Consider the following 115,343-nt stretch of genomic DNA (forward strand, 5'->3'; position numbering starts at 1 on the left):
AACGACTCTCGGCCAAATACGCCGACTACCTCATGTGGCGCGACACCGGCTCGAGCCACGACGAAGCCCTCGACCTAGCCAGCATGAGCGAGGAAGAATTCACGGCCGCCGAAGCCGCCGAAGCGGACTCCGACCGCGGCGGTTTCACCTCGCTCGACGACGATGACGATTTCGGCGACGACGATGAGGACGACGATAGCTACGGCGGCAGTTCGCGCGGCGGCGGCCGCCGCAGCAGCTTCGACGATGACGACTATTAAGCTCAATGAACAATTGGCAATGAGCAATTAATTGTTCAGCCATTGCTGCTCACAGAAAAGGCCTTTCTTCCGAAAGGCCTTTTTTAGTGTGCTACTTCATGGCAACAGACAATTGTTAATTGCTCATTGCCAATTGTTCATTGTTTATTGAATTAGCCTTTGAACCCAAATACGCGCTTGAGAATCTCGGAAGTGCGGGCCGCCGGGTTTTTGCGGATTTTAGCTTCCTCATTGGCCAGCAGCACGAACAGGCCGTCAACGGCTTTCTGGGTGGTGTAAGCCGAGAGGTCGGTTTGCACGGGCGTCATCAGCGGGATGCGGTTGTACTGGCTGGTCATCTTCTTGTAGGCACTGCCGGCGCCCACCTGGTCGATGGCGGCGGTGATGTCGGGCTTGAAGGCGGTTACCAGCTGGGCCTCGGTGGCTTTGCGCAGAAACTGGGTGGCCGCATCGGTGCTGCTGCTGGTCACGAGCGAGAGGGCATCGGTGAGGCTGATGTGGGCCAGGGCGTTGAGGAAAATATCCTTGGCCTTGGGAGCGGCGGCTTCGGCGGCGCGGTTGAGCTGGGTTTCGAAGGTTTCGATAAGTGTAGGCATGCCGGGGAATTTGCTCAGGGTGGCTTTCATGAGCATGGCATCCTCGGGCCAGGGAATGTGGATGTCGTCGTTGAGGTTGAAGCCGTCGGGCTCGGAGGCAAATTCGACGGCTTTGGTGATGCCCTTGGTGAGGGCTTCCTTGATGCCGCTGGCGGCTTCGGTTTGGGTGAGGGGCTTGGCGGCGGCGGCCGCTGCGGCAGCCGCAGTGGCTTTATCGGCCGCGGCTTTTTCGGCGGCAGCCTTGGCGGCCGCAGTTTTAGCGGCGGCCGCTTTGGCAGCGGCGGCTTTTTGGGCGGCGGTGGTGGTTTTGGTGGTGGTGGTGGTTTTCTTGGTGGTGGTAGTTTTCTTGGTCTGGGCCTGGGCGGCGGGGGTGCTGGCGGCCAGCAAACCAGTGAACAAAAGCGCCGAAGCGAGGCGGGTAAACATGGAAAAACGACTGCGGCGGGAAAACCGGATGGCCCCTGTGGCTGTCCTATGGGCCGCCGCGTGTGCAATTTGTACACAATTTTGCTGCCATTCCAACTTTTCCCGCCATGCCCTCCCCTCCCGACGTTGAAATCATGACCATTGGCGACGAGCTGCTCTACGGGCAGGTCGTCGATACCAACTCCGCCTTCATGGGCCAGGAGCTGGCCAAAATAGGCCTGCGGGTGCGCCAAATCAGCTCCGTAAGCGACCGGGCCGACGAGATTGTAGCTGCCCTCGACCAGGCCCGGCAGCGGGCGCAGGTGGTGCTCATCACCGGCGGCCTCGGCCCCACCAAAGATGATTTGACCAAGCACGTACTGGCCCGCTATTTCGGCAGCGAGCTGGTGATGCACGAGCCCACCCTGGCGCACGTCACCGAGTTCTTCCGCAAGTTCAACCGGCCCATGCTCGACGTGAACCGCCAGCAGGCGCTGGTGCCGGCCGCCTGCGAGGTGCTCTTCAACGCCGTGGGCACGGCCCCCGGCATGTGGTTCGAAGACCAGGGCACCGTATTCGTGAGCATGCCCGGCGTGCCCTTCGAGATGAAAAAGCTCATGCTCGACCACGTATTGCCGCGCCTGCAAAGCCGCTTCGAGCTGGCCCCCATCGAGCACGTGGTAGTAATGACCGTGGGCCTCGGCGAAAGCTTCCTGGCCGAAAAAATCGCCGACTGGGAAAACGCCCTGCCCGCCAACGTCAAGCTAGCCTACCTGCCCACCCTGGGCAGCGTGCGTCTGCGCCTCACCGGCACCCAGGACGGCCGCCCCGACCTGCGCCCCCGCATGCTGGCCCTGCTGCCCGCTCTTCGCGAGCACATCGGCGACTACATCTTCGCCGAGGAAGAAACGAGCCTCGAAGCGGCCATTGGCCGGCTACTGCTCGACAAAACCCTCACCCTGGGCACCGCCGAAAGCTGCACCGGCGGCCTGGTAGCCCAGCGCATCACTAGCGTGGCGGGTGCCTCGGCCTACTTCCTGGGTGGCGTAGTGGCCTATTCCAATGGGTTGAAAACCCAGCTGCTGGGCGTGCGCGAGGAAACGCTGGCCGCCCACGGCGCCGTGAGCGAAGCAGCCGTGCGCGAGATGGCTGAGGGTACCCGCGCCCGCCTGGGCGTGGCGGTGGCCGTGGCTACCAGCGGCATCGCCGGCCCCGGCGGCGGCACGCCTACCAAGCCAGTGGGCACCATGTGGCTGGCCTGCGCCACGCCCGGCGGTACCGTTACCCGACAAATCAATTTCGACCGGGGCCGCGACCTGAACGTGAGCTACACCGCCCAAAGCACGCTGGCGCTGCTGTGGCAGCAGTTGCGGGCGCTGTAGCGACGCAATAGTTGGAGTCTCGTCGTTTGGACGCTTTGAACCAGACGGCGCGAACGACGAGACTCCAACTATTGCGTCTCTACGTCATTATCCGACGGACGAAGGGCCGGGCGGCGGGATACCAAGCACTGCTTGGCGCCCCGCTGCCCGGCCCTTCGTCCGTTAAGCCAACCCGTTCAACGGGCTTTTCTGGTCGCCTCGCCGCCGTTCATATCCTCTTAATGTTCATGAAGGCAGTTTTGCAGCACCAAAGCATGCAAAAGAAAGGTAGCAGTGTCCGTCGGCCCACTCGGGGCCAGCAGCCCGGAAGCGGGGATGACGCTCGCTTTCCGGTAGCCCAGCGGGGCTTTTGCGGCTTGCGTGGCGGCGGGCGAACGCGCCCGGCCAGCCCTTCCACCACCAGCTCTGTGATTGTTCACGCGCCCGTCGGGGTGCTTAAATCGACTATGAAAAACACGTTCGTGCTCCTGGCGCTGAGCAGCTTGTACTTCGCGACGAGCTGCTCCGGCAAGAAAGAGGCTAAAGAGGAGAAGCAGAAGTTTCTGGTGACCAGCCCGCTCCAGAAAGACACCACCATCACCAAGGAGTACGTGTCGCAGATTCACTCCATCCAGCACATCGAGATGCGGGCGCTGGAAAAGGGCTACCTGCAGCGAATATTCGTGGACGAAGGCCAGGTGGTGAAGCAGGGCCAGCTCATGTTCCAGATTATGCCGCTCATCTACCAGGCCGAGCTGCAAAAGTCGAAGGCCGAGGCTGATTACGTGGACATCGAGTACCAGAACACCAAGAAGCTGGCCGATAAAAACGTGGTATCGGCCAACGAGCTGGCGCTGGCCAATGCCAAGCTGAACAAGGCCAAGGCCGAGGTCAACCTGGCCCAGACGCACCTCGAATTCACCACCATCCGCGCCCCGTTCAGCGGCATCATGGACCACTTTCAGGCCCGGCTGGGGAGCCTGGTGGACGAAGGCGACCTGCTGACCACGCTCTCCGACAACAGCAAAATGTGGGTCTATTTCAACGTGCCCGAGGCCGAGTACCTCACCTATAAGGAGCACCTGAAAGCCACCGACGGCCCGCAGCGGGTGCAGCTGCTGATGGCTAACAACGAGCTATTTCCGCACCCCGGCCTGGTAAAAACCATCGAGGCTGACTTCAACAACGAAACCGGCAACATTGCCTTCCGCGCCACCTTCCCCAACCCCGACGGCCTGCTGCGCAACGGCGAAACCGGCAGCATCCTGATGACGGTGCCGCTGCGCAAGGCCATCCTCATCCCCCAGAAGGCCACCTTCGAGATTCTGGAGAAGAAGTTTGTGTACGTGGTAGATAACAAGAACCGGGTACACCAGCGCGAAATCACCATCGCCTCGGAAATGCCCGACCTCTACGCCGTTCGCACCGGCCTGAAGGCCGACGAGAAAATCCTACTCGAAGGCATCCGCAAGGTGAAGGACGGCGACGACATCGCCTTCAACTACGAGGCGCCGAAGAAGGTGCTGGCCAATCTGAAGGTATACAGCGAATAGGTTTTTAATGGTTAATGATTAATGGTTAGTGGTTAATAAGCCTGTCTCATCAACCACCAACCTGCGCCACCCTGCCGTTCATTAACCATTAATCATTAACCACTAACCATTAATTTCCGTGTTCAGTAAATTCATTCGGCGGCCCGTCTTCGCTATCGTTATTTCGATAGTTATCCTGTTCTTGGGCGGGCTGGCCATCAAGATGCTGCCGACCTCGCAGTTTCCGGAGATTTCGCCGCCCATGGTGATGGTATCGGCCGCTTACCCGGGGGCCAGCGCCAAGGTGCTCACCGAGTCGGTGCTTATCCCGCTGGAGCAGGCCGTGAACGGTGTGCCCGGCATGAAGTACATGACCTCCGACGCCGTGAGTGCCGGCGAGGCCAACATCCAGATTGTCTTCAACCTGGGCACCGACCCCGACCAGGCGGTGGTGAATGTGAACACCCGCATTGCCCAGGTGATAAACCGCCTGCCGGTGCTGGTGCAGCGCGAGGGCGTGATTGTGAACCGCGTGGTACCCAACATGCTCATGTACGTGAACCTGTTCAGCAAGGACAAGAACACCGATATGAAGTACCTCTTCAACTTTGCGGGGGTAAACATGCTGCCCGAGCTGCAGCGCCTGAGCGGCATCGGTCGGGCCAACATCCTGGGTAGCCGGCAGTACGCCATGCGTATCTGGCTGAAACCGGACCGCATGCGGGCCTACAACATCTCGGTGGACGACGTGATGAAGTCGCTCGACGAGCAGAGCGTCATCGGCTCGCCGGGCCGCATCGGGCGCTCCGACGGGCAGCGGGCCGAGGCGCTGGAATACGTGCTGAGCTACCAAGGGCGCTTCAACGACGTGGAGCAGTACAAGAACGTGATTCTGAAAGCTAACCCCGACGGCGAAATCCTGCGCCTCAGGGATGTGGCCAACGTGGAGCTGGGCTCCGAGTTCTACGACATCTACTCGAACCTCAACGAGTATCCGTCGGCGGCCATCGTGCTGAAGCAGACTTACGGCTCGAACGCCAAGGACGTGATTAAGGAGGTGAAGGACAAGCTGGAGGAGCTGAAGAAAACCAGCTTCCCGCCCGGCATGGACTACAAAATCAGCTACGACGTATCGAACTTCCTCGATGCCTCCATCGAGAACGTAATTGACACGCTGCGCGATGCCTTTATTCTGGTGGCGCTGGTGGTGTTTTTGTTCCTCGGCGACTGGCGCTCGACGCTCATTCCCATCATTGCCGTGCCGGTGTCGCTGGTGGGCTCGTTCATTGCCATGCAGGCGTTTGGGCTCACCATCAACATGATTACGCTGTTTGCGCTGGTGCTCTCGATTGGCATCGTGGTGGACGACGCCATCGTGGTGGTGGAGGCCGTGCACGCCAAGATGGAGGAAGAGCACCTCTCGCCCTACAACGCGGTGCGCAAGGTGCTGGGCGAAATCAGCGGGGCCATCATCGCCATTACTATTCTGATGACGGCGGTGTTCGTGCCGGTATCGTTCATGAGCGGGCCGGTGGGCATTTTCTACCGCCAGTTCTCGATTACCATGGCCACGGCCATCGTGATTTCGGGCCTCGTGGCCCTGACTTTGACGCCGGTGCTCTGCGCCATGATTCTGAAAAACCACCACGGCCACGCCAGGAAGAAAACGCCCATCCAGCGCTTCTTCGACGGGTTCAACCGGCTGTTTGAGAAGCTCACGGGGCGCTACACCAACCTGCTGGAGAAGATTGTGGACCGCCGGCTGGTGACCTTCCTGCTGCTGCTGGCCTTCGGGGCGGGCATCTTCGGCATCTCGGCCAAGCTGCCCACGGGCTTCATCCCGAGCGAGGACCAGGGGCTGATTTACGCCATCATCCAGACGCCGCCGGGCTCGACGCTGGAGCGCACCAATGCCATTGCCGGGCAGCTCTCGAAGCTGGCGCGGGAGGTGCCGGGCGTGGAAAACGTGTCGGCCCTGGCCGGCTACGAGGTGCTGACCGAGGGTCGCGGCTCCAACGCCGGCACCTGCCTCATCGACCTCAAGCCCTGGGACGAGCGCAAGAACATGACCGTGACCCAGGTGATTGCCAAGCTGGAGGAAAAGGCCCGGGAGATTCCCGGCGCGACCGTCGAATTCTTTGAGCCGCCGGCGGTGCCGGGCTACGGCGCGGCGGGCGGTTTCCAGCTGCAATTGCTCGACAAAACCAACACCGGTGACTACAAGGCGCTGGAAAAGGTGAACGAGGAGTTCATGAGCAACCTGCGCAAGCGGCCGGAGCTGGCGGGCCTGTTCACCTTCTTCTCGGCCGACTATCCGCAGTACGAGCTGAAAATCGACAACCAGCTGGCCATGCAGAAGGGCATCACCATCGGCAACGCCATGAATACGCTCTCCATCATGGTGGGCTCGACCTACGAGCTGGGCTTCATCAAGTACCAGCGCTTTTTCAAGGTGTACGTGCAGGCCTCGCCCGAATACCGCAAGCTGCCCGAGGACATCCTGAACATGTGGGCCAAGAACGACAAGGGCGAAATGGTGCCGTTCTCGGCCTTTATGAAGATTGAAAAGTCGCAGGGGGCCAACGAAATCAACCGCTACAACATGTACACCACCGCCTCCATCCGGGGTGGGGCGGCCGAGGGCTACAGCTCGGGCGAGGCCATCAAGGCGGTGCAGGAAGTGGCGGCCAAGACGCTGCCGCGCGGCTACGACATCGACTGGGGCGGGCTGTCGAAAGATGAAGTGAGCCGCGGCAACGAGGCCATTGTCATCTTCATGGTGGTGCTGGGCTTCGTGTACCTGGTGCTAGCGGCGCAGTACGAGAGCTTCCTGCTGCCGCTCTCGGTTATCTTCTCGCTGCCGGCGGGCATCTTCGGCTCGTTTTTGCTGATTAAGCTGCTGGGGCTGGCCAACGACATCTACGCCCAGGTGGGGCTGGTGATGCTGGTGGGCCTCTTGGGCAAAAACGCGGTGCTCATTGTGGAGTTTGCGGTGCAGAAGCACGAGGAGGGCATGAGCGTGCGGGCCGCCGCCATCGAGGGCGCGAAAGTCCGCTTCCGGCCCATTCTCATGACCTCGTTTGCCTTCATCGCGGGGCTGATTCCGCTGGTGCTGGCCCACGGGGCGGGGGCCATCGGCAACCGCACCATCGGCACGGCCGCGCTGGGCGGCATGCTGTTCGGCACGGTGTTCGGCGTGATTATCGTGCCGGGGCTGTACTACATCTTCGGCACGCTGGCCGAGGGCCGGAAATTGATTCGGGACGAAAACGAATACCCGGTATCCGAAGGGTTTGAGCCGCGGGTGACCATCGATGAAACCGAACCTTATGCTTAGCAAACGCCTGTATCAATGCCTCGGCGCCGCCACTTTGGCGGTAGCCGCCGCGGCCTGCAAACTCCCGCAGGTGGCCACCCTCACCCAAAACCGCAGCACCCCGGCGGCCTACGCCAACGCCCCGGCCCCGGCCGACAGCGCCAACTCGGCCCGCCAGCCCTGGCGGCAGTTCTTCACCGACCCGCACCTGACGGCCCTCATCGACTCGGCCCTGCTGCACAACCAGGAGCTGAACATCACCCGCCAGGAAATCGACATCGCCCGCAACGAGGCTCAGGTGCGCAAGGGCGAGTACCTGCCCTTCGTGGGCCTCGGGGTGCGCGCCGAGGCCGAGCGGCCCGGCCGCTACACCCTGCGCGGGGCCACCGAGGAGGCCATCGACGTGAAGCCCGGCGTGCGCACCCCCGACCCGCTGGCCAACTACCAGCTCGGCGCGTTTGCCAGCTGGGAGGTCGACATCTGGCACCGGCTGCGCAACGCCCGGCAGGCGGCACTGCGCCGCTACCTGGCCTCGGTGGAGGGCAAGAATTTCACCACCACCAACCTGGTGGCCGAAATTGCCAACTCCTACTACGAGCTGCTGGCGCTGGACAACCAGCTGGCCATTGTGCGCCAGAACATCGGCATCCAGACCAACGCCCTGGAAATCGTGCGGCTGCAAAAGGCCTCGGCCCGGGTAACCGAGCTGGCCGTGCAGCGCTTCGAGGCCCAGGTGCAGAATACCACCAGCCGGCAGTTCGACATCCAGCAGCGCATCACGGAGACGGAAAACCGCCTCAACTTCCTGCTGGGGCGCTACCCGCAGCCCATCGTCCGCGACGCGGCGGGCCTGAGCAACCTGCTGCCGCCGGCCGTGCAGGCCGGCCTGCCGGTGCAGCTGCTCCAAAACCGCCCCGACGTGCGCCAGGCCGAGCTGGAGGTGCAGGCCGCCGGGCTCGACGTGCGAGTGGCCCGCGCCGCCTTCTACCCCGCGCTGCGCCTCTCGGGCGGGGCCGGGTTCGAGGCCTTCCGGCCGGGGCTGGTGTTCTCGGCCCCCGAGTCGATTCTGTACTCCATCGGCGGCGACCTTGCGGCTCCTTTAGTGAATCGGAACGCGATAAAAGCCGTGTACGGCAGCGCCAACGCCCGCCAGAACCAAGCCGTGCTGAACTACGAGCGCACCCTGCGCAACGCTTACGTGGAAGTAGCCAACCAGCTGGCCAACATCGCCAACCTGCAAAGCAGCTACGCGGCCAAAACCCGCGAGGTGGCCGCCCTCACCGAGTCGGTCAACATCTCGACCAGCCTCTTCGGCTCGGCCCGAGCCGACTACACCGAGGTGCTCTTCACCCAGCGCGACGCCATCGAGGCCCGCTTCGACGTGGTCGAAATTCGCATGCAGCAGCTGCAGGCCGGCGTGCAGGCCTACCGCGCCCTGGGCGGCGGCTGGCGCTAAGAACGAGTAGGATTGAACGAGTGGGAGTGAACGAGTGGTAGTACGAATTCCCCGCAGGGGTTCGTACTACACTTCGTCGTTTGCACGGTTATAACACCGACAGAGTGGTAGTACGAACCCCTTTGGGGGATTCGTACTACCACTTCGTTCTGTTAGCTACTTGCAACTTTTCACCCCGCTCCCGACCTCTCTCAGGAGCGCATGAAAAAACTCCTCCTCTCCCTCCTGCTCCTCCCGGCCCTCCCCACCCTGGGCCAGGGCCGCGACACGGTGCTTGCCGTGCACAAATTATTTGCCCAGAAGCGTGCCAGCGGTGAGGGCATCGCCGCCGGTGGGGCCACCGTGGGCGCGGGCGCGGCCGTGGGCTCGCCCCTCTACACCGCCCCGCAGGTGAGCGGCCCCGACGTGGCCACGGCCGCCGTGATGGGCGCGGTGCCCGCCGCCCTGGGCCTGCTTCAGATGGGCCGCTACAGCCCCCAGCGCGAGGCCGAGGTGCTCAAGCTCTACGCCGAGGGCTGGGGCCTGCCGCCCGACATCCGCCGCAAGCTCCGGCGCAAGCACTTCCGCCGCACGGCCGACGACGTTCGGGCGGGGCTGTAAAAAAGCCCGCGCCTTTGTCCCGCCACGCAGGGCGGCCGCCAAAGTAGCCACCCGCGACACCTACCTCAAGCAATATGGCACCGCCACCAGCGCCGCCATCGCCCGCCACAAAACCAGCCCCTTCTACACCGAAGCTCTCGGCAAAGACTGCCAGTGGCTCAGCGATACCGCCAACAAGCCCGACCCCAACGGCCTGCAGCCCGACCTCACCATCACGCCCGGCCCCGAGGGCTTCGTCCTGAAGTGGAGCAAACTCGACCAGGACGGCGTGAAGGTGTTCCGCCGCCGCAAGGCCGGCGAAACCGCCTGGCACTACCTGGCCTTCGACTCCCGCTCGCCCTACATCGACACCGAAACCGGCCTCACGGGCACCTACGAGTACCAAGTGCAGCTGATGAACGACGATAAGCCGGTGGGGCAGGCGTCGGATATCGGGACGGCCGTGCATGGGTAGTATGGAAGCAACTCGAAAACAATACCTGCTTCGTCTGCTGGGCGCCGTGCTACTAGCCGGCGCAGGCTGGCTGCTGATGGGCCTGGCCTGGAGCAGTGAGGGTATCGGCCATCCGTATGCCACTATCGGCTTTTTAGGGGGGCTTGGTCTGCTTTTCGCCGGGGTAGCTCGCTTCTTTCTGTTGGCTACCCGATAGCCTGCGGGCTGCCTGTTTGCCCCCTCAACTCCCGAAACCCCGGCTGCCGGCGCAGTCCGGGGTTTCGTTTTTTCAATTTCGTCTTTTCAATCGGGCCTGCCGAATAGCCGCAAAGCGGCGACACGTTGGTAGTATTCCGTTTCAATGCGGGTACCAGAGCCGCAAAGCGGCGGCACTTTTCGCCAAGAGGAAGTGCCGCCGCTTTGCGGCTCTAACCTGCTCCCCCCCTTATCAGCTACCAACGTGTCGCCGCTTTGCGGCTATTCGGCAGGCGGGGTTTTATAATTCCTGGCACCAGCGACTAATTTTGCACTCCCCCCTTTTGAAGGCTAACTCCCTTCCCCACCCGCATGAAACAAGAGCTGGAACTGCTCCTCGCCCCCGAGGTAGCCTTTGATGAATTGGCCCGCTACGAGGCCATCCTGGCCCACGCCGGCCTGCGCCCCGGCCAGGCCGACTTTATCCATCTAAAACGCCGCTCTATTGACGCCCGCGGCCGGCAGCCGCTGGTGCGCCTGCGGGCCGAAATTTACCAGGAGGCCCCGCCCCGCGAGCTGTTCGGGCCCTGGTTTGAGTACCCGAACGTGGCCCAGGCCAAGCGCCGGGTGCTCATCGTGGGGGCGGGTCCGGCGGGGCTGTTTGCCGCCCTGCGTTGCATCGAGCTCGGGCTAAAACCCATTGTGCTGGAGCGCGGCAAGGACGTGCGCGCCCGCCGCCGCGACCTGGCCGCCATCAACAAGGAGCAGACCGTGAACCCCGACTCGAACTACTGCTTCGGCGAGGGCGGCGCCGGCACCTACTCCGACGGCAAGCTCTACACCCGCGCCACCAAGCGCGGCGACGTGGGCCGGGTGCTGCGCCGCCTCGTGCAGCACGGCGCCACCACTGACATCCTCGTGGATGCCCACCCCCACATCGGCACCAATAAGCTACCCGAAGTCGTCAAGGCCCTGCGCGACGCCATCATCGAAGCCGGCGGCGAGGTGCATTTCGACACCCGGGTGACGGATTTGATTTTGGAAAACAACCGCCTGCGCGGCGTGGTCACGGCCGCCGGCGCGGCGCTGGAGGCCGAGGCCACCATCCTGGCTACCGGCCACTCGGCCCGGGATATTTACGAGCTGCTGCACCGTCGCGGGGTACTCATCGAGGCCAAGCCGTTTGCGCTGGGCGTGCGCGTCGAGCACCAGCAAAGCCTCATCGACCAGGCCCAGTACCGGCGGCCCGAGCGCGGCATTCTGCCCGCCGCCTCCTACGCCCTGGTGCACCAGACGCAGGTGCGCGGGCAGCAGCGCGGGGTGTTTTCGTTTTGCATGTGCCCGGGCGGGTTTATCGTGCCCGCCGCCACCGCCCCCGGCGAAGTGGTGGTAAATGGCATGAGCCCCAGCCGCCGCGACTCGCGCTTTGCCAACTCCGGCATTGTGGCCGCCGTGGAGCTGGAGGACATGAACCTGCGCGAGCACGGCCCGCTGGCCGGCCTGCATTTCCAGGCCGCCATCGAGCAGCTGGCCTGCCGGGCGGCGGGCGGCACCCAGCAGGCCCCCGCCCAGCGCCTCGGCGACTTCCTCAAAAACAAGCTCTCGCCCGAGCTGCTCGAAACCAGCTACCAGCCCGGCCTGATTTCCACGCGCATGGACGACGTGCTGGGGCCCGCCCTCGCCGAGCGCCTGCGCCAGGGTTTCACCGATTTCGGCCGCAAAATCCCCGGCTACGCCACCAATGCCGCCCAGATTGTGGGCGTGGAAAGCCGCACTTCCTCGCCGGTGCGCATTCCGCGCGACAAGGAAACCTTGCAGCACCCCGAAATCCAGGGTCTGTTTCCCTGCGGGGAGGGCGCGGGCTACGCGGGCGGCATCGTGAGCGCCGCCATGGACGGCGAGCGGGTGGCGGAAGCGGTTTCTGTTTTAGCTGTTAGCTAATAGCTCTTAGCTGTTAGCTTTTGTTCTTTCGTAGAAGATTATCATACTTCCCTTCCACTCAAAAAAGCTAACAGCTAGCAGCTATTAGCTAACAGCTACAAAATGAAAAAGACCCTCGTCCTCGGCGCCTCCGACAACCCTTCCCGCTACGCTTACCGGGCCGTGCATTCGCTCAAAAATCACGGCCACGAGGTGGTGCCCGTGGGCATCCGCAAGGGCCAGGTGGCGGGGCTCGACATCCACACCGACCGCCCGGCGCTGGACGACATCGACACCGTGACGCTGTACGTGGGCCCGCAAAACCAGCCCACCTGGTACGACTACATTCTGAGTTTGAAACCCAGGCGCATCATCTTCAACCCCGGCACCGAAAACCCGGAGCTGGAGCGCCGGGCCCAGCAGCAGGGCATTCGCACCGAAGAAGCTTGCACACTGGTAATGCTCTCGATTGGGAATTACTAGGGCCGCCGGGCCCGGGCCGATTACTCGACGGCGATGCGCCGCCGGGCCGTTCCCTGCGCTGTGGGCACACTCAGAAAGTACAGCCCCGGCCGCAGGCCAGTTAGCGGCAGCGTTGCTTCCAGCGAGCCAGGGGCGGGCCAGGTGCTGGCCACGCGGCCCCGCAAATCGAGCAGTACGGCCGGGCCGGTGGCCGCGGCCGACAAGCGCACGTGCAGCGCCTCACGCACCGGGTTCGGGAACACCTCGGCCGTGGGGCCGGTGCTCCGAAACAGCATCGGGGTGTTGACCAGCCGGGCCAGGCTGTGGCGGGGCTGCCCGGCTACGCGGGTAAAGAAGCCCGCCAGCACAATGGCCTGGTCGGCCGGCTGCAGCTGCACGCCGGCGCTGGCATCGGCAGCCACTTCGCTCTCGATGGCAATGGCCTGGAAGCTGGCATCGGCGCGGCCATCGGCTTCGAGGCGCTGCAGGGTGCAGTGGCGGACATCGGCGCCGGGCACCAGGGCCAGTAGGCGGCCATCGGGCTGCTCGGTGAGCGTGAGGGCGGCGCGGGCGGCGGCAAAGCCGGGGTCGGGGCGGCCATCGGGCAGCAGGCGCAGCCAGCCGTTGGCCACGGCCTGCCCGCCGAAGCTGGTGAAGCTGCCGCGCAGCAGCACCTGCCCGTTGGCCAGCACCTGCGCCTGAAACAGGGTGTTGGGGCCCGCCGCGCTGCCCAGGTCGAAGCCCGGGTCGATGGAGCCGTCGGGGTTGAGGCGGGTGAGGTGGCTGCGCTGCCGGTCGTGCCAGTAGATGAGCATCCGGCCATTGGGCTGGGGCAATACGCTCTGCACCCCCGTTTGGTACCCCACCCCGATGCCCAGCGGGGTCTGGGCGGCCTGCACCCACAGGCCCGTGGCGGGCGGCACGAAGCTGCGGTCGAGCCGGCCGTTGGGCTGCAGCAGCGCCAGGGCCTCGCGCGGCTGGCCGTTATTGCTGACAGAGAGCGTGCCACACACGGCTATCTTGCCCGAGGGCTGGGGGAATACCGTCGCCCCGTAGAGCCCCGGCGTAGTGTAGCTCAGCGTATCGGTGGCAAAGCCCGGGTCGGGCTGCCCGCTGGCCAGCAGGCGGTCGATGAGCACCGGGCCGGTGCTAAACCCACTGGGCAAATGCACGTGGTAAAAGGTGCCGTCGGGCTGCGGCCACGGATACCCGACCCGGGTATTATTATTAACAACGGTGGGAAACGCCAGGGAGGCCTGGTAGCTGCCATCGGCCGCGAGGCGGTGGTAGTAGGCCGGGGGTAGCGGCTGATTGTTAAAATTCAGCTGGTCGCCCGGGCCTACCGTGCCCCGCAGATGAAACGTGCCATCGGGCAGCGGCACGACGGATAAGGTATTCACGTTTTCCATGCGGGGCGCAAAGCCGGGGTCGAGGCGCCCGGCCGGGGTGAGGCGCGTGAGGCCGGGGCTGGGCTGCTGGTCGACGCTGGCGTAGTCGCCGCCCACCATATAGCTGCCGTTGGGCAGCTCGGCCAGCGCCCACACGAGGCCGCCCGGGCCGCCGCCCGTGGCAAAGCCGGCATCGGGGGTGCCATCGGCGTGGAGCCGCGCCACCGCCTGCCGCACCGCGCCCAGCGCGGTCCCAAACCACCCCGCCACCAGCACCTCGCCGCTGGCCTGCACCCGCACCTGAAACAAAATGCCGTCGAGCGGCGCCTGAAACGACGCGTCGAACGAGCCATCGGGCAGCAGCCGGCGCAGCGAGCCCTGGGCTTGGTCCAGGACGGTCCCCGCCACCAGGATTTTGCCGTCGAGGGGCTGGCGCGCCATTGCCAGCACCACCGGCTTGCTGCCGTTGGCGTTCTGGGCGAGCAGCGCCGAGCGGAACGAGGTATCAACGCTGCCATCGGGCAGCAGCTGGACGATGCCGGGCGTCAGGTAGCCGTTTACTTCCGTGAATACGCCGGCCACCAGCAGCTTGCCATTGGGCAGCACCTCCACGGCGTGGACTTCGCCCGGCGCACTACCGTTCCCGAAACCCGTGCCGAGGTTGAACGCCGGGTCGGGACGGCCATCGGGCAGCAGGCGCTCCAGAGCAACCGTAGTGCCGGCGGCGTTGTGGCAGATGCCGCCCACCAGCAGCTTGCCGTCGGGCTGCGTGGCCAGGGCGAGGATGGTGCCGCTCACCCACGGCGCCCCGCTGGCCCGGAAGGTGGCATCCGGGCTGCCGTCGGCGTTGAGGCGCAGGGGCTGGGGCACGTCGCCCAGAAAGTACTGCTCACCCCCGTAGACGATTTTACCATCGGCTTGCAGCGCAATGGCCCGCATGTGGCGCAGGTAGCTGCCCCCCACCCCGGCCCGCCGCCGAAAGGCCGTATCGGGGCTGCAGTCGGCATTGAGGCGCACCAACTGACTGCCCAGTTGCCCTTCGTAGCGGGTCACCATCGTTCCCATCAGCACTTTGCCGTCGGGCTGCACGGCCAGGCTATAGGCCCGGCCGGCGGGGCCGGTGGTGGTGGTAGGAGTGAAAGCCGGGTCGAGCTGCTGCGCCCGCGCCGGGGCGGCGGCCGCCAGGGCCGTCAGGGTTATCAGAAAGTAAAAAAGCTTCATACGCAAACGATAATGGAAAACCACCGCAACAAAGATAACCGCCGGCCCAGCTTACATCCGGCCCGCCCGCACGTAGGCCTGAAAGCGCGGCTCCACGGCCCGCGTAATGCTGACCGACACGCCGAAACACCCCAGCAGGAACACCACGTAGGCCCCGCCCACCAGCGCCCAGCGCCCCGGCCGCCACTGCCGCCAGCCCGGCACCCGCCCAAACGCCACCAGCGCCAGCAGCAGCAAATGCAGCGGCAGCAGAAACCGGACTTCCATGCTCATCGGCAGCACGGCCAGGCAGGGCAGCAGCAGGGCCGCCAGCACCAGCCCACCCCGCCCGCCCAGGCGTCGCCAGCCCGCCAGCGCCACCAGCCCGGCCCCAAACCAGAGGCTGTAATTGAGCCCGCGTAGCAGCGCCGAGGTCTCCCAGCGCTTCAGGTAAGGCGTGGGGTGGCTGAGGTCGAGCCCGGCAAAGAGGTGGCGGGCGTAGGTGCGGGCCATGAGCAGCGGGTGGCGCGCGGCAAAGCGCAGGTATTGCCCGGCCGTGGCAAACTCCGCGATGCCCTCGTTTTGCAGCACCTCCTCCCCTGCCGCATCCATAAAAAGCAGCTGGCCAGTAGGCAATTCGCGCCCCACCGACGACTCGTATTTCTGGTGCAGGAGGCCCCAGCGCAGCTTCTGCAGGTAGAGGTTGTGGATGCGTAATTCCTTGGATTGGGAAAGCACCAGCGGCGTATTGGCCCCGAAGTGCCGGCGGTTAATCAGCCCCTGCGGGGTGAGCACCAGCGCCGCCCCGGCCGCCAGCAGTCCTAGCCGCGGCAGCCACTGCGGGCGCGGCTGCTGCCACAGCAACAGCCCCAGCACAGGCGGCACGGCGGCCAGGTAGATGGGCCGGATGTTCACGGCCAGCGCCAGGGCCAGCCCCGCCAGCACAGCCGCCCCCCCGCCCCGCCGCTGGGCCTGCCACAGGGCCAGCCCCAGCGCCAGCAGCGCCGGAAAATCGGAGAGTGAGAAGTTGAAATAGTCGCGCCAGAACAGGAAGCCCAGCGCCGCCCACAGCAGGCGCCGCCCCAGCGCCGGCAGCGCCGCCGCCCCGGTAGCCGCCCGCCACAGCCGCGGCCCCACCACCCCAAACAGCAGCCCGGCCAGCCCGGCGTTGGCCAGCTTCACGATAACTACGGCGGGCTGGTGCAGGGCCTTGCGCAGCCCCAGGCACAGGAAATTGAACAGCGGGTAGGCGTAGCCGCGCAGGGCGTCGTCGTAGTTCAGCAAGCTGAAGTGGCCGTGCTGGTAGAAGCGGTGGCCGGCTTCCCAGTAGAGCCCGGCGTCGTAGTACAGGTGCTGATATTCGGAAATCAGGAGCAGGTAGGCGGCAAAAAAAGCCACGATGCCGCCCACCAGCAGCGCCTCCTGCCGGCGTGCCGGCGCGAGCCCAAGCGAAGGATACGGGGAGAACTTGTTAGCCAAACGAGATAAGTGATGCGGCCTTAAAAGTAGGCAGCCCCGGCCGACCGACCCCGGCCACCATCACAGGAACGCGAAAAATTGCGGCAGGACGACCGGCCGCGGCCTTAGTAAGTCCGGCAACAGCTATAGGCAGCCCGTCCGCCGCTTCAGCAGGTCCACGCCCGACTTTAGGAGGCCCGTCCACTGCTTTAGGAGGCGCGTCCACTGCTTTAGGACGTCCGTCAACAGCACTTTTCCAGGCAAAGCGAGCAATTGCTGGTATTTTTCCCATAAATACGCGGTGGCCACTTGTACCAGGCAACCTTCTGGTAAGGGTTTGCATCTGCCGCATCAAATCCTTTTCTCCTGCCCCTGCCGACTACTACTCCCCGTGACCGAAGTTGACCTGATAGCCGCCTGCGGGCGGGGCGAGCCCCGGGCCCAGCGCCAGCTCTACGAGCAGCTGGCCGGGCTCATGCTCAGCGTGTGCCGCCGCTACCTCAAGCGCCGCGAAGACGCCGAGGAAGCCCTGCTTATGGGCTTCGCCAAGATGTTCCGGGCCCTGCCCACCTACCGTTTCGAAGGCAGCTTCGAGGGCTGGGTGCGCCGCATTATGGTCAACGAATCGTTGATGCTGCTGCGCCAGCGCGAAAGCCTGACCGTGTCGATGGAAGACTTCGCCCAGCCCGAAAACCTGGCCACCACGCCCGCCACCGCCGACACCCAGCTGCAGGCCGACGACCTGCTGGCCCTGCTGGCCGAGCTGCCCGCCGGCTACCGCACCGTGTTCAACCTCTACGCCCTGGAGGGCTTCGGCCACCAGGAAATTGCCGGGATGCTGGGCATCTCGGAAGGCACCAGCAAGTCGCAGCTCAGCAAGGCCCGCGCCCTGCTGCAGCGCCGCCTCAGCAGCCAGCCCGCCCCGCGTTCCGAAAAAGCCGTTTTAAGCCTCTGAGCTCATGCCCTCCCCCGCCCTCTCCCTTCGTCCCTTCATCGGCGCCCGCGACTTCGCCGTTTCGCGGAGTTTCTACCGCGCATTCGGCTTCACCGAAGTAAGTATCTCCCCTACACTGTCGTATTTCACGCTCCCGGGCGCCGGCTTTTACCTGCAGGATGCCTACGTGCCCGACTGGGTTGACAACACCATGCTGTTTCTGGAAGTGGCGGATGTGGAGCAGTACTGGGCCGAGCTGACGGCGCTGGACTTACCCAGTAAGTACCAGGGCGTGCGCCTGCTGCCCATCCGGCAGCAAGCCTGGGGCAAGGAGGGTTTCGTGCACGACCCCTCCGGCATTCTGTGGCACATCGGCGAGTTTGCCAACTAGATTACTGTTTATATCCGCTCCGCCAATGCTACCCGAAGATATTGATGCCCTGTTTCGCAACCAGCTCGATGGTCACCAGTCGCCGCCCAGCGACGACCTCTGGGCCCGCCTGCAGGCCCACGCGCAACCCGCTCCCGAAGCGGGTGCGACGCCCGCCGCGCCCGCTGCTGAGACTAATCAGCTCGACGAGCTGTTTCGCGCGCGCCTGAGCCAGCACACCATCAGCCCGCCCCGCGAGCTATGGGAGCGGCTCGAAGACGAGCACCTGCGCCCGCGCAAGCGCCGCGCCGCCGCGTGGTGGCCCATGGCCATGGCCGCCGCTGTGGCCCTGTTGCTGCTGGTGGGCGGCGGGCTGCTGTGGCAGGGAATGCCCGGCCTGCGCTCCGGCACGGGGTCAGTAGCCCGGGTAAACACTTCAGGCACCACGCCGGCTACCAGCGGCCGGCCGGCTGCTTCGGCTGCTGATGCCGCGGTGACTACGGCCGAAGCCCCCACCAACCTGGCAGCAGCTGCTGAAAATGAAAAGGTTGAAAAAAATATTGCCGCTCAGGCAACCGGCGCCGACCAGCTTTCATCTAGCGCTCCAGAAGGTCAGGGCCCGGCTACCCGCCACCCGGCCACCCGCTTCGGACAATCGGCCCGAACCGCTCCCGCTTCTTACGCTACGCTGGCCCCGGGTGGGGCCCGGCAGTCGGGCCCGACTGCACCCGCCCACGCCGCCACGGCTCACCACTTGCCCACAACCGGAGTGCAGCAAGTGGCGCCCGTGCCGGTGGAGCCAGCCGTAGCCCAGGTTACTCCGGCGCCGGCCCCGGCCAGCGCCGAAGTGATTGAAGTAGAAGTGCGGCGCGGCGGCTCTCCCGCCGTAGCCGTGGCCGCCGCCCCGGCGGCCGATGGCGACGATGCCCCCGAAGCCAGCCGCCGCCTGGGCCGCCTCTTCCAACGGGCTACCGGAGCCGTGCGCCTCGCCAAAGACGGCCTCGCCGCCGCCCAAAACCTTCCCGACAACCTGACGGTGCAGGCCCGCCTGGGCAACCACACCCTCAGCAAAACCATCGAGCTGTAAGTCGGACCGCTCGCCCTTCCCCTAGCCTCTCATTTTGCCATGCCCACCGTATTCCGCTCCCTCTTTTTTGCCGCCGTTGTTTCGCTGGCCGGCCTCTCTTCGGCCCAGGCCCGCACACTTCGCACCCCCGAAGCACCTACCGACACGGTGGTGATTCGCCTGCCCAACCAGGCCATTCTCACGCTGATGGTGCGCGACGCTGCCCAGCTGCGCGAGCTCAAAAAGTACCACCTCGACTCGCTCACCACCCGCCTAGCCGGCTATATCAACCGGGCCGAAACGGCCGCCAAAACCGGCACCTCCTCGCAGGTAACGATGGACTTCTACCCCGCCCAGGACCAGCCGGGCCAGAACCTGCCCGAGCAGATTCGCATCACCACGCACAAGCCCACGGCCGGCGTGGGGCCCAGCAACAAGGTGGAGGTATTCCTGGAAAAGAACCTTCACATCACGGTGAACACCGACGGCAAGAAAAACGACCAGCCCCGCAGCGAACCCAGCCGCGAAGAGCGCCAGGCCAAGCGCGACTCGACCCGCTGCGCTAAAATCGAAAAGGACGATGCCAACGTGGACCTGATAATCGACTTTGGCCTGAATGCGCTGGTGAATCAGAAAACCTCGGCTACCAGCCCCAACGTGGACCTGCGCACCGAAGGCTCGCGCTACTTCAACATCGGCTTCAACTACGCTCAGCGCCTGGGCGGCAAGCGCAGCCCGGTGGTGCTGTCGGTGGGCCCCGAGTTTGCCTTCAACAACTACATGCTGAACGACAACAACAAATGGGTAAACGATAACGGCGTGACCCGCGTGGTACTCGAAGCCGACCCTACCCGGCAATACGAAAAAACCAAGCTGGCCACCGCCTCCATCAACCTGCCCCTGATGCTGAACCTGAAGCTGCACGACAAACAGTGCCACGAAACCCTGCACCTGGGCGTGGGCGGTTTCGTCGGCTACCGCCTCAAGTCGTGGACCAAGCTGAAATACACCTACGAAGGCACGACCTACAAAGACAAAGACCGCGGCAGCTACAACCTGGAGGACTTCCAGTACGGCTTGCAGGGTATCCTGGGCTACCGTGGCTTTGAGCTCTTTGCCAAGTACAACATGAACCAGTTGTTTAAGGAAAACCAGGGGCCGAATACGCAGGTCGTCAGCTTCGGCGTCCGGATTGCCGGGATTTAGTTTTGGGGTGACGAGCTAAATAAAACGTCATCCTGAGACGCAGCCGAAAGGACCTCGCCCGCTTCGTTAGAGTAGTAATTCCAATTGTCCAGACAAAAGGAAATTGCCACCACAACGAAGCGGGCGAGGTCCTTTCGGCTCCGCTTGATGCGCGGAATGCTCAGGATGACGTTCTGTTTGACTCTACCTACCCCCCACATTCCGAAAAAAATTATCCAGCAGAATAGCCGCCGAAATCGCCACGTTCAGGCTCTCGGCCCCACCGCCGGCGCCGCGCGGAATATGCAGCCGCCGCGTGAGGCAGGCTTCCACGGCCGGCGTGAGGCCGTGCGATTCGGAGCCCATGACGAGCACGCCGGCGGGCTGCAGACTGATTTTATGCACGTTGTCGCCGTGCAAATCGGCCCCGAAGATGTCGGTGGCGGGCGGCAGGCTAGCCAGCCAGGCGGGCAGGTCGCGCGGCCACACCTGCACCCGGGCGAAGCTGCCCATGGTGGCGGCCACGGTTTTGGGGGCGTAGGCGTCGGCGCAGGTTTCGCTGAGCACCACGCCGGGCAGGCCGTACCAGTCGGCCAGCCGGATGAGGGTGCCGAGGTTGCCAGGGTCACGCACTTCGTCGAGGGCCAGCACGAGGCGGCTGGCGGGCAAGGTGGCGGGCAGCGGCGGCTCGGCGGGCAGGCGGGCCACGGCCAGGGCGGTATTGTTGGTGCTGAGGGTGCCGAGCTGGGTGAGCGCGGCCTCCGAAACCAGCGTATAGGGCTGGCGGGCGGGCAGGCTGGCCCGGTTTTGGTCAGCAAACTCGGGTGTGAGGAGCAGGTGTTCGGTCGAAATGCCGGAACTTAGCAGCTCCAACACGCTTTTACCGCCTTCGACGAGGAAGGCGCCGTGACGCTGTCGGTATTTTTTCTGGTGCAGGGACTGCACGTATTTCGCGAGTGCTTTTGAAACCATTGTCGCTGATTGAGGAGGGCCCGGGGGGCCGGCGCGGGCCCAAAGGTCGGCACCGGGGGCGGTTGTTGCTACCGTTGCTGCTGCTGGTGCTGGCGTGTTCGCCCATCCGGCTGCTGAAGCCCAACCAGCGCCTGCTGCACAAAGTCGAAATCAAAGGCGCCGACCAGGCCGATACCGAGCGCCTCGAAAACCTGGCCCAGCAGCAGCCCAACACCACCCTGCCGCTGCCCAAACTGGCCATTTACCAGCTGGGGCATAATTTTTACGACTCGACCCGCATCAAAAACAAGATGCGCCGCCTGCTGGCCCGCTACGACGAGCAAATCAAGGCCGCCGGCACCGACTCGGCCAAGCTGGGGCGCCTGCTCAACCGCCGCGAGCGCCGCGTGAAACGCAAGCAGCTGGCCCTCGACAAGGGCAATGCCATCATGCGCCTGGGCGAGCCGCCCGTGCTCTACGACTCGGCCCTGACCCGCAAGTCGGTGGAGCAGATGACGACCTACCTGCACTCCGAGGGCTTTTTCCGGGCCACGGTGTATGCCACCGACACGGCCCGCAGCAAGCGCGGCCTCTGGCGCGGCTTTCTTTACGGCGTGGGTTTGCGCAAGGAGCAGCCCCGCGTCGACTCCACGGGCAAGGTGCGGCCCCGGCGCCGCGTCACGGTCACATACCACGTCACCGAGGGCCGCCCGTTCCTCATCAGCGAGCTCACCCAGACCATTCCCGATTCGGGCGTGGCGCGCATCGTGCGTCAGGGCATGGGCAGCGCGCTGGTGAAAAAAGGCGACCGCTACCGTGAGGAGCTGATTGGCCAGGAGCGCAGCCGCCTGGAGGGCCAGTTGAAGAATGCTGGCTATTACGAGTTTCGACCTCAATACATTACGCTGGAGGCCGACACCAGCTTCCAGCCTTACACGGTGCGGCTGCGCACCCTCATTGCCAACCCTGCCCCCGGCCAGGGGCACCGCCGCTACACCCTGCGCCACGTGCGCATGGTGACCGATGCGGGCGTCAACCGCACCCTGCAGGCCAGCACCGGCGACACCCTGCGCCGCGCCGGCGTGCCCGGCCAGCTGCCCCGCGTGCGCCGCCTGGGCATCCGCACCGATACCGTCACTGTCGACTCGGTGGAGTTTGCGGCTTATAAGCAGCGGTATAGCCCCGGCGTGCTGGTGCGCAAAATCACCCTGCGGCCAGGCCAGTATTACAATCTGGACCGCACCCAGCGCACCCAGCGCCTGCTGGCCGATTTGGACATGTTCCGCTTCAATACCGTGAGCTACCGCAAGGTGCCCGACGCGGTGGCCAGCGACAGCGCCGGCCGCCACCCCAGCACCGGGCAGCTCGACGCCATCATCAACGCCACCCCGGCCGATAAATACCAGATTACCGACGAGTTCGGCGGCACCTTCGTGGCCAACCTGCCGGGACCGTTCATCAACGTGCGCCTGAAGAGCCGCAACCCGTTTGGCGGGGCCGAGGTGCTGGAAATGAGCGTTCGGGCGGGCTTCGAAGGCCAGCTGCAGCAAACGGGTGGCGCTACCCTTGGCACGGAATCTATCTACACTACGCAGCTGGGAGCCACGGTCGCGCTGGTACTGCCGCAGTTGTTCATTCCCTTCCGTACCAATCGTTTCCTGACGCGCTACAACCCGCGCACCCGTTTCTCGCTGTCCGAAACCTACGTCAACCGCCCGGAATACACGCGCTCAAATTTTGAGCTCACCTATGATTACATCTGGCAGAAATCGGCTTACCATCAGTACGTTTTCTCGCCCTTCGTTATCAATCTCATTAATACGCCGGACATGAGCGACGCCTTTAGGGCGCGGCTCGACTCATTTCGAGTGTACTACGGCTCGCCGCTCTACCGCTCGTTCGTGAAACTGCTGGTACCCAGCTTCGGCTTTTCGTCGCTCTACAACTCAAACGATATCAACCAGACCCGTAACGCGCAGTATTTCCGCATCTTCGCCGAAATGGGTGGCCTCACCCGCGACCTCTATCGGACCCGGCTCGATAAGGCTACGGCGGGCTCCGACGCGGCCGGCCTGCAGGTGTATAACTTCGCCCGCCTCGGGGCCGATTACCGGCGCTACCACCGCCTCACACCCCGCACCTACTTCGTGTGGCGCCTCAATGGCGGGGCCGTGCACGCGCTAAGCCGCTCTGGCGGGCAGTATGTTATTCCTTACGACAAGTCGTTCTTCGCCGGCGGCTCTACCAGCTTGCGGGCCTGGCAGCCGCGCCGCCTCGGGCCGGGTGGCTACACGAGCAAGCGCATCATTGAGATAAAGGAGGGCAGCATCATCCGGACCGACACCGTACGCGATTTCCTGAGCGAGCAGCCCGGCGAACTGCTGCTCGAAGGCAGCGCCGAGTACCGCTTCCCCATTTACAGCTTCATCAATGGCGCCGTGTTCACTGATGTGGGCAACGTGTGGAGCTTGCAAAATAACCCCGCTCTCCGAAACGACCCGAACAGTACTACTTCCGAAGCCCAATTCCGCTTCAATAGCTTCTACCGGCAGATTGCCGTAGGCTCGGGCTTCGGCTTTCGCTTCGATTTCAGCTTTCTCGTGCTGCGCCTCGATATGGCTCTGAAAATATATGACCCCACCGCCGAGCCGGGCGAGCGATGGGCGCTTAAAAACTTCAATACCAGCGCCAATCCCGTTGCCTTTAACCTGGGCATTGGGTATCCGTGGTAAGGATTATTGACGCAGGAGCGGGGTTTGCCCCCGCCCCTGCGTCGTTTTAGTATCCCAACAGCTCGCCCAGCGCCGCGCTCACTTTCGCGGCACTCGGCAGCATCATCTTCTCCAGCTCCACGTTGAGGGCAATGGCGGGCAGGTTGGCCGCGCCGAGGGTGAATACCGGCGCGTCGAGTTCGCGGAAGCAGTGCCGCTGGATGCGCCCGGCCAGGCTTTCGGCGAAGCTGTTCATGAGCGGCTCCTCGGTCAGCACCAGTACCTTGCCGTGGCGGCGGGTGGCGGCCGTCACCGCATCAAAATCGAGTGGATTGAGGGTACGCAGGTCGAGAATTTCGACCTGGCCGGGGAAGTCGCGGCTGGCGGTTTTAGCCCAGTGCACGCCCATGCCGTAGGTGATGACGGCGCAGGTATCGCCTTGGCGCAGCTTCTCGGCATCGGCTTCCTGGGCGATGGCGGCCTTACCCAGCGGAATGACGTAGCCCGCGGCGGGCTCCAGCGTTTTGGCATCTTCGGTGCCGGGCACCTTGCTCCAGTACAGACCTTTATGCTCCAGCATCACCACCGGGTTGGGGTCGAGGAAGGCGCTGCGCATGAGGCCTTTCATGTCGGCTGCATTGCTCGGGTACACCACCTTGATGCCGCGAATAGTCAGCAGCGTGCTTTCGATGGAGCCCGAATGGTAGGGCCCGCCGCCGCCGTAGGCCCCGATGGGCACCCGGATGAGCGTGGCCACCGGAAACTTGCCCATGCTGAGGTAGCAGCTCTTGCTGAGCTCCTCCACCAGCTGGTTAAGCGCCGGCCAGATGTAGTCGGCAAACTGGATTTCGACGATGGGCCGGGCGCCCACGGCGGCCATGCCCGCCGTGCTGCCCACGATGTAAGCTTCCTGAATGGGCGTATTGAACACGCGGCGGTCGCCGTACTTTTTGGCCAGCAGCGCCGCTTCGCGGAATACCCCGCCAAGCTCGCCGCCAACATCTTGGCCGTAGAACAGGGCTTCGGGAAACTCGCGCAGAATGTCATCGACGGCGTGCAGGGCGGCGTCCACCATCAGGGCCTTGTCGGCGCCGGCGGGGCTGCGCTCACCGGCTTCTTCCAGTACAGTGGCGGGCGCAAACTCGTGGTCGGCGAAGGTGGCGGGGTCGGGGTCGGGCGAGGCCAGGGCTTCGGCCCAGTCGGCGTGCACGGTGGCGCGGGCTTCGGCCTGGGCGGCGGTCAGCTCGGCTTCATCTACGCCCAGCTCCAGCAGGCGCTGGTGCAGCTTGGGCAGCGGGTCGAGGGTCTGGTGCTGGGCGAGGTTGTCGCCGCGGTACCACTCGCGGCGCACGCCGCTGGTGTGGTGGCCCAGCAGCGGGCACTTGGCGTGCACCAGCACCGGGCCGCGCCGGGCGCGCACGTGCTCCACGGCCGCGCTCAAACCAGCGTAAGAATCCTCAAAGTCAGTGCCATCGACCCGCAGGCGGTGCAAACCCGGGAAGCCGGCGGCAAACTCGTAGGCGTCCATCGCGCGCATCTCGCGCCCGGTGGCCGAGATGCCCCAGTCATTATCCTGCACCAGGTAGATGATGGGCAGCTCGTGCAGAATGGCCATCTGCAAGGCTTCGGCCACCTCGCCCTCAGTCATCGCGCCATCACCGATGGAGCACAGAACGATTGAGTTTTGGGTTGAGGGAGCTTCGTCGTTATTGTCACTTTTAACTCCTAACTCATAACTCATAACTCCCTCCAGGTACTTCACCGCCTGCGCCATCCCCGTGGCCGGAATGGCCTGCATGCCCGTGGCCGAGCTCTGGTGCGGCATCACCGGGATACCGGAGCGGCGCAGGCTGGGGTGGCCGTAGTAGGTGCGGCCGCCGCTGAAAGGGTCGTCGCGCTTGGCCATGAGCTGGAGCATGAGCTCGTAGGGGCGCAGGCCCATGCCGAGCAGCATGGCGTCGTCGCGGTAGTAGGGTGCGGCGTAGTCGGTTTCGCGCAGCAGGAAAGCGGCCGCCAGCTGAATAGCCTCGTGGCCGCGGGCGGTGGCGTGCACGTAGCGGCTGGCAATGGTTTTCTGGTCTTCGTAGAGGGCCGCCATCTCGGCGGCGGTGTGCATCAGGCGGTAAGCGCGGAGCAGGCGGGCGAGGTCGGCCTCGGCCAGGGTGGCGGCGGGGGCTTCGGGAGCGAGGGAAGTATCGGCGAACATTACGAGGGAGCGGGTGGAACCCCAAATTTACGGCAGCGCCCGCACCCGCGCGGGGTCGGCCGTATCTTTGTGCCCCGCCCGGCCGCTGCGTTTCCGTTGCGCAGCCCGCTGCGTCTTCTGCGGTTCAACTACTCGTGTCTACTACCTCCCCCGCCTCCCTCCGCCCCGAAATTGAAGCCTGGCTGGCCGATTTTCAGCTCCGCCTCTGCCGGCAACTCGAAGCCGCCGACGGCAACACCGTGCACTTCCGCACCGATGAATGGCAGCGCCCCGGCGGCGGCGGCGGCCGCAGCAAAGTACTGGAGCACGGCGCCATCCTGGAGAAAGGCGGCGTGGGCTTCTCGGCCGTGTGGGGCGAAATGAGCGAGGCCGCCGCCCGCCAGCTCCAGATGCCCGACCCGCGTTTCTTCGCCACCGGCGTGAGCGTGGTGCTGCACCCGCGCAGCCCCCGCGTGCCCATCATCCACATGAACGTGCGCTACTTCGAGGCCGGCAACGGCGAAGCCTGGTTTGGCGGCGGTATCGACCTGACGCCCATTTATGTGGATGAGGCGCAGGCCCGGCGCTTCCACCAGGCCCTCAAGGCCGTGTGCGACCAGCACGACCCCGCGTACTACCCCCGCTTCACCCGCTGGGCCGACGACTACTTCTACCTCCCGCACCGCCAGGAAACCCGCGGCGTCGGCGGCATTTTCTTCGACCGCCTCACCGTGGGCCAGGATGGCACGGCCGAACAATTATTCGCCTTCATGCGCGACGTGGCCGAGCTTTTCGGCCCCTTCTACGCCCAGCTGATGCAGGAAAACCACGCCCTGCCCTTCGGCCCCGCCGAAGAAGCCTGGCAAACCCTACGCCGCGCCCGCTACGCCGAGTTCAACCTGGCCTTCGACCGCGGCACTCGCTTCGGCCTCGAAACCGGCGGCCGCACCGAAAGCATTCTGATGAGTTTGCCGCCCCGCACCGGCTGGGCCTACAATCCGCCCGCGCCGGAAGCGGGGTCACTGGAGGCCGTCACGCTCGGGTGGCTGCGCAAGGGCGTGGAGTGGGCGTGAGGGTCTGAATTAAAAATTGAGAATTAAAAATCAAAAATTGGGTGGTTGAGGCCGAGTGCTTTTGCAACCTCTGAGATTCGCCTGCCTGACATGCCAATTTTTAATTCATCATTTTTAATATTTAATTCCTCCCCGTTCCTACAGGATTTGGACCGCCGGGTTACGATGGCTGTCAACGGCGCGCACTCCCCTGCCCTCGACACCCTCATGGTTTTCGCCTCCGACCGCGAGGTGTGGTTTCCGCTCTACGCGCTGCTTATCGGGGCCCTTATTTACTGGTTTCGGCGGCGGTCGTTGCTGCTGCTGGGCTTGCTCATCACCGCCATTGCCCTGGCCGACCGCATCACCAGCGGCCTATTCAAGCCCTATTTTGCCCGCCCCCGCCCCTGTCACGAGCCCGACTTAATGGCACTGCTGCACCTGCCGGCGGGTTGCGGCGGGCAGTTTGGCTTCCTCTCCTCGCACGCGGCCAATTCGATTGCGCTGGCCGTATTTCTGATGCTGGTGCTGCCCGCCCGGCAGCGCTGGGTCAAAATCGCCGCCTTCGGGTGGGCGGTGCTGCTGTGCTACAGTCGCATTTATCTTGGTGCTCACTACCTCACCGATGTGCTGGGCGGCGGGCTGGTGGGCGGCCTGCTGGGCTGGGGCGCGGCGGTAGCTTTCCGGCGCCTGACTGCCCGGCCACTGGCCTAGCGCCTTAGGCAAGGGCAGTACTACTCAGCAGCGAAAAAAAGCTGGCAGTATGACCGCTCTGACCGGCTACTGTCGCGGTATTCTTGACTGGCTACCTACTGCGCTGAATTTTACTTGCGACGGCGTTGCAGCGGCTGCGTCACGCCCACCATCACGCCAAAAATCCCATCCGTCTGCACCCACCCGGCGGTCGGGCAATACGTGCGCGAAATCGCTCCGTCGAGGTACAGGGCATTCCGGCAACCCCGGTCGGCAAAATACTTGGCGAAGGTGTAAAAGCTGACTTCGCCTTTCGACATTGCAAACAGGGCGTGTCCATTAGGCAAAATACCGACCCCGTTCCGGATATTCAGGTTGGTTGAGCTGCGGCTGAACGCCGGATGAATCTGCCCGTCAATCACCAGCATCGGCCCCGACTGCGTGGCGAATTTCACCTCTTCGGCAACGAATTTTCCCGTCGTACACACTCCCGCCCGGCCGTCGGCGGTGGTGTAAAACACGCCATTGGGCCGCAGGTAAAAATTGCCCCGGCCCGCCCCCGTATCCAGCGGCGAAATTGTTTTAAAATTCTGGATGAAAAGCCCCTGCGGCGCATGCTGCGGGTTAAACATGCCCGCATTGGCCGCAAATATCAGCTGCTGCTCCCGGCCCTGCAGCCAGTCTTTCAGCCGCTGAATATTACTCAGCAGCTGCCCGTTGTCGTCTTTCCAAAATAGCTCCAGCTGCTGCTTCTGCAGGTCCACTTCATAGGCTACCACCTGCGCGTCGCCGTCTATACGTGGCTGCCGGGCCCATAAGCCGACGCCCACAAGGCCGAGGAGCACCAACAGCAGGATTCCCTTTCTGAACATGGCTGCCTACCGCCCCAGTAGCTTTGCCACGTATTTGCCCACGATGTCGAACTCCAGATTCACTGTGTCGCCGGCCCGCAGCTGGTGGAAGTTGGTGTGCTCGTGGGTGTAGGGAATGATGGCCACCGTGAAGCCGTCGTCGGTGCTGTCGAAGCAGGTCAGGCTGGTGCCATTCACGCAGATGGAGCCTTTCTCGACCGTCACGCGGCCCGGCCCGGCCTCGTGCTGAAAGCGGTAGAGCCAGGAGCCGTTTTCATCCTGCACGCTCACGCAGCGGGCTGTCAAATCGACGTGGCCCTGCACGATGTGGCCGTCGAAGCGGCCGTTGGCGGCCAGGCAGCGCTCCAGGTTCACGCGGCGGCCGGGCTGCCAACTGGCCAGGTTGGTTTTGAGAATGGTTTCGTGAATGGCCGTCACGACGTGGGTGCCGGCCATGCCGTCCACAACCACTACGGTAAGGCACACGCCGTCGTGCGCCACGCTCTGGTCGATTTTCAGCTCGTGCGCGAAGGCCGAGGCAACGGTGAAATGGTAATTGGTGCCCTCGGTGCGCACCTCCTGAATGGTGCCGAGGCCTTCGACAATGCCGGTAAACATAAATTCCAGATTTTAGACCAAGCAGCTCCGCTGAGCTTTGCTTAAGCTGATTGCACGAAGGCGAACGGCTTGTTTTATGCTGCAAAGAACGGACGTCTGCTGTCATCCTTAACGCAGGGAAGCATCTTATCACGCTCGAACAACTTGTTCCGGCGTGATAAGATGCTTCCCTGTGTGGCCGCCAGATGCGGTATGACAGAGGTTTACTTATCGTTCTTATCAAACGGGCGCCAGTCGAGCTCGCCGCCGTTGCCGCCTTCTTTTTTGCGCAGGAACACGGTTTGGTCGTCGTCTTCGCGCTTGCCGAAGGTAACGTCGGCGCGGCAGTCGCGGCACTTCACCGATGTGTACTTGAACTTGCCCTGGGCCACGCGGCTGGTCAGGTCGAGGTTATCGGAGCCACAGATGCCGCAGGCGGGCACGTCGGCAAAGCTCAGGCGCTCGTATTCAGCCACGGTTTCGTGAAAGGTGTTGCCGCTGACGGTGAAGTGAAACTGGCGGCGCCCGATGCGCTTGGTGGTCATCATTTGCAGCATGATTCTGACAAAAATTTTAGTGAGTGATTGATGGTTTAAAATTAGCCAAAATAACTAGCAAATCCAAGCTAAAATAACTGGCAAGCCAATAAAAAAAGGGCGCCTGCCGGGCGCCCTTTTTTTATTGTTAAACGCATGCTGCTACTTCCGCACAAACTGAACGGACTGCTTGTCCTTGCCATAAATTATCTGACAGATATACAACCCCTTGGCGATACCCGGCAACGGTAGCTGCTCCACTGCAGCGGCGGCCGTCACCTCACGAGTGGTCACCAGCCGCCCGCGCGAGTCGATGATGCGTACCTGCAGGGGCTGCCCGCGCAAATTCAGCGGCACGGTCATTTGCAGCATGCCGTCATCAGTGGGGTTTGGGTACACGGCGAAGGGCGTATCGCCCGGCTCGGGCGTGGGCGGCTTCAGGGTCTTGGCAAAGGTGTTGGCGCCCGTAAAGTTGGGCAAGCCGTACCCCAGACTGCTATTTGGCGTGCCGGGCTGCGACGAAGTGCTGCTCAGGGCCTGAATTATCTGTTGCGCCGTGAGGGTCGGATTGGCCTGCCAGACCCCCGCAATCATACCCGCCAGAATAGGACAGGCAAACGAAGTGCCCGAACCGCGCACCACGTTGCCGGCCGGCGAAAGCACCGCCGAATTCAATCCCATTGACACCAAAGTGGGCTTTACCCGCCCGTCGGCCGTCGGCCCATACGAGCTGAACGATGCCCGGCGCCCCATCGAATCTACCGCTCCTACCGTCATGATGGAGTCGGCATCAGCCGGAGCCGTGATATAACGCCAGGCCGAATTTCCTTCATTGCCGGCGGCACTAACCACCAGCATTCCTACCCGGGCCGCCATGGTAGCGGCCCGCGTGGAAATGGCCGTGTGGCCGTTCATATCGGCATACACGTAGCTAGTCGAAGGGGCGTCGAACTCCGAGTAACCCAGGGAGGAGCTGATGATATCCACCCCGACGGAATCGGCATACTCGGCAGCGGCCAACCAGTTTGCTTCCTCTACCGGGTGCTCCGAACTGGCATCCTCGGTGATGCAGAGGTAAAACGAAGCCTTCGGCGCAGTACCGATGTAAAAGCCCTCGCGGTTGCCCGCAATGGTCGACAGACAGTTGGTGCCGTGGTTATTACGCAGGTAAACGCTTTTATTACCATCCACGAAGTTGCGGGTGCCCAGCACCCGGTTCTCGGCAAAAAGATGCGCCAGCGCCGGAATCTGGTCCACGCCGGGGAATCCGGCATCGAAGACGGCAATCTGCATGCCCTCGCCGCGGAAGCCGGCATCGTGCATGGCGATGGCCCCAATCAGGTCATTCTGCTTGAAAGCGGGGCCGTACTGGGCACGCGTGCCAGCAGTACGGTTAGCGGTATTGGCGGCGGGTGTGGGCGTGCTGCCCCGGTAAGGTTTGGGATTTTTGCTCAGAGTCTGGGCCTGGCGCACACTGGGCAGCGCCGCAATGGCCCGTAGCGCAGTGGAGTCGCAGGATACCACGGCGCTATTGAACCAGCGGGAGGTATACAGCAGCCGTACGCCCGCCACGCCACGCACCTGGGCCACGTAGCTGGGGTTCACGGGCAGGTCGCGGGCCACTACGGCAATGTTTTGCCGGGAGCGCCGCGCCAGCGCCCGGGCCGACAAAAACTCCTGCGGCCGGCTGACGGCGTAAGGCGAGTTGGCCTTATCGCGGAAATACACGAGATGGCGGCGCACCACTCCCTGTGCAACGGCCGGGCGGGCAGCCAGCCCCAGCAGCAAAGCCAGGGGAAGAGCAAGCAAAAAAGTTGGTTTCATTCGAAATAGAAGGGCAGCCGGGCAGTTGGGTTGCTTACAGCGGGCCGTAGTCAATCAGGAGTTCGTAGCGGGAATTGCCGCGAAAGATGTAATCCGGTGATGGAGTATAAGTCGGGTCGTCGGTACCGAAATAATAACTCCGGCGGCGCCGCATCACGGGCCCTATTTCCCTGGCATACACCTGTTGATACTGCTTAAGGTAGTAAAGGTCTTCTGCAAACAAGTCTGAATTGCTTCCTTCGTTGCGCGTAATGAGCGTTTTCGGGTAGGATTTGGTGGGCAGGCCGCGCGGAGCAAGGGTCAGCGGCTGGCCAACGCGGTGGTAGCGCCGATTAACATCGATGCTGGTATCAGGACTGCTGCCGTCATAAATGAACTGGTTCCAGCCCTGGTTGTCCCGCACCGGAAAAATCAGTTCCACCGTGCGGCGGTTATCCCGCAGCAGGGTAACTGTTTCGTTCGTAAAAGTCAGCGTGTACACGCTGTCATTCACCCAGGCATCGGTAGGCAGGGCGCGCCGCGACCGCACTACGCGGAAAGACTTTTCCCCGCTGGCATTGCGGAATGTATCGACGAGGGCCTCGCGCAGCTGAAAGCTCTTCACGGTAGCCCGGCCGGCGGTCCAGGCCGTATCGACCACCGCATAGGTGCGCTGCGTATTGATGACCAACGGATAATACTCTACCCCAGACTCAAAGGGAGGAACGAATTCCTGGTCCTTATTACAGCCCAGCAAGCCGGCTGCCAGCAACAGCCCGCCCCCCGCCAGCTTCCCCAAACGCGACAAGATGTTCATAAGTCGAAAAAAAAAACAACGGCAGTAAGCTGGTTCTGTTATGCCGGCTGACCGGCTGCAGCCGCAAAAGGTACGGGAATTTCACCGATTATGTGACGTTTAATCCAGCCCCCCCCCAGCACGTCGCGCCCATCGTAGAACACGGCCGCCTGCCCCGGCGTGATGGCGTGCACTGCCTCCTCGAAATACACGCGCACCTCTTCCCCCACCTGCTCCAAAAAAGCCGGCGAACCGTCGTGGTTATAACGCACTTTCACCACGGCCGGCACCAGACCGCGCCCTTCCAGGGTGGCATATTTGCCGGGGTTCAGCTGGCCTACCACCGTAAAGGTGCTGGCCAGCTCGTCGTAGTTACCGAGCACTACTTCGTTGGTATCTGGTCTGATTTCGAGCACGAAAGCCGGGTAGCCCAGCGCCACGCCCAGCCCTTTGCGCTGTCCGATGGTGTAGAACGGGTAGCCCTCGTGCTTGCCGATAACGCGGCCGGTTTTGGTCACGAAATTGCCGCCGGTCACGCGGGCTTCGAGGCCCGGCACGCGGCGGCGCAGGAAACTACGATAGTCATTATCAGGAATGAAGCAGATTTCGTAGCTCTCGGGCTTGTTCACCAGCTCAGTGAAGCCGCGGCGCCGCGCCTCATCATAGATTTCGGTTTTGCGCATGCCGCCCAGCGGGAACATCGTGCGGCTCAGGCTTTCCTGGCTTACGCCCCAGAGAGCATAGCTTTGGTCTTTGTTTTCGTCGAGGCCTTTGCTCACCACGTAGCGGCCATCTTCCTGGCGCACATTGGCATAGTGGCCGGTGGCAATATACTGGCAGCCGAGCTGGTCGGCCCGGCGCAGCAGGGCATCCCACTTGATGTGAGTGTTGCAGAGCACGCAGGGATTGGGCGTGCGCCCGGCCAGGTACTCGTCGGTGAAGTTGTTGATAACGAAGTCACCAAACTCGTCGCGAATATCGATGATGTAGTGCGGAAAGCCCAGCTGCACCGCAATTTCGCGGGCATCGTTGATGCTGTCGAGCGAGCAGCAGCCGGTCTCTTTTTTCGAGCCGCCGGCCGAGGCATAGTCCCAGGTTTTCATGGTCATGCCCACTACTTCATAGCCTTGCTCGTGCAGCAATACGGCCGCTACGCTGCTATCAATACCCCCGCTCATGGCGACGAGGACGCGTCCTTTCGTTGTCTCAGTATTCATTATGGTTGTGCAATTCACCCGGAGCTTGAAAGGTTCCGGCCGGCGGATGCAAAGGTACGCGGCAGTGGTTAGTGATTAATGGTTAATGACGTTCTGGGTATTCACCATTAACCATTAATCACTAACCATTATTTCCCTCGCCCTTCCACAATGATTTTCAGCGTGTAGAGCAGCACCCTAAAGTCCATTGCCAAGCTCATGTTCTCGATGTATAGGATATCGAACTTGAGCCGCTCTACCATTTGCTCCACCGTTTCGGCGTAGCCGTACTTCACTTGTCCCAAAGAAGTTAGCCCGGGCCGCACGCGGTGAAGGTGGCGGTAGTGCGGCGCTATTTTCACAATTTTATCGATGAAGAACTGCCGCTCCGGACGGGGCCCGACGATGCTCATCTCGCCCTTGAGTACGTTCCAGAACTGGGGCAGCTCATCGAGGCGCACTTTGCGCATGAAGCGGCCCCAGCGCGTGATGCGCGGGTCGTGGTCGGAGCTCAGAGCCGGTCCCATCTTCTCCGCATCCACAAACATCGAGCGGAACTTGATGATGCGGAAGGGTTCCCCTTGCCGCCCAATGCGCTCCTGGCGGTAAAATACCGGCCCCGGTGACGACAGCTTCACCATAATAGCCGTGAAGGCATACACCGGCCAGGCCAGCATCAGAAACAGCGCTGAACCACCAATATCAATCAAGCGCTTGACCATCACCTGCCACACGGGTAGCAGGTCCTGCTTTATTTCGATGAGCGGCGTACCAAACAGGTGGTTTACCTTCACCGAGCCCAGCAGCATCTGGTACAAATCAGGCAGGATGCTGATGCGCACGGGCATGCCATCCAGCAGGGTTAGAATATCCTGAATGAGACGATGCTCACTAGGCTCGATGGCGATGACAACCTGCTCCAGCTTCAGAGTTTGCACCAAGGCTGGCAGGTCGCGGTAAGAGCTTTGCGCGGTCAGCGTGGCCGCCAGTTCGGCGTCGATGGTTTCGCCTACCGGCGCAAACCCAACCAGCCGTAGTCCCAGGTGCCGGCCGGTACGCTGCAGTTCGCGGAACGTTTCGAGTGCCAAGGCATTAGAGCCTACCAGCAGCGTGGGGAAGAAAATACGGCCTTGCCGAATGAGACGCTGCACACTGCTCACGGCAGTGGTGCGCAGGATGGCCGTAATGATGAAATGGACGATAAAATAAGCCGTAAACGTCTTATAGTAAGCCTTGTAATTACTCACACCCTGGTCGTCGAGCAACAGGGCGAAGAAGATGACCACTGCCCCCAGCACCGACACCCGGGCCAGCCGGATAATTTCGGCTAGGCGCGATTTGCGGTAGATGTCGCGGTATTCGCCGAGCAGGGCGTAGAGGGCCGTCCAGAAAGTAGCGATGAAAACAGCCGAGCCGCTCAGCTCGAACAGCACCCCTTCGGTAAACTGATAACCAGTCAGCTCATCAAGCAGATACTTGCGCAGGAGAAAAAAGCAGAACCACGCCAATAACGCCGCCAGAAAATCGGCGGCCACGAGCTTGAGGTATTGAAAACGGCGAATCAGCTGCAAAACGGCGGGCGGCGTGTTATTTTCGCGGCAAGGAGTAGCTGCCGGGCCGCGAGGCGCAAAGGTAGTGCCCCGGGCGGTTGTCAATTTTCAAGCCGGATATTTCGCCCACATCCCCTGCACCCACCACCGAATGGCGGTTCCTTCTCCTGCTCCTTCTGTTCCGCCATCGCTCGAAGATGGCTACCGGCACCGGGGCCAGCGCCGGGCGCTGGTGCGCGAGCTGCGCCAGAAAGGTATTCACGACGAGCGGGTGCTGACGGCCATTGCCGGGGTGCCGCGCCATCTTTTTTTTGACCCTGCCTTCGAAGTCCACGCCTACCAGGACAAAGCCTTTCCCATTGGTGAGGGTCAGACGATTTCGCAGCCTTATACAGTTGCCTTTCAAACCCAACTGCTGAATATCGAGCCCACCCACCGGGTGCTGGAAGTGGGCACCGGCTCGGGCTACCAGTGCGCAGTGCTGTTGCGGCTCACCTCTCACGTTCAGAGCATTGAGCTAAGCCCGGTGCTGTTTGAGCGCACGCGGCAGCGGCAGGCAGCGCTGGGGCTGCAAGGGGCCGGGCTGCACTGCGGCGACGGCTCGCTGGGCCTGCCCGCGCACGCGCCGTACGACCGTATTCTGGTGACGGCCGGGGCGCCGGGCCTGCCGCCGGCGCTGCTGCGGCAGCTGCGTATTGGCGGACAACTCATTATTCCAGTGGGCGATGCCCAGCTACAGCAGATGCTACGCGTCACCCGCGAGGGCCTCGAGTCTTTTGTCCGCGAAGAGTTTGAAGCCTTCCGCTTTGTGCCCTTGCGCGGGGCCGAGGGCTGGCGGAGTTCGTAACTAACTGGAACGTTTTGGATTCGTCGGCGGGTTGCCGGTATAATTCTGCTTTTTAGTGTTCGGTGCCAGGTTAATTTGTCCGGATACCTGACACCGACCACCCACACTCTGACTCATTACCAAGGCCGGCTAAGGCTTGCTCCACAATTGCTTCATGCTTCGACGCTTACTAATCCTCTCGCTAAGCCTGTTATCCCTCAGTGCTCTGGCTCAGAGTCCCTCTCAACCCGTCTCCTTACGCCGCCCCTACCCCGAGCATCAGGTGGGTTTCCGCTGTGCCTTCGACAGCGTGCAGCAGGCGGCCTTTCGGCGGGAGCCGGGCTCGGAGGCCCGCTACAAGGAGTTTCTGCGGGCGGCCATGCAGCTGAGCCCGGTGGAACAGGCGCGGCTGCTGGCTCAGCCCGATGTGACGGTGCCGGTGGTGATGCACGTCATCCACACCGGCGGGGCTGATAATATTTCCGACGCGCAAATTTATGATGCCCTACGCATTGTCAATCAGGATTTTGGCAAGCGCAACCCCGACACGATGAACGTCATTGCGCCCTTCCGGGCGCGCTACGCTAACGTTGGTTTCCAGTTTCGCCTGGCGAAGCTCGACCCCAATGGCAACTGCACGACGGGCATCACCCGCACCTACTCGACGGACACTAACATCGGCGACGACCGGGTGAAGGCTCTCATTACCTGGGACCAGGCGCGCTACCTTAATATCTGGATTACGACCAACGCCAACGGCGCGGGCGGCTATGCTTACCTGCCCTGTTCGGGCGGCGTCGGTGATGGCATTGTTATCCGCTCGGCGCAGTTTGGCAGCATCGGACAAAGCAACAGTGGCAACTTTTCGATGCGCTCCCTTACCCACGAAATCGGCCATTATTTTGGCCTGCCGCACACCTGGGGGGGCACCAACACCCCCGGCCTGGCCAGCAACTGTGGCATCGACGATGGCGTTACCGATACGCCCAACACCACTGGCATTCTGGGCGGCTGCGACCTGACTTTCTCGCCCTGCAGCGATGCCGGCGGCCGCCCTATTCTGTCGAACGTGCAGAATTACATGGATTACTCAGGTTGCACCTGCATGTTCACCACCGGCCAGCGCACCGTGATGCGTAGTGCGCTGCAACTCTCTTGCCGCGACCAGCTTACTTCGCCTACCAACCTGCTGGCTACTGGCACCAACGATGGGTTCATCGGTAGCCCATGCGCCCCAGCGGTGGCCTTCCGCCCCTTTGAAACACGGATTTGCGAAGGTGGCACCGTTACGTTTACCGAATACTCTTACAACGCCGACCTGACGACGTCAAATACTACGTTCAGTTGGAGCTTCCCGGGCGGCTCGCCCACTACTTCTACGGCCCGGCAGCCCACGGTCACCTACGCCACTGGCGGCCTTTACGATGTTACGCTGACCGTGACAACTGCCAATGGGCTGAGCAGCAGCCTTACTATTCCACAGTTGATTCAAGTTATTGGAGTTAATAGCGGGCTGAGCACGCCGATAGCTGAGTCATTTGAAAATCAGTCATTTCCCAACAATTTTGCCGTAGGCGACCTGCGCAACTGGGAATCAACTTCTACCTCAACCTCCGGGCTGGCCCGCTGGCAGCGCCTGCCTGCGGTTGCCAGCCGCCTGGTACCCAGCGACGGCGCGGCTTGCGTGGCCGTGCGTAGCAGCCAGCTGCCCAACAATACTATCACGCGGTTGACCTCGCCCAATATCGACCTGAGCGGCTTCAGTGCCGCCAACCCGCCGGTAGTGGTTTTTGACCGCGCTTACGCGTTGCGCCCGAGCGGCGGCGTTGATAATCTGCAGGTTCAATTTAGCAACGATTGTGGGGTGACCTGGCTAACCCGGGCTTCGTTTGGGCCGCAGCCGTTGAACACGATGGACACGCTGCGCTCGATAAACTACTCCCCCACCAGCCTCAGCGACTGGAAGCCGCTGAGCGTAACCGTACCCGCCAGCGACATCAGTTCGCGCTTCCAGCTGCGTTTTCAGCTGACTAGTCGTCAGGGCAACACTTTTTACCTCGACCACGTGCGCGTGGGCGCCCTGCCCGCCGCCACCCAGGCGGCCGAAGCCGCCCGCTACGGCTTGCACCTCTACCCCAACCCTCGCACGGCCGAAACAGCTGTGCATCTGACCTTACCCGCTGCCGCCACGGTGCAGCTGGAGCTGCGCGACGCGCTGGGCCGCCTGGTAGCCAGCACGCCGGCTAGCCGCTATGGCGCGGGCGAGCAGCGCCTGCTGCTACCGTGCAACTCTCTGCCAACCGGCTTGTATTTGGTGCAGGCCGTGGTCAATAATACTCGGATAACCACCAAGCTGGTGGTGCAGTAATTAGCCCGACCAGCGGTTTTCATGTAATCTTAATCCCCTGAAAGTCGCAACGATTGTATCTTTAGGGGCGGCAAATTCTGGCATCGTCGGGCTTGGCCGTCCGTTATTCCCCTCACCCTCCTTCTTTTTCATGTTCAAAAAACTGTTACCCACTCTAGCCGTAGCGGCACTGGGCTTGCTGGGTTCGGCCCCGGCAGCCCTGGCCCAAGGCGACGACCTGCCGCGCACCTGCGATTATGACAATCAGCAGCGCCAGTACTTCCAGGCCCACCCCGAGGCTGAGCGCGCGTACTATGACCTACTGCGCCGGGCCGACCAGCTGGCGCAAACCGCTACGAACGAGCAGCTACGAGTGCTGCCCGACGTGACAGTGCCCGTGGTTATCCACGTGCTCTACACTAACCCGGCCAGCAACATCACCGACCGTCAAATCAATGACGCCTTGGAGGTTGTCAACCTCGATTTCAGCAAGCGGAATGCTGATACCGCCAGCATCATTCCGGCGTTTCAGAGCCGGATTGCCAACGTGGGCTTCCAGTTCCGCCTGGCCAAGCTCGACCCCAACGGCAACTGCACTACCGGCATCACCCGGCACTACACCGCCGAGTCGGATTACGGCACTGCGGGCGTAACCAATGTGGTGTATTGGGACCGCACCAAGTACCTGAACATTTGGATTGTCGATGACATTGCCAGCGGTGCCGGGGGCTACACCTTCGGTGGTGCTGCCACCTGCCCGGCCAACGATGGCATTGTGCTGCGCATCTCGCAGTTTGGCCCCAATACGCGCTGCACCGCCAACCTGTGCCGCCGCTCCCTCACCCACGAAATCGGCCACTACTTCGGCCTGCCCCACACCTGGGGACCGTCGAACACGCCCGGCCTGATTAACGGCAGCACGGCCACCAACTGCGCCACCGACGACGGTGTTTCTGACACGCCCAACACGGCGGGCTATTCGCAAGGCTCGGTTATCAACGGCGTTGTATTGGGCCAGTGCACCACTACCTACTCGCCCTGCACCGATTCGGGTGGGCGTCCGATTCTGTCCAACGTTCAGAATTTCATGGACTATGCCGACTGCGAGATGATGTTTACCCTGGGCCAGCGGACGCTGATGCGCTCGGTGGTAACGGGCTGCCGCGCACCGCTGGTGTCGCAGGCCAACCTTATTGCCACCGGCACCAACGACGGTTTTGTAGCCCCTGCCTGCACCCCGATTGCCAGCTTCCTGCCCAGCGCGCTCACGGTATGCGCCGGCACGGCCATTTCGTTGCGCGACTACTCGTACAACTACGCGGCAGCTGGCGGCGCGGTGACGTACAGCTGGTCGTTCCCCGGCGGCACTCCGGCTACCGCAACCGGCATCACCGCCTCGGTAACTTACGCCACTCCTGGCATTTACACCATCACCGAAACAGTAAGCAACTCGGTTGGCAGCAGCGTAGATACGCGCTTTATCAAAGTTGAAGGCCCTGGCGCCGGCGAGCTGGCTCCCTATATCGAGTCGTTCGAAAACGCCAGCTTCCCATTCAACTACCCCGAGCCGTCGTTGCGCAACTGGCTGGTAGCCGGCAATCAGGCCAGCGGCCTGCCGGTAATTCCGCAGGCTAGCGGCGTCATCAACAGCCGCTGGCAGCGGCAGACGCAGCAGGTAGCCGCCGATGGTGCAGCTTCTCTGATTGTGCGTAATGTCTCCCTTCCCATTGCTGCCGTCAGCACGCTCTACACGCCCAATATCGACCTTTCGACCACGCCGCCCAACCAGCCTTCAACCCTCGATTTCAGCCGCTTCTTCAATCCCCGCAATCCGGGCGGCGACGAAAAGCTTACCATTGCCTTCAGCTCGGACTGCGGCGCTACCTGGTCGACGCCCATCACCTACAATTCGACGGCGCTGACGGTCACTACCTCCTCAAACGCCACTCCTGGGTCGCCATCCGACTGGCAGGATATTTCGGTAGTTATTCCGGCAGCTTTCCAGCGTAGCCCCCGCTTCAAGGTGCGCTTTCAGTTCACGAACAACACCGTGACGGCTACTAACAACTTCTTCTTCGACAACCTGCGCGTGTCGCGGGTGCTCGGCACGCACTCGGCAGCGCTGCAGCAGCGTGGCATCAGCGTGCAGCCCAACCCGTACACCAACGAAACAGCTGTTAGCCTGGAGCTCTCCAGCCGCACCGAAGTGCAAGTAAGCCTGACCGACCTGCTGGGCCGCACTGTGATGACGCTGCCCGCCAAGACCTACAACCTTGGCAAGCAGACCATCACGCTGAACCCCAACGGCCGGGCCCTGAGCCCCGGCATTTACGTGGTCCGCATCAGCCTGGAAGGCAAAACATATTCCAGCAAGCTGACCGTGGAGTAAGTTAAAAGCAGAGCGCTACAAGTTAAAATTGACTCAATCTGGTTTTTAACCAGTAAATCTCAAGCATTAACTCTTCTACAAAACGCCCCGTCCTCTCATGGTCGGGGCGTTTTTTGTTTAGGCCCCGCCCCCGCCGGCCGTACCTTTGCCAGACATCTGGGCCTGCCTGCCCGCGGCCCATTCACCAACCTGCCGACTTCGTGCGTAAGCAAAAACCTGCCTCCGACTCTTTCGTCATCATGACCGAGCTGGTGCTCCCCAACGACACCAATACCCTCAACAACCTGATGGGCGGCCGCATGATGCACCTGATGGACATCGCCGCCGCCATCGCAGCCCAAAAGCACTCCAACCGCATCGTCGTCACGGCTTCGGTCGATAACGTGTCGTTTCGGGATGCCATCCGGCTGGGCAACGTGGTGACACTGCAGGCGCAGGTGACGCGAGCTTTCAGCTCCAGCATGGAAGTGCACATCGACGTGTGGGCCGAGGACATCCCCAGCGGCACCAAAATGAAAACCAACGAGGCCTTCTTCACCTTTGTGGCCGTCGACCAGTCGGGCCGGCCCATCGACGTGCCCGAAGTGCTGCCTGAAACACCCGAGGAAATCAAGCTCTACGAGGGCGCCCTGCGCCGCCGCCAGCTGCGCCTGGTGCTGGCGGGCCGCATGAAACCCACCGAGGCTCAGGAACTGCGCGCGCTGTTTGAGCTGAGCGAAAAATAGCCCCTACGTCGCCTCTATTACCACCTGATTGTATGGATTCTGGCAAGCTGGCCTTTCTGCAGAACTTCTACACCGACGTGACGCTCTACGTGCCTGCCGAGGCGGAAGTAGCTTTGGCGGTAGCCGCCCCTGCGCCGGCGACTCCGGCGGCGGCCCCACCCCCGACAGCCTCGTCGGCTGCTTTACCGGTGGCGGCGCCCGTTGCTCCGGCCGTGGCGCTAGTGCCGCAAGCGACTACTGTGCCCGCCCCCCCGGCTACTACCGCGCCCGTTTCTGAGCTGGCTACGCCGCCCGCTCCTACCGAGGCGGCTCCTCTTCCGGCGGCGCTACACACCACTTTCAGCACCTTGGGCAGCAATGCACAAGGCGTAGTGCTACTGGTGCGCCTGACGCCTGAGCAGTTTCAGAAGCTTCCCCGCAACGTATTTCTCAACAAGCTTCTGCAGGCTATTGGCCTGGTAATGGCGGATGTGGTGCTGGTGAACGTGGAGCACGAAAAGCTACCGGTTGCCTTAGTAAACCTGCGTCAGCAGCTGGCGGCTACCCGCGTGCTCGCTTTCGGCCGCTACCTGCTCGACATAACGGTGCGCAACACGCAGATTTACGAGCCGGTGCAGTTTCCTAGCCAGAATTTAGGATATCTGGCCTCGGCCGATGTCGAAATGGTAGAATATGATGTCAGCCTGAAAAAACGGTTGTGGACAGGCTTACAACGCATGTTTCTGCAGTAAGCGGCACCTAATTCTCAGTGTCAGACAACAAAAAAGCCCGCTTGATAGCGGGCTTTTTTGTTGTCTGAAAGCTCCTCGGTTTATTTCAACACTTCCGCCAGCTTAGCGGCCAGCGCCTCGCCGCGCAGGTTTTTGGCGATGATGCGACCCTGCGGGTCGAGCAGGAAGGATTGCGGAATGGATTTCACCCCGTAGGTGGCCGCCGGGGCACTGCTCCAACCGGCCAGGTCCGACACATGGTTGGGCCAGCCGAGTTGGTCGGCCTCGATGGCCTTCACCCACTTATCCTTATCCTGGTCGAGCGACACGCTGTAGATGGTGAAGCCTTTGCCCATGTTCTTGAATTTGTTGTAGGCCGCCACCACGTTGGGGTTTTCGCGGCGACAGGGCCCGCACCAGCTGGCCCAGAAATCGACCAGCACATACTTGCCGCGCAGGCTGCTCAGCGCCAGCTTGCTGCCATCGGGCTTCACCTGATTGATGTCGGGTGCCTCGGTGCCAGGCGCGGTGGCGCGCAGCGGCTCCAAACGGGCCGACAGCTCCTTGGCAAACGGCGAGTTGGGATTAGCCTTGCGCTGAATGGTGGCAATGGAATCGGCAAATTGGAATTCCTCCTCCGGGTTCAGGAAGGCGCCCGTGGCGAAGCCGGCCGCTACCGAAGTAGCACTCTTGCGAATCAGGCTTTTTACCCGCGCATTGCTGCGCCCCTGGATGGCGTAATACTCCTTCTCGATGGTTTTCATCTCGTCGGCCTTACCGGCCTGGCCGGCGGCATTGTAGCGCTGGCCCAAGCTTTCGAGCTGGCCTTTGCTCCCCTGCAGCGTCTGGGTAAGCTGCTGGAGCAGCTCGGCGTCCTTGCTGCCCTTCACGGTGTAGGTGGTGGGCAGGCTTTTGGCGTCGCCACCCAGTTGCACGCGGGTCTTGTTGTCGAGCACCAGCAGCACCTGGTTGGCTTCGTCCACCTTCAACTGATAAATGCCGGGCGTCGGGGCCAGGCCTTTGAACGTGAACTTGCCGGCCGCGTCAGTTTTCACCGCCGCTTTTTCAACAAACTGATTAGTGGTCAGTTCCGACAAGTGTAGCTCGGTGCCGGCCGGTGCATTCTTCAGCTGGCCAGTGATTTCGTAGCCATCGGCGGCGGCGGCATTCTGGCAGGCATTGGCGACGCCGAGTACCGTGGCGGCCAGAAAAAGTGGTTTTATCATGGGATGAAGCATCGACGTAAGCGAGAGTGTGAAGGTAACGGTTTGCGGGCGTTTTATTGTTCCGCCGGAGGGAATGGCATATACAAGCCCGTCATGCTGAACATTCCGCTTACGCGTCCAGGGCAGCGCGCAGCAGTTGGTTGGCTTGCTTAGGGTCGGCTTTGCCACCGGTCAGCTTCATCAGCTCACCCATAAACATACCTGTCAGCGACTTCTTGCCGGCTTTGTACTCCGCTACCTTGGCCGGGTTGGCGGCCAGCACCTGCTGCACCAGCGCCTCCAGCTCGCCGCCGTCGGTTTTGGTGAGCAGGCCAAGGTTTTCGGCCGCGCCGGTGGCGTTGGCCGTGGGATGCTCCAGCAGGTAGGGAAACAATTGCTTGGAAGCCACCGAATAGTTAAGCTTGTCCGCGTCAATCAGCTCGATGATGCCGGCCAGTTGGGCTACGTCGAGCGGAAAATCGGCCATGGTCAGGGCGCGCTCGTTGAGGTAGGATTTCACCGGGCCCTGCACCCAGTTGGCAGCGGCTTTGGCGTTGGGTGTCAAGCGCGAAAGGTCGTCGAAATACTGCGCCACGTCCTTCTGGTCGATGAGCACCGAGGCATCGTAGTCGTTCAGCCCCAGCTCGCCGGTGAAGCGGGCGTAGAGCTGCTGCGGCAGCGCGGGTAGCTCGGCCTGCATGCGGTGCAGCCAAGCGTCGTCAATTACCAGCGGCGGCAAATCCGGCTCCGGGAAGTACCGGTAGTCGTTCATCGTTTCCTTGCTGCGCTGGCCGTTGGTGGTGCCCGTGGTGGCGTCGAAGCCACGGGTTTCGGAGTCTACTTCGCCGCCCGCTTCCAGGATAGCTACCTGCCGCTCAATCTCGTAGGCAATGGCCCGCTGCACGTTGCGGAAGGAGTTCATGTTCTTGACCTCCACCTTGGTGCCGAATTTCTCGGCCCCGTGCAGCATCACCGAGATGTTGGCGTCGCAGCGTAGCGAGCCTTCTTCCATGTTGCCGTCGCAGATGCCCAAGTATTCCACTAGCTTTTTGATTTCGAGCAGGTAGGCATAGGCTTCCTCGCCGGTTCGAATATCCGGCTCGCTCACGATTTCGATGAGCGGCACGCCGGCGCGGTTCAAATCCACAAGGGTTTCGGTTTCGCCAGCCAGGTGCGTCGATTTGCCCGCGTCTTCCTCCATGTGAATGCGGGTGACGCCGATGCGCTTGGTGTCGCCGCCCACGCGGATATCCACGTGGCCTTCGTAGCAAATCGGGGTTTTGTCCTGCGTAATCTGGTAGCCCTTCGGCAGGTCGGGGTAAAAGTAATTTTTGCGGGCAAACAGGTTGTCGCGCCGGATGTGGCAATTGGTGGCCAAGCCCATTTTCATGGCAAACTCCACCGCCGTGCGGTTTACCTTGGGCAAAGTGCCGGGGTGGCCGAGCGTAATCACGCTCAGGTTGGTGTTGGGGGCCACACCGTACTCGTTTTCATCCGACGAATACATCTTGCTGCGCGTCAGCAGCTGGGCGTGTACTTCCAGGCCGATAACGGGCTGGTATTTCTCGATTGCGGGATTTTCCATACTAGGCAACAAAGTTCGCACTTTCGCCGCAAAGTGTTTCTATCTGAAACCCCAATCCTCACAGCTGATTACTGAAACTCACTAATAATTGCTAGTCAATTCGAAATACACTTTTCAGCGTTCTACTTAATCTGCTTCTTCCAGAAACGTAGTAAGCGTCCGGCGCTCGTTTACAAGGGCGGCATCCTGCTTCATCCAGGGGTCAGAGGGCTGGCTGACCTTAATAGTCAGCGTATATAGTACGGCCACCGGCTCACCATTTACCTGCCCACTCTCTAAGAACTTTATTTTATCCAGCGCTGCAATAACCGCCTGCCCTAGTGAGGGTGAGGTTGCCTTTACCAGCGACGCTCCGCTAATATGGGCATTCTTATCGACGACGAATTTGATGTCGACGACCCCAAATTTTCCTTGCGTCGCATCGCTAGCCGACAACACCACGGCCCGCTCAATGGCCCGAATGACACCATTAGCCCCATCGGGAAAAGCGGGCAGCACCTTCTCCGTTTTGCATTCTTTTGGCTCACCCGCCACTGTGAAGCATTGCTGGCCGGTTTTCTTATCCTGGTCGAAAGTAACCTTCCGGCTAAGGGTGCCAGCAGCATCAAATAGCTGCAACTCACCCTGCCGCTGCCCGGCCACAAACTCTTGCCGGCGACGCAGCTTACCATTCTCATCGTAAGTCATTTCAACGCCGTGGCGTATGCCCTGCCCGACGTGCGCATACGGCACAATGCGGCGGATTTTGCCGGAAGGGAAATATTCCTTCATCATGCCGCTTACGCTGTCGCGCAGGGTGATTTCGGCCCGGTGGTCAGCCCCATCGGCCGATGGCAGTTGCGTACCATCGGCCGCCAGATAAATCGTGACTTTTTTTGGAGTCGTTTGCGCCGCCGCCGGAGTGGCTAGCAGACTCAGTCCCAACAGCCCCAGTGTCCAGGCCTTATTCATACAAGTTTATCGCAGCTTGCCTCCGCATTTTGAGGCTATTATTTTTTGTGGTGGTAAGCTAGTCGTTGAACACCGGAATATAAGTCGACTGAAACGTATTGGCTGCCTGATTGTAATCCTGACCAATGCGCTGGCTTTCCTTGTTGTAATACGCCGCGAAGCTGTTGAACTCCTTGGCTTCGGACTGGTCCAGGGTATTTTTCTTTTCCAGCAGCGTCTGGATGCGCACGTACTGGTTGGCCGCCAGCCCGCCATGAAAATCCACCATACGGCGGGTGGCATCGCGGTAGCGGGCATCCTTGCCCCGGAAGGCGGGCACGACAGCCAGGGCTTTTTTGGCTTCCTCGGCATCGGTCACGAGCTGTTGCCGGGCAGTTTCGAAGGCCGCCGCGTCCTGCGCCTGCATGGCGTCGCTCACGCGGGCAATGGCCTTTTCCAACCGGAACTCTGGCAGATACACCCGGTGCTGGTAGGCATTCACTTCCGATACGTCGGCGATGTATTTGTCGAGCCTATCTACCTCGGGGTCTTTGCTGATGGTCATCTTGTGGCGCCTGGCAAAACGCTTCTGGGCGGCGTCCACGCTGTCGCCCACGGCCTGCAGCTTCTTCTCGGCCGCTTCCATCATGCGGTAGTATTCCTCCATGTTTTCGTAGCTGCGGGTACGGGTCGCGGCCAGAAAATCAACCTTTTTGTAGTCATCCGAATACACTTTCAGCTGCTGATAGAGCGCTTCGGTGGCTTTGTCCTTGAAGTCGTTGTCGCCGTCGTAGGGCTTCAGCTTCGCCAGCTTGGCCAGGGATATTTCATTCTGTTTCACCACATCGAGCCGCCGGGCTTCAATCTTTTTCTCGTTGTCGCTGTGCGCCGATTTGCTGATGTAGCGCAGGTTTTTCTTCAGCAGCTCGCGCTGCTCGCCCACGATGTAGTTGTTGTATTCCACCGGGTTGGTGAACGTGGGGACGGTCTGAGCGCGGGCGGTGGCGGCGGTCAGCGCAAGGCCGAATAACAGGGTAAAGGTGTGGCGCATGGAGTGAGTGGGTTAGGCTAGACAGCATCAAATATAAACGCATCAATCAGAGTTAGGGCAGCAACTGTTGCCTTAGATCTGACTGATGCGTCTCAAAGTTTGAAAAAGCTGCTAGCCTTATTCTACCTGGAAAGTTACTGGTACAGTGAATACTACATCGACCGGCTCGCCGTCCTCTTCACCGGGGATAAGACGACCTAACGAAGCGACAGCCTGCATGACTGTTTCGTTTAGGATTGGCGAGGGCGATTTGACAATGTGAATGTGACGAATAAAGCCCGTTTCGTCTACCGTAAAAGACACTTCTACTTTTCCGCCAATCTGTTGCCGTAATGCTTCAATCGGATACTTCACCCGACGTTGAATTTGCGCAACCATCTCTTTGTAGCCACCATTCTGGAAAACCGGCATCTTCTCGGTTTTGATATCGGGGGCGGGGCGAGGTTGGCCCTCTGGCGTCAAGTATTCCGTCTTCGATTTACCGTTTGTCTCATAAGTAGTTCGGCTCCGCACCGCTCCACTGCGATAGTAAGTCAGGGCTTCGCCAACCGGCTCATACAGCTTGTATGAGCGGCGGCTTTTTATTTCGCCGGTTTCATAAAATCCCAGCTCTTCGCCGTAGCGAATACCCCGGTCAAAATGCACATAGGGAACTGTGCGACGCAATTTCCCCGACGGGTAGTAAATGCGCGCCACGCCGCCCACACTATCGCGGTAAACCAATTCTTCGCGGTGGTCGGCACTATCCGGGCTGGCAACCAGCTCTCCCTTTTTGCTCATATACAGCACGCGCTTCGCAGGCCGGGCCACGGGGGGCGTCCCGGCCTGTGCCAGCGAAACATGCGGTATCGCCGCGAAAAGGCAGACCGTCAGAGCTGCAATAGTAGCTTTCACCTTTAAGTCTTTCACCTGTTTATGCCGTAACCAACCCCTCGGCCTTGGCAATAGCCGCGCCCAGCCCGGCCACGTTCTTCCCACCAGCCGTGGCGAAGAAGGGCTGCCCGCCGCCGCCGCCCTGGATTTCCTTGGCCAGTTCGCGCACCATGGTGCTGGCGTTGAGCTTGCCGGCTTTGGCAATCTCGTCGTCCAGCATCACGGCCAACTGCGGCTTGCCATCGATGTCGGCCCCGAGCACCAGCACGAGGTTGGGCACGGCCTGGCGCAGGTTGAAAGCCAGCGTTTTCAGCGACTCGGCCGAGCTGGCCTGCACCTGGGCGGCCAGAAAATTCACGCCGTTCAGCTTCTTCACCTGGCCTACCAGCTGGTCCTTTTGCTGATTGATGCTTTGCTGGGCAAATTGCTCGATTTGCTTGCGCAGGGCGGCAATTTCTTCGTTTTGCTTCTCAATGCTGGGCAGCAGGTGCTGGGGGTTGCCGAGGGTTTCGCGCACCTGGGCCAGCAGGTCGAGTTGCTGGTCGACGTAGGCTTCGGCGGCGGCGGCCGTCACGGCCTCGATGCGGCGCACGCCGGCGCCCACGGCGCTTTCGCTGGTAATTTTGAAGTAGCCGATGCTGCCCGTATTGGACACGTGCAGGCCGCCGCACAGCTCCACCGAGTAGTCCTTGTCGAAGGTGATGACGCGCACGAAGTCGCCGTATTTTTCACCGAATAGGGCCATCGCGCCCAGGTTTTTGGCCTCGGCAATGGGCACGTTGCGACGCTCATCCAGCGGAATTTGCTGGCGGATGCGCTCATTCACCAGCTGCTCGATTTCGCGCAGCTGCTCGTCGCTCACCTTCGTGAAGTGCGAGAAGTCGAAGCGTAACAGCTTCTCATTCACCAGCGAGCCTTTCTGCTGCACGTGGCCGCCCAGCACCTGGCGCAGCGCGGCTTGCAGCAAGTGGGTGGCCGTGTGGTTGTTGCGAATGAGGGCGCGGCGGGCGGCATCGGGCCGGGCCAGGAAGGTCTCGGTGAGCTCCTGCGGCAGCTCCAGCGTGGTGTGGACGATGAGGTCGTTTTCCTTTTTCGTGTCGATGACGCGCACCTTGCTCAGCGGCGACTCCAGGTAGCCGGTGTCGCCGATTTGCCCGCCGCTTTCGGCGTAAAAGGGCGTCTGGTCGAGCACCAGCTGGTACTCGGTTTTGCCCTTTTTGTCGATTTTGCGGTAGCGCAGCAGGCGGGCCGTGGCCTCATCCTGGTCGTAGCCCACGAACACGTTCGGGGCGTCGTGCTCGGTCACGTTCACCCAGTCGCTCTGCTCGGTTTCCTGGGCGTTGCGGCTGCGGCTTTTCTGCTGCTCCAGCTCCTTTTTGAAGCCTTCCTCGTCCACGCTTAAGCCCTTTTCGCGGGCAATGAGAGCGGTGAGGTCCAGCGGGAAGCCGAAGGTATCGCTGAGCTCGAAGGCGGTTTTGCCGTCGATAACGCCGCCGTTGGCGCGCACACTTTCTTCCAGTGCGTCGAGGCGGCGCAGGCCGGTTTCCAGCGTTTTGAGGAAGGCAATTTCCTCCTCCTCAATTACGCGCTGCACGAAGGCCTGCTGGGCTTTCAGCTCGGGGAAAATCCCGGCCATCTGCTCGGCCAGCACGGGCACGATTTTGTAGAGGAAGGGCTGCTTCTGGCCCAGGCTCGAAAAGGCGTAGCGCACGGCCCGGCGCAGGATGCGGCGAATCACGTAGCCAGCCTTCACATTGCTCGGCAGCTGGCCGTCGGCAATGGTGAAGGCGATGGTGCGGATATGGTCGGCGATGACGCGCACGGCGATATCCGTCTTCTCGTTTTCGGTGGCCGGCTGGTCGGTTACTTTGGCGGGAGCGGTGCCGTGGTACTGCACGCCGCACTCCCTGGCAATGAACTGAATGAGCGGCTGAAACACGTCGGTGTCGTAGTTCGACTTCACGCCCGACACGGCCATCATCAGGCGCTCGAAGCCCATGCCGGTGTCCACGCTTTTAGCAGGCAAAGACACGAGATGAGTATTTTCTTCCAGAGCTTTTGCTACAACTTTCTTCCGTTCTTCTTCCGAACCACGGAAGCCTTCCTTCGCAGCAAGAAAGCTTTTCTGAGCGGCTTCACCTTTCCACTTCCGTTCAAACTCCATGAACACGTTGTTCCACACTTCCACCACCTGCGGGTGGTCGGCGTTCACCAGCTCGTGGCCGGGGGTGGCGGCACGCTCGGCGTTGTCGCGCAGGTCGATGTGGATTTCGGTGCAGGGGCCGCAGGGGCCGGTGTCGCCCATTTCCCAGAAGTTGTCTTTTTTGTTGCCGGGCAGGATGCGGTCGTCGGTGGTGTATTGGCGCCAGAGGTTCTGCGTCTCGCTATCGGCGGCGGTGCCGTCGGCTTTATCTCCTTCGAAATAGGTGACGTAGAGCCGGTCTTTCTCCAGCTTAAATACTTCCGTGAGCAATTCCCAGGCCCAGGCAATGGCGTCCTTTTTGAAATAGTCCCCAAACGACCAGTTGCCAAGCATCTCGAACATGGTGTGATGATAGGTGTCGTAGCCTACTTCTTCGAGGTCGTTGTGCTTGCCGCTCACGCGCAGGCACTTCTGGGTGTCGGCGATGCGCTTGTAGGGCGCGGGCTTGTTGCCGAGGAAATAATCTTTGAACGGGGCCATGCCGCTGTTGATAAACAGCAGCGTGGGGTCGTCTTTCACCACGATGGGCGCCGAGGGCACGATGTGGTGGCCTTTGGAAGCGAAGAAATCGAGAAACTGCTGGCGAACGTGGCTGGCGGTAGGGAGCGACATAACGAGGAAAAAGGCCGAACGCGGATTTTTGGGTACTTTTCGGCGGAATTGCAAAGGTAGCCTGCCAAGATGTAGTGCGAACTTGGCAGTTCACGTATTTGCTCGCTTTTTTGCGATTATTCTTCGAGGGCACAGTGGCTAAGAGCCACGCCACTATCTTATCTATATGCCTTATAAAGAGCGCAGCATCGAAAAACAGTACTTCACCATCGGCGAGGTAGCCGCTCAGTTCAACGTGGCCGAGTCGCTGATTCGGTTCTGGGAAACCGAGTTTGAGGACCTGCGCCCGCGCCGCAGCAAGAAGGGCAACCGCCTCTTCACGCCGCAGGATGTGGAGGTGTTTCGCACCATTTACCACTTGGTGAAGGAGCGCGGCTACACCATCCCCGGCGCCCGGGAGATGCTGAAAAGCAAAGGCGGGCAGTTGAAAGACAAGGTCGAGGTCATTCAGAGTATTGAGAAGGTGCGGGCCTTTCTGGTGAGCTTGAAGAAGGAACTGGATGGATAAATCTGGCGCGAGTTTAGGCGCAGCCGTAACTCGTGCCGACCATTCGGGCGAGGCTGCGCCTCGCAACAAAACGATTTGCCACCTAATCTATTTCCGCATTGCTGCTTTGCAGCACGGGAGGCTTAGCCTCCCGGTATAGTCGGCACGAGTTACGGCTGCGCCTAAACTCGCGCCAGTTTTAATTATGGCCGATGACACTCTCTTCCACGAACTCGCTCTGACGCTGCTACCCGGCGTCGGCCCGCAGCTGACGCGGCAGTTGATGAGCTACGGCGGCTCGGCCAAAAACGTGCTGATGATGCCGCCCGGCAAGCTGCGCCGCATTCCCGGCGTGGGCGAGGTAACGGTGAAAAACCTTACCGGGCCGGAGCGGGAAAAGGCCCTACGCAAAGCCGAAGCCGACCTGAAAAAGGCCGAAAAGGACGGCGTCGAAATCCTCTTCTACACCAGCAAGCGCTTCCCCAGCCGCCTCAAGCTCATCGCCGACGCGCCCGTCATTCTCTACTACCAGGGCACGGCCGACCTCAACGCTCCCAAAACCGTAGCCCTGGTGGGCACCCGCCAGGCTACCGACTACGGCCGCGAGCAAACCGAGCGAATTGTTAAAGGCCTGGTGCCGCACCAGCCGCTGGTAGTGAGCGGCCTGGCCTACGGCATCGACATTATGGCACACCGCGCGGCCCTGCAGGAAGGCCTTGATACGGTGGGCGTGATGGCTACCGGGCTCGACATTATCTACCCCGCCGCCCACCGCAAAACGGCCGAAAAGATGCGCGAGCAGGGCGGTTTGCTCACCGAATTTCCTTTCGGCACTGCGCCCGACCGCTACAACTTCCCGGCCCGTAACCGCATCATCGCGGGCCTTTCGGATGGCACGGTGGTGGTGGAAGCCGCCATCAAGGGCGGGGCGCTGATAACCGCCGAGCTGGCCCTGAGCTACGACCGCGACGTGCTGGCTGTGCCCGGCAACCTGGGCTCGGCCGCTTCGGAAGGCTGCAACGCGCTTATCAAGAGCAATAAGGCGGCGCTATACCAGGAGCCGGCCGACCTGGAGCAGCTCCTGAACTGGGATGCGGCACTGCACCAGTCGGGCAAATTCAAGCCCGCTCCCTCCTACTCGGCCGATGATTTTGCGCCCGAGGAATTCAGCCTCATCACGGTGCTGGCCGCCGCGCCCGGCCGCGAGTTGCACATGGATGACCTGGCCTGGCAGGCGCAACTGCCCATTCACGCCGTGGCCTCACTGCTACTGGGGTTGGAGTTTCGAGGAGTTATCCGGGCAATACCGGGGAAGAAGTTTGCGTTGGTGTAATTATTCGCAATAGCATACGGACAGCTTATGACCAAGCGCAACCGATGGCTGACAGCAGGCCTTTTGCTAATTGGGGCAGGTGGAGTGGCGGCGGTGGCGCATAGCCGGCAACAGGCAGCTATGTGGATGCAGTTTGAGCAACTGGACCGGTCCATTACCAGGCGTAACCAAGAAGCAGCCCGGCAGGCGGCCAACACCGTCCGCCAAATTCGTAATGCTGTTTGCCAGAACAAAAATATGGCGCGTGATATGGTCATATTACGACAGAGCGAGTTAATTCTAACGCGTACCCAGATAGTTATTGACAGCATCCAGCGGGTGCGCCAGCAATTGCTGGCAGCAACAGACAATTTACATGGAGAGGAGTTGCGGCACCCTGATGCTGCGGGAGCCGTGGCGGAACTATTACGCAACGGGACAGCAAAGCGGCTCCAACAGCAGCTGGACAGCTACGTCACCTTTATTAAAGATTTTGTACCCGACGCCGCTTCGCCAACTCAGCCGCTGCCGGGCTGGCAGAAGCCGGGAAGGAATGATAACTGGTTTGGCCGCTTCTATTTTGAGAACACCTCAACGGCGGCGGCGCTGGCTAATCTTACGCGCTTCGAGGCAATGCTGCGGCAGTATGAAAGCGACGCTTTGCAAGTGCTAGCTGCGAAAGTAGGTAGTAGTTGGATGGTATTTGACAAGATAGGCGCAGTGGCCGTTCCGGCCGCTGCGACAGTGCCTCCCGGCGCAATGTATCACGCCAAGCTAATGTTGGCCACCGCCGCTCATGGAATACGCTTCCAGTCCGTGCGGGCCAATGGGCAGGAGGGCACCATCAATCAGATGACTGGCCAGGGTTTCATTAGCTTCCGGGTGCCGGCCTGGCAACCGGGGCAGCCCGATACGGTGCGGGCGCAATGGCAGGGTGAGCTTACGACAAAAGGCCAGGGCTGCGGGAGCGATACTACCTGGCGTCTGACGGTCCCGTACTTGATTGTAAAGCCGTAGTGGCATGAATAAGCTAGTGAAAATACTAGGGGCAAGCCTGCTCACAGCTGGCATGGCCGGATATGCTTATCAGGAGTACCACAGCCGGCAGGTCGTGCAATGGGCGCAATTGCAAGCCCTCGACGATACGCTGGCGGGTCCGAATGAGCAGGCGTATAAAGCCAATGAATATACCCTGCGTGACATGCAGGCTACGGTGGAAGACAACCATAAGCAAGCGCGGGAAATCGCGCTGCTGAGTGCGGCGCGGCAAGTACATGCCCGTACCCGGGAGTTGCTGGATACACTCTGGTGGTACCGGGAGCGGCTGATGCGGCAAACTGGCAACCAGAACGCTGTAAATGGATGGCGACACCCGGCGACTGAGGTAACGCTGGCTGCTCCTCGAGACAACGAGCAACAGCCATCCATTCAGGGCCAGCTTGGTGCTTATGCCCGTTATATTCAAGCATTGCAAATACGTTACCCGGCTGATTCGCTTCGCCCGCTACCACCCGGCATGCCCGAACAGTGGTCAGCACCGCTTCTGTACGATAAGCAGCCCGTTGGGCTAGTTCTAGCTGCTATCAGACAGGCAGAAGCTGATGCGTTGACCTACGAAGCCGCAGCCCTGGCATGGCTGAGCCAGCCACTCGAGGGGCGCCGGATTCCGCGCAAGCTGATTGCCGTAGCCACAGCTAAGGCCAACGCAGTAGCGCCCGGGGACACATATAAGGCCCAAATCTATTTAGTTAATCAACTGTACGGCGCTAGGTTTTCGATGAGTTGCAACGGGCAGCCGATTGCCGTAGCGTCTAACGGAATGGGCGAGGTGCGCTTTCGGACCCCGGTAAATATTGGGGCGGCGGCATGGTGGCTGGGCACAGTTCGGGTACGATATCAGGGGCGCGACTCTACTTTTGAAGTGCGTGTCCCCTACCACGTAGCCCGCCCCTGATGCTGCTCCACAACGGCCACCTGCTGCTTGGCACCGCCCTGCCCCTCCCCAACCGCGGCCTACAGTTCGGCGACGGCTTCTTCGAAACCCTGATTTTCGCTGACGGTCGCCTGCGCTACGCTGCCGAACACCTGGCCCGCATGCAGCAGGCCGCCACCGCGCTGTATCTGATGCTGCCTGCCGCCCTCGCCACCGCCGAGGCCCTGGAAACTACCCTCGCCCAACTAGCCGGCGCCAACCACCTCCCGGCTGCCCGCCTGCGCCTGCAGCTCTGGCGGAGCGGCGGCGGCCGCTACCTGCCCGAAACCGACGCCACCGACTGGCTGGCCACCGCCGCGCCCTTCGTGCCCGACGAAACGTCCATCGCCTGCGCCGATTTTGCCCTTGACACGCAGGCCTTGCCCTCGCCGCTCAGCTTCTGCAAGGGGCCGCAGGCCTGGCTCTACGTGCGGGCGGCGCGGGAGCGGCAGCAGCGCGGGCTCGATGAAATCATTCTCTGCGACGCGGCCGGGCACGTGGCGGAGGCGGGTGCGGCGGCGATTTTCTGGGTGAAGGACGGCGTGTTATTCACTCCTTCATTGGCTACGGGCTGCGTGTCGGGTGTGCGCCGGGCGGTGCTGCTGCGGGCGGCGCGGGCCGCCGGCGTGGCGTGCCGGGAGGGGCTGTTTGGGCGCGAGGAATTGCTGGCGGCCGAGGCTGTTTTTACGGCTAATGTGGCGGCGGTGCGGATGGTACGGCAGATTGGCAAAACAGCTTTTATAGATGAGCCAAAATTCGTAGAACTATGTTCAAAACAATTTTTTGAATCCTACAAATAAAGTAACAAGTACTATACAAGCACAAGTTAAGGCACCTACGGCAGCAATAACATTTAATAATCCGGCCCGCCAGACAATGCTTAGTTCTTCCAGCGAATGTTGTCGCCATATTTGGCGAAACGGCACCCGACCGCGTTTAAGTAGCCATAGCAATAGTAATCCTACAGGAGCCAGAATACACTGTACAGCAATGAAAAATATAGCTTCAAGCGTGGCGCTGATTATTTCTGCTATCATACCTATTGCAAGACAAGTTATTACAGCCTAGTTGTCATTAAACCGCCACCGGCGCCTTGATGGCGGGCCAGGGTTCGTAGTTCAGCAGCTCAAAATCCTCGTAGCGGAAGTTGAAAATATCCGTCACCGCCGGGTTGATGCGCATGTGGGGCAGTGGGCGGGGGGTGCGGGTGAGCTGGAGCTCGGCTTGTTCGAGGTGGTTGCTGTAGAGGTGGGTGTCGCCGCCGGTCCAGATGAATTCGCCGAGCTGCAAGCCCACTACCTGGGCTACCATGATGGTGAGCAGGGCGTAGCTGGCGATGTTGAAGGGCACGCCGAGGAAGACGTCGGCCGAGCGCTGGTAGAGCTGGCAGGAGAGCTTGCCATCGGCCACATAGAACTGGAATAGCGCGTGGCAGGGCTGCAATTTCATGTCGGGCAGCTCGGCCACGTTCCAGGCGCTTACGAGGATGCGGCGCGAATCAGGCTGCGTGCGGAGCTGCTGGATTATCTGGCTTATTTGGTCGATGTGGCCGCCGCGGCCGTCGGGCCAGGAGCGCCACTGGTGGCCGTAGACGGGGCCGAGGTTACCCTCAGCGTCGGCCCACTCGTCCCAGATTTTTACGCCGTGCTCCTTGAGGTAGGCAATGTTGGTATCGCCCTGCAGAAACCACAGCAGCTCGTGAATGATGCTCCTGAGATGCACCTTCTTGGTGGTGACGAGCGGGAAGCCTTCGGCCAAATCGAACCGCATTTGGTAGCCGAATACGGAGAGCGTGCCGGTGCCGGTGCGGTCGGTTTTGCGGGCGCCGGTGGCGAGGATGTGGCGGAGAAGGGCTTGGTACTGCTGCATGGGGCGGGGCTGGAATTTTCGGCCTACAAAAGTAAAGCGCCCTTCGTTTGCTGGGCCGGGGCTGGGCATCGCCAAAACTTTTTTGCGGGCTCGCGTGTATATTTGCCCGTAAGAAATAAGGGACTGAGCCGCTGGCCCAGCCCCTTACCGGAACTACCGGAGCAATTGCGAGATGAGCAGCAGGCCTAAGCCCTTTGCCACACCTTTCAAGAACTCCAGCAAGAGCGGGAGAGCCGCCTTGCGTAGTAGTTTCTTCGCGCTGTCCTTATTCATGTTGCTTGAAGTAAGGGTTGCACAAAACCCCGCTTCAGAACCCTCGGTTGCGTCAACAGCCGGGGGTTCGCCTTTTTAGGGGCAACCGCAGGCCGGGGACTATCCACGCGTGGGGCGAAGATACGCGCCGGTACACACTTGTTTCGTGGCTTTAGGCGGCTGGCGCGGGCTCGCCGGTGAGCAATGGAAGCAGCCAGTCTTCGCCAGCGCGGGTGTAGCGGTAGTAGCGGTGGCGGCCCACTTTTTCATACACTACGTAGCCGGGCGGGAGCAGCAGGGCCATGGCGGCCACCACGGTTTGGCGGCTGAGGGCCAGCTCGTCGGCGAGCTGCACGGAGGTGCGGCGGGGGTGCGGGGCCAGCGCCAGGCACAGCCGGGCCAGGGTGAGGCGGCGGTTGCTGAGGCGCACGCCGAGGCGGCGCAGCTCGGCATCGAGGCGCTGCAGGATGGCTTCGCGGTCCTGGCGCGGGGGCACGTAGGGCGGAGGGTCGTCGCGGGTGGCGACGTGGCGGGCGAACTGCGTGACGAGCGGGTCGGGAATGGGTTCCATGCGTAACAGGGAAAGAAGTTACGGTGATGCGTTAAGGAGTATGGTTAATACCGGGAGGGGGTTTTGTGATACCGGGAGTTGGAGTGGTAGTGTGCCACAGGGTAAATATAGTGCGGCTGGTTGATTAAATAGTACCTCTGAGAGTTTTTGCAATACCTGGAGTTGAAGAGGTGAAACGTGTAGTAGTTAGAATTATGCGGCTGAGAGAATAAATAATGCGTTAAGGAGGATGAGTAAGGCGTTAAGGAGAAGGATTGATACGCGTAGTTGGGGATTACTAGCGGGGCAAAGAAAAAGCCACTCCCTTCCGGGAGCGGCTTTTCTAATTATCCGAAAAATCGGGAAGTTGCTTACAGCGCTTTGGCAGCCGGGGCGGCGGCGGGAGCCGTGGTAGCAGCGGCGGCTTTGGCGCCTTTTTTCATGCAGCAGCTGGGGGTGCTGCTGAGGCCGGCAGCCTCGCCACCGCAATGCGACTTGGCTTTGGCTTCGGTCGAGCAGGCTTCTTTCTTCTTGCCTTTTTTGCCGTCTTTGTCGTTGCCGCCGTCGTGGGCGAAAGCAGTGGTGCCGGTGAAGGCCAGCAGGGCCAGGGCGAGCAGGGTCTTTTTCATGCGGATTGGAATGAGAAGAGGAGGAAACAAAAGACGAAAAACAGCGGTTGGACCGCTTGTGGGCCCTAAGGTACAAAGGGGCGGTTAAAGTTCAACGGGCCCGGTGGTGGGCCCGGAGCAATTCCGGCAGTATGGAGACTGCACCCGTACTTCGGCCTGCAGTCACGGTCGCTGCGTTCCCTTAAGACTGCGGCCAGTAGTGGCTGCATTAGCTTTCCCTGCATGTCTCTTCGACGCATTGCTACCCTGGTGCTGCTGGCGCTGGCGCTCCTCTCTGGCCTGAGTGCCTGGTACGTGGCCCAGCTGCGGTTCAACTACAACTTTAATGACTTCTACCCCGCCGGCGACCCCGACCTGAGCTACTATCAGGACTACACCCGGCGCTTCGGCTACGACAACGACTACCTGCTGCTGGGCGTGGAAGCCGCACCGGGCCGCACCGTGTTCGAGCCCAATTTTCTGCGCCGCATCGACTCGCTGACGCGGCTGGCGCGGGGGCTGCGGCACGTGCGCAGCGTCACCTCCCCTACCACGCTGGCCAACCCGGTGGTGGAGGGCCTGGGGTTCTTCAGCCTCCCCTACCTGCACCCCGACGAGCCCGCGCGCCGCGCCGCCGACTCGACGCTCATCTACCGCACGCCGGGCTTGGTGGGCAACGTGTTCAGCCCCGATGCGCGGGCCGTGACGCTAGTGCTGGAAACCACCGCTAACCTCGAAAAGCCGCAGGGCGACTCGCTGCTGGCCGGGCTACGCGCCGGCCTGGCCCGCCAGGGCTTGCCCGAGGCGCGGGTGCACTTTGCGGGGCGGCTCATCGCACAATCGGTGTTTGTAGAGCGGCTGCAGTGGGAAGTGGTGCTGTTTATGAGCATCTCGCTGGTGCTGGTGACGGCGCTGCTGTGGCTCACGTTTCGGACGTGGTGGGGCGTGGTGCTGCCGCTGGTGGTGGTGCTGGGCACCATCATCTGGGGGCTGGGGCTGATGAGTGCCTGCGGCGTGAACATCGATTTGATGACGGCGCTGCTGCCGGTGATGATGTTCGTGGTGGGCACTTCCGACACGGTGCACATCATCTCGCGCTACGTGAGCGAACTGGGCTACGGCGCCAGCAAGCGCGATGCGCTGCGCATCACGCTCAAGGAGTCGGGGTTTGGCTCGGGGCTGTCAGCGCTGACGACCAGCTTGGGCTTTTTCACTTTGATGACCAGCAATATCCGGCCGATTTATAACTTCGGACTGTTCACCGGCATTGCGGTTATTCTGGCGTTTATTCTGAGTTTTACGCTGCTGCCGGCCATGCTGGTGCTGCTGCGCAAGCCCCAGCTGCGCGAGCCGCGCCGCCAGGGCCACAGCTGGGACGGGGTGCTGGGGCGGCTGTTTCGCACGGTGCTGCTTAGGCGGCGTTGGGTGTTCGGCATCAGCGCCCTGGTGATAGTAACGGCCATCGGCTACGCCACCCAGATTCGCATCAACTCCTCGATGCTCGACGACCTGGCCAAGGACGACCCGGTGCGGCTGGATTTCCAGTTTTTCGAGCGGCAGTTTGCCGGCGTGCGGCCGTTTGAGCTGGAATTGAAGCCCCAGGGCGGGCGCGACATCTACGACCTGGCCGTGCTGCGGCAGACTGAAAAGATTGAAACCTACCTGCGCGACACCTACGGCCTGCGCTTCGCGGCCTCGCCCGTGACGCTGGTGAAATCCGTGCGCAAGGCCCTGAATGGCGGTGGCCTGGCCGAATTCCGCTTGCCCGCCGACTCGGCCGAGCTGGCCCGGCTGCGCAGCAAGCTCCGGCTCTTCCGCAAGAAGCCCGAGTTCAAGGCCCTGGCCCTGGCGGACGGCTCGGCCGGCCGCCTCACCGGCCGCATGACCGACGTGGGCAGCATCCGCGCCGGGCGGCTCAATGCCGACCTGCAGCGCTTCCTGCGCACCCACCTCGACAGCACCGTGCTGCGCACCCGCCTGACGGGCTCGGCCAACCTCATCGACAAAAACAACGAAAGCCTCACGCTGAACATGATAACCGGCATGAGCATCGACATCGTGATGGTGACGCTGATTGTGCTGGCGCTGTTCAAATCGGTGCGCATGACCATCATCGTGCTTATCCCGAACCTGGTGCCCATCCTCATCGTGGCCGGCGTGATGGGCTTCTGCGACGTGGATATGGAAGTGGGCACGAGCATCATCTTCACCATTGCCTTCGGCATCGCGGTGGATGACACCATTCACTTCATCAGCAAATTACGATTGACGCTGGGGCATGAGCCTAATTTATTCAAGGCTGTGAAGCGCACGTATCTGCTGGCGGGCAAGGCGGTTATCGTCACCTCGCTCATCCTGGTGGGCGGGTTTGCCACGCTGCTGTTTTCGTCGTTCGACGGCACGTTTTACGTGGGGCTGCTGATTGGGCTTACGCTGCTGTTTGGCGTGGTGGCCGAGCTGACGCTGCTGCCGCTGCTGATTTTGTATTTCTACAAGCACAATCCCAAGGAATTAGTCAAGCCGGCGTAGTTCCAGCTCTTTTTCCTCGTGCCAATCGTACAAGCCACCGTTGCCGAAAACGCCCCCAGCCAGATACCGGGTCAGAAACTCCTCAATGGAGTGAGTCAGCACCAAAGGGCTGCCGCTGCGGTGCCCGGCATTTACAATACGGTAGGAGGTTTCAGCCTCGGGAGTCAGTTCCACTTCCCACCAATCGCAATACAGCATGTATTCGGCCAGCACGAAGCGACTACCCCGTTGGCCTTTACCGTATTGGACAAGCTCCATGGTTGCCTCGGTTAAGGACAATACTTGAAACTGGTCCTCCTTGTCGGGACCGAAGCCGTTGCAGAATCGATAGAGTTCTTTCAAGTCGGCGGGCAGCTTTAGCTGACAGATATTTTCGAAAATGCCGATGCTGGCCCCTGTTGTAGGAATGTATAAGTCCGTACCAGTCTCAATCAACTCGTCCAGCAGCTTTTCTAAAAAGTCTTGCAATTCGAAGGGGCTTTTTTTGCTTTCCGACGAAAGGTAGTCAGCGCCTGCCAACAAGCCCTCTCTCACTCCTATTCCGGTTGCCAGCCAGTGTAGAACGAAATTTGCCCTTAACTTTGCATTTCAAAGTTCTTCGCAAGCGCCATGAAATATTTCGTCCACCCCACGTCCATCGTCCGCCGCATCTGGGGCTCGGCCGACACGACGCTATTCATCTTTGCCGGCGCGGCGGCCGAGTTCGCGCTCAACAAGGCCGTGGACTGGCTCTACTTCACCGGCCGCCTGCCGGCCGACCCGCTGGGCCGGCTCTTCTCTACAGTGGACTACGCGCGGCGCATCGTGTTTGCCGACCGGGCCGGGGCCGAGAAAGCCATCGACAGCATGGCCGCCATCCACGCGGCGGTGGAAGCCAGGCGCGGCCGGCCCATTCCCGCCTGGGCGTACCGCGACGTGCTGTTTATGCTCATTGCCTATTCCATCCGCGCCTTCGAGCTGCTGGAGCGCCCCCTGACGCCCGCCGAAAAAGAGGAAATAACCGACGTATTCTGCCGCGTAGGGCGGCGCATGGGTATCCCCGACGTGCCGACGAGTTATAGCAGCTGGCAGGCAGCCCGCGCTCAGCATCTAAGCCACAATCTGGAAGCCAGCACCTTTACTACTGACTTATATGCGCAGTATCGCAAGCACCTGGGTGGAGTGCGCTACACTTTGCTACGCGAGGTACAGGGGCTGCTGGTACCGCCCGTGGTGCGCGAGCTGCTGCAACTACCAAGCGGCAGGGGCCTGCGCCTGGCCGTCGCGGCGTACAGCCACACCAAAAACTGGCCGCCCAGCCAATGGGCCAAAAGCGCCCTGCTCCCGGCTGATTACCGGGCCCGAATTCAGGCGCTGGAGGTGATGCCGGAACCGCACCCGGCACGCTCCTGCCCATTCACCGGCAGACGCAAGCTGGTTACCCAGACTATTGTTAGTCAATGAGTCGGTGGCGTTGGATATACCTGGCGGTGGCGGGACTACTGCTTGGCATAGAACTTTTTATCGGGCTGTTTGTGCGCGATGCCTGGCTGCGGCCGTACGGCGGCGATGTGCTGGCCACCATCTTTGTTTACTGCCTGCTGCGGGGTCTGACGGGCGGTACGATGGGCCGCTCATTGCTGCTGGCACTGCTGATTTCGTACGGCATTGAGCTGGGGCAGTATCTGCGGCTGGTTGAGCACTTGGGCCCAGGCAACTATCGGTTGGTTCGGATAGTGTTGGGGAGTACATTTACGTGGAGTGATATGCTGGCTTATACCATTGGTGCTGGGATAGTTTTGATAGTTGAAGCCCTGCTTGGAAGCAATTATCGACAGCGGCAGGAACGACACAATATTTACTTCTAAATCAGCACCGACCGGATGCACTTTGCGGGTAATTCCCGCCAACCATGTGCTTTATTGCACCAGCCGTTCCCTGCAGCAAAAGCCAAAACGGTCCAGAGCAGTTGGTATCAGTTATTTTTACGAAAAATCCCCTCCATGAAATTTTCTTTTTCTGTTACGGCGCGGCAGTTTGCCTTCGCTACACTACTGGTTTTTAGCGGCCTGCTCACCACTGCTTGCAGCGATGACTCAGCTCAAACTACGCCCGACAACAGCGCCGCCGATGAAGCTACCATCAAAGCGTATCTCACTGCCAATAACATCACTACCGCCCAGCGGCAGGCTTCGGGCCTCTACTACGTGCCCGTGCTGGCCAACCCCAGCGGCGTACAGGCCACGGCTGGCAAAACCGTTTCGGTGCTCTATACCGGCCTTCTGATGAACGGTTCGGTATTCGATGCTTCATCGCGTCATGGCAATGTGCCCATTGAGTTTGTGCTGGGCACTGGCCGCGTTATTGCCGGCTGGGACCAGGGCATCGCGCTGATGCGTAAGGGCGAAAAAGGCACTCTGCTTATTCCTTCGGCGCTAGGCTACGGCAACCAGGGTAGCAGCTCCATCCCGGCCAATTCAGTATTGCGGTTCGAAGTGGAGCTGGTGGATGTGAAGTAGAAATCCACTGTCTGACAAGCAACAAGAAAGCCCGGTCCGTGTAGGCCGGGCTTTCTTGTTTACTATTCTGCGCCCCGTTTAATCTGCAGCCATCCCTACCTTTTCCAATAGCGCCGCATGGTGAGGCGTCCGGCTCAGCATCAACTCATTACCCAATAGCAGCAGCTGCTGGCGGGCCCGCGTCAGCGCCACGTTGAGCTTGCGGTCCACGGTGCCATCCTCGTTGGGCGACACCATCAGCTCCAGCTGATGCTCATGGTGGCAGCAGAAACTCACGATGATGACCTCGCGCTGCGAGCCCTGGTAGCGCTCCACCGTATCGACGCTTACCTGGGTGAGCATAGGCAGATTCAGTTCAGCCGCCAGGGCGGCCAGCCGGGCGCGGATGAGCGCCGCCTGGTTGCGGTAGCTGGCAATGATGCCCAGGGTGGTATCGGGGTGAAAATCGGGACCGTAGCCCTGCACAACGTAGGCGGCAGCGCGGGCGGCCAGCTCGGCTTCCTGGGCCGATTCCTTCATCGACAAGTCCGCCGGCTGGCGGCGGGTGGGGATGAAAATCAGGCGTTGGTCGTGGAGCTGCCGGGTTAGCTCGTCGGTGGGTGCGGGCCAGGCGTGGCGGTCGAGCGGAGCGTGTTGCCACGGCAGCGGGCAGCGCAGCAGGCCTTCGTAGAAATCATTGTTTACCAAGGCTACCAGCTCGGTGTGCATGCGGTAGTGGTCGGCCAGGGTGCCGTGGGCGTGGGGCCACTGGGCCTCGGCTTTTTTGAACAGGCGCTCGAAGTAGGAGTTGCGCATGTTGCTCAGTCCGAGCTCGGTTTGCAGCAGCTCGGCTACCTCTTCGGCTACGGCGCTGGCTTCGGGCTCCTGGGCCACCACGGCGGGTAGCTGGCGGTGGTCGCCGATGAGAATGAACTTGTTGACTTTCGACAGCAAGGCCACCATTGGCGCTTCCAGCACTTGGCTGGCCTCGTCTACCACGGCCAAATCGAACTGTTTGAGCGTGAACAATTCCGGTTTGCCCAGCAAACTGGCCACCGTGCCCACGTAGAACGGGCAGTGCTTGAGCCGGTCGCGCACAGCCTGGCGTGAGGGGCAGTCGCGCAGCATGTTATCCAGCAAATACGGCCGGTAGTGCGGCGCCGTACCCAGCCGCGAGCCCACCCGGATAAACGGCAACCCGGCTGCTACCAGCTGCTCGCATATTTCGTCCACGGCGCGGTTGGTATAGGCGGCTAACAGCGTGTGTTTGTCTTGCTTATACAGCCGTTCGGCCAACTCGCGCAGCACGGCGCGGGTTTTGCCGGTGCCGGGCGGGCCGCAGAGCACAAACCAGTCGGGCGCGGCCAGGGCGCGGGCCACCACCTCGGGCGCCGTGGTAGCAGGCAGCGAGGCGGGCGTCCAGAACTCGGGCGCGGGGCGGCGCGGGGCCGTGCGCGCCAGCAGGCGCTGCCGCCGCTCGGGCGCCAGGCTCAGAAAGGCCGAGAGACTGGCCCACTCGCGGCGAAAGGTATCGTAAGTATCAGGTTCCAAAGCCCAATGCGAGTGCCCGTGCAGGTAGCGCGGCGCCAGCCGCCGGTTGCGAATGGAAAGGACAACGCGGCCATCCGGCCCGAGGTCTTCGGCTAAAACAACCTTGACGACCTGCGCATCGAGCACGGAGAGTTGACGGCCAGATGATTCGGACTGGTTTTTGGTATTTGGTGTTGGGTTTTCGGTATTGGGTTTTGCGGCGTCTTTGCGGCGGCGCGGATACAGAATTAGCGTGTCACCGGCCCGGAAGTTCACTTCGCGGCCACCGGCCGGACGCTGGAAGACCAGGTGCGGGCCGAGGCCGTCGCGGGCGTCGTCTTCGGCGTTGCTGTGGTCTTCGACTAATTCGAGCTCGTCGAGCAAGCTGAAATTCTGATACTTGCGGGCCTGCGGCAGCAGCCAGAGGCCCGCCTGGCCGCTGGCGTCGCCGGGGCGGGCTTCGTCGCCGAGCAGGGTGAGGCGCATCTCGCGGGCCGAGAAGCGGATGAGCTCCAGGCAGTAGGCGCGCTCCACGGGGTCGGCGGCGGCCCAGGCGTTGGCGACCTGCTGGGCCTTTTCGCGGCCGAAGCTGGGCAAGGCGGCCAGATTGGGCAGGATAACGGGGCCGAGCAGCTGCCGCGTCTGCCGGGGGCCGGTGGCGCGGGCCAGCTGCAGCTCCACTCCCACCAGCTGGTTGCGGGCATTGAGCAGCCGGTCAATCAGTTGCTGGTCCTGGTCGACGCGGCGCACGGCGGTTTGGCCATCATTGGCGCTGGAATACAGGATGCTGGTACGGCCGCGGCCGGCGGTTTCGCCATCGGCGCCGAACACCGATTCGAGCAGCAGGCGGTAGAGCTGGGCCTGGGCCTGGTGGTTGGTCCAGGGCTGCTGCGCGGGCACCGATTTCGAGCTTTTCAGCTCGATAAGGTCGTAGCCGGTAGCGCTTTCGTGTAGCAGGTCGAGGCGGCCCTGCAGGCCGTAAGTGGCGGAGAGAAAGGTCGGTTCGAGGAAGCAGTCGGCCACGCGCAGGGGCTGCTGCTGGTAGCCCGAGCGGCTGTCGGCCACGAAGCCGCGCCGCTGGGTGTCGCGCAGGGTGCGGTGGTGGCGGCGCAGGTCGTCGAAGAGCTCCGGCACGCCGTTACGGGTCTGGAACTCGGGCAGGGTGCTGAGCGAAAGCGGCGCCAAGCGAAAAAGCCGTTTGCGCAGAAAGTGTTCGAGGTCAAAGTCATGATTGGTTTCGCCCAGCAGGTTTACCTTGTTCTCCGAATCCCCAGCAAGCTCCTCTGCAACTGCTTCTGAAGTCGCTTCAGCATCTGGAGCAGCCAACCGGTCCTTGCCCAGCATCTTAGCCAGTGCCGCCCGCTGCTCCGCAATTTTTAATTTCTCATTTTTAATTTTTAATTCCGATTGCCGGGCGGCGTGGCTCACTTCCTCATCCAACAGCATGTTCACCAGGTTCCCCAGCACCAGCGGGCGCGAGGTTTCGTCGGGCAGAAAGGCGCTGATAAGGGCCCACTCCGGAATGGTGCCGTCGCGCTGGGCGCATTCGGCAATGGTGGTTACACTTATCAAATAATCAGGCTCCAGCACCACCCGACGCGGCTTCACGCGGCCATCGGGCAGCAGTACCGGGCCGATGAGGTGCAGCGTGGGGTGCAGCGTGGCGGCTACGGGCAGCAGGCTGGCGTAGGCGTCGGGCAGCACCACGTCGAAGGGGCCGGCGGGGCAGCCGTCGGCGGGTTTGTCCATTTCGGCCGTCAGGGCGCCGGTGGGCAGATTGACAGCCAGCACGTGCACGCGCCAGGCGGTGAGCGGCGCGGGCGCGGGCCGGTTCAGCGCGGCCAGCTCCTCGACTTCGCGGGCGGCGGCGAAGGCTTCCAACTCCTCTTCTTCCGACAGCGTATCGGCGGGCAGGGCCAGGCTCGGACCGTCGTAGAGCACGCCGGTAAGCTGCTCCACCAACTCGGCTATGGCCCCGAAACCAGAGGCTACTTCGGCCGGGGTGCCGGCGTAGCTTTCGTGCAGTACCAGGTTGGCTTTCAGACGCAATTCCTGCAGCTGGTGGCGCAGGCGGGCCGTGAGCTCGTGCTCGAAGCACACGAAGCGGATGGCCTGATTGAGATTGGCGAACGTGGCGCCGCGCCGCTTGTACTCGTCGCGCAGCACGGATTCGAGCAGCTTGCGCAGGCGCGGGAGCTGGTCAGCAGGCGTGGCGGCGGCATCGGTAGCGAGGGTGGCGAGGCGGGGGAAGTAGCGGGCAGGCATGAGGCAGACGGCAGATTACCTTAAAAGTACCGCCTGCGAGCTGATTTTGCAACGAAAAGGGAAACAGCCTTTCTCCTTGCTACCTTTTTAGCCGCTACTACTGCGCCACCGTCAGTCCCATCGGTGCCTTCAAATCGGCGCGGGCATACATGTTGAGGTAGAGCACGACGGGTGCTTTCTGCCCGCGCCAGGCTATGGTGTAGAGGTCGAGCTGGCCGTCGTTGTCGCCCAGGCCGCGGCGGGTTTTGAAGGGGCAGCAGCTGCCCCGGCGCTCGTAGGTAATGGGCTGGCCGTCGGGGCCGAGCAGGGCGTTGAGGTAGCGCTGCTGGTTGCGGGCACCGGCGGCGCGGCCCCCACCCACGCGCACCGGGTTGTCGGCCGAGTAGCCGTAGGTTTCGTCGCGGCTGGTTTCGGTGATGAGAAAAGGCAGGTTTTCGCTGTCGCCTTTCTCGTATAAGCCCTCCGAAACAGCTCCGCCACCGTACACGGGGGGGCGCTTGGTGCGGGCGGTTTCGCAGCCGGCCAGGGTCAGCAAGCCCAGCAGCAGAAGCGCCGCTTTGTTTATTTCCAGTTTTTGATTGATGCGCATATCTTCCTTTTCGATGCCAACTGCGGTGCAAAGAACAATCACCGCCGCGATGTTTCATAGCGTGGCGGTGGCCTGGCTGCTGGCCCTGCCGCTGCTGGCGCCGGCTCAGCCGGCCCTCACCCCCGACAGCCCCCTGCCCCGCCTGCTGGCCGAGCGCAAAGTCCTGACCAACCGCTACGCGGCGGCCCGCGCCCAGCGTAACAGTTTGTTCGGCAACAAGCCCTCCAAGAAAGATTTGCAGGAAGTGGTGGATGCCCTGCAAGGTATTGTCGATAAGGACCAGCAGATTGTGGACGCCCTGAACAAAACCACCGTGGCCGCCCAAACCGCCGCCCAGCACTACGGCACCACTGCCGCCCAGCTCCAAAACACCAGCCGCGACGACCGCAACCTCACCGCCCAGCGCCTGAACGAGGTCGAAAACGACCTCCAGAACGCCCAGCAGCGCGAGAAAAAGCAGTTGAGCCGCGTGCAGGAGCTGGAAGCCGAGCTCAACGAAGCCCAAAGCGGCCGCCTGTGGCGCGATGGGCTGCTGGCGGGCCTGGGACTGCTGTGCGCGGGGTTGTTTGTAGCCTGGCGGCGCCGGGCCTGACGTTCTTACCCCAAAAAGCTGTTGCTGATGCCTTTCAATCCCAATACCTTTTTCGTTGACGAAGCCGGGCTGCCCTGGGGCCTGAGCCTGGACGAAGCCGCAGCCCAGCTCGCTGGCCGCGACTGGTGGGAGCCCTACGGTGGCTGGCCCAACCTGCGCGGCGCCTGCCGCTCGGTGTACGGCCTGCCCGCCACGGCCTGCAACCTGCGTGCCCCGGCCAGCCACAAGCCCATCCTGCAGGTGAGCTACGAGCTGGCGCCGCCGCCCAAGCACTCCGGGCCGCAGGCCGTAGCGCCCAACTACTGGGTGGAGCCGCTCACGCAGCTGCTGGGCCCGCCCGAGCACGTCCAGAAATACCCTGGCGCTAAGCACCCCGGCAGCGTCGGCTACACCGCCCGCTGGACCAGTGGCCCGCTGCAGGTGTCGCTGTCGGTGTTTGGTGGCATTCGGGAAGATGAGCCGGGCGGCCCGGCCGCCGCCGGCCTCTTCCTCGACTACCTCGACCTGGTGGCGCTGGCCGGGCCGTTTGTGGAGGCAGCCCGGGTGCAAAGCGCCGCCCTGGCTGCCGTGGCCGGGCAGGTAATGCAGCGCCAGACCTTTACCACGCAACGCGAGCAATATCCGTTCTACCTGGACGACTACGACCGCAAAGCCCCAGCGCCGGATGCCGAAGTACGCTACCAGGCCGCGCGGGCCCTCTACCGCGAAGGCCTGTACGATACGCCCGCGCTGCTGGCCGACCAGCTCAGCGCGCAGCAGGTGCTGCTCTGGGCCGTGCCCGGGCAAGATACCTGGGCCGTTTCCCGCAAATGGGACACAGTGCTGCTGGCTCCTTCGGCCGCCCCCAGACTGGAGCTGGTGACGCTACGCCCCGCCCGGGGCAGCGGCAGCGTGATGCTTTACGTTAGCGACCTGAACCTCTCCGATGACTACGGCTCGCCCGTGCTGGCGGAGCTGGCCACGGCTATTGAGCGCGCTACCGGACTTACCATCAATCAATACGAAGACTACGACTGTTAATGTTAAATGGTATCGTCTTCATCGTTAGCCTAACAACCATGTCAGCTTCCAGCAGCGCCAGCCTTCAGAACCAGGAAAAGCACCTTGCCGCCACTACCGCCCTGCGCTGGGTGCGCGATGGCATGACCCTGGGCCTGGGCAGCGGCAGCACCGCCGCGCTGTTTATCCGCGAGCTTGGCGAGCGGGTGCGGGCAGGTTTACGCATCCAAGCCACTGCTACTTCGCAAGCCAGCGAGGACCTGGCCCGTGAGGTCGGCATTCCGCTGCTGGAGCCCCGGCGCGGCCTGCGCTTCGACCTCACCGTGGATGGCGCCGACGAGCTGGATGCCCAATTGTGCCTCATCAAAGGCGGCGGCGGCGCCTTGCTGCGCGAAAAAGTATTGGCCACGGCCTCCGATTACCTGCTCATCGTGGCCGACTCTTCGAAAGCCGTGGCGCAGCTCGGCCACTTCCCGCTGCCGCTGGAAGTAGTGCCCTTTGCTCTGCCCTGGGTGCTGGATGCGGTGGCGGCGCTGGGCGGTGCGCCAGTGGTGCGGGCTGACAAGCAGAAAGCTGGCGAGTTAGCAAAGTCCGACCAGGGTAATTTACTGGTCGACTGCCATTTCGAAGTCATCACCACCCCCGTTGAGCTGGCCCGGCAACTGCAAAGTATTCCCGGCGTAGTAGAGCAGGGCTTGTTTCTGGGTCTGGCACGGGCGGCCGTGGTGGCGCAAGGCGGGCAGGCGTGGGTATGGCGCGCCGGGCTGGAACCAGCAGCGGCGGACAGCTTTGCAGCGCTGCCGTAAAACCTCACCCCCCGGCCCCCTCTCCCAAAAAGAGGGGGAGCCTGATGACAGAAAAGGCCACTGCACATGCAGCGGCCTTTTCCATTTTGAGCGCATAACCGGTGCCCCCTCTTTTTGGGAGAGGGGGTCAGGGGGTGAGGTTAGCCGCCTCATCCAAAAACCACTGCGCCTCTCCGGTTACTAGCTGGGCCGGATGCTCCTGTGTATCTCGCGCACCGTGCAGCGCCGTTTGCACGGCAGCGGCTTTCCCCGCGCCATACACCAGGAAGGCCACCGCCCGCGCCTGGTTAATAAGCGGCGCGGTGAGCGTGATGCGGTGCACCTGCTTCTGCTCCAGAAACACGGCCTGGGCCTCGGCGGCCGTGGCGTGGAGCACCGAAGTGTGCGGAAACAGCGAGGCCGTGTGCGTATCGTCGCCCAAACCCAACAGAATCAAATCGAACTGCAAATCAGTCCCGAAGAATGCCCGCATAGCCGCCGTGTAAGCCTGCGCCGCCTCGGCGGGCGGCAGGGCGGTATCGACGGCAAAAACCTGCTGGGCCGGGATGTGCAAGGGCTCCAGCAGTGCCAGGCGGGCCATGCGGTAGTTGCTCTCGGGGTCGTCGAGCGGCACGTAGCGCTCGTCGCCGAAGAAGAAGAACGTGCGCGTCCAGTCAATCTTGTGGCGGTACTCGTCGGAGGCCAGCAACTCGTAAAGGCTTTTCGGCGAGCTGCCGCCCGACAGCGCCACCGCAAACCGGCCGCGGACGGCCTGGGCGGCGCTGGCCTGGGCCACGAAATAGTTGGCCAGGCCGCGCAGCACCTGGTTGGCGGTGGCAAAAACGTGCAGGTGCGGGCTATTTTTTGGCATGGAGCGGCAGGGTAAACCAGTGAAAGCCGTCGCGGGCAATGAGGGCTTCGGCCGATTCGGGGCCCCAGGAGTCGGCCGAGTAGTTGGGGAAATTCTGGCTGGTGCGGTTTTGCCAGGAGGTCAGGATGGGCATCACCAACTCCCAGGCGGCCTCCACCTGGTCGCCGCGCATGAAGAGCGTCTGGTCGCCGAGCATGGTGTCGAGCAGCAGGGTTTCGTAGGCTTCGGGCGCCTCCACGGTATAGGTACCTTCGTAGTCGAACACCATGTCTACGGTATTCAGCAGCATGTCCACGCCCGGGCGCTTGGCCTGCATCTGCAGGCGGATGCTTTCTTCGGGTTGAATACTAATAACCAATCGGTTGTGGCGCAGGTTTTCGGTGGCCTCGCGGGGGAAGATGAAGTGCGGCGGCTCCTTGAACTGGATGGTAATGACCGAGGCCTTGCGGTGCAGGCGCTTGCCGGTGCGCAGGTAAAACGGCACGCCTTGCCAGCGCCAGTTATCCACGAAAAACTTGACCGCGGCGAAGGTTTCGGTATTCGACTGCGGGTTGGCGTTTTTCTCCTCGCGGTAGCCGGGCACTTCCTGGCCCTGCATCCAGCCGGGGGCATACTGCCCACGCACGGCCGACTCGCGCACGTCGTCGGGCGAGAAGCGGCGCATGGCGCGCAGCACATCCACCTTGCGGTTGCGCACCTCGTCGGCGGTGAAGTCGACGGGCGGCTCCATGGCCACCAGGCACAGCAGCTGCAGCAAGTGGTTCTGAATCATGTCGCGCAGGGCGCCGGAGGTGTCGTAGTACCCGGCCCGGTCGCCCACGCCGATGTCCTCGGTCACCGAAATCTGCACGTGCTCGATGTAGTTGCGGTTCCAGAGCGGCTCCAGGATGGCGTTGGCGAAGCGGAAGGCCATGATGTTCTGCACGGTTTCCTTGCCCAGGTAGTGGTCGATGCGGTAAATCTGGCGCTCCTCGAAGTGCTGGGCCAGCAGGCGGTTGAGCTCACGCGCCGTGTCGAGGTCGTGCCCAAAGGGCTTTTCGATGACGATGCGCGTGCGCTCGGGGTCGGTAGCCAGGTCGCTCTTGGCCAGGTTGGTGGCGATGACAGGAAAGAACTCGGGGGCCACGGCCAGGTAGTAGATGACGTTGGGCATCGTGCCCCACTCCTGCTCCAGCGCCTTGATGCGCTGCCCGAATTCCTTGTAGGAGGCCGCCGTCTTCACATCGGCCTGCTGGTAGTATACGTGCGGCGCGAAGCCGTCCCAGGTTTTGGCTTTCACCTTGCCGGTACGCGAAAACTCGTTGATGTCGCCCAACAGCCGCTCGCGGAAGGCATCATCGTTCAGCTCGCTACGGCCGGTACCGATGATGGCAAACTGCTCGGGCAGCCAGCCATCAAGGAAAAGATTGTAAAGCGCCGGAGCCAGCTTGCGCGAGTTGAGGTCGCCGGTGCCGCCGAAGATGACAAAGATGGTCGGCGGGACGTTTTTATTGGTGTTCATGCCGGGAGTTGGCTGAGAAGGAATAGGATGACGTGCTTTTTACGACGTGTTTTTTTGACGTTCTGCTATCAGCCATTCGGCGTCACCTCTTCCTTGCCTTTCTGCTCCTCGCCCACTTCCACGTCCTGCTTGTTCTCGGCGGGCTCGTGCTCGGGCACCCACTGCGTGTGGAATACGCCCTCCTTGCCAATGAGCTCGTAGGTGTGGGCGCCGAAGTAATCGCGCTGGGCCTGAATGAGGTTCGAGGGCAGGCGGGCGGTGCGGAAGCTGTCGAAGTAGCTCAGCGAGGCGGCGTAGGCGGGCACGGCGATGCCGGCCTGCACGGCCGCCGCCACCACGGCGCGGCTGCCGGGTACGGCTTCCTGCACCAGCTTCTGCACCTGAGCGTCGAGCAGCAGGTGGGCCAGGTCGGGGGTTTGCTGGTAGGCCTGGTAGATTTCGCTCAGAAAGGTAGAGCGGATGATGCAGCCGCCGCGCCAGATTTTGGCGATATCGGCCAGATTGAGCTCGTAGCCGAAGTCCTTAGAAGCTCGCTGCAACAGGTTCATGCCCTGGGCGTAGGTGATGACCATGTTGAAGTAGAACGCCTGCTCCAGCTGGCTCAGAAACTCCTCGCGCTGCACCGGCAGCAGGCCGGCGGCGGGGCCGTAGCGGTCGGCGAGCTGGCCGCGCAGGGCTTTGTACTTGGAGAGGTCGCGCAAGCTCACGGCGGTGTCGATGGTCGGCACGGGCGTTTCGAGGTCGAAAGCCACCTGCGAAGTCCACTTGCCGGTGCCCTTCGAGCGGGCCTCGTCCTTGATGTCGTCGAGCAGCTCGTGGCCGTTGTCGGGGGCTTTGAAGGCAAAAATATCCTTCGTAATGTCGATGAGGAAGGACTGCAGGCGGCCGGCATTCCAGTCGGTAAAGACTTTTCCGATGGCCGCATTATCGAGCCCGAGGCCGGTTTTGAGCAGGCCGTAGGTTTCGGCGATGAGCTGCATGAGGCCGTACTCGATGCCGTTGTGCACCATCTTGACGAAGTGGCCGGCGGCGCCGGGGCCGATGTAGGTTACGCAGGCCTCGCCGCCCACTTTAGCGGCGATGGCCTCGAACATAGGCTGCACCACGCGGTAGGCGTCCTTGTCGCCACCGGGCATCATGCTGGGGCCGCGGCGGGCGCCTTCCTCGCCACCGCTCACGCCCATGCCGAAAAAGTGCAGGCCGTCGGTTTCCAGGGCCTTGTCGCGCCGCTCGGTGTCGGTGAAGTGCGAGTTGCCGCCATCGATGATGAGGTCGCCCTTGGTGAGCAGCGGCTTTAGCTCCTCGATGACGCTGTCCACGATTTTGCCGGCGGGCACCAGCAGCATCACCGCGCGCGGCGTGCTCAGGCTGGCGATGAATTCCTTGATTTCGGAGAAGCCCTGCACGGGCTTGCCGGCGCCTTCTTCGCCCAGCAGGCGCACTTTGTCAGGGTCTTTGTCGTAGCCGGCCACGGCAAAGTGGTGGTCGGCCAGGTTGAGCAGCAGGTTGCGGCCCATGGTGCCAAGGCCAATCATGCCGAAGGAATGCGGGGGGCGGGGTTCACTCATTGCGCGAAAGAATTGCGGTTGTAACGGTGGAGAATGGAAGATTTCCGGGCTAAAAAGTAAGCAGCCGCCCGGAAGGTTTTGGACGGCGCAGACTACTTACCTCGGGCGGTTGGCTAGGTTTACTGAAACCCGACCGTTGGCGTTGTATGTGGTGCAGCTAAAAAGAGTGTCTGCACGAAGCTCCGAACCTCATTCTGCCCCACTAGCCCTTATCAGCTCAGCTTATCCTTATCAGCACAGCTTATTTCTTGTCCACCCAACCCAAGTTCCGAACACCACTGCACTGCCGTCGAAAATATAGCACTTACAACTAATTTCGTAAGGCTCACCTACGCGACTCACCTGCCGCCATCGCTATTTCCGCACGATGGTAGTAGCCGCACCCTGCGCCCCAGCCAGCACCAGCACCTCGGCAATGGTTACCCGCGCCGGCCGCGTCACCATAAATACGATGATTTCGGCCACGTCCTCGGCCCGCAATGGCTCAAAGCCTTCATAGACCTTGGCCGCCCGCGCTGCATCCCCCTTGAAGCGCACCTGCGAAAACTCGGTTTCCACTGCCCCTGGGTTCACCTCGGCTACCTTGATGCCCAGCGGCAGCAAATCGAGCCGCATGGTTTTGGTGAGCATTGCCACGGCGGCCTTCGAGGCGCAGTACACATTGCCATTGGCATACGCTTCGTGCCCGGCCACCGAGCCAACGTTGAGAATAAAACCGCGCTGCCGGGCCGTCATGCCCGGCAACAGGGCGTGCGTCACATTCAGCAAGCCACGCACGTTGGAATCCAGCATCTGGTCCCAGTCGGCCGGGTCACCGGCCTGAATAGGATTTAGCCCGTGCGCGCCGCCCGCATTATTTATTAGCACCTCAATGGCTTGAAATTCGGCTGGCAGGTCCGTCACGGCCGCGTCCACCGCCGCCCGGTCGCGCACGTCAAAAACCAGAATATACACCGGCACGCCTGCCAGCTCAGCCGCCAGTGCTTCCAGCCGCTCACGCCGCCGCCCGGAAATGACGAGTTGAAACCCCGCTCCGGCCAGCGCCACCGCCGTAGCCCGCCCAATACCCGACGAGGCGCCAGTTACGAATGCAGTTTTCATAAATTATGAGAATGAGGAATGAGGGATGAAGAATGAAGAATTCTTGATTGGGTCATTCTTCATCCCTCATTATTCATCCCTCATCAATTCTGGATGTTGATATACAGCGTCACCGAGTTGGTCGTCAGCCCCTGCAGGCTGCGGCTAAACACGTCGTTCTGGGGCACCAGCACGTTGCGCAGGCCGTGCGAGAAGCGCAACTCGGGTGCGAACTTAAACAGCGGATAGAAGAAGTCGAACCCGAAACCATACTCAATGGCCAGGTCGCTGTCGGTCTGCCGCAGGATGTTGCGTTTGCCGTCGTCGCGGCGGTTGCCCACGGTCAGAATCGGGTTCAGCCCCGCAATCATGTACAGGCGCGTGTTGCGGCGGCGGTCCGACTGATACTTCAGCATGAGCGGAAACTGGATGACCGTCGATACCACTTCCTGCGTCACGATGGAATCGGCATCGCGCGGGTAGCCGGCCAGCGGCTTAAACTCGACCTGCCGCGACGAAAACGTGACGCCCGGCGCAAAGCGCAGGATGAACGGCGACTTGTAGTCGCCCAGCCGCACGTCGCCAATCACCCCCACGCCAAAGCTGGCGCTGGTGATGGAATTGGCCGAGACATTACGCTGCTGAATATAAAAATCCGACTGCTCAACAAAGTAGCGTGTGCCACTCAGCGCCACGTACAACCCGGGGTGAAACCACCGGTCGTCGTAGGCGGGCAGGTTGTTCACCGTAATGCCCTTGATTTGGCCTTTGCGGTTGCGGTCGGGCTTGCGCTGGGCCACGGCGGCCGTGGGTAGCAGCAGCCCCAGCACGCCCAGCAACAGCGCTCCGCGCCTTAGTTGTGAGCGGTGTAGATGGAGCTGATGCCGAAAGTGAGTGGTTGCCATGCAGGTTCTTTAAAGCCGACTTTGGCCAGAATGGTCAGAAAATCGGGGCCGTCGGGGAAAGCCTGCACCGACTCGGGCAGGTAGGTATAGGCGGCGCGGTCCTTGGAAATCATCTTGCCAAAAACCGGCAGCACCTGACGGAAGTAAAAATTATATGCTTGCTTGAGCGGAAACGCCGTGGGCTTGCTGAATTCCAGAATCACGAGCTTGCCGCCCGGCCGTAGCACGCGCCGCATCTCGGCCAAACCCTTTTCGAGGTGCGCAAAGTTTCGCACCCCAAACGAGGCCGTCACCGCGTCAAACTCGCCGTCGCCAAACGGCAGGTTTTCCGAGTCACCCAGTTCGAGCTTAATTCGGTGGCTCAAGCCTTTATCAACGAGCTTCCGCCGGCCCACTTCCAGCATACCTTCTGAAATATCGACGCCCGTTATCTGCGCATCGGGGGTGGCAGCGCGCAGGGTTTCGATGGCAAAGTCGGCCGTGCCGGTGGCGATGTCCAGAATGCGCGCCGGGCGCAGCTTTTTCAGCTCGTCCACGGCCTTGCGCCGCCAGTAGATGTCGGTGCCAACGCTCAGAAAGTGATTGAGAAAATCGTACTTGCCCGCAATGCTGTTGAACATCTGGGCGACCTGCGACTTTTTGTCGGCAGCGTCTTCTTTATAGGGTACTACGGCCATATGCAGGCGCAAAGAACGGCAAGGTTGCGGGAATATTGTGTTGGCCTAACGCGGAACGGGGGCGGTTGGTTAGAAGAACGACCGGAAAGCACGTCATCCTGAGCGCAGCGAAAGGACCTTGTCCGCTTCTCTATGGTAGTAACCCCAATCGTATTAACAGGATTACTGCTGCATACGGCGCGGACGAGGTCCTTTCGCTGCGCTCAGGATGACGTGCTTTTTTGCCTTCTCCCCTCCCGCACACCAACAAAAAAACGGGTCGGACCACTGGTCCGACCCGTTTCTAAAGTTCCTAAGCCCGAAGCTTAGTCAACTTTCGTTTTCAGCTTGGTTTTCTCGCCATCGGCAGTTTTGGCTTTGCCGTCGATTTCACCATTCTTGGTGGTTACTTTCGACTCGCTGCCGCCAGCGCCTTTGGTTTTCACCTTCACTTTGTCCGAATCCTCGTCCACCTTGGTTTTCACCTTAGTGCCGTCGGCCAGCTTCACTTTGCTCTTGCCGGGAGCCAGCGGCTTAGCCGTAGGAGCCGGAGCGGGTGCGGGAGCCGGCTGCACGATTTTCGGAATCGGCTCACCTTCTTTGAACACCGGCTTGAACTCGTCACGACGGTTCAGCTGCATGTTCTCGGGCGAATCGTTCGGCGCGGCGGGCTTACGCTCGCCGTAGCTTACCGTGGTCATGCGCGAGGCAGCAATGCCTTGCTTCGTGAGGTAGTTGTAAGCCGCTTCGGCGCGGTTCTGGCCGAGTACCATGTTGTACTCGTCGGTGTTGCGCGAGTCGCAGTGGCCTTCGATGGAGATATTCAGGCCGGGGTTAGCCTTCAGGAAAGCCGAAGTGTTGTTCAGCTCCTTGATGGACTCCGGACGCAGCTTGTACTTGTCGGTATCAAAGTAGATATTCTTGATACGCAGACCAGCAAGTCCGGTCGTATCAACGTAATCGATGTAGAAGTTTTTCGTGATAGTGGTCGAGTCGTTGGTCGACACCGGCACGGCGAATTCCTGGGTTTCGATGTTCTTGCCGTCCTTGCTTACTGCAACCTGATACGTACGAGCGGACAGCACAGCCACTTGGTAGTCACCGTTAGGCGACTTCGTAACGTCACGGTAGCTGATGGGCGATTTATCAGCTTTCTGACCATTGAACGTCAACTCCACGCCCGGAATAGCCGTGGTGCTGTCCTTCTTCGAGAACACCTGGCCTTTGATGTTGACGTTTTTGATGTAGTTGATGGTGTACAGGTCTTTCTCGCCGTAGCCGCCGATGCGGTACGAGCTGAGGTAGGCGTACGTGCCATCGGGGCTCAGGCGGTAGTAGGAGTCATCGTCCGGCGTGTTCACGGGGTAGCCCATGTTCTCGGGGCGGCCCCACTTGCGGCCCACGCTGTCCCAGTTCGACTTAAAGATGTCGTAGCCGCCCATCGTGTTGTGGCCACGCGAGGAGAAATACAACGCTTTGCCATCGCGGCTCAGGAACGGGCTGTCGTCGTCGTACTTGGTGTTGATGTTACCACCCAGCGACTTGGCATTGCCCCAGTCGCCGCCCGGCTGCTTGGTAGCGTAGTAAATGTCCAACGTACCGTCTTCCGAGTATTTACCGGTCGAGAAGTAGATGGTCAGGCCGTCTGGGGTGATGAAGGCATCCGACTCGAACGATTTCGAGTTGATGTTGCTGTTCAGCTTTTGCGGGGCCGTCCAGTCACCACCCGACTTGTCCGACGAGAAGATGTCGCCGTTTTCATCGTTCCGGTACAGCAGCATCTTAGTGTCGTTGTCGTACACTTGGATGGAGGCGTCGTGGCCTTTGCCGTTGAGCACGCCGCTCAGCGAGCGGGGTTTCTCCCAGTTCTCGTCGTCGATGCGGCGCGACTCGAAGATGTCTTCGTAGTACTCGCCGTCGGCAGCGATGCCTTTTTTCTTGTTGTCCGAGCCGGTTACGTTCTCACCGCGCGAGGTGAAAAGCAGCAGCTTATCATCGGCCGAAATAACCGGGCTGTGCTCCGAGTATTGCGTATTGATGGTAGGGCCCAGGTTCTTCACGAAGATGTCCTTGGGGGCATTGAACTGCACTTTGGCGTTTTTGCTGTGCTGAATCAGCTGGGCCAGTTCTTCTTTGCGCTGGTCGTTTTTCTTCAGCGTCGCGTTGTAGGCCTGGTAGTGCGCCACGGCCTCATCGAAGTTATAGTTCAGGTGGTCAACGCGACCGAGCCAGTATTCCACGTCTTTCGAAACCTTCGGCTTCAGCTTTTGTGCTTTGTAGATGTAGTCGCTGGCTTTCTCTTTGTCGAACGACATGTAGGCGATGCCGGCGTTGAACAGGGCTTTCGCGTTGTTCGGGTCTTTGGCCAGTACTTTTTCGTAGTACGGGATGGAAGCGCGGTAATTTTCCTGCTCGAAGAACTTGTTGCCGGTCTTGAGGTCCTTTCGCGTGCTTTGGGCGGCAGCCGGAGAAGCCACGGCAGCGGTGAGGGCCACGGCGCACGACGCTTGCAGTAACCTTCTGGATAAGTTGTCCATTGGAGGAGGGGTTTGAGAAAAAGAAATTCTGAAGGGTTTGGATTAGAGGCAGGGCCTGCCGGGGCAGGGTGCAGAGCATGTAATTTGCCGTTGAGGGCTTATACTGAAAATTTCCGGCAGGGTTAGGTTTTTACCAACTCAGCGCGTCATTTTTCAGAGTTTGAGCGCGGTTGCGGACTGTCTTTCGACTGGCCCGGAGCCCACTCTACGGCGGGCAAAGATAGGTTTTTTGCTTGCAGAAAGGTGGATTAGGGGTGAATTAAAGGCTAAATGGTGGCTTACTGGCCGGCAAACAAGTGCTACGAACGGTAGGCGAACCGCGCAAATATAGAAGCGTGCGCGAAAAACCAACTCTTTTCGCTAAATTATTTCCGTCGGTTGGGCTTGTTTTAAGACGTAAGTTTGTTGAAGTTTCTTTTTTGAATGAGACTGTTTAGAATTAATCTGAATTACAAGCAGCCCACGGGGTTGCGCTTCTAAACAGCCTAAATTACTTTATTTTGAATGGTAATTCGTGACGCACGGTTTCTGACCAGCAATACCAAAGTGGAGCTGTGCCCCGCTCCGACGATGCCCGAATACGCATTTATCGGGCGCTCCAACGTGGGCAAATCTTCGCTCATTAACAAGCTCGTAGGCCGCACCGGGCTGGCCAAAACTTCGGCCTCGCCCGGCAAAACGCAATTGATTAACCATTTCTTAATTAATGAGAACTGGTACCTCGTTGATTTGCCCGGCTACGGCTACGCCCGGGTGAGCAAAACCTCGCGCACCGAGTGGAGCCGCATGATTAATTATTACCTGCGGCACCGCGAAAACCTGGCCTGCGTGTGCGTTTTGATTGACTCACGGCACCCGCCGCAGGCCGTGGATTTGGAATTCATGGAAAAGCTGGGCGAAGAAGGTGTGCCCTTCGTGATGGTGTTTACTAAAATCGACAAGCAGTCGGCCGCGCAAACCCGCGAATTAATTGCCAGCTACCTGCAAAAGATGGGCGAAAGTTGGGACGAGTTGCCGCGTCATTTTTTAACTTCGGCCGAAAGCGGCGCCGGACGCGACGAATTACTTAATTTCATCGGCGAGGTGAATCAGGAGTGGCACAATGCGGCCCCGAATGCGTAGATTGGCCCCTTAATTGCAAACAGCCGCTTTGGCCTGCATTGGGCCGGCACAGTTTCTCCTTCATTGACCATTTTTCTCCCTTACTTTATCCCATGCGTACAAACCCGCTGACGCTGCTGGCCCTGGGCCTGCTGCTGGCTGCCACCGCCCCGGCCGTGGCTCAAAACACTCCCAAGCCCAACACGCCCCCGGCCGGCAAATCGCAGGCTGAACAAGGCACGGGCACGGGCTCCATCACGAAGTCCATTCCGGTGGCCGAATACTACGAAGGTGGCCAGGAAGCCATGTACGCCTTCATTGCGCAGGAAATTAAATACCCGCTGCTGGCCAAGCGTAACCGCATTCAGGGCCAGTGCATCGTGAGCTTTACCCTGGCCGAAGACGGCACCATGCAGGGCGTGAAGCTGGTGAAGCAAGTAGGCGGCGGCACGGGCGAAGAAGCCCTGCGCGTGGTGCGCCTGCTCAAGTTTAAGAAGCCGGAGTATCCCATCCTGACCAGCCTGCCGATTTCCTTCAAACTGGGTGTGACGGGCTCGAATGCCACGAACGGGCAGTAGATTTGCCTTTGGAATTATGAGTTATGAGTTAGGAATTATAAGTTGCTTTTGGCAACCTGTTCCGCTAACTCATAACTCATAATTTTTAACTCATAACTCAAGAAAAGAATGCCTTACAATTTGCAGGAAGTGGCCGCTATCAGCGGGATGCCCGGCTTGTTTCGCCTGCTGCGCGCGGCGCGGCAAGGCGTGTTGGTTGAATCGTTGGACGAGCGCAAGAGCCGCTCGATGGCCCCGGCCCGCAACAAAGTGTCGCTGCTGGCCGACATTTCCATCTACACCGAAGACCCCGACGTGACGGTGCCTCTGACGGAGGTGTTTGAGCGCATTTACCAGCAGCACGGCACCAACCTGACGGTTACCAACAAATCGAGCGAAGACGAGTTGAGCGGCTTCCTGGCCGGCGTGATTCCCGACTACGACCGCGACCGGGTCTATCTGTCCGACATCAAGAAGCTGGCCAGCTGGTACGGCATCGTGAGCAAGCATCTGCCCTACCAAGCTGCCGACGCGGCTACGGAAACTACCGCAACGCACGAAGCTTCAGCTGAAGAAGTGGAAGCTCCCAAAGCAAAAGGCAAAGCCCAAAAAGCCGCTGAACCCGTGAGCACCGGCGGCGAAATTACTTCCACAGCCGATGCCGACGCTGATGCTGCTGGCAACCCGGAAGCCACAACTCCGAAAAAAGGCAAGAAGAAAGCTGAGTAGTTGTTGACTACATTCCAAATAAAAAGGCCGGACCTGCGTACAGGTCCGGCCTTTTTATTTTAGAACATGGCACCGACTGATAATTCGCCTATTGCGTCTCTACTCACCGGCTTTTTCGGCCATCAGCAACTCCTCGGCTTTTTCTACTAACTCCTTACTGCCGATAAAAAACGGGCAACGCTCGTGGTGCGTGGCGGGTTCAATTTCCATGGTGCGGCGCAGGCCGTTGGAACTCTTGCCGCCGGCTTGCTCTACAATGAAAGCCAGCGGGTTGCACTCATACATGAGTCGAAGCTTGCCTTGGGTGTTTTTGCGGGTGGCGGGGTAAATGTAGATGCCGCCTTTGAGCAGGTTGCGGTGGAAATCAGCCACCAGCGAGCCGATGTAGCGGGCCGAGAACTGCGAGTCCTTGCAGTGCTGCACGAAGGCGGCGACGCCGGGCGAAAAGGAGTCCGACGAGCCTTCGTTGATGGAGTAAACGGCGCCGGTTTTGGGCGTCTGAATGTCGGGGTGTGAGAGAAAGAATTCGCCCAACGAGGGCTCATAGGTGAAACCATTGACGCCATTACCAGTGGTATACACCATCATGGTGCTGGAACCGTAGATGACGTAACCGGCGGCTACCTGGTGGGTGCCAGGTTGCAGGCAGTCGGCCAGGGTGCCCTCGCGGCCGGTGGGCGAGAGGCGGCGGTATATGCTAAAAATAGTGCCGATGCTGACGTTGACGTCGATGTTGCTGGAACCGTCGAGCGGGTCGATGGCAACTACGTATTTACCTTGGTTGTTACCGGTTTGGATGAGCTCGTCGTCTTCTTCGGAAATGATGGTGCAGACCTCGCCGCCGTTGCGCAGGGCGCGGATGAAACGGATGTTGGCAATGACGTCGAGCTTCTGCTGGTCTTCGCCCTGCACGTTGCGGTTGCCGTAGGCGCCGGCAATGTCGATGAGGCCAGAGCGGTTAATTTCGCGGTTGACAATCTTGGCGGCCAGCGCGATATCGCGCAGCAATTGAGAGAGTTCCCCGGTAGCGTAGGGGAAGTCTTCCTGCTTGCGCATGATAAAGCGGTCGAGAGTGGTGCCGACGGGGAGGGCCAGTTTGCTATGGTCCATGAAAAGGGAATGATTGGGAGAGTGGGGACTGCAAAGCTACTTTCGACGGCCGCAGAAACCTAACTCCCCGCTATCCGGCGGCAGCCGGCAAGCAGCTAAATACCGGCAGAAAAACCGTATTTCCGGCCTCTACCCCTATTTTTGGGCCTTATGAACGAGCTGACGGGACTTCAGGTGTATAAATTTGGCGGGGCTTCGGTGAAGGATGCGGCTGCCATTTATAACCTTGCGCAAATAGTAAAACACCACGCTGACGGGCCGCTGGTGGCCGTGGTGTCGGCGATGGGCAAGACGACTAACGCGCTGGAAACGCTGTTCCAGCTGGCTTTTGAGGGTAAGGATTATACGACCGAATTGCAGGCCTTACGCGACTTTCACCTGTGCGTGGCGGCCGAGCTGGCGTCTCCCCCATTCAGCCTCAGCACCCAGCCCGCCCCCCGGGTGCTGACGGAGCTGCTAACCGACCTGACCGACCAGCTGGCTACCGTGGGCCCGGGCGATTACGACCGACAGTACGACCAGGTGGTGAGCTTCGGCGAGCTGCTGGCGACGGTGATTGTGGCTGAGGCACTGGGCGCGCAATGGCTCGACTGCCGCCCGCTCATCCGCACCGACCGCAACTGGCGCGAGGGCCGCGTGGACTGGCCTACTACCGAGCGCAGTATCCGCTCGGTGCTGCCGCCGCTGCTGGCCAAGGGCACCGTGGTGACGCAGGGCTTCCTGGGCGGTACGGCTACGGGCGTGACCACCACCCTGGGCCGCGAAGGCTCTGATTACACTGCGGCCATCTTCGCTTATTGCCTTCGTGCCGAGTGTGTTACCATCTGGAAAGACGTGGCGGGCCTGCTCAATGCCGACCCCAAGATTTTCCCGGACACGGTGCGCTATCCCGAAATCAGCTACCGCGAGTCCATCGAAATGGCGTATTACGGGGCGTCGGTCATTCACCCCAAAACTATTAAGCCGCTGGCCGAGCGCCGTATTCCGCTGCGGGTGAAGTCGTTTGTAGACCCCACGGCCGAGGGCACCATCATTCACGACTGCCAGCATCCGGCCCTGGCGCCGGCCTTTATTCGCAAGACTGACCAGTGTCTGATTTCCTTCGAAAGCAAGGACTTTGCGTTTATTTCGGAGGAAAACCTGGAGGTGATTTTCGGGGCGCTGGCGCAGGCGCGGCTCAAGATTAACGTGATGCAGAACTCGGCCATCAGCTTCTCGGTGTGTACTGATTTTTCGGAGCGCCGCGTGGCAAAGCTGCTGGAAATACTGAGTGAGCAGTTTGCCATTCATTACAATAGCGGGCTGATGCTGTTCACGATAAAGAATTACGATGCGGCCAGCGTGGCGCAGCTCACGGCAGGCAAGAAGCTGCTGCTGGAGCAGCGCACGCGCGGGACGTTTCAGTTTGTATGCGAATGAAAATGCAGTTCCAGGTTTTTCGCGCTGAGTATAACGGTCAATGATTTGAAATTGAAGAAGACCTACCTGCAGTTGGTGCGTACTTGTATGTATTTGAAGGAAGTAGTTTGACTTCAACTCACGATTTTCTTCAGAATTCAATCGAATTGTGCAAAGAAGAAGCTTTGGAAGAATTTGGTGTACCGCTGGCCTCCTGGATTTTCTTGAGAATGATTGATTCGCAAATTGACACTCATTTTTTGGACAACAGCCCATCCTAAACCCTCCCAGCGCTGACGTGACAAGATGCTTCGTCTCTGCTTAATGCGCAGAATGCTCAGCATGACAAAAGACCTTATGGAATTCCTCCTCCTCACTCCCCAGGCGCGCCCCGGCGTGGCCCTGCTCCAGCTCAACCGCCCCAAGGAGCTCAACGCCCTGAACCGCCAGCTGATGCTGGAAATCCGCGACGCCCTCCAGCAGCTGGATGAGGATGAAACGGTACGCGTGGTCGTCATCACCGGCAACGAGCGGGCCTTTGCCGCCGGGGCCGACATCAAGCAGATGGCCGACAAAACCGCCATCGACATGCTGATTATCGACCAGTTCAGCACCTGGGAGCAGATTCGGCGCTTCAAAAAGCCGCTCATTGGGGCCGTGTCGGGCTTTGCGCTGGGCGGCGGCTGCGAGTTGGCCATGACCTGCGATATGCTCGTGGCGTCCGAAACAGCGCAGTTTGGGCAGCCCGAAATCCGGCTGGGCACTATGCCCGGCGGCGGTGGCACCCAGCGCCTGGCCCGTGCCGTAGGCAAGGCCAAAGCTATGGAGATGGTGCTCACCGGCGAGTTCATCTCGGCGGAAGAGGCGCGGCGCGTGGGTCTGGTGAACCGCGTGGTGCCCGTGGGGCAATACCTGGAGGAAGCTTACCGCCTGGCAGCCAGCGTGGCCGCCATGAGCCCGGTGGCCGTGCGCCTGGCCAAGGACGCGGTAAATCGCGCCTTTGAGACGCATTTGGAAGAAGGCCTGCATTTGGAGCGGCGCAATTATTATCTGTCGTTTGCTTCGGAAGACCGGAAGGAAGGCATGGCGGCGTTTGTGGAAAAGCGCAAGCCGGAGTGGAAAGGGCGGTAGAGAAACAACAGAACGTCATCTCGCTGCGCTCAGGATGACGTTCTTTTTTCCCCGTTCCCCGTATTCCCTGCCACACTCCTATCCCCACTCCCCCATTTCCTAAGCTCATGGCCGTCCTCGTAGGCAAGCGCGCCCCTTCCTTTAAAGCCAATGCCGTCATCAACGGCAAGACGGAAGAAGACTTTTCGCTCGACCGTTATTTGGGTAAGAAGCACGTGCTCTTCTTCTTCTACCCTTCCGATTTCTCGCGGGTCTGCCCTACCGAAATTCTGTCTTTCCAGAATCGGCTGGCGGAGTTTGAGCAGCGCCACGTAGCCGTAGTGGGCTGCTCGACTGATTCGCACTACACCCATCTGGCTTGGCAGGAGCAGCCGCGGGAAAAAGGCGGCATTGCGGGCGTGACGTATCCACTGGTGGCCGACGCCGCCAAAACCATCTCGGCCAACTACGATGTGCTTGGTGGTCATTACGATTACAACGAAATCGGCGAAATGACTTACACCGGCTCACCCAGCGCCTACCGCGGCCTGTTTCTGATTGACCGCGACGGCATTGTGCGCCACCAGCTCGTGAACGACCGGCCGCTGGGCCGCAGCATCGCCGAGGCGCTGCGCATGGTGGATGAGCTGCAGTTTTTTGAGAAGAACGGCGAGGCTTGCCCGGCCGATTGGGCGCCCGACGTGCAGGCGTCGTAGGCGCGCTTGCGCTGCCGTATGTAATTTTGAGCCTTGGTTTTTCTCTACGATATCGCCCTGGCCGGCTACCTGCTGCTGTTGCGCCTGTTGGTGCCCTTCGTGCCCCGGGCGGCGGCCTGGGTGCAGGGGCGGCACGGGCTGCTGGCCCACATTCGCCAGACTATCGGGCCGGATGCGGCGCCCCGGGTGTGGTTTCACTGCGCCTCGCTGGGCGAGTTTGAGCAGGGCCGGCCGCTCATGGAGGCCTACCGCCGCGCCCACCCCGGCACCAAAATCGTGCTGACATTTTTCTCGCCCTCGGGCTACGAGATTCGCAAAAACTGGCCGGGGGCCGACTACATCTTCTACCTGCCGCTCGATACCCGGCGCAATGCCCGCGCTTTTCTGGACGTGGTGCGGCCGCAGCTGGTGGTATTCGTGAAGTACGAATTCTGGTACCATTTCCTGACCGGGACGGCGCGGCGCGGCATTCCGGCCATTGTGGTAGCGGCCATTTTCCGGCCTGAACAGGTTTTCTTTAAGCCCTGGGGCGGCTTTTTTCGGCGCATACTCGGTAGCTTTACGCACATTTTTACGCAGAATGAAGCTTCGGCTAAATTACTGCGCGGCATTGGCTTGTCGCAGGTAACAGTGGCCGGCGACACGCGCTTCGACACCGTGGCGGCCACGGCCGCAGCCGCGCCGCGCCCGCTTCCCTTGGTCGAGGCCTTCGTGGCCGATGGCAGCCCGGTGCTGGTGGCAGGCAGCCTGTGGCCCGAGGATTTGCCGACGCTGGCGCCGGTGCTGCACGACTACGGCAGCCGCCTGCGCACCATCATTGCGCCCCACGAAATCGACGAGGCCACGCTGGTGGCCATTGAGGCGAAGTGGCCGGCCGGGCAGGTGCAGCGCTACTCGCAGGCTACCCCGGCTACGGTAAGTGCGGCCCGCGTGCTGTTGATTGACAACATCGGATTACTCAGCCAGTTGTACCGATTCGGGCACTATGCCTACATCGGCGGGGCGTTTGGCAAAGGCCTGCACAATACCCTGGAGGCGGCCGCTTTCGGCCTGCCCCTGTTCTTCGGGCCGAATTACCGGAAGTTTCAGGAGGCCGTGGATTTGATAGAGCGCGGGCTGGCTTTCTCGGTGCAGAATGCGAGCGAGCTAAACACGGAATTCACTTCGCTGTGGAACAATGAGCAGTACCGCCTGCGCGTGCAGGACCAACTGCTGGAATACGTGCACGGCCAGGCCGGCGCCACAGGGAGAATTATGAGTTATAAATTATGAGTTTTGAATTGCTTCTAATCGCCAACCAGGCTCATCCCCAACTCATAATTCATAACTTTTAACTTATAACTCTCAATGACCGGCATCGTCGTCAAATCTACCGGCTCGTGGTACGTGGTGCGCGAGGAAGGCTCGGGCCAGCTGCACCGCTGCCGGCTGCGGGGCAAGTTTAAGATAAAAGGCCTGAAAGCCAGCAACCCGCTGGCCGTGGGCGACCATGTGACCTTCGAGCCGGAGCTGCAGGCAGAGGGCGCGGCCGTGATTACGCACATCGCGCCGCGCCGCAACTACATCGTGCGCCGCTCGGTGCATAAGACGGGGCACGTTCACATCGTGGCAGCCAACCTCGACCAGGCCATGCTGGTGGTGACGCTGGCTTCGCCGGCTACGTCATTCGGGTTTATTGACCGGTTTCTGGTGACGGCCGAGGCCTACCACATTCCTGTGACGCTGCTGTTCAACAAAATCGACCTCTACGACGCGGACGAGATGGACTACCAACAGCAGATAATGGATATGTACGCCAGCCTCGGCTACCCAGGGCTGGCCTGCGCGGCCCACACCGGCGTGGGCGTGGATGCTATTGACCAGCTGCTTGATGGCAAGGTGAGCTTGCTGGCCGGGCACTCGGGCGTGGGCAAGAGCACGCTTATCAATGCCCTGATACCCGATTTGGATTTGAAGACCGCCGAAATCAGCGAGTTTTCGGACAAAGGTGTGCATACTACCACCTTTGCCGAGATGCTGCCGGTGCGGCCCGGCACTTTTATTATCGACACGCCGGGAATCAAGGAGTTAGGTCTGGTGGATGTGCCAGCGGCTGAGCTGGCCGGCTACTTCCCCGAGATGCGCGCCCTGCTCAACCAGTGCCGCTACCACAACTGCCAGCACACCCACGAGCCCGGCTGCGCCGTGCGCGAGGCCGTGGACCAGGGGCGCATTGCCCTGCCGCGCTACGACAGCTACGTGAGCATGCTGGCGGGCGAGGACAACCGGCATTAGTTATCTGTCATGCTGAACGCAGTGAAGCATCCTCTCACGTTAGAACTATTGGTTCTGGCGTGAAAGGATGCTTCGAGAGGATACTTCACTACGTTCAGCATGACAGAAACCTATTCCAGTGGCAGCACTACGCCATCGATGATGTGCGTCACGCCATTTTTGGAAATAACGTCGGCAATCTGCACGGTGGCGGGGGCATCTTTGCCGTTGCCGACCATCACTTTGCCGTCCTTCACCATGATTTTCAGCTTGGCGCCGTTGGCGGTGGTAAGTTCCTGGCCGTCTTTGAGGTCGGCGGCAACGAGGCGGCCGGGGATGACGTGGTAGGTGAGCACGCCCTTGAGCTTTTCCTTGCTTTCGGGCTTCATGAGGCCGGCTACGGCGCCGTTGGGCAGCTTGTCGAAGGCGGCATTGCTGGGGGCGAATACGGTGAAAGGACCAGGGCCTTTAAGGGTTTCGACGAGGCCGGCGGCTTTCACGGCGGCTACCAGCGTGCTAACGCTTTTGGCGTTCATGGCGTTGTCCACGATGTCTTTGTCGGCCGTCATAGCCACGCCGTCCACCAGCACGCCCTCGGGCTTGGCCATGCGGGCCGAGTCGCCGGCGGCAGCGGCGATGGAGTCGGCCGGGTTTTCGGTGCTGACGGCGGTGGTTTCGGTTTCGGCGGGTTTGTCGCTGCCGCAGCTAGCTAGGTTTAGGCTGACAGCCAGAGCAGTCAGAGCGAAGAGAAGGTGTTTTTTCACTGGTTGGCAGGAAAGAGTTAGAGAAAAGTGTTGAGGCCTTTACGCAGCAGGCAGCCCGGCCGGATGTTTTGCCGTAAGGCTGCCTGCTACCTTTGGGGCGGGCAATACTAGCCCCGATTTTTCGAATCATTCTTGTTTTCCCATGAAAACCGCTGAAATCCATACCCGCCGCGGCACCATGAAGGTTGAGTTCTACGAGCAGGACGCCCCCAACACGGTAAAAAACTTCATCGACCTGGCCAAGTCGGGCTACTACGATGGGCTGACCTTCCACCGCGTCATCCCGAACTTCGTCATCCAGGGCGGCTGCCCCAACACCCGCGTGGGCGCCACCGGCCGCCCCGGCATGGGTGGCCCCGGCTACCAGATTGACTGTGAAACCACCGGCGGCCACCAGTACCACGAGCGCGGCGCCCTCAGCATGGCCCACGCCGGCAAAAATACCGGCGGCTCGCAGTTCTTCATCGTGCACTCGCGCGACCAAACCTCGCACCTCGACCGCAAGCACACCGTGTTTGGCAAAGTAGTGGAAGGACTGGACGTGATTGACCAGATTCGCGCCGATGATGAAATCGAGCGTATTGTAGTGAGCGAGGAATAATCCTTCTGCTAAAGCGCAAAAAAGGCCGGCTGCTCAGCCGGCCTTTTTTATTTCTCAATTTCCTTCACCAGCTCCCCGTACCAGCTTTCGCCGTACTTGCGAATCAGCGGGTCTTTCAGAAACTGGTACACCTTCACGCCCAGCGTGCCGCCGAAGGAGCAGGCCGGCGAGCAGATGCTCCAACGGTCGTAATTCAGGGCGTCGAAGCCTTCGTATTTGGTGATGCGGATTGGGTAGAGGTGGCAGCTGATGGGCTTTTTGAAGGTGGTGGCGCCCGCCAGGTAGGCCTCTTCGATGCCGCACTTCAGGATGCCGCGCTCGTCGTAGAGGGCGTAGGCACACTCGCGGTCGTCGATAGTGGGGGTGCTGTAATCATCCTCCCAGTCCTTAATGTACAGGCCTTGGGCCTTGATAGCTGCCCGGCCCTGGTCGGTGAGAAAGGGCTCGATGTTGGCGTACTCCTGCTCCAGAATGGCCAGCTCGGCGGGCTCCAGCGGGGCGCCGAGGTCGCCCTCCACGCAGCAGGCACCCTTGCAGGCTTCGAGGTTGCAGACGAAGAAATTATCGGCGATGTCGTCGGAAATAACGGTTTCCTGGATGATAATCATGCGGGATAGGCCCTGATGGGGCGGATAGTTGTAGAGCGCAAAGGTAACGATGTAGGGGCGGGGCTTGTCCCCGCCCGTCGGAACTGCGCTGTAGTGAGCAAGCGCGAGCGGGCGGGGGCAAGCCCCGCCCCTACTTCAGTTCCGCCAGCACTGCCTCTATCAACTCGCACTCGTGCTCGTGCGAATACTTTGCGCGCGCTTCCTGCTGGGCCGCCGCCCCCAACTGTGGGGCATATGCCGGGTCGAGCAGCAGCTTGCGGAGCGCCGCCACCAGCGCCACCGCATCGCCGGGCGGGTAGAGCAGGCCGGTGCGGCCCTCAGCCACGATGTCGAGCGAGCCGCCAGCGGCGGTGGCCACCAGCGGTAGCCCGGCCGCCATTGCCTCGATGGTCACCATGCCGTAAGTTTCGTTGGACGAGGCCAGCACGAACACATCGATGGCCCGGTAAAACACCTCCGGCTCCGGGGTAAACTCCCGAATGTGGACGACTTCGGCCAATCCCAGCTCCTGCACCCGCGCCAGCACCGCCGCGCGGTAGGCGCTGCTGCTGCTCTGGTTACGGGTCGATTCGCCCACCAGCACCAGCTGCACCTCCCGCCCCGGCAGCACCTGGCGCAGCTGGTGAAACGCTTCCACTACGAACAGCTGGCCCTTGCCCTCGTCGAAGCGGCCGATGAGGCCCAGCAGCGGCGCCTGCGCGGGCAGCCCAAGCTGCTGCCGGGCGGCCTGCTGAGTTAATTCCGGGGCAATAAACTGCGCCAGCTCAATCCCCAGCGGCACGATGTGCACCCGTTGCGGGTCGATGCGGGTGAAGGCCAGCACCTGCCGGGCCAGCCAGGGCAGCGGCGCCAGCCAGGCCGCCAGCGCCCGGTAGCGCCGGGTGTGCAGCCAGTCGCGCTTGGGGTGGCCCAGCTGCATGTGCTGCTGATACACCACCCGCAGGGCGGGCGCAAACAGGCGCTTGGCCAGCACGGCCAGCGGCAAATCCTTGTTGTCGACCACGAACAGCACGCCACTCCCCTGCTGCCGCAGCTGCCGGGCCAGCCGCCGGGCCGCACCCACGGCGATGGCCTTGCGGCGCACGGGCGGCGCAGGCGTCAGGGGCAGGCCCAGGGCGGCGGCCTGCCGGGCCAGCGGCGAATCGGCCACGGCCAGCACCGCCACCGGCCAGCCGCGCTGCTGCAGCCAGTGCGCCAGCCGGGCCGTGTTGATTTCCAGCCCGCCCCAGCTGGTGGACAGGCACAAAAACGTGAGCGGAAATGGGACGGGCATGGCGGATAACGGCATTTTGGCCGACGAAGATACGCCGGCCTTTGGGCGGCGGGGAACCTGGGGCGTACTTTTGTAGCTAGTATTATAAAGCCCGAAAAGCCGCGCCTTTTGCCCCGGGATTTTCCCGGCGCGCTCTGGATTGCCCGCGCTTTTCTCCCCTCCTATGGCCACCGATTATCTCTCGCTTCTCAATACCTCGCAGGCTGCCGCCGTGATGCAAACCGAAGGCCCCTGCATGATTATCGCCGGCGCGGGCTCGGGCAAAACCCGCGTGCTCACTTACCGCATTGCCCACCTGCTGGAGCAGGGCGTGGACCCGTTCAACATCCTGGCCCTCACCTTTACCAACAAGGCGGCCAAGGAAATGCGCGCCCGCGTGGAAAAGGTCGTCGGGCCCAATGCCCGCAACCTGTGGATGGGCACCTTTCACTCCGTGTTTGCCAAGATTCTGCGCTCGGAGGCCGATAAAATCGGCTACCCGCGCTCGTTCACCATCTACGATTCGCAGGACTCGAAGACGCTGGTGGGGCAGATTGTGAAGGAACTGGAGCTGGATGACAAGCTCTACAAGCCCAGCCTGGTGCTGGGGCGCATCTCGGCGGCGAAGAACAAGCTGATTTCGGTGAATCAGTACCTGAATGACCCGGCCATCAAGGCCGACGATGAGGCAGCGCTGCGGCCGAAAATCGGGGTACTGTATCAGCAGTACCAGCAGCGCTGCTTTAAGGCGGGGGCGATGGACTTTGACGACCTACTTTATCAGACCAACGTGCTGTTTAAGGAACACACCGACGTGCTGAACAAGTACCAGAATATGTTCCGCTTCGTGATGGTGGACGAGTATCAGGACACCAACTACTCGCAGTACCTCATTACGCGCAAGCTGGCGGCTAAGGAGCGCAATATCTGCGTGGTGGGCGATGATGCGCAGAGTATTTACGCGTTCCGGGGGGCGGATATTTCGAATATCCTCAACTTCGAGAAGGACTACCCGGAGTTGAATATCTTCAAGCTGGAGCAGAACTACCGCTCGACCAAGAACATTGTGTGGGCGGCTAACTCGGTGATTAAAAACAACCAGGCGCAGCTGCGCAAGGATGTGTTTTCGGAGAACGAGGAGGGCACGCTGATTGAGGTGCTGAAGGCGGCTTCGGACAACGAGGAGGGCAAGCTGGTGGCGAATTCCATCTTCGAGGACAAGATGAACCACCATCTTTCGTACGATGATTTCGCTATTCTGTACCGCACCAACGCGCAGAGCCGGGCGATGGAGGAATCGCTGCGCAAGCTGAATATCAAGTACAAGATTGTAGGCGGGCTGAGCTTCTATCAGCGCAAGGAAATCAAGGATTTGGTGGCGTATCTGCGGCTGACGGTGAACCCGAACGACGAGCAGGCTTTGCGGCGGGTAATCAACTACCCGAAGCGCGGGATTGGCGATACGACCATCTCGAAGCTGATTAATGTGGCGGAGGAATCGAACCACTCGTTCTGGGAGGTGGTGAGTAGTGCGGAGCAGTTTTTGCCGGCGCGGGTGAGCAACCCGGTGGTGGGGTTTGCGGAGAAAATCAAGAGCTATACCGTGCTGGCGGGCAAGGAGGATGCGTTTGAGGCGGCCAAGTTTATTGCCAAGAACTCAGGGATGCTGGAGGAATTGTACGCCGACAAGAGTATTGAGGGGCTGTCGCGCTACGAGAACATTCAGGAGCTGCTGAACGGGATTAAGGAGTACGTGGACGACCCGGAGCGGGAGGATAAGTCGCTGGGAGCCTTCTTGCAGGACATTGCGCTGGTGACGGACACCGACCTCAAGGATGCCGCGCAGGACGGCGAGGCGGTGACGCTGATGACGATTCACTCGGCCAAGGGGCTGGAGTTTCGCAACGTGTACATCGTGGGGATGGAGGAAAACCTGTTTCCCTCGCAGATGATGATTACCTCGCGGGCCGATTTGGAGGAGGAGCGGCGGCTGTTCTACGTGGCCATCACGCGGGCCGAGAAGAAGCTGACGCTGAGCTACGCTACTTCGCGCTACCAGTGGGGCAATTTGCGGAGCTGCGAGAAGTCGCGCTTCCTGGATGAGATTGACCCGCGCTACGTACACTTCAAGTTTGCGGCCGGCACGCCCGGTGCAGGGCAGCCCGACCCGACGTTCCAGCACGTATTTGAGCGGCGCTCGAATTTGCTGCCGACGCCGGTGCGCAAGACGGCGGCCACGAAGTACGTGGCCCCGGCCGACTTTGCGCCCTCGGATACGTCTAACCTACAGAGCGGGCAGCGGGTGGAGCACCCAAAGTTTGGCTTCGGCACGGTGAGCGCGCTGGAGACGCAGCAAGGCACGACGAAGGCCACGATTCTCTTTGAGGAAGTGGGCGAAAAGGTGCTGCTGCTCAGCTTTGCGAAGCTGCGGGTGCTGTAAGAAGGAGCGGCGGGGGCTTATGATGGGGCCTCGGGCCCTTATGATGGCATCACGGGGCCTTATGATGGGGCCTCGGAAGCTTATGATTGCATCACGAGCCCTTATGATGGTATCACGAGCCCTTAGGATGGGGCCTCGGAGCCTTATGACAGCATCACGAACCCTTAGGATGGGGCCTCGGTAACCTAGTGGCAAGGGGGCGCGTTGCACGGCGCACCCATTGCCCAGTATCTTTAGCCCGCGAACGGGCCCGACGCGGCGCCTTTCGCCTATTTTCATGACCGACATTCACACCCTGCCTATTCACGTCCAGCTGCTGGTGCGCGAATACGGTTACAGCACGTACCAGCTCATTCTCGCCCTGCGCGACATCGAGGATGTGGCCGAGCGCACCCGGCGCGCCACGGCCATTGTACAGCTGATGCTGCGCCTGCAGCCCGCCTTGCGCGACCAGACCGACATTCAGGGCCGGCTCTGGAACCACCTCAACGCCCTGCTGGGCGGCGACGTGGAGCTGGATGCCCCCGTGCCCCTGCGCGACCCCAACGCCCGCCTGCAGCCCCCGGCCCGGGTGCCCTACCCCGCCCGCGGCCCCAAGCTGCGCGCTTATGGCGCCGGCGTGGAGGCCCTCATTGCCAAGGCCCTGACCCTGGAAGATGAAGCCGAGCGCGAGCAGGCCACCATCGTCATCGGCCGCACGATGAAGTTTTTGTACCGTCAGCACAACAAGGAAAACGCCAAGGATGTGACCATCCTGCGCCACCTCGGCGAGCTCTCCGGCGGCCAGCTCAAGCTCGACCCGGCCCTGGTGAACAGCCAGGACCTGTTTGAGATGCCCAATACCGGCCGCACGCCGGCCTTCATCGTGCCACAGCCCGCCCAACGCGAGGGCCGCAACCGCGAGGGCCGGGAAAACCGCGACGGGGGCCGCGACCGGGACCGGCAGGGCGGCGGCGGTGGCAACAAGAAGAAGCGTAAAAAAGGCCGCAGCCCGGAGGCGCAGCAGCCGCCGCAGTAGCAGTCTGATTTGGTAGTTGGTGGTGGGTGGTTAGTTATCGCACTTCATTTCCTCACCGATGTGCCGAATACCCAACACCTAATACCTAACCCCTACAAAAGCAGCGGCCCAACCCCCGGTTGCTTCCATTCAGTTAATAGTTAATGGCCTCATTTGAAGTACGCGGCGGCCAGCCGCTCCGTGGCGAAATCGTGCCCCAGGGCGCCAAAAACGAAGCCCTCCAGATTCTGTGCGCGGTGCTGCTTACGCCCGAGCCCGTCACCATCTCGAACGTGCCCGACATTCGCGACGTCAACAAGCTCATCGAGCTGCTGCGCGACATGGGCGTGAAAGTGGGCAAGCTCGGCCCCGACACCTACCGCTTCGAGGCCAGCGACGTGCACCTCGACTACCTCGACACCCCCGAGTTTGTGGCCCAGGCCGGCGCCCTGCGCGGCTCGGTGATGATTTTGGGGCCCATGCTGGGCCGCTACGGCCGCTGCCAGCTGCCCAAGCCCGGCGGCGACAAAATCGGCCGCCGCCCGATGGATACCCACTTCCTGGGCCTCGAAAAGCTCGGCGGCCAGCTCACGCTGGAAGGCACCGACTTCTACCGCATCAAGGCCGACGGCAAGCTGAAGGGTACCTACATGCTGTTGGATGAGGCCTCGGTGACCGGCACCGCCAACATCCTGATGGCCGCCGTGCTGGCCGAAGGTACCACCACCATCTACAACGCCGCCTGCGAGCCTTACCTGCAGCAGCTCTGCAAGATGCTGGTGCGCATGGGAGCCAAGATTCAGGGCATCGGCTCGAATCTGCTCGTCATCGAAGGCGTGGAGCGCCTCGGCGGCACCGAGCACCGCATGCTGCCCGACATGATTGAAATCGGCTCCTTCATCGGCCTGGCGGCCATGACGGGCTCCGAAATCACCATCAAGGACTGCCAGATTGCCGAGCTCGGCCTTATCCCCGACACCTTCCGCAAGCTGGGTATTCAACTGGAGTTCCGCGGCGACGATATCTACATTCCGGCCCAGCCGCACTACGAAATCGCCACCTACCTCGATGGCTCCATCCTCACGATTTCGGACCACACCTGGCCCGGCCTCACGCCCGACCTGCTGAGCATTGTGCTGGTAGTGGCCTGCCAGGCCAAGGGCACAGTGCTCATCCACCAGAAGATGTTCGAAAGCCGCCTCTTCTTTGTCGATAAGCTCATCGACATGGGCGCCCAGATTATTCTTTGCGACCCGCACCGCGCTACTGTCATCGGGCTGGACCAGCGCAAGTCGCTGCACGGCATCACGATGACTTCGCCCGACATCCGCGCCGGCGTGGCGCTGCTCATCGCCGCTCTCTCGGCCGAAGGCACCAGCAAAATCCTGAACGTGGAGCAGATTGACCGCGGCTACCAGAACATCGACCAGCGTTTGAACGCCATTGGGGCGGACATTCGGCGGGCGTCATAATCAGCACGACAAGCGTAAAAAAACAGCCTGCCGGGTATCCGGCGGGCTGTTTTTTTTATGCCCGTGGGTTACCCAATGCCCGAACCGGCATAAAGCCTCAGCTGCGCAGCTGTTTCTTTTCACTTCACTTCTTCCTGATTCGTGATGAAAAAACTGCTTTATCCGGTCCTGCTCGGACTGGTGCTAACCGCCTGCGAAGCCAAGCGCGAAACCGCTTCCGAAGTATCGGTCGCCGAGTCGGCAGCCCCCGCTCCTGCTTCGCCAACTTCGGAACCGGCCGCAGAGTTAGCCGCCCCGGCAGCCGCCCCAACCCCTGTTTCCCAGCCCGATGCCCGCGCCGTTATCTACCACGGCGAGCTGAACATGGCCGTGGATGATTTTGAGCAGGCCTCGGCGGGCATTCACCGCCTGCTGCAGCAGCACCGCGTGCTGCTCAGTACCGCCCACGAAACCCGCGCCGACGGCCAGCATCGGCAGGAGATGACGCTCAAGATTCCGCCGGCCGAGTTCGTGCCGTTCGTGGCGGCGCTCAGCCAGCTGGGGCACGTCGAAAATAAAGACCTCGCCTCGGCCGATGTCACGGCCGACGTGCTGGAGGCCGCCACCACCGCCAGCACCAAGCAGGCCGCCGCCACTGCGGCCCAGACCCAGCTGGCCCGCGCCACCACCCCGGCCGACATCAGCCGCCTCGAAGAACAAACCCGCCAGTTGCGGCAGGAACAGGAAACCGCCCAGGCCCGCCTGCGGCAGCTGGGGGCCGAAAGCACCTGGGCCACCCTCACGCTGCGCTACTTCCAGGTGCTGCCCACGCCCACGCCAGCCTCGCCCATGCCCGATTTTCTGCCCCGTTTCCTTACTTCGTTCTACTGGGGTTGGTCGCTGGTACTGGGTTTGTTGGTAGTGCTGGCCAATGTGTGGCCGCTGCTGGTGCTCGGTGCCGCCGGCTGGTGGGGCTGGCGCCGCTGGAAGCAGCAAGCCCCGACGCCGCTCGACTAATATCGGCCCGTATGCGGACCGACTAGCCTTTCCGCGCTGACAGCTATCCTGCCGCGTCATATTAGCTACCCGCCTTAGTTCGTTAGCTTGGTTATTCATTCTCATTATTCACTCTCACCCAGATAGTATGAAGCGCTTCCCCTATGTGGCCTTGGCCCTGATGCTGCTTAGCTGCGGCTCCAAACACGACGCTGCCACCAGTGATAGTCAGGTAGCAGAGATAATGACCGAGGCGGCCCCCGTAGCCTCAGTTGACGATGTTGCACAGGAAAACTCCACTTCGCCTGTCAGCAGCTCCGACGGGCCGGGTAGCGCTACTCCCGTAGTCGCTACGGCCCCGCGCCTGCTTATCTATCACGCCGACCTGCGCCTGAAAGTCGAAAGCCTGGCCCAGACCGCGCCCCGCCTCGACAGCCTAGTGCGCCGTAGCGGCGGCTACCTCAGCGCCTCCACCGAAACCCGCGAAAATGGCGAGTGGCGCCAGGAAATGACCATTCGGGTGCAGCCGGGCCGGTTTTCGGGGCTGCTGGGGGCCATCGGCGCGCTGGGCACCGTCGAAAACAAGAAAATCACCACCGACGACGTCACCGCCGAGCACGCCGACGTGGCTGCCCGCCTGCGTACCAAGCGCGCCGTCGAGCAGCGCTACGTGGCCCTGCTCGCTCAGGCCAAAAAAATCAAGGACGTGCTTGATATCGAAGAGAAAATCGGCCAGGTGCGCGAGGAAATCGAAAGCACCGAAAGCCGCCTCAAAACCCTCAACGACGAGGTGGCCTACTCTACCATTACGCTCACCTGCTACCAGGTACTGGCGCAATCCACACCCGACGCGCCGGTGGTATCCTTCGGCAGCCGCCTGCTGGAGTCGGTGTACGACGGCTGGAGTATGCTTACTTCGCTCGTCATTGGTGCAGTGGCCATCTGGCCCCTGCTGCTACTGGGCGCGGCGGGCTGGTGGGCTGTCCGCCGCTGGCGGCGCAACCGGCAACTGAACAAATAATAAAACAAAAAGCGGCGCTGGAAATTCCAGCGCCGCCTTCGTTTTGTCACTCGTCGGGTTTAATCCTTGTCGTCGCCCGTCACAAGGTCCACCAGCATGTTCACCACGGCCAGCCCCAGGCTGAAGAGCAGCATGTTGAAGAAGCCGTCGATATTGAAGCTGTCCATCAGCAAGTCCGCCAGCTTGACGATGATGACGTTGATGACCAGCAGAAACAGTCCCAGCGTCAATATGGTGATGGGGAGGCCAAACAATTTCAGTATCGGCTTCACGGTGGCATTCAGAATGCCCAGCACGATAACCAGAATAGCCGCCCCGCCATAGCCGGAAATCTCGGCCGTGGGGACGATTTTGCTGAGGCCGTACACCAGCACGGCCGTGAGCAGGAATTTGATGATGAAACTGACCATAATAAGCAAAAATTGGGGTTACTCGGCAGCCACGCCCTTTCCGGCCAGCCGTCCTTGCGATACGGCCATCCAGTTGCAAAGTTGGTAGAGCAGGCGGGCGCCCACAATGCCGTTCCACTCGGTGTCGCCGGGCGCCACTTCGTTCAGGTCGCAGCCGATAATCTGGATGCCGGCGCGGGCAATGGAGCGAATGAGGTAAGTCGCTTCCTCGAACTCCAGGCCGCCGGGCACGGGCGTGCCAGTGCCGGGGCACAGTTTGGGGTCGAGCCCGTCGATGTCGAAGCTGATGTACACCTTGGGCGGCAGCTGGGCAATGATTTTGCCGCAGACCTTTTTCCATGATTTCTTGGCGAACTTTTCGTCGCTCAAAAAGCGCTGGTGGAACATGGCAATGCGGCCGTTGGAAGTCGCAATTACTTCGGCCTCCTGCTCGCTCATGTCGCGGATGCCCACCTGTACCAGCTTCTTCACCTGCGGCAGCTGCAGGGCGTTGGTCATGATGCTGGCGTGCGAATACTGGAAGCCTTCGTAAGCCGGGCGCAAGTCACAGTGCGCATCAATCTGCAGAATAGCAAACTCTTCGTGCCGCTCAGCTAAAGCCTGGATATAACCCAGCGGCGTGCTATGGTCGCCGCCCAGCACGGCCACCGCCTTGCCCGCGTCGAGCAGCGCCCCGGTTTTATCCTTGAGCCATTTGACGAGCTTATTGCCCTCCACCGTCACTTGGGCGGGCACGTTGGCGTGGGTGGCGCGGCCTTCCTCGGGCTCGCCCTCCTCCAGCCACTTGATGTAGTCGGCAGCTTTGGGGCGCCACTTTTGGCTGGCGGCAGCAATGGCTTCGTCCTCTTCTTCCATCGCCAGGCCCAGCTTCCAGGCGTCGGGCAGGTCGGGGTCGTAGAGGTCCACCTGCAGCGAGGCTTCGTGGATGGCGGCGGGCCCTTGGGCGGTACCGGCGCGGTAGCTTACGGTCACTTCCCAGGGCACGGGCACCACCACTACTTCGGCCTCCTCGGGCGTAAAAGGCAGGCCGAACAAATTGCCGGCGGCATCGCCGGGGGCATTGGGGTCGAAGGAGGCTATTTTCTTAGCGCGGGCTTCCGCTGCTGCTGATTTGGTAGGCATGTGTTTGACAAGTAGTCGGTAATAGGTATTCAGTAGTCAGAAAACGAAAAACGCGGCCCTGCTACGCGCAAGGCCGCGTCTTAGACGGCGCTCCGAAACCCAGGGTTAGGCCATTTTGGCCCCCAGGAAGTCGTAGCTCCGGATAATATCGAGGATTTTAACGAACGTGGCCCGGTCGAAGAACAGCATCAGCGGTAGCTCCACAGAGTTGTCTTTGTCGGAAAACTGGGTGATAACCGAGAAAATCAGCGGCTGCATCTGCTGCTCGGGCAGCAGGCCCTGAATGGTTTTCATAAGGTTATCGCCGGGAGCAGTAGGAGGCGCACCGTAGATGTTGGCCTTCAGAATATTGGCCAGCTGCGTTACTAATGCGCCGGTGATGATATTACTGATTTCCAGCAGCAGCGACTCCTGTAGCTCGTTCAGGTCAATCGACTCGCCGGAGGCCAGCCGCAGACACACCCGCGACAAGCGCTGCACATGCTGCCCCGAGAAGAACATCAGCGTAGTGCCATTGAAATCACCCCGGATATCGGACTGAATAACAACGTGATTCTGCTGGTAATCCTGCACTCTGCGCAGGATGTCGTCGCTCATCAGCAGGTCGATATTGGGCACTTCGAGCAACACCCGCTCCTGCGCAATGATGGCGAAGGAGTCGGCCGCGCGGGCCAGCCCAATGTTCAGGATTTCGCGAATAATGTCGCGTTCTAAGTCGGTCATCGATAAATCCATAACGGCAAAGATAGGGGGAAGTAGCGGCGTAGCAGCAGGGTTGAAGACGAAAGGTTAGGGCCGCTTGCTGAGAAACAGACGGGTAAGCGCAGGAACGTCGAGCACCAGGCACACCTGCCCGCTACCCAATAGGGTTACTCCTCCAAAAAGGTCAATCGTGTCGAGGGGCTTACTCAACGGTTTGATGACGATATTCTGCTGACGCAGAAATCTATCCACCAGCAAGCCCAGCCGGCGGTTGTTATAGTTGACAATCAGCACCTGCTGAGAGCCCTGCAGTTCAGTTTTATTGGCCAAGGGGAATAGCTCGTCGCCCTCGTCGTGCAGCAGCATCCGCAGCGGCACCACGGGCACGGCCTGCCCTTGCGCGTGCATCACCAGCACGCCACCCACCACCGAAAACTCTTCGGGGGGTAGCGCCAGCACGGTGTCGGTATGCAGCAGCGGCACGGCGTAGGGCCGCTCATCCACTTCCACCAGCAAAGCGCCTTTCACGGCAATGGATGTGGGCAGCACCAGCGTAAACGTAGTTCCCTCGCCCATCTTCGAATCGACGCGCAACTGCCCGCCCAGCGAGTCCAGCGCCAGTTTCACCACATCGAGGCCCACGCCGCGGCCCGAAATATCCGTCACCTGTTGCGCCATCGAAAAGCCGGGCTCAAACAGGAAGGCCCACACGGCCTGCTCATCAAGGTTGGCGGCGGCTTCGGCCGTGGTCAGCCCGCGCTCGATGGCCTTGCGGCGCACGGCTTCGGTGTTGATGCCCCGGCCGTCGTCGTGGATTTGGATGAGCACGTCGTCGCGCTCGGTCAGGGCCGATAATTCGAGGTGACCGGTGGCTGGTTTGCCAGCCTTCACCCGCTCCTCCGGCGTTTCAATGCCGTGGCCAACGGCGTTGCGCACCAAGTGCAGCAAGGCGTCGGTAATGATTTGCAGGATGTTGCGGTCAATCTGGACATCCTGCCCGCTCAGTGTTAGCTCAACTTCCTTGTTTTCAGCCGTAGCCACGTCGCGCACCACCCGGGGGAATTTATTCAGCAGTACGCCCACTCCTACCAGCCGGGCATCCATCACGCTGTACTGCAAATCATCGGAGATGCGGAACAGGTGCTGGGCGGTGGCCTGTAGCGCCGGATTACCAATTTCCTGGGCCAGGGTCAGAATCCGGTCGCGGTCAATCACCAGCTCGCCTACCAGATTCAGCAGGTTATCAAGCTTTTTAACCTGGATATACACCAGGTCTGACAGTTCCAGCTTGCGGCTGGATTCCTCCTCGTTTTCAGCTTCCTCGCCTTCCAGAATAGGTGCCTCGCCCCGCACCAGGCGGTCGAGGTTTTCCAGCAGGGCCTGCGCATCGGGCAGCGGCTGATTGGCACCTACGGCCCGAATCATGCTCCCCAGCGCATCGACGCCCTGGAAAATTACCCGTACCAGTGGCCCGGCAAACTCCCGCTCGTTGCTGCGTACCAGCCCGAACAAGGTTTCGAGGTGGTGAGCCACCTCGCCCAAGTCCATGAAACCCATGGCGCGGGCGTTGGCCTTGAGGTTGTGCATGAGCCGGAATAGCTCGTTGAGGGCCGGGGCGTCGTTGGGGTTACGCTCCAGCTCGCTCAGGTGGCGGCTCATGGAGTCGTAATACTCCAGTGCCTCCGCCATAAACAGCTCCCGGTACTCCTGCTCGCGTGTTTTCATCGACCCGACTGCACTAGTTCGTCCTCTTTCACCGCAGCTACCTCACGCCACGGCCAGGCCTCCGGGCGGAGGCTGACGCGGGCCGATATGGAGTAGCGGAGTGACACCTTAGGCGGCAGTTTCGGTGGAGTTATCCTGCAGGGCAGCGCCCACAATCTCCAGCACTTTCTCTTCCGAGAACGGCTTCACGATGTAAGCCAGCGCGCCGCTTTCAATGGCTTCGTTTACGATAACCTCCTGGCCAACTGCGCTGCACATTACCACTTTGGCATTGGGCTGGGTTTGACGGATGCTCTTGAGCACGTCCAGCCCGGTGTTGTCGGGCAGAATGACGTCGAGCGTAATCAGGTCGGGGGTGGTGGCGTTGGCCATTTCCACGGCCTGGGCGCCATTGGCGGCTTCGCCCACTACCTCGTAGCCAGCGTCGGTGAGCATGTTTTTGAGCATCGTCCGCATGTAAAAGGAGTCGTCGACGATGAGAATGCGCTTATTCATTAGAAGAAAAACGTGAAATTTTTAGAAAAAACAACGCCGATTGTGCGTGCCTGAGCTTGTACGGCATTGCCACCTTTAAGATGCCGGTTTGCCGGGTAAACGCATTACTTCACTTGGCGAGAGCAACTTGCGCATATCCAATACAATAATGACGCCGTCGGGCAGCTTGGCAATGCCCTCGAGGTACTTCTCGTGGGAGTTGGCATCCTGCACAAACTCGGGCGTCGGCTCAATCTGACTCAGGGGCAGCGTGAGGGGCCGGGGCACCTCGCGCACCACCAGGCCCAGCGTGTAGTCGGCAGCCTCTACAGCAATGGTATAGCTGTGCTCAGGCAGGGGCCGGCCCGCCTTGCGCAGCCGAAACCGCTCCTCTAAATCGAGGATGGCGATGATGTCGCCGCGCAGGTTAGCGATGCCTTTGATGAAGGGCGGCGTCTTGGGCATGCGGGCCACTTCCGGGGTCACGGTTACCTCCTTCACCTGCTCGATGCGAATGCCGTAATCCTCGTCGCCGAGACGGAACACAATGAGCTGCACCAGCGCTACTGGCGTGGCGCGCTCATTGCGGGAAGAAGTAATTGCTCCAGATTCAGGCATACTATAAGAATTGATAAGTCAAGCAGTTGAAACAGCTTACTTATTTACTGGCTTTAGAAGTAGAGCCTTTCCCTTTGGTAGGAGCTTTCGCGGCGGGCTTGCTGCGGCCGTTGGTAGCGGGCACGGTAGCTTCGGCTTCGGCAGGCGCGCCAGGACGGCGGCGCGGCGCTACTGAGCGTTCCGTGCGGTCGGTAGTGGCAACCGTTTCGGCGGCCTGAGCGGCGTCGCGGCTGGCGCGGGCAATGGCCCCGCCCTGACGACGGCCAGCGGCTGCTACTGGCGTTTCTTCCTGCTGCGGGCGCATGCGGCGGCGCAGGTGCTCCGGCGCAGGTGCCGGCGTCGCCCCTGGCTGGTTGCTGCCGGCCCGGCTCAGCGGCACGCGGCGCGTGGGCTGCACCGGCTGCGGCTCGGGCTCGTAGCTGCTGAGCTGGAAGGTTTCGAGGCCGGCCTGGAGGTCGTCGGCAATGTCGGTGAGGCGCTGCGAACTGGTGGTCAGCTCCTGCATGGCGGTGGAGAGCTGCTTGGCCGTTCCGGCTACCTGCTGGGTGCCGGTAGCGGTCTGCTCGGCAATGGCTACCACTTCCTCCACGTACTTTACTACGTCGCCGATGGTCGATTTCTGCACCTCGGTGGCCGAGAGGATGTCGCGGGCCGTGCGCACCGTTTCGCCCGAGCTGGTAGCAATGTTCTTAAAGGCCGAGCTGGCCTCGAAGGTGGCATTTTTACCATTCGACACCCGCACTTCCATGGTGCTGATGGCGGTAGCGGCGCTGGTCGTATCCTTCCGCACGTCTTCTACCAGCGTGGCAATCTCGTTGGCCGATTTGCGGGAGCCTTCGGCCAGCTTGCGGATTTCCTCGGCTACTACGGCGAAGCCGCGGCCGGCCTCGCCGGCGCGGGCCGCTTCGATGGCGGCGTTCAGAGCCAGCAGGTTGGTTTGCGAGGCAATGTCGGTAATCACGCCCAGGGACTTGCTGATTTCCTGCGAGCGGGTACTCAGTACTTCGATAGTGCGCGAGGTCTGCACGGCGGCGCTGGAGATTTCCTCCATATTTTTCACCACTTCGGCCACCGTTTTCAGACCGAGCTGCGAGGTTTGCTCTCCGAGGATAGCCGCCTTGGCGGCGATGTCGGCCTTGTTGGCCGTTTCCTTGGTGGCCTGCATGATTTCCTCGATGAGGCGGAAGGCCTGGTCAGTCTTGAGAGCCTGGTTTTGGGCGCCTTCGGCCATCTGCTGCATGGCTAGGGCCACATCAACGGTCACGCGGCTCATTTCCTGACCTTTGCCGGCCATTTCTTCCGACGAAGTTCCCACAATCTGCGAGGAATCGTTGATTTCGCCGAGCAGCTCGTTGAGGTTGTCTACGGCCAGGTTCAGGGCGCTGGCCATGGCCAGGATGTCGCCGGCGGTGGGCACTTCCACGTACTGCGTCAGGTCGCCTTCAGAGATGGCGCGCACCACGCGGGCCACTTCGAGCACCGGCGAGGCGATGGATTCGAGCAGGGCGTTGAGCGTGTCCACCAGCTCTTTCCATGAGCCCGATACGCCGCCTACCGTGGCGCGCTCGGTGAGCTTGCCCTCGGCCCCGGCTACGCGGGCCACGCGGCTTACTTCCACGGCGAGGCGGTTCAAGTCGTCCACCATTCGGTTGATGGTTTCGGCCAGCTCGGCCACTTCGCCCTTGGCCTGCAGTGTCAGCTTCTGCGTCAAGTCACCCTGCGATACGGCCGTTACTACTTTTACCAGGCCCCGCACCTGCGTGGTGAGGTTGGCGGCCATCGTGTTTACGTTGTCGGTAAGGTCTTTCCACACGCCAGCCACGCCGGGCACGGCGGCCTGGCCGCCCAGCTTACCTTCGGTGCCCACTTCGAGAGCCACGCGGGTTACCTCGTTGGCGAAGATGTTGAGCGAGTCCACCATCTGGTTGAGGTTGTCCTTGAGGTCGAGCAGCTCGCCTTTTACATCGACGGTGATTTTCTGCGACAAGTCGCCTTTCGATACGGCCGTGGCCACGTTGGCAATGTCCCGCACCTGCGAGGTCAGGTTCGACGCCATCGTGTTTACGTTGTCCGTCAAATCTTTCCAGGTGCCGCGCACGCCCGGCACGGTGGCTTGGCCGCCCAGCTTACCTTCGGTACCCACTTCGCGGGCCACGCGGGTTACCTCGTCGCCGAAAAGGTTGAGCGAGTCCACCATTTCGTTGAGGTTTTCTTTGAGCTGCAGCAGCTCGCCGCGCACGTTTACCGTGATTTTCTGCGAAAGGTCGCCTTTAGCTACCGCTGTTGCCACGTTAGCAATGTCCCGTACCTGCGAAGTCAGGTTCGACGCCATCGTGTTTACGTTGTCCGTCAAGTCTTTCCAGGTACCCGATACGCGGGGCACGTTGGCCTGGCCGCCCAAGATACCCTCGGTACCCACTTCGCGGGCCACACGGGTTACCTCGCCGGCGAAGATGTTGAGCGAGTCCACCATCTGGTTGAGGTTGTCCTTGAGGTCGAGCAGCTCGCCTTTTACATCGACGGTGATTTTCTGCGACAAGTCGCCTTTCGATACGGCCGTGGCCACGTTGGCAATGTCCCGCACCTGCGAGGTCAGGTTCGACGCCATCGTGTTTACGTTGTCCGTCAGCTCCTTCCAGGTGCCGCCGACGCGGGGCACCACGGCCTGGCCGCCCAGCTTACCTTCGGTACCCACTTCGCGGGCCACGCGGGTTACTTCGTCACCGAAGATGTTGAGCGAGTCCACCATCTGGTTGAGGATGTTCTTGAGCTCCAGGATTTCGCCCTTCACGTTCACCGTCATCTTCTGGCTCAGGTCGCCGCGGGCCACGGCCGTGGCCACGTTGGCAATGTCCCGCACCTGCGAGGTGAGGGCCGCGGCCATGTCGTTTACGTTATCCGTCAAGGCTTTCCACACACCGGCCACGTTCGGCACAGAGGCTTGGCCGCCGAGCTTGCCTTCGGTGCCTACTTCCTGGGCCACGCGGGTTACCTCGCCGGCGAACAGGTTCAGCGAGTCCACCATCTGGTTCAGGTTCTGCTTCAGCTGCAAAAACTCGCCTTTTACGTCAACGGTTACTTTCTGCGTCAGGTCGCCCTTGGCTACGGCCGTGGCTACGTTGGCAATGTCCCGCACCTGCGAAGTCAGGTTGGAAGCCATGTAGTTTACGTTGTCGGTCAGGTCCTTCCACACGCCGGCCACGTTCGGCACCACGGCCTGGCCGCCGAGCTTGCCTTCGGTGCCCACTTCCTGGGCCACGCGGGTTACCTCACCGGCAAACAGGTTCAGCGAGTCCACCATTTGGTTCAGGTTCTGCTTTAGCTGGAGCAGTTCGCCTTTTACGTCAACGGTTACTTTCTGCGACAGGTCGCCCTTGGCTACGGCGGTGGCTACGTTGGCAATGTCCCGCACCTGCGAAGTCAGGTTCGAGGCCATGTAGTTTACGTTGTCGGTCAGGTCCTTCCACACGCCGGCCACGTTCGGCACCACGGCCTGGCCGCCGAGGCGGCCCTCGGTACCTACTTCCTGGGCCACGCGGGTTACTTCGCCGGCGAAGAGGTTCAGCGAGTCCACCATCTGGTTCAGGTTCTGCTTCAGCTGCAGGAACTCCCCTTTTACGTCTACCGTGATTTTCTGCGACAAGTCGCCCTTGGCTACGGCGGTGGCTACGTTGGCAATGTCCCGCACCTGAATGGTCAGGTTCGAGGCCATGTTATTTACGTTGTCGGTCAGGTCTTTCCAGATGCCGCCTACGTTTGGCACCGATGCCTGGCCGCCGAGTTTTCCTTCCGTACCTACTTCCTGCGCCACGCGGGTTACCTCGCCGGCGAAGATATTGAGGTTGTCAATCGTTTTGTTGATGGTTTCGGCCATCAGTTTGAAGTCGCCCGACACCGGAATCTGAAAGCTTTCGTCCAGATTCCCGCGGCTGATGTTTTTCAACACCTTGCTTACTTCGAGTACCGGCACGGCGATGCTGTCGACGAGGCCGTTGATGTTGTTCACCATGTCGCGCCAGAAGCCGGCGGCGTTGTCGGCCGAGGCGCGGGCTTTCAGGTTGCCTTCCACCCCGGCTACTTTCGAGATGCGCGACACCTCGCCGCCCACCCCGGCAATCATGTCCACCATCGAGTTGTAGGCCTCGGCGATTTCGGCGAAGATGTCGTCGTTCTGCTTGGTGAGGCGCACCGACACGTCGCCTTTCTTAAAGGCATCGAGGGCGAACAGCACGCGGTTGAGCTGCTCATTGATGTAGCCAGGGTCCTGCGAATCCTCCGAGCCGCGCGAGCTGCCGCGCTTGCGGGTCTGGTCGCTGGAGGTACGGATGGTATCCACAACCATATTAGCCCCGGACGACGCACCGCCGCTCCCGGCAGTGGTAGCGGATGGGGCATCTAGCGTGCCGGGTTCGGCGGCGGTAGCTGCGGTGGGTTTAGCTTTGGCCATAATATAAATAGGAGCGAAATCGGCAGGAAGGAGTGGGAAAGCGAGGACGAAAGTACGTTTCTTTGGCCGGAATACGCAAAGGTAGGCGCCCGGTTCGGCCGCGCCGAACTTATTGGCGCGGCACGGTAGTTGAGCCCCTGGCTCTGCCAAATTATAGCTCACCGGGCTTGTTGCTGGGCATTCTTGCGGCATCTTTGCGGCGGTTTCCAACTTTTCGGGCGGGGCCGCCGTTGTTTCTACACCCCATTTTCCACCGGTTGCCCCACCTTTACCCACCCACATGGTCAAGAATTTAGTAATTGTCGAGTCGCCGGCCAAGGCCAAAACCATTGAGGGCTACCTCGGCGCCGACTTCGTGGTGCGGTCGAGCTACGGCCACGTCCGCGACCTGCCCAAGGACAACAATGCCGTCGACATTGCCAACGGTTTTAAGCCGACCTACGTCGTTTCGGCCGATAAAAAGGAATTGATTTCGCAGCTAAAAAAGCTGGCCAAGGAAGCCGAAACCGTGTGGTTGGCGAGTGACGATGACCGCGAGGGCGAGGCCATCTCGTGGCATCTGGCCGAAACGCTGAACCTGAAGCAGGAGAAAACGCGCCGCATCGTGTTCCGCGAAATCACGAAGCCGGCCATCCTGAATGCCATCGCGAACCCGCGCGAAATCAACATCGACCTGGTGAATGCCCAGCAGGCCCGCCGCGTGCTCGACCGCCTCGTGGGCTTCGAGCTGAGCCCGGTGCTCTGGAAAAAGGTGAAAGCCGGCCTGAGCGCGGGCCGGGTGCAAAGCGTGGCCGTGCGCCTAGTGGTGGAGCGCGAGCGGGAAGTAAGCCACTTCCTCAGCGTCAGCGCCTACCGCGTGGTGGCCCGCTTCGATGCCGGGCGTGGCGCGGTGCTGGAAGCCGAGCTGCCTACGCGCTTCAAAACCCGCGACGAGGCCCAGGCTTTCCTGGCCCGCTGCGCAGGCGCTTCGTATCAGATTGAAAGCCTGGACAAGAAGCCGGGGAAGCGCAGCCCCGCTGCCCCCTTCACGACTTCAACCCTGCAGCAGGAAGCCTCGCGCAAGCTGGGCTTCTCGGTGGCCCAGACGATGAGCGTGGCCCAGAAGCTCTATGAAGCCGGTAAAATCAGCTACATGCGAACCGACTCGGTGAACCTCTCGCAGGAGGCGCTGGCCGGGGCCGAGCGCGTGATTACGGCTTCGTTCGGCGCCGAATACGCCCACACCCGCACGTTCAAAACCAAGTCGGCCAGCGCACAGGAGGCCCACGAAGCCATCCGCCCTACCGACTTCGCCGCCGTGAAAGCCGGTTCGGATGCCCAGGAGCAGCGCCTTTACGACCTCATCCGCAAGCGGGCCCTGGCTTCGCAGATGGCCGAGGCCACGGTGGAGCGCACCACGGCCGTCATTGGCATCAGCACGCAGCCGGGCACGTCATTTACGGCTACCGGTGAGGTCATTACCTTCGAGGGCTTCCTGAAAGTGTACGCCGAGAGCAAGGACGAAGACGAGGAGGACGACAGCGCCGCCAGCGGCGAAAGCAGCTTCTCGCGCGGCCTGCCGCCACTGAGCGTGGGCCAGGCCCTGCCCCTGCAAAAGCTGACGGCCACCGAGCGATTTTCGGCCCCGCCGGCCCGTTACACCGAAGCCGCGCTGGTGAAAAAGCTGGAGGAAATGGGCATCGGCCGGCCTTCGACCTACGCGCCGACTATCAGCACCATCCAGAAGCGCGGCTACGTGGAAAAGGACACCCGCGAGGGCAAGGAGCGCAAGTTCCACGTGCTGGAGCTGGCGGGCAATAACGTGCAGACGGAGGTAAAAACCGAGAACTACGGGGCGGAGAAAGCCAAGATGTTCCCGACCGATACGGCCATGGTAGTGAATGACTTCTTGGTGGAGCACTTCCCGACGGTGGTAGATTACCAGTTCACGGCCAAGGTAGAGGATGAGTTTGACCAGATTGCCAACGGCAATGAAAACTGGACGCACATGCTGACGGGCTTCTACGATAAATTCCACGCCACCGTGGAGGCCGGGCAGGACATCGAGCGCAGCACCCTGGGCAGCACCCGCGAAATCGGCAACCACCCCGAGACGGGCGAGAAAATTCTGGCCCGCCTGGGCCGCTACGGCCCCTACGTGCAGCTCGGCGAGGCCGAGGGCGAAACCAAGCCGGCCTACGCCAACCTGCGCAAGGGCCAGTTTATCGAGAGCATTACGCTGGAAGAAGCACTGGACCTCTTCAAGCTGCCCCGCGTGGTGGGCGAGTTCGAGGGCAAGGACATGACGGCGGCCCTGGGCCGCTTCGGGCCGTATATCCGGCACGACAGCAAGTTTTACTCGCTCACCAAGGAGCAGGACCCGCACACCATCACCGCCGAGGAGGGCATCGTCCTCATCGAAACAAAGCGCAAAACCGATGCGGAGCGTCTGATTAAGGATTTCCCCGAAAACGCCGACGTGCAGGTGCTCAACGGCCGCTTCGGCCCCTACATCGTGGTGGGCAAGAAAAACGTGAAGATTCCGAAAGGCGAAGAGCCCGCAGAATTGACGCTGGAACGCTGCCTGGAGCTGGCCGCCGCCACGCCGGACAAGCCGGCGAAGGGCGGACGCTTCGGCAAGAAAGCCGAGCCGGCCAAGGCCGAGAAGGACACCGACGCGCCGACGAAAAAGGCCGCCAAAGCCGCTACGGCCAAGAAGCCGACGGCGAAAAAGGCCACAGCGGCGACCAAGAAGCCGGCCGCTAAAAAGGCCACGGCGAAGAAAGCGTAAGCTGCTTATTAAAGCTAATTGTATAACGAAGCCCGCCCCGTGCGGGCTTTGTTATTTTGAGCCAGTTCCATTCGCTTACTTTAGCAATTCCAACTCTCACTGTCATGCGTCGCTTACTATTTCCCGCTCTGCTGCTGGCGAACCTGCTGGCCGCCGCGGCCACTCCCCCACCCGCCGTTCTTACCCGCCCAACGGCCCTCACCTACCCCTGGCTGCCGGAGGCGGGCCCGGCCACGCTCAGCCCGCTGGCCCGCTTCCCGCCCCCGGCCGGCTGCCGGCGCGTGGCGGTGGCCCCCGGCTCCTGGGGCGAGTGGCTGCGCTGGCTGCCGCTGCTGCCGGCCGGCACCAAGGCCCGCCACTTCGATGGCACGCTGAAAAGCCGGCAGGAAGTGGTGGCCGCCGTGGTGAACATCGACGTGGGCAAAACCGACCTGCAGCAGTGCGCCGACGCCGTCATCCGCCTGCGGGCCGAGTACCTCTTCAGCCAGGACCCCAACAAAATCCACTTCCACCTCACCACCGGCTACGACTTCTGGTTTTCGGACTACGTGGCGGGCAAAACCTTCAAAGTGAAGGGCGAAACCGTGCTGCCCACGCCCAAACCCGCCGAGGCGCCCACCCACGCGGCCCTGGCCCGTTACCTCCTCCCCACCTTTGGCTACGCGGGCACGCTCTCGCTGAGCCGCGAGCTGCGGCGGGTGCCCCTGGCCCAGGTGCAGCCCGGCGACGTGCTCATCCACGGCGGCGCGCCCGGCCACGCCGTGCTGGTGGTGGATGTGGCCGAAAACCCCGTGACCCACGAGAAATTCATGCTGCTGGCCCAAAGCTACATGCCCGCCCAGAGTATTCACCTGCTGCGCACCGAGCGCAGCGCCTGGTTCAAGGTCGAGCCTGAAGAGGTGCAGGTGCTGACGCCAGAATGGCCGTTTGAAACAGATGAGCTGGCGCGGTTTTGAACCACTTCTGCGCTTTGTGTAAAAAAAAACAAGGCACCGGGCCCGACGGCCCGATGCCTTGAAACCCCTTAGCTTACCCAGTGGCGGGCCGCGGCGGCAATTGCCGCCTTAACCAGCTCCAGTATCAGCCACCACCCGAAACCTTTTGGGGCTTCCGGTGGTATAGATTTGCGAAGTACGGATTTAGGCCGTATCTTCGCCGCACGTTTCTTACTCATAGACCGAGAAGTTAGGTGCTAATCCACCTTCTTCTACGAAGCCCTGGCTGTTCCACGAGCCGGGGCTTCACCTTTTCAGGGGGCAGCCGTGTGGCGAGGTGGGAAAACCGTGCGGTAAGACAAAAGTAATACATCCGCGTCTCACAGCTGCATTCGGCGGCAACTGCACCAACCACCTGTTCTTTCGCTCCTATCCCGCTGGCCCCGCTGGCGCGCGTCTCCGACGCGTGCCGACTGGGTTCGAGCCTCTGGCTCGTTACATAGAACGACCGACGCAGGCGGCGCGACCGGGGCGTCTGGAGACGCCGAGCCAGTCGGCACGCGTCGGAGACGCGCGCCAGCAGCCCAGCAGCTCTACCCTAGCTAAATAGCCAGAATACCGGCCGCCGTCAGCTCGTTAAAATGCCGGATAACCCGGTCGGCGCGGTGCAAATCCTGCCCCTCGGAGTGCTCGCTCTGGTAGCCTACGCAGTACATGCCGGCGGCTTTGGCGGCGGCCACGCCGTTGGCCGAGTCTTCGATGACCAGGCACTCGGCGGGCGGCGTGGCGGCCAGTTCGGCGGCGCGCAGAAAGATGGCCGGGTCGGGCTTCGACTGCGGGAAATCCTCCCCGCTGACGAGGTGTCCGAAGTACGGATACAGCCCGAATCGCTCGAACACCATTCCAATCGTGCCCTTCGAGGCCGATGAGGCCACTACCAGCGGCACGTTGTGCGCCCGCAGGTCCTCAATCAGCGCCCGGGCGCCGGGCAGCAGGTCGAGCCCGGCATCCTGGTCGAAGGCGGCGGTGAACAGCTCGCGCTTCCGCCGCAGCAGCTCGTCAATGGACTGCGGCAGCTGGTAATCGGCCTTGAGCTTCTCGAACACGTTGCGCGTCGATTTGCCCAGGGTGGTCGCGTATTCGGCATCGCTCACGGTGATGCCCAGCTCGGCAAACAAGGTGAAAAAAGCCTGGCGATGGACGGGCTCGGTGTCGATGATGACGCCGTCCATGTCGAAAATTACGGTGCGAATCATGTAGGGGGCCGGGGGTGAAGGCGGCGGGGCAAAGGTATTGGGTGGGGACGTAAGGTTTTCGCCGGCGCCCTCACTCCTATCCACTTCTTACGCATCAGTCGCAGTAAGTAATCCCGTCAGATGCTATGCAATGACCAGAAGCCCATACATTGCACTATCATTCCAGTTGCTCTCCGCCTACCACTATGAACCCGGCCCCATACAACGTTCAGCACACCATCCTCTGGCAACGCCTCAATACCGGCTTCCCCGCAACTGGAGTAAACGATGCCAGCATCCTGGCCAGCAATGTAGCCACCCTCTGCGCCGAAGTCAGCAACCGCATGCGCAGCTTCCCCTCGCTGCACCCGCAATACACGCTCCACGATGAAGTCCACCTATTGCGCGTAACCGAGCTAATGGCCCTGGTTATGCCCGCCGAAGTCTTGCAGGCCCTCAATCCCGTCGAAATCACCCTGCTCATCCTGGCCGCCCACTTCCACGACCAAGGCATGGTGCCCGATGCCACCGAGTTTGCCCGCTGGCGCGAAGACAGCCCCAACCCCGACCCCGCCTTCGTTCTGCACCGCCAAAACTGGGCCCTCGACCATCCCAACCTCGAAGCCGTCCGCCGCCAGCTCAACGACCCCACTATTGACGAAAGAGAAAAAGAAACCTGCCGACGCGTTGAAGCCGATTTGCTCAGCGCCATGCTTTCCGATTATCTCCGCATCACCCACGGCCAACGCTCGGCGCAGTTGCTCCGCACCAATTACGGCTCCGACCCACGCCTGCTAGTCCAAGGCGCCAGCCTCACCGATGCCCTGGCCCGGCTCTGCGAATCCCACGTCGGCCCCGTCCCCGCCCTCACCGAAGCCAACGGCTTCCGGGTCGATGAGCGCATCGGCGTCTACTCCGTCAATCTGGTCTACCTGGCCCTGATACTGCGCCTCGCCGACATCCTCGACTTCGACCGCGAGCGTACCCCCGATTCCCTCTACCGCAGCATCGACCTCCGCTCCCCCATCAGCCTCACCGAATGGGCCAAGCACCGCGCCGTCGTCGGCTGGACCATCAGCCCCGATGCCGTCCAATTTACTATGGAATGCGAGCACCCCGCCTACGAGCGCGCCGCCAACCGCTTCATGGACTACATCGATGAGGAGCTCCAAAACGCCACTCAACGCGTCCGCGAGTTTCCCCAGCGGGCCGCCCACTACCGGCTCGACCTGCCCATCAAAACCGACCGCTCCCGCATCAAGCCCAAGGACAACGCCTACATCTACCACGATTTAGAGTTTTCCCTCTCCCGCGATGAAGTAGTCAAGCTGCTCATGACCGACAAGCTGTATGGCTCGCCCTCGCTCTGCGTGCGCGAGCTACTGCAGAACTCGCTCGATGCCCTCCGCCACCGCAAAGCCCTTTTCCAGCGCGACGGCCTCGACTGGCAATTAGGCGAAGTGCAGATGCTTCACGAAGTAGATGCCCACGGCCACGAAGTCCTGCACTGCATCGACAACGGCGTCGGTATGAACCGCGACATCATCCTCAACTTTCTAACCAAAGCGGGCCGCAGCTACTACCGCTCCCCTCTCTTCGAGCAGGAGCGCATCGGCCTCCGCGCCGCTGGTGTTGATTTTGACCCCTGCGCCCAATTCGGCATTGGTTTCATGTCCTGCTTCATGCTGGGCGACCACATCGTTATCCAAACCCGCCGCGACAAGGGACTAGGCCAAGGCCACGACGAACCTTTGATTGTCGAAATTAATGGCCTCGGTGGAATTGTCGTTCTGCGTTCGGGTGATGCAAATCAACCGATAGGTACAACAATTACTATTACTGGCAGGAAGAAGCCACGTTTTATGGACACTCAAGAGGACATAGTACGATTGATTCCTATTTTGAAGAACTATGCACTAGCAACTGAGTTTGCAATAAAAGCTAACTGTACTGTTGAAAACATTGCAGCAACAGTTTCTATCCCTTCCGTTCCTGCAATTTCTCATACACTTCCTGAAATACTAGGGCTCAAAATGTTTAAAACCTTAGAGCAGGATTTTAGCGAACTTAATTCAATGCTGAGCGGAGTTTTACGTGCTAGCTTCTTAGTTGATGATAAAGGAGAGTACGTTTTAGCAAACGAAGAGGCATGCTGGGAAAAAGCAGACAAAGAATATTATGACCAGCCTACATTTCAGCTTCAAGAAGAAGACAAGGAGAAAGAAAGCTTGCAAAGAAATTACAATACAGTGTCTTCAAGCCACGATAATTCTCCCATTGCTTTAGATGGCATATTAGTCACAGGACGTGGAGGGCGCGAGGATTTGTTACCTCGTGGCATGCCTAGCAATCGATTTAATGCAGGCACACATTATGTCGGCTCCTTTAACACTGTCTTTCTTCTTGACATAAGAGGGAACGTCAAGCCTCCGCTAACGCCTGCTCGCCAAGCTCCTGTGAGCTACGGTTTTTCAACACGTAACGGTCGTTGGGGTGCAATAGCGAACTATGTTAATATGGCTGAGGGACGGATTTGGGAGATAGTAGCTCAAGATATACAAGCCCGTTTTAAACCTGAGTTATTCTGGCAACTAGGGCTTATCTACACTCGGTTCTATTCTCCTTTTCAATGGATGCGCCTAGGTAAATGTTGGGAGCATCTTTCTTTTCCTGTTTTGGGTCCTGATAAAACGCCTGAATGGCGACCAGTTGCGGACTTAGGCCTACTGGAAATAGTAGAACTTACCCAAGAACAGGAAGATGATATGCAACAGGACTTCATCTTGTGTACTACTGATGCAAAGTACATCGGCACCTACGCTGGCATTACAGATTGGGGTATGTGGGACGCACAAGAGGAACGTGATGGAATAGCCCAACCAAGTCCATTTCATATTAATACCAGACTCAATTTTTTCGTTATTCTATTAGCGACTTTAGACACACTTAACAATAAGGTGGTTTTACGTCTCCTATCACCTACATCGCCAAATACCACACCTGCCGAAAACATATTGATGGTAGACTATCATGAAAATCTTGCAGCTATCAATTACTCAGAAAGCTTACAATCTTTCCTTTCAGTTCATGCTATTTGTCGGACATCCAACAGAAACCATCCTATTCTAAATTTAGCCATCCAATCTTCTCGTAAAGACAGAGAGAGCTTAAATGATTTTGAAAGATTTACCCTACGTCTCATCTCATGTTTGAGTAACTCAAATAACTCAGACGAGTTGAAATCGCCAGCCGATACAATGAGTCGCCAATACCGCGAACTCGGCGCTCGTTTCCTGGATTTAGACTGGTCCCGCATCCAACCCCAATACCACCCACCCTACAAAATCCGCCTC

General features: G+C 61.2%; 93 protein-coding genes (2 of these 93 cut by a window edge). 50 read left to right on the forward strand and 43 right to left on the reverse strand.

Going from position 1 to position 115,343, the window contains the following annotated elements:
* Nucleotides 1-260, forward strand: the 3' portion of a protein-coding gene (locus Q5H93_RS03880) for a hypothetical protein (protein WP_305005174.1). It extends 103 nt beyond the left edge of the window; 260 of the gene's 363 nt are visible here — the last part of the coding sequence; its start codon lies off the left edge, out of view; it ends in the stop codon at nt 258-260.
* Between the two features lie 152 nt (nt 261-412).
* On the opposite strand, the gene Q5H93_RS03885 is transcribed toward Q5H93_RS03880, so the two are convergent.
* Nucleotides 413-1,282 carry a DUF4197 domain-containing protein gene (locus Q5H93_RS03885; RefSeq protein WP_305005175.1) on the reverse strand — a complete coding sequence of 290 codons (870 nt, stop codon included), beginning with the start codon at nt 1,280-1,282 and terminating at the stop codon, nt 413-415.
* A gap of 107 nt (nt 1,283-1,389) precedes the next feature.
* On the opposite strand from Q5H93_RS03885, the gene Q5H93_RS03890 reads away from it, so the two are divergent.
* From Q5H93_RS03890 to Q5H93_RS03925, 8 genes are all read left to right on the forward strand, one after another.
* Nucleotides 1,390-2,643 carry a competence/damage-inducible protein A gene (locus tag Q5H93_RS03890; RefSeq protein ID WP_305005176.1) on the forward strand — a complete coding sequence of 418 codons (1,254 nt, stop codon included), beginning with the start codon at nt 1,390-1,392 and terminating at the stop codon, nt 2,641-2,643.
* A 446-nt stretch (nt 2,644-3,089) separates the two neighbouring features.
* On the forward strand, nt 3,090-4,175 hold the full coding sequence (locus Q5H93_RS03895) for an efflux RND transporter periplasmic adaptor subunit (protein WP_305005177.1): 1,086 nt from the start codon (nt 3,090-3,092) through the stop codon (nt 4,173-4,175).
* A gap of 118 nt (nt 4,176-4,293) precedes the next feature.
* Nucleotides 4,294-7,491 carry an efflux RND transporter permease subunit gene (locus Q5H93_RS03900; RefSeq protein WP_305005178.1) on the forward strand — a complete coding sequence of 1,066 codons (3,198 nt, stop codon included), beginning with the start codon at nt 4,294-4,296 and terminating at the stop codon, nt 7,489-7,491.
* Entirely contained in the window at nt 7,484-8,926 is a 1,443-nt protein-coding gene (locus Q5H93_RS03905) for a TolC family protein (RefSeq protein WP_305005179.1), read from the forward strand. The genes Q5H93_RS03900 and Q5H93_RS03905 overlap by 8 nt, the downstream gene beginning before the upstream one ends.
* Nucleotides 8,927-9,127: 201 nt before the next feature.
* The gene (locus Q5H93_RS03910) at nt 9,128-9,526 is read left to right on the forward strand and encodes a hypothetical protein (protein ID WP_305005180.1); all 399 of its coding nucleotides are present in this window, start codon (nt 9,128-9,130) and stop codon (nt 9,524-9,526) included.
* Between the two features lie 268 nt (nt 9,527-9,794).
* Complete coding sequence (locus Q5H93_RS03915) at nt 9,795-9,980, forward strand: hypothetical protein (RefSeq protein ID WP_305005181.1); 186 nt, start codon at nt 9,795-9,797, stop codon at nt 9,978-9,980.
* A gap of 546 nt (nt 9,981-10,526) precedes the next feature.
* Nucleotides 10,527-12,095 (forward strand): NAD(P)/FAD-dependent oxidoreductase, encoded by a 1,569-nt coding sequence (locus Q5H93_RS03920; RefSeq protein WP_305005182.1) that lies wholly within the window; start codon nt 10,527-10,529, stop codon nt 12,093-12,095.
* A 102-nt stretch (nt 12,096-12,197) separates the two neighbouring features.
* Complete coding sequence (locus Q5H93_RS03925; protein WP_305005183.1) at nt 12,198-12,557, forward strand: CoA-binding protein; 360 nt, start codon at nt 12,198-12,200, stop codon at nt 12,555-12,557.
* Nucleotides 12,558-12,577: 20 nt separating this feature from the next.
* Here Q5H93_RS03925 and Q5H93_RS03930 read toward each other — a convergent pair whose 3' ends face one another.
* On the reverse strand, nt 12,578-15,145 hold the full coding sequence (locus Q5H93_RS03930) for a T9SS type A sorting domain-containing protein (RefSeq protein WP_305005184.1): 2,568 nt from the start codon (nt 15,143-15,145) through the stop codon (nt 12,578-12,580).
* A gap of 51 nt (nt 15,146-15,196) precedes the next feature.
* Nucleotides 15,197-16,603, reverse strand: a complete 1,407-nt coding sequence (locus Q5H93_RS03935; RefSeq protein WP_305005185.1) for a hypothetical protein — start codon at nt 16,601-16,603, stop codon at nt 15,197-15,199.
* A gap of 370 nt (nt 16,604-16,973) precedes the next feature.
* On the opposite strand from Q5H93_RS03935, the gene Q5H93_RS03940 reads away from it, so the two are divergent.
* From Q5H93_RS03940 to Q5H93_RS03955, 4 genes are read left to right on the forward strand one after another with little or no spacing between them, the layout of a single operon-like run.
* On the forward strand, nt 16,974-17,537 hold the full coding sequence (locus Q5H93_RS03940) for an RNA polymerase sigma factor (RefSeq protein ID WP_305005186.1): 564 nt from the start codon (nt 16,974-16,976) through the stop codon (nt 17,535-17,537).
* Nucleotides 17,538-17,541: 4 nt separating this feature from the next.
* Nucleotides 17,542-17,907 carry a VOC family protein gene (locus tag Q5H93_RS03945; protein WP_305005187.1) on the forward strand — a complete coding sequence of 122 codons (366 nt, stop codon included), beginning with the start codon at nt 17,542-17,544 and terminating at the stop codon, nt 17,905-17,907.
* 25 nt (nt 17,908-17,932) lie between these two features.
* On the forward strand, nt 17,933-18,973 hold the full coding sequence (locus Q5H93_RS03950; protein WP_305005188.1) for a hypothetical protein: 1,041 nt from the start codon (nt 17,933-17,935) through the stop codon (nt 18,971-18,973).
* A gap of 39 nt (nt 18,974-19,012) precedes the next feature.
* Entirely contained in the window at nt 19,013-20,158 is a 1,146-nt protein-coding gene (locus Q5H93_RS03955; RefSeq protein ID WP_305005189.1) for a porin family protein, read from the forward strand.
* A 183-nt stretch (nt 20,159-20,341) separates the two neighbouring features.
* Here Q5H93_RS03955 and Q5H93_RS03960 read toward each other — a convergent pair whose 3' ends face one another.
* On the reverse strand, nt 20,342-21,109 hold the full coding sequence (locus Q5H93_RS03960; protein ID WP_305005190.1) for an RNA methyltransferase: 768 nt from the start codon (nt 21,107-21,109) through the stop codon (nt 20,342-20,344).
* Between Q5H93_RS03960 and tamL the strand changes: the two genes are divergently transcribed.
* On the forward strand, nt 21,100-23,820 hold the full coding sequence (gene tamL, locus Q5H93_RS03965; RefSeq protein WP_305005191.1) for a translocation and assembly module lipoprotein TamL: 2,721 nt from the start codon (nt 21,100-21,102) through the stop codon (nt 23,818-23,820). The two genes, Q5H93_RS03960 and tamL, sit on opposite strands and share 10 nt — an antisense overlap.
* 46 nt (nt 23,821-23,866) lie before the next feature.
* Here tamL and Q5H93_RS03970 read toward each other — a convergent pair whose 3' ends face one another.
* A complete protein-coding gene (locus Q5H93_RS03970; protein WP_305005192.1) occupies nt 23,867-26,005 on the reverse strand; it encodes an alpha-ketoacid dehydrogenase subunit alpha/beta in 2,139 nt (712 codons plus the stop codon).
* Nucleotides 26,006-26,139: 134 nt separating this feature from the next.
* On the opposite strand from Q5H93_RS03970, the gene hemF reads away from it, so the two are divergent.
* Together hemF and Q5H93_RS03980 are read left to right on the forward strand one after the other, a co-directional pair.
* A complete protein-coding gene (hemF, locus tag Q5H93_RS03975) occupies nt 26,140-27,057 on the forward strand; it encodes an oxygen-dependent coproporphyrinogen oxidase (protein ID WP_305005193.1) in 918 nt (305 codons plus the stop codon).
* Nucleotides 27,058-27,204: 147 nt separating this feature from the next.
* Nucleotides 27,205-27,750 (forward strand): phosphatase PAP2 family protein, encoded by a 546-nt coding sequence (locus Q5H93_RS03980; protein ID WP_305005194.1) that lies wholly within the window; start codon nt 27,205-27,207, stop codon nt 27,748-27,750.
* A gap of 110 nt (nt 27,751-27,860) precedes the next feature.
* Here Q5H93_RS03980 and Q5H93_RS03985 read toward each other — a convergent pair whose 3' ends face one another.
* From Q5H93_RS03985 to Q5H93_RS04015, 7 genes are all read right to left on the reverse strand, one after another.
* A complete protein-coding gene (locus tag Q5H93_RS03985) occupies nt 27,861-28,574 on the reverse strand; it encodes a phosphodiester glycosidase family protein (protein ID WP_305005195.1) in 714 nt (237 codons plus the stop codon).
* A 33-nt stretch (nt 28,575-28,607) separates the two neighbouring features.
* On the reverse strand, nt 28,608-29,198 hold the full coding sequence (locus Q5H93_RS03990) for a riboflavin synthase (RefSeq protein WP_305005196.1): 591 nt from the start codon (nt 29,196-29,198) through the stop codon (nt 28,608-28,610).
* Between the two features lie 203 nt (nt 29,199-29,401).
* A complete protein-coding gene (locus Q5H93_RS03995) occupies nt 29,402-29,734 on the reverse strand; it encodes a hypothetical protein (RefSeq protein ID WP_305005197.1) in 333 nt (110 codons plus the stop codon).
* Between the two features lie 141 nt (nt 29,735-29,875).
* Nucleotides 29,876-31,522 carry a S8 family serine peptidase gene (locus Q5H93_RS04000; protein WP_305005198.1) on the reverse strand — a complete coding sequence of 549 codons (1,647 nt, stop codon included), beginning with the start codon at nt 31,520-31,522 and terminating at the stop codon, nt 29,876-29,878.
* A 49-nt stretch (nt 31,523-31,571) separates the two neighbouring features.
* On the reverse strand, nt 31,572-32,333 hold the full coding sequence (locus tag Q5H93_RS04005; RefSeq protein ID WP_305005199.1) for a hypothetical protein: 762 nt from the start codon (nt 32,331-32,333) through the stop codon (nt 31,572-31,574).
* Nucleotides 32,334-32,371: 38 nt separating this feature from the next.
* Nucleotides 32,372-33,529, reverse strand: a complete 1,158-nt coding sequence (gene mnmA, locus Q5H93_RS04010; protein WP_305005200.1) for a tRNA 2-thiouridine(34) synthase MnmA — start codon at nt 33,527-33,529, stop codon at nt 32,372-32,374.
* Nucleotides 33,530-33,657: 128 nt separating this feature from the next.
* Nucleotides 33,658-35,163, reverse strand: a complete 1,506-nt coding sequence (locus Q5H93_RS04015) for a sugar transferase (protein ID WP_305005201.1) — start codon at nt 35,161-35,163, stop codon at nt 33,658-33,660.
* Between the two features lie 46 nt (nt 35,164-35,209).
* Between Q5H93_RS04015 and Q5H93_RS04020 the strand changes: the two genes are divergently transcribed.
* The 5 genes from Q5H93_RS04020 to Q5H93_RS04040 all read left to right on the forward strand — a co-directional run bounded on the left by Q5H93_RS04020 (nt 35,210) and on the right by Q5H93_RS04040 (nt 42,076).
* Nucleotides 35,210-35,905, forward strand: coding sequence for a protein-L-isoaspartate(D-aspartate) O-methyltransferase (locus tag Q5H93_RS04020; RefSeq protein ID WP_305005202.1), 696 nt, complete (start codon nt 35,210-35,212; stop codon nt 35,903-35,905).
* A gap of 154 nt (nt 35,906-36,059) precedes the next feature.
* On the forward strand, nt 36,060-38,252 hold the full coding sequence (locus Q5H93_RS04025; protein ID WP_305005203.1) for a M43 family zinc metalloprotease: 2,193 nt from the start codon (nt 36,060-36,062) through the stop codon (nt 38,250-38,252).
* A gap of 130 nt (nt 38,253-38,382) precedes the next feature.
* Nucleotides 38,383-40,620 (forward strand): M43 family zinc metalloprotease, encoded by a 2,238-nt coding sequence (locus Q5H93_RS04030; RefSeq protein ID WP_305005204.1) that lies wholly within the window; start codon nt 38,383-38,385, stop codon nt 40,618-40,620.
* A gap of 200 nt (nt 40,621-40,820) precedes the next feature.
* The gene (locus Q5H93_RS04035) at nt 40,821-41,345 is read left to right on the forward strand and encodes an acyl-CoA thioesterase (protein ID WP_305005205.1); all 525 of its coding nucleotides are present in this window, start codon (nt 40,821-40,823) and stop codon (nt 41,343-41,345) included.
* A gap of 32 nt (nt 41,346-41,377) precedes the next feature.
* Entirely contained in the window at nt 41,378-42,076 is a 699-nt protein-coding gene (locus Q5H93_RS04040) for a hypothetical protein (RefSeq protein WP_305005206.1), read from the forward strand.
* A gap of 80 nt (nt 42,077-42,156) precedes the next feature.
* Here the strand turns inward: Q5H93_RS04040 and Q5H93_RS04045 are convergent, their stop codons facing one another.
* The 6 genes from Q5H93_RS04045 to alaS form a co-directional block, all read right to left on the reverse strand.
* Nucleotides 42,157-43,281 (reverse strand): TlpA disulfide reductase family protein, encoded by a 1,125-nt coding sequence (locus tag Q5H93_RS04045; protein WP_305005207.1) that lies wholly within the window; start codon nt 43,279-43,281, stop codon nt 42,157-42,159.
* 109 nt (nt 43,282-43,390) lie between these two features.
* Nucleotides 43,391-44,845: an Asp-tRNA(Asn)/Glu-tRNA(Gln) amidotransferase subunit GatB gene (gatB, locus tag Q5H93_RS04050; RefSeq protein ID WP_305005208.1), complete on the reverse strand. Its 1,455-nt coding sequence runs from the start codon at nt 44,843-44,845 to the stop codon at nt 43,391-43,393.
* 126 nt (nt 44,846-44,971) lie between these two features.
* Nucleotides 44,972-45,796, reverse strand: coding sequence for a hypothetical protein (locus tag Q5H93_RS04055; protein WP_305005209.1), 825 nt, complete (start codon nt 45,794-45,796; stop codon nt 44,972-44,974).
* Nucleotides 45,797-45,854: 58 nt separating this feature from the next.
* Nucleotides 45,855-46,826 (reverse strand): LIC11966 family surface protein, encoded by a 972-nt coding sequence (locus tag Q5H93_RS04060; protein WP_305005210.1) that lies wholly within the window; start codon nt 46,824-46,826, stop codon nt 45,855-45,857.
* Between the two features lie 117 nt (nt 46,827-46,943).
* Nucleotides 46,944-47,735, reverse strand: a complete 792-nt coding sequence (locus Q5H93_RS04065; RefSeq protein WP_305005211.1) for an energy transducer TonB — start codon at nt 47,733-47,735, stop codon at nt 46,944-46,946.
* Nucleotides 47,736-47,739: 4 nt separating this feature from the next.
* Nucleotides 47,740-50,514 carry an alanine--tRNA ligase gene (alaS, locus tag Q5H93_RS04070; RefSeq protein ID WP_305005212.1) on the reverse strand — a complete coding sequence of 925 codons (2,775 nt, stop codon included), beginning with the start codon at nt 50,512-50,514 and terminating at the stop codon, nt 47,740-47,742.
* 166 nt (nt 50,515-50,680) lie between these two features.
* Between alaS and Q5H93_RS04075 the strand changes: the two genes are divergently transcribed.
* The 5 genes from Q5H93_RS04075 (at nt 50,681) to Q5H93_RS04095 (ending at nt 55,085) form a co-directional block, all read left to right on the forward strand.
* Nucleotides 50,681-51,022: a MerR family transcriptional regulator gene (locus Q5H93_RS04075; RefSeq protein ID WP_305005213.1), complete on the forward strand. Its 342-nt coding sequence runs from the start codon at nt 50,681-50,683 to the stop codon at nt 51,020-51,022.
* Between the two features lie 184 nt (nt 51,023-51,206).
* On the forward strand, nt 51,207-52,334 hold the full coding sequence (gene dprA / locus Q5H93_RS04080; protein WP_305005214.1) for a DNA-processing protein DprA: 1,128 nt from the start codon (nt 51,207-51,209) through the stop codon (nt 52,332-52,334).
* 27 nt (nt 52,335-52,361) lie between these two features.
* Nucleotides 52,362-53,330: a hypothetical protein gene (locus tag Q5H93_RS04085; RefSeq protein WP_305005215.1), complete on the forward strand. Its 969-nt coding sequence runs from the start codon at nt 52,362-52,364 to the stop codon at nt 53,328-53,330.
* A gap of 4 nt (nt 53,331-53,334) precedes the next feature.
* Nucleotides 53,335-54,267 carry a hypothetical protein gene (locus tag Q5H93_RS04090; protein ID WP_305005216.1) on the forward strand — a complete coding sequence of 311 codons (933 nt, stop codon included), beginning with the start codon at nt 53,335-53,337 and terminating at the stop codon, nt 54,265-54,267.
* Entirely contained in the window at nt 54,267-55,085 is an 819-nt protein-coding gene (locus Q5H93_RS04095; protein ID WP_305005217.1) for an aminotransferase class IV, read from the forward strand. The genes Q5H93_RS04090 and Q5H93_RS04095 overlap by 1 nt, the downstream gene beginning before the upstream one ends.
* A gap of 274 nt (nt 55,086-55,359) precedes the next feature.
* Here the strand turns inward: Q5H93_RS04095 and Q5H93_RS04100 are convergent, their stop codons facing one another.
* The 3 genes from Q5H93_RS04100 to Q5H93_RS04110 form a co-directional block, all read right to left on the reverse strand.
* A complete protein-coding gene (locus Q5H93_RS04100; protein WP_305005218.1) occupies nt 55,360-56,154 on the reverse strand; it encodes a thymidylate synthase in 795 nt (264 codons plus the stop codon).
* Nucleotides 56,155-56,578: 424 nt separating this feature from the next.
* Nucleotides 56,579-56,977: a helix-turn-helix domain-containing protein gene (locus tag Q5H93_RS04105; protein WP_305005219.1), complete on the reverse strand. Its 399-nt coding sequence runs from the start codon at nt 56,975-56,977 to the stop codon at nt 56,579-56,581.
* Between the two features lie 350 nt (nt 56,978-57,327).
* Complete coding sequence (locus Q5H93_RS04110; protein ID WP_305005220.1) at nt 57,328-57,585, reverse strand: hypothetical protein; 258 nt, start codon at nt 57,583-57,585, stop codon at nt 57,328-57,330.
* Nucleotides 57,586-57,807: 222 nt separating this feature from the next.
* On the opposite strand from Q5H93_RS04110, the gene Q5H93_RS04115 reads away from it, so the two are divergent.
* On the forward strand, nt 57,808-60,093 hold the full coding sequence (locus Q5H93_RS04115) for an efflux RND transporter permease subunit (protein ID WP_305005221.1): 2,286 nt from the start codon (nt 57,808-57,810) through the stop codon (nt 60,091-60,093).
* On the opposite strand, the gene Q5H93_RS04120 is transcribed toward Q5H93_RS04115, so the two are convergent.
* On the reverse strand, nt 60,076-60,561 hold the full coding sequence (locus tag Q5H93_RS04120; RefSeq protein WP_305005222.1) for an SMI1/KNR4 family protein: 486 nt from the start codon (nt 60,559-60,561) through the stop codon (nt 60,076-60,078). The genes Q5H93_RS04115 and Q5H93_RS04120 overlap by 18 nt on opposite strands.
* Nucleotides 60,562-60,702: 141 nt before the next feature.
* Between Q5H93_RS04120 and Q5H93_RS04125 the strand changes: the two genes are divergently transcribed.
* From Q5H93_RS04125 to Q5H93_RS04135, 3 genes are all read left to right on the forward strand, one after another.
* Nucleotides 60,703-61,536: an oxygenase MpaB family protein gene (locus Q5H93_RS04125; RefSeq protein ID WP_305005223.1), complete on the forward strand. Its 834-nt coding sequence runs from the start codon at nt 60,703-60,705 to the stop codon at nt 61,534-61,536.
* On the forward strand, nt 61,533-61,940 hold the full coding sequence (locus Q5H93_RS04130) for a ribosomal maturation YjgA family protein (protein WP_305005224.1): 408 nt from the start codon (nt 61,533-61,535) through the stop codon (nt 61,938-61,940). The genes Q5H93_RS04125 and Q5H93_RS04130 overlap by 4 nt, the downstream gene beginning before the upstream one ends.
* A gap of 135 nt (nt 61,941-62,075) precedes the next feature.
* On the forward strand, nt 62,076-62,591 hold the full coding sequence (locus tag Q5H93_RS04135) for an FKBP-type peptidyl-prolyl cis-trans isomerase (protein WP_305005225.1): 516 nt from the start codon (nt 62,076-62,078) through the stop codon (nt 62,589-62,591).
* Between the two features lie 78 nt (nt 62,592-62,669).
* Here Q5H93_RS04135 and Q5H93_RS04140 read toward each other — a convergent pair whose 3' ends face one another.
* Both Q5H93_RS04140 and Q5H93_RS04145 read right to left on the reverse strand, forming a co-directional pair.
* Nucleotides 62,670-66,365 (reverse strand): AAA domain-containing protein, encoded by a 3,696-nt coding sequence (locus tag Q5H93_RS04140; protein WP_305005226.1) that lies wholly within the window; start codon nt 66,363-66,365, stop codon nt 62,670-62,672.
* A gap of 97 nt (nt 66,366-66,462) precedes the next feature.
* Nucleotides 66,463-66,954, reverse strand: a complete 492-nt coding sequence (locus Q5H93_RS04145; RefSeq protein WP_305005227.1) for a hypothetical protein — start codon at nt 66,952-66,954, stop codon at nt 66,463-66,465.
* On the opposite strand from Q5H93_RS04145, the gene Q5H93_RS04150 reads away from it, so the two are divergent.
* Genes Q5H93_RS04150 through rpiA form a run of 3 tightly spaced genes read left to right on the forward strand, consistent with a single transcriptional unit; the run spans nt 66,947 to nt 69,351 of the window.
* A complete protein-coding gene (locus Q5H93_RS04150) occupies nt 66,947-67,546 on the forward strand; it encodes a hypothetical protein (RefSeq protein WP_305005228.1) in 600 nt (199 codons plus the stop codon). The two genes, Q5H93_RS04145 and Q5H93_RS04150, sit on opposite strands and share 8 nt — an antisense overlap.
* A gap of 27 nt (nt 67,547-67,573) precedes the next feature.
* Nucleotides 67,574-68,566: a hypothetical protein gene (locus Q5H93_RS04155; RefSeq protein WP_305005229.1), complete on the forward strand. Its 993-nt coding sequence runs from the start codon at nt 67,574-67,576 to the stop codon at nt 68,564-68,566.
* A gap of 38 nt (nt 68,567-68,604) precedes the next feature.
* Nucleotides 68,605-69,351 carry a ribose-5-phosphate isomerase RpiA gene (gene rpiA, locus Q5H93_RS04160; protein ID WP_305005230.1) on the forward strand — a complete coding sequence of 249 codons (747 nt, stop codon included), beginning with the start codon at nt 68,605-68,607 and terminating at the stop codon, nt 69,349-69,351.
* 127 nt (nt 69,352-69,478) lie between these two features.
* Here rpiA and pgl read toward each other — a convergent pair whose 3' ends face one another.
* From pgl to Q5H93_RS04195, 7 genes are all read right to left on the reverse strand, one after another.
* The gene (gene pgl / locus Q5H93_RS04165) at nt 69,479-70,201 is read right to left on the reverse strand and encodes a 6-phosphogluconolactonase (RefSeq protein WP_305005231.1); all 723 of its coding nucleotides are present in this window, start codon (nt 70,199-70,201) and stop codon (nt 69,479-69,481) included.
* The gene (gene zwf, locus Q5H93_RS04170) at nt 70,188-71,702 is read right to left on the reverse strand and encodes a glucose-6-phosphate dehydrogenase (RefSeq protein ID WP_305005232.1); all 1,515 of its coding nucleotides are present in this window, start codon (nt 71,700-71,702) and stop codon (nt 70,188-70,190) included. The genes pgl and zwf overlap by 14 nt, the downstream gene beginning before the upstream one ends.
* 68 nt (nt 71,703-71,770) lie before the next feature.
* On the reverse strand, nt 71,771-73,270 hold the full coding sequence (gnd, locus tag Q5H93_RS04175) for an NADP-dependent phosphogluconate dehydrogenase (RefSeq protein ID WP_305005233.1): 1,500 nt from the start codon (nt 73,268-73,270) through the stop codon (nt 71,771-71,773).
* A gap of 354 nt (nt 73,271-73,624) precedes the next feature.
* Entirely contained in the window at nt 73,625-74,371 is a 747-nt protein-coding gene (locus Q5H93_RS04180; protein ID WP_305005234.1) for an SDR family NAD(P)-dependent oxidoreductase, read from the reverse strand.
* 83 nt (nt 74,372-74,454) lie between these two features.
* Complete coding sequence (gene porT / locus Q5H93_RS04185) at nt 74,455-75,255, reverse strand: type IX secretion/gliding motility protein PorT/SprT (protein ID WP_305005235.1); 801 nt, start codon at nt 75,253-75,255, stop codon at nt 74,455-74,457.
* Nucleotides 75,204-75,932: a bifunctional demethylmenaquinone methyltransferase/2-methoxy-6-polyprenyl-1,4-benzoquinol methylase UbiE gene (ubiE, locus tag Q5H93_RS04190; RefSeq protein ID WP_305005236.1), complete on the reverse strand. Its 729-nt coding sequence runs from the start codon at nt 75,930-75,932 to the stop codon at nt 75,204-75,206. The genes porT and ubiE overlap by 52 nt, the downstream gene beginning before the upstream one ends.
* Nucleotides 75,933-76,237: 305 nt before the next feature.
* The gene (locus Q5H93_RS04195; RefSeq protein ID WP_305005237.1) at nt 76,238-78,448 is read right to left on the reverse strand and encodes an OmpA family protein; all 2,211 of its coding nucleotides are present in this window, start codon (nt 78,446-78,448) and stop codon (nt 76,238-76,240) included.
* 504 nt (nt 78,449-78,952) lie between these two features.
* On the opposite strand from Q5H93_RS04195, the gene yihA reads away from it, so the two are divergent.
* The 3 genes from yihA (at nt 78,953) to Q5H93_RS04210 (ending at nt 80,835) form a co-directional block, all read left to right on the forward strand.
* The gene (gene yihA, locus Q5H93_RS04200) at nt 78,953-79,570 is read left to right on the forward strand and encodes a ribosome biogenesis GTP-binding protein YihA/YsxC (protein WP_305005238.1); all 618 of its coding nucleotides are present in this window, start codon (nt 78,953-78,955) and stop codon (nt 79,568-79,570) included.
* Nucleotides 79,571-79,662: 92 nt separating this feature from the next.
* Entirely contained in the window at nt 79,663-80,127 is a 465-nt protein-coding gene (locus tag Q5H93_RS04205; protein ID WP_305005239.1) for an energy transducer TonB, read from the forward strand.
* A 108-nt stretch (nt 80,128-80,235) separates the two neighbouring features.
* Nucleotides 80,236-80,835: a DUF5606 family protein gene (locus tag Q5H93_RS04210; RefSeq protein WP_305005240.1), complete on the forward strand. Its 600-nt coding sequence runs from the start codon at nt 80,236-80,238 to the stop codon at nt 80,833-80,835.
* 99 nt (nt 80,836-80,934) lie between these two features.
* Here Q5H93_RS04210 and fbp read toward each other — a convergent pair whose 3' ends face one another.
* Nucleotides 80,935-81,945 carry a class 1 fructose-bisphosphatase gene (fbp, locus tag Q5H93_RS04215; protein WP_305005241.1) on the reverse strand — a complete coding sequence of 337 codons (1,011 nt, stop codon included), beginning with the start codon at nt 81,943-81,945 and terminating at the stop codon, nt 80,935-80,937.
* Nucleotides 81,946-82,095: 150 nt separating this feature from the next.
* Here fbp and Q5H93_RS04220 point away from each other — a divergent pair, with 150 nt between their 5' ends.
* The 5 genes from Q5H93_RS04220 to rsgA all read left to right on the forward strand — a co-directional run bounded on the left by Q5H93_RS04220 (nt 82,096) and on the right by rsgA (nt 87,443).
* Complete coding sequence (locus Q5H93_RS04220) at nt 82,096-83,364, forward strand: aspartate kinase (protein ID WP_305005242.1); 1,269 nt, start codon at nt 82,096-82,098, stop codon at nt 83,362-83,364.
* A 336-nt stretch (nt 83,365-83,700) separates the two neighbouring features.
* On the forward strand, nt 83,701-84,474 hold the full coding sequence (locus Q5H93_RS04225) for an enoyl-CoA hydratase-related protein (protein ID WP_305005243.1): 774 nt from the start codon (nt 83,701-83,703) through the stop codon (nt 84,472-84,474).
* 107 nt (nt 84,475-84,581) lie between these two features.
* On the forward strand, nt 84,582-85,169 hold the full coding sequence (locus Q5H93_RS04230) for a peroxiredoxin (RefSeq protein ID WP_305005244.1): 588 nt from the start codon (nt 84,582-84,584) through the stop codon (nt 85,167-85,169).
* Between the two features lie 33 nt (nt 85,170-85,202).
* A complete protein-coding gene (locus tag Q5H93_RS04235) occupies nt 85,203-86,441 on the forward strand; it encodes a 3-deoxy-D-manno-octulosonic acid transferase (RefSeq protein WP_305005245.1) in 1,239 nt (412 codons plus the stop codon).
* Between the two features lie 75 nt (nt 86,442-86,516).
* The gene (gene rsgA, locus Q5H93_RS04240; protein ID WP_305005246.1) at nt 86,517-87,443 is read left to right on the forward strand and encodes a ribosome small subunit-dependent GTPase A; all 927 of its coding nucleotides are present in this window, start codon (nt 86,517-86,519) and stop codon (nt 87,441-87,443) included.
* A gap of 110 nt (nt 87,444-87,553) precedes the next feature.
* On the opposite strand, the gene Q5H93_RS04245 is transcribed toward rsgA, so the two are convergent.
* Nucleotides 87,554-88,186: a fasciclin domain-containing protein gene (locus Q5H93_RS04245; RefSeq protein WP_305005247.1), complete on the reverse strand. Its 633-nt coding sequence runs from the start codon at nt 88,184-88,186 to the stop codon at nt 87,554-87,556.
* Between the two features lie 142 nt (nt 88,187-88,328).
* Between Q5H93_RS04245 and Q5H93_RS04250 the strand changes: the two genes are divergently transcribed.
* On the forward strand, nt 88,329-88,787 hold the full coding sequence (locus Q5H93_RS04250) for a peptidylprolyl isomerase (RefSeq protein WP_305005248.1): 459 nt from the start codon (nt 88,329-88,331) through the stop codon (nt 88,785-88,787).
* Between the two features lie 47 nt (nt 88,788-88,834).
* On the opposite strand, the gene Q5H93_RS04255 is transcribed toward Q5H93_RS04250, so the two are convergent.
* Nucleotides 88,835-89,395, reverse strand: a complete 561-nt coding sequence (locus Q5H93_RS04255; RefSeq protein WP_305005249.1) for a DUF3109 family protein — start codon at nt 89,393-89,395, stop codon at nt 88,835-88,837.
* A 130-nt stretch (nt 89,396-89,525) separates the two neighbouring features.
* Nucleotides 89,526-90,683, reverse strand: a complete 1,158-nt coding sequence (locus Q5H93_RS04260) for a glycosyltransferase family 4 protein (RefSeq protein ID WP_305005250.1) — start codon at nt 90,681-90,683, stop codon at nt 89,526-89,528.
* 148 nt (nt 90,684-90,831) lie between these two features.
* Here Q5H93_RS04260 and Q5H93_RS04265 point away from each other — a divergent pair, with 148 nt between their 5' ends.
* From Q5H93_RS04265 to Q5H93_RS04285, 5 genes are all read left to right on the forward strand, one after another.
* Nucleotides 90,832-93,087 (forward strand): ATP-dependent helicase, encoded by a 2,256-nt coding sequence (locus Q5H93_RS04265; protein ID WP_305005251.1) that lies wholly within the window; start codon nt 90,832-90,834, stop codon nt 93,085-93,087.
* Nucleotides 93,088-93,364: 277 nt separating this feature from the next.
* Nucleotides 93,365-94,105, forward strand: a complete 741-nt coding sequence (locus tag Q5H93_RS04270; protein ID WP_305005252.1) for a DUF4290 domain-containing protein — start codon at nt 93,365-93,367, stop codon at nt 94,103-94,105.
* Nucleotides 94,106-94,248: 143 nt separating this feature from the next.
* Nucleotides 94,249-95,556, forward strand: a complete 1,308-nt coding sequence (gene murA / locus Q5H93_RS04275; protein ID WP_305005253.1) for a UDP-N-acetylglucosamine 1-carboxyvinyltransferase — start codon at nt 94,249-94,251, stop codon at nt 95,554-95,556.
* A gap of 144 nt (nt 95,557-95,700) precedes the next feature.
* Complete coding sequence (locus Q5H93_RS04280; RefSeq protein ID WP_305005254.1) at nt 95,701-96,552, forward strand: DUF4349 domain-containing protein; 852 nt, start codon at nt 95,701-95,703, stop codon at nt 96,550-96,552.
* A gap of 127 nt (nt 96,553-96,679) precedes the next feature.
* A complete protein-coding gene (locus Q5H93_RS04285; RefSeq protein WP_305005255.1) occupies nt 96,680-97,552 on the forward strand; it encodes a DUF4349 domain-containing protein in 873 nt (290 codons plus the stop codon).
* A 59-nt stretch (nt 97,553-97,611) separates the two neighbouring features.
* Here Q5H93_RS04285 and Q5H93_RS04290 read toward each other — a convergent pair whose 3' ends face one another.
* The 7 genes from Q5H93_RS04290 to Q5H93_RS04320 form a co-directional block, all read right to left on the reverse strand.
* Entirely contained in the window at nt 97,612-97,962 is a 351-nt protein-coding gene (locus Q5H93_RS04290; RefSeq protein WP_305005256.1) for a phage holin family protein, read from the reverse strand.
* 18 nt (nt 97,963-97,980) lie between these two features.
* On the reverse strand, nt 97,981-99,084 hold the full coding sequence (locus tag Q5H93_RS04295) for an agmatinase family protein (protein WP_305005257.1): 1,104 nt from the start codon (nt 99,082-99,084) through the stop codon (nt 97,981-97,983).
* Between the two features lie 105 nt (nt 99,085-99,189).
* Nucleotides 99,190-99,819 carry a chemotaxis protein CheC gene (locus Q5H93_RS04300; RefSeq protein WP_305005258.1) on the reverse strand — a complete coding sequence of 210 codons (630 nt, stop codon included), beginning with the start codon at nt 99,817-99,819 and terminating at the stop codon, nt 99,190-99,192.
* A gap of 54 nt (nt 99,820-99,873) precedes the next feature.
* Nucleotides 99,874-101,511 carry a chemotaxis protein CheA gene (locus Q5H93_RS04305; protein WP_305005259.1) on the reverse strand — a complete coding sequence of 546 codons (1,638 nt, stop codon included), beginning with the start codon at nt 101,509-101,511 and terminating at the stop codon, nt 99,874-99,876.
* Nucleotides 101,512-101,619: 108 nt separating this feature from the next.
* The gene (locus tag Q5H93_RS04310; protein WP_305005260.1) at nt 101,620-102,006 is read right to left on the reverse strand and encodes a response regulator; all 387 of its coding nucleotides are present in this window, start codon (nt 102,004-102,006) and stop codon (nt 101,620-101,622) included.
* Between the two features lie 75 nt (nt 102,007-102,081).
* Entirely contained in the window at nt 102,082-102,603 is a 522-nt protein-coding gene (locus Q5H93_RS04315; RefSeq protein ID WP_305005261.1) for a chemotaxis protein CheW, read from the reverse strand.
* Nucleotides 102,604-102,643: 40 nt separating this feature from the next.
* On the reverse strand, nt 102,644-107,050 hold the full coding sequence (locus tag Q5H93_RS04320) for a HAMP domain-containing protein (RefSeq protein ID WP_305005262.1): 4,407 nt from the start codon (nt 107,048-107,050) through the stop codon (nt 102,644-102,646).
* A 280-nt stretch (nt 107,051-107,330) separates the two neighbouring features.
* On the opposite strand from Q5H93_RS04320, the gene topA reads away from it, so the two are divergent.
* Together topA and Q5H93_RS04330 are read left to right on the forward strand one after the other, a co-directional pair.
* Entirely contained in the window at nt 107,331-109,820 is a 2,490-nt protein-coding gene (gene topA / locus Q5H93_RS04325) for a type I DNA topoisomerase (protein WP_305005263.1), read from the forward strand.
* A gap of 104 nt (nt 109,821-109,924) precedes the next feature.
* Nucleotides 109,925-110,776, forward strand: coding sequence for a DUF4846 domain-containing protein (locus tag Q5H93_RS04330; protein WP_305005264.1), 852 nt, complete (start codon nt 109,925-109,927; stop codon nt 110,774-110,776).
* A 581-nt stretch (nt 110,777-111,357) separates the two neighbouring features.
* On the opposite strand, the gene Q5H93_RS04335 is transcribed toward Q5H93_RS04330, so the two are convergent.
* Nucleotides 111,358-112,011: an HAD family hydrolase gene (locus Q5H93_RS04335; RefSeq protein WP_305005265.1), complete on the reverse strand. Its 654-nt coding sequence runs from the start codon at nt 112,009-112,011 to the stop codon at nt 111,358-111,360.
* Nucleotides 112,012-112,196: 185 nt separating this feature from the next.
* Here Q5H93_RS04335 and Q5H93_RS04340 point away from each other — a divergent pair, with 185 nt between their 5' ends.
* Nucleotides 112,197-115,343: the 5' portion of an HD domain-containing protein gene (locus Q5H93_RS04340; RefSeq protein WP_305005266.1), read on the forward strand. 81 nt of this gene lie beyond the right edge of the window; the window shows 3,147 of its 3,228 coding nt (coding positions 1-3,147); its start codon is at nt 112,197-112,199; the stop codon falls past the right edge of the window.

The sequence above is a fragment of the Hymenobacter aranciens genome, from assembly GCF_030580865.1.
In the GTDB taxonomy this organism is placed as follows: Bacteria; Bacteroidota; Bacteroidia; order Cytophagales; family Hymenobacteraceae; genus Hymenobacter; species Hymenobacter aranciens.

Coding starts and splice junctions, on each gene's coding strand:
- Q5H93_RS03885 (WP_305005175.1), bottom strand. CDS start 1,282: ATGTTTACCCGCCTCGCTTCGGCGCTTTTGTTCACTGGTTTGCTGGCC.
- Q5H93_RS03890 (WP_305005176.1), top strand. CDS start 1,390: ATGCCCTCCCCTCCCGACGTTGAAATCATGACCATTGGCGACGAGCTG.
- Q5H93_RS03895 (WP_305005177.1), top strand. CDS start 3,090: ATGAAAAACACGTTCGTGCTCCTGGCGCTGAGCAGCTTGTACTTCGCG.
- Q5H93_RS03905 (WP_305005179.1), top strand. CDS start 7,484: ATGCTTAGCAAACGCCTGTATCAATGCCTCGGCGCCGCCACTTTGGCG.
- Q5H93_RS03910 (WP_305005180.1), top strand. CDS start 9,128: ATGAAAAAACTCCTCCTCTCCCTCCTGCTCCTCCCGGCCCTCCCCACC.
- Q5H93_RS03920 (WP_305005182.1), top strand. CDS start 10,527: ATGAAACAAGAGCTGGAACTGCTCCTCGCCCCCGAGGTAGCCTTTGAT.
- Q5H93_RS03925 (WP_305005183.1), top strand. CDS start 12,198: ATGAAAAAGACCCTCGTCCTCGGCGCCTCCGACAACCCTTCCCGCTAC.
- Q5H93_RS03930 (WP_305005184.1), bottom strand. CDS start 15,145: ATGAAGCTTTTTTACTTTCTGATAACCCTGACGGCCCTGGCGGCCGCC.
- Q5H93_RS03945 (WP_305005187.1), top strand. CDS start 17,542: ATGCCCTCCCCCGCCCTCTCCCTTCGTCCCTTCATCGGCGCCCGCGAC.
- Q5H93_RS03950 (WP_305005188.1), top strand. CDS start 17,933: ATGCTACCCGAAGATATTGATGCCCTGTTTCGCAACCAGCTCGATGGT.
- Q5H93_RS03955 (WP_305005189.1), top strand. CDS start 19,013: ATGCCCACCGTATTCCGCTCCCTCTTTTTTGCCGCCGTTGTTTCGCTG.
- Q5H93_RS03960 (WP_305005190.1), bottom strand. CDS start 21,109: ATGGTTTCAAAAGCACTCGCGAAATACGTGCAGTCCCTGCACCAGAAA.
- Q5H93_RS03970 (WP_305005192.1), bottom strand. CDS start 26,005: ATGTTCGCCGATACTTCCCTCGCTCCCGAAGCCCCCGCCGCCACCCTG.
- Q5H93_RS03990 (WP_305005196.1), bottom strand. CDS start 29,198: ATGTTTACCGGCATTGTCGAAGGCCTCGGCACCATTCAGGAGGTGCGC.
- Q5H93_RS03995 (WP_305005197.1), bottom strand. CDS start 29,734: ATGCTGCAAATGATGACCACCAAGCGCATCGGGCGCCGCCAGTTTCAC.
- Q5H93_RS04005 (WP_305005199.1), bottom strand. CDS start 32,333: ATGAACATCTTGTCGCGTTTGGGGAAGCTGGCGGGGGGCGGGCTGTTG.
- mnmA (WP_305005200.1), bottom strand. CDS start 33,529: ATGAATACTGAGACAACGAAAGGACGCGTCCTCGTCGCCATGAGCGGG.
- Q5H93_RS04020 (WP_305005202.1), top strand. CDS start 35,210: ATGGCGGTTCCTTCTCCTGCTCCTTCTGTTCCGCCATCGCTCGAAGAT.
- Q5H93_RS04025 (WP_305005203.1), top strand. CDS start 36,060: ATGCTTCGACGCTTACTAATCCTCTCGCTAAGCCTGTTATCCCTCAGT.
- Q5H93_RS04030 (WP_305005204.1), top strand. CDS start 38,383: ATGTTCAAAAAACTGTTACCCACTCTAGCCGTAGCGGCACTGGGCTTG.
- Q5H93_RS04040 (WP_305005206.1), top strand. CDS start 41,378: ATGGATTCTGGCAAGCTGGCCTTTCTGCAGAACTTCTACACCGACGTG.
- Q5H93_RS04045 (WP_305005207.1), bottom strand. CDS start 43,281: ATGATAAAACCACTTTTTCTGGCCGCCACGGTACTCGGCGTCGCCAAT.
- gatB (WP_305005208.1), bottom strand. CDS start 44,845: ATGGAAAATCCCGCAATCGAGAAATACCAGCCCGTTATCGGCCTGGAA.
- Q5H93_RS04055 (WP_305005209.1), bottom strand. CDS start 45,796: ATGAATAAGGCCTGGACACTGGGGCTGTTGGGACTGAGTCTGCTAGCC.
- Q5H93_RS04060 (WP_305005210.1), bottom strand. CDS start 46,826: ATGCGCCACACCTTTACCCTGTTATTCGGCCTTGCGCTGACCGCCGCC.
- alaS (WP_305005212.1), bottom strand. CDS start 50,514: ATGTCGCTCCCTACCGCCAGCCACGTTCGCCAGCAGTTTCTCGATTTC.
- Q5H93_RS04075 (WP_305005213.1), top strand. CDS start 50,681: ATGCCTTATAAAGAGCGCAGCATCGAAAAACAGTACTTCACCATCGGC.
- dprA (WP_305005214.1), top strand. CDS start 51,207: ATGGCCGATGACACTCTCTTCCACGAACTCGCTCTGACGCTGCTACCC.
- Q5H93_RS04085 (WP_305005215.1), top strand. CDS start 52,362: ATGACCAAGCGCAACCGATGGCTGACAGCAGGCCTTTTGCTAATTGGG.
- Q5H93_RS04090 (WP_305005216.1), top strand. CDS start 53,335: ATGAATAAGCTAGTGAAAATACTAGGGGCAAGCCTGCTCACAGCTGGC.
- Q5H93_RS04095 (WP_305005217.1), top strand. CDS start 54,267: ATGCTGCTCCACAACGGCCACCTGCTGCTTGGCACCGCCCTGCCCCTC.
- Q5H93_RS04100 (WP_305005218.1), bottom strand. CDS start 56,154: ATGCAGCAGTACCAAGCCCTTCTCCGCCACATCCTCGCCACCGGCGCC.
- Q5H93_RS04105 (WP_305005219.1), bottom strand. CDS start 56,977: ATGGAACCCATTCCCGACCCGCTCGTCACGCAGTTCGCCCGCCACGTC.
- Q5H93_RS04110 (WP_305005220.1), bottom strand. CDS start 57,585: ATGAAAAAGACCCTGCTCGCCCTGGCCCTGCTGGCCTTCACCGGCACC.
- Q5H93_RS04115 (WP_305005221.1), top strand. CDS start 57,808: ATGTCTCTTCGACGCATTGCTACCCTGGTGCTGCTGGCGCTGGCGCTC.
- Q5H93_RS04125 (WP_305005223.1), top strand. CDS start 60,703: ATGAAATATTTCGTCCACCCCACGTCCATCGTCCGCCGCATCTGGGGC.
- Q5H93_RS04130 (WP_305005224.1), top strand. CDS start 61,533: ATGAGTCGGTGGCGTTGGATATACCTGGCGGTGGCGGGACTACTGCTT.
- Q5H93_RS04135 (WP_305005225.1), top strand. CDS start 62,076: ATGAAATTTTCTTTTTCTGTTACGGCGCGGCAGTTTGCCTTCGCTACA.
- Q5H93_RS04140 (WP_305005226.1), bottom strand. CDS start 66,365: ATGCCTGCCCGCTACTTCCCCCGCCTCGCCACCCTCGCTACCGATGCC.
- Q5H93_RS04150 (WP_305005228.1), top strand. CDS start 66,947: ATGCGCATATCTTCCTTTTCGATGCCAACTGCGGTGCAAAGAACAATC.
- Q5H93_RS04145 (WP_305005227.1), bottom strand. CDS start 66,954: ATGCGCATCAATCAAAAACTGGAAATAAACAAAGCGGCGCTTCTGCTG.
- Q5H93_RS04155 (WP_305005229.1), top strand. CDS start 67,574: ATGCCTTTCAATCCCAATACCTTTTTCGTTGACGAAGCCGGGCTGCCC.
- rpiA (WP_305005230.1), top strand. CDS start 68,605: ATGTCAGCTTCCAGCAGCGCCAGCCTTCAGAACCAGGAAAAGCACCTT.
- pgl (WP_305005231.1), bottom strand. CDS start 70,201: ATGCCAAAAAATAGCCCGCACCTGCACGTTTTTGCCACCGCCAACCAG.
- zwf (WP_305005232.1), bottom strand. CDS start 71,702: ATGAACACCAATAAAAACGTCCCGCCGACCATCTTTGTCATCTTCGGC.
- gnd (WP_305005233.1), bottom strand. CDS start 73,270: ATGAGTGAACCCCGCCCCCCGCATTCCTTCGGCATGATTGGCCTTGGC.
- Q5H93_RS04180 (WP_305005234.1), bottom strand. CDS start 74,371: ATGAAAACTGCATTCGTAACTGGCGCCTCGTCGGGTATTGGGCGGGCT.
- porT (WP_305005235.1), bottom strand. CDS start 75,255: ATGGCAACCACTCACTTTCGGCATCAGCTCCATCTACACCGCTCACAA.
- ubiE (WP_305005236.1), bottom strand. CDS start 75,932: ATGGCCGTAGTACCCTATAAAGAAGACGCTGCCGACAAAAAGTCGCAG.
- Q5H93_RS04195 (WP_305005237.1), bottom strand. CDS start 78,448: ATGGACAACTTATCCAGAAGGTTACTGCAAGCGTCGTGCGCCGTGGCC.
- yihA (WP_305005238.1), top strand. CDS start 78,953: ATGGTAATTCGTGACGCACGGTTTCTGACCAGCAATACCAAAGTGGAG.
- Q5H93_RS04205 (WP_305005239.1), top strand. CDS start 79,663: ATGCGTACAAACCCGCTGACGCTGCTGGCCCTGGGCCTGCTGCTGGCT.
- Q5H93_RS04210 (WP_305005240.1), top strand. CDS start 80,236: ATGCCTTACAATTTGCAGGAAGTGGCCGCTATCAGCGGGATGCCCGGC.
- fbp (WP_305005241.1), bottom strand. CDS start 81,945: ATGGACCATAGCAAACTGGCCCTCCCCGTCGGCACCACTCTCGACCGC.
- Q5H93_RS04220 (WP_305005242.1), top strand. CDS start 82,096: ATGAACGAGCTGACGGGACTTCAGGTGTATAAATTTGGCGGGGCTTCG.
- Q5H93_RS04225 (WP_305005243.1), top strand. CDS start 83,701: ATGGAATTCCTCCTCCTCACTCCCCAGGCGCGCCCCGGCGTGGCCCTG.
- Q5H93_RS04230 (WP_305005244.1), top strand. CDS start 84,582: ATGGCCGTCCTCGTAGGCAAGCGCGCCCCTTCCTTTAAAGCCAATGCC.
- rsgA (WP_305005246.1), top strand. CDS start 86,517: ATGACCGGCATCGTCGTCAAATCTACCGGCTCGTGGTACGTGGTGCGC.
- Q5H93_RS04250 (WP_305005248.1), top strand. CDS start 88,329: ATGAAAACCGCTGAAATCCATACCCGCCGCGGCACCATGAAGGTTGAG.
- Q5H93_RS04255 (WP_305005249.1), bottom strand. CDS start 89,395: ATGATTATCATCCAGGAAACCGTTATTTCCGACGACATCGCCGATAAT.
- Q5H93_RS04260 (WP_305005250.1), bottom strand. CDS start 90,683: ATGCCGTTATCCGCCATGCCCGTCCCATTTCCGCTCACGTTTTTGTGC.
- Q5H93_RS04265 (WP_305005251.1), top strand. CDS start 90,832: ATGGCCACCGATTATCTCTCGCTTCTCAATACCTCGCAGGCTGCCGCC.
- Q5H93_RS04270 (WP_305005252.1), top strand. CDS start 93,365: ATGACCGACATTCACACCCTGCCTATTCACGTCCAGCTGCTGGTGCGC.
- murA (WP_305005253.1), top strand. CDS start 94,249: ATGGCCTCATTTGAAGTACGCGGCGGCCAGCCGCTCCGTGGCGAAATC.
- Q5H93_RS04280 (WP_305005254.1), top strand. CDS start 95,701: ATGAAAAAACTGCTTTATCCGGTCCTGCTCGGACTGGTGCTAACCGCC.
- Q5H93_RS04285 (WP_305005255.1), top strand. CDS start 96,680: ATGAAGCGCTTCCCCTATGTGGCCTTGGCCCTGATGCTGCTTAGCTGC.
- Q5H93_RS04290 (WP_305005256.1), bottom strand. CDS start 97,962: ATGGTCAGTTTCATCATCAAATTCCTGCTCACGGCCGTGCTGGTGTAC.
- Q5H93_RS04295 (WP_305005257.1), bottom strand. CDS start 99,084: ATGCCTACCAAATCAGCAGCAGCGGAAGCCCGCGCTAAGAAAATAGCC.
- Q5H93_RS04300 (WP_305005258.1), bottom strand. CDS start 99,819: ATGGATTTATCGATGACCGACTTAGAACGCGACATTATTCGCGAAATC.
- Q5H93_RS04305 (WP_305005259.1), bottom strand. CDS start 101,511: ATGAAAACACGCGAGCAGGAGTACCGGGAGCTGTTTATGGCGGAGGCA.
- Q5H93_RS04310 (WP_305005260.1), bottom strand. CDS start 102,006: ATGAATAAGCGCATTCTCATCGTCGACGACTCCTTTTACATGCGGACG.
- Q5H93_RS04315 (WP_305005261.1), bottom strand. CDS start 102,603: ATGCCTGAATCTGGAGCAATTACTTCTTCCCGCAATGAGCGCGCCACG.
- Q5H93_RS04320 (WP_305005262.1), bottom strand. CDS start 107,050: ATGGCCAAAGCTAAACCCACCGCAGCTACCGCCGCCGAACCCGGCACG.
- topA (WP_305005263.1), top strand. CDS start 107,331: ATGGTCAAGAATTTAGTAATTGTCGAGTCGCCGGCCAAGGCCAAAACC.
- Q5H93_RS04330 (WP_305005264.1), top strand. CDS start 109,925: ATGCGTCGCTTACTATTTCCCGCTCTGCTGCTGGCGAACCTGCTGGCC.
- Q5H93_RS04335 (WP_305005265.1), bottom strand. CDS start 112,011: ATGATTCGCACCGTAATTTTCGACATGGACGGCGTCATCATCGACACC.